This is a genomic window from Pseudomonas asuensis (assembly GCF_014646755.1).
Lineage (GTDB): Bacteria > Pseudomonadota > Gammaproteobacteria > Pseudomonadales > Pseudomonadaceae > Chryseomonas > Chryseomonas asuensis.
In genome coordinates, this window is sequence record NZ_BMNW01000005.1 from 229,044 (window position 1) to 344,386 (window position 115,343).

Here is a 115,343-nt window from a genome sequence, read left to right on the forward strand (position 1 = left end):
CCATCGGCTGTAGGTGATGTTGTGGGTAAGCCTAGCGGGCAACCACCTCCACTGATCAATGAGCGCATCCTCCGGCTATTTTTCATCAGGCCGGAGTCGCGCCTAACGGCCTCAACATCTTCTTCATATATTCAAGGTCTTCGCCTTGTTTTTGCCTGTTCTGCTGTCGAGCCGTTTACATGTTGGATGTCGAACTTAATTCAAGCATGCCGCAGGATGCGCTCACTCCAGACGTGGACCGTTTTGAGATTCTCAACTGGATCGGTGCCCGCCTGGCAGCCGAACTGGATCTGGATAAACTGGTGCAGGAAGCAACCGATGCCGCTGTCGCATTAATCCATGCGCAGTTTGGTGCATTCTTTTATAACGTGCTGAACGAACATGGCGAGAGCTACATGCTGTACGCGCTTTCAGGCGTACCCCGTGAAGCCTTCTCAAACTTTCCCATGCCGCGCAACACGACCGTTTTTGGCCCCACCTTTAAAGGTGAAGGTATCGTTCGCTCGGACGATATCACCCAAGACGCCCGCTACGGAAAAAACGCACCCTATACCGGAATGCCTGACGGCCATCTGCCAGTGCGCAGCTACCTGGCAGTCCCGGTGATTTCGCGCTCTGGCGAAGTCTTGGGTGGTATGCTGTTCGGGCACGCCGAGCCGGGCATGTTCACTGAAGAACATGAATACCTGTTGAACGGTATTGCGGGTCAGGCAGCCATTGCCATCGATAACGCCCGTCTCTTTCGCGAAGCCCAGAACGAGCTGGCTGAGCGCAAGCGAGCTGAACAACTGGCTCATGAACGCAGTAACCGCCTTGAGCTCTTGTCGGAGGCTATTGAGAAAGCCCCTTCTGCCCATAACCTGGAAGAGCTGATCGAGATCGTTAGCCATGCAGCACGCCGGCTGTCCAATGCCGACGGTGTTGCCATCGTGCTGCGTGAGGGGGATCTGTGCCACTACGCAGCCGAAATTACGCCTGAGCCACTGTGGAAAGGCCAGCGGTTTGCCATTCATGATTGTATCTCCGGCTGGGCTATGACTCATCTGGAGACAGCAGTTATCCCTGATGTAGGATCCGATCCGCGACTGATTGAAAGGTTTTACACACCTACGTTCATCAAAAGCCTTGTGATGGTGCCACTGATCAGTGATGGAAGTGCTACAGCTGCCATCGGTGCTTATTGGGCGAAACTTCATACCCCTGAGCTGGCCGAGATCGCTACGCTTGAAGCATTGGCCCGCGCAGCAGGTGCCGTGCTCAAGCGAATAGAGGCAGAGCAGGCGCTACGCCGGTTGAACGAGACACTTGAAATACAAGTGGCCGAACGCACGGCTGATCGGGACCGCATGTGGCGGCTTTCAACAGATGTCATGCTTGTAGCCCGCTTCGACGGGACTATCACGGCGGCAAATCCAGCCTGGAAAGCCTTGTTTGGCTGGACTGAAAAGGAGTTGATTGGGCGCTCCTTTATAGAGTTTACCCATCCTGATGACATACCGCGCACCCTTGCCGAAACCGAAAGCCTGGCCAAGGGCGTCACCACCATGCGCTTTGAAAACCGCTACCTACGCAGGGACGGCAGCTATGGCTGGCTGTCTTGGATTGCTGTTCCGGATCACACCGTCATCCATGCTGTGGGACGGGAAATCACTGCTGAAAAGGAACAGGCCGAGGCTTTGCGAGTGGCCGAAGAAGCCCTTCGCCAGTCACAAAAAATGGAAGCGCTGGGGCAGCTTACGGGCGGCATCGCCCATGACTTCAATAACCTGCTCACCGGCATTATAGGCTCGCTCGATATCATGCAAACCCGGCTAAGCCAGGGGCGCACCGAAGCTATAGACCGTTATGCCAAGGCTGCCATGACTTCGGCTAATCGTGCTGCCGCGCTGACTCATCGCCTGCTGGCCTTTGCCCGGCGACAGCCCCTGGACCCCAAGCCGGTCAACGTCAACAAGTTGATCGCCTCGATGGAGGATCTCCTGCACCGCACTCTGGGTGAGACCATTCAGATGGAGCTGGCCACTGCAGGCGGCTTGTGGATCACGCTGTGCGATGCCAACCAGCTGGAAAGTGCCATTCTCAACCTGGCCATCAATGCACGTGACGCCATGCCCAGCGGTGGCCGTCTCGTGATTGAGACCTGCAACGCGCACCTGGACCATACTTATACGTCACGGCAACGCAATATAAAGCCTGGACAGTATGTCTGCATTTCGGTAACCGATACCGGTGTCGGCATGCCCAAAGAGATCATCGCGCGAGCATTTGATCCCTTCTTTACGACCAAGCCCATCGGGCAGGGAACCGGACTTGGCCTGTCGATGATCTACGGCTTCATTCGTCAGTCCGAAGGCCACGCCAACATTTACTCGGAAGTGGGCATTGGTACGACGGTAAAACTCTACCTGCCGCGCTTTCAGGGCTCGCTCGAAGATGACAGTGAAGTAACAGGCACGACGGATGCCTACCGCACCAAACATGGAGAAACGGTACTGATTGTCGAGGACGAGCCCATTGTCCGCGAACTGATCGTCGAGGTGCTCAAGGACCTCGGCTACAAGGCCTTACAGGCCCACGATGGACCGGCTGGGCTCAAGATCATCCAGTCATCACAACATATTGATCTGCTCATCACCGACATTGGCTTACCCGGCCTTAACGGCCGTCAGCTGGCCGATGCCGCCCGTGTCGTACGCAGTGAGCTAAAGGTCTTGTTCATCACCGGTTATGCTGAAAACGCTACGCTGGCAAGCGGCTTTTTAGAGCCAGGCATGGAGATGGTCACTAAGCCCTTCGCGGTGGAAAAGCTGGCTATTCGTATCCGCGAGATGATCGAGCAGTAACAGGACAACCCGCCCGTACAAGGCTGGCGCGCTAATTGCTCAGAATTGTTTCTCTGACGACGGTGCCTGTTTTCCGTCTTTGCTTAACCAGCTCCGGGTCCGATATGAATACTCGATTTGCCTGTAACGGCTGTGGCAAGTGCTGCAATGATCATCACGTCCCTCTGACACTTCAGGAAGCCAAAGCCTGGGCTACCGATGGCGGTCAGCTGATTATTCTTGTGGAAGGCTTTCTGGATAATGGCTACGGCGTGCCGATTAACCAGCGCGAACATGTGCAGCGCCGCTCAATACCCGTCCGCTGTGGCCATACCCAGGCTTACGTATCTATTACGTTCGCAGCCTACAACGTTGGGCCTTGCCGCAATCTCGACACCCAGAACCGCTGCTCCATCTATGAGCGCCGGCCCCTGGTTTGTCGCATTTATCCGATGGAAATCAATCCACATATCCCGTTGCGGCCAGACATGAAGGACTGTGCGCCTGAAACTTGGCAAGCTGGTCCTGAGCTGATTCATGGCGGTCGTCTAATGGATGCTGAGCTAGCGATGCTGATTGAGCGCTCGCGCCAAGCGGACCGTGACGAAATAGGTGCCAAGGCAGAAATCTGTCGCCTGTTGGGCATTCGCACCATGGCGCTAAAAGGCGACGGCTATACTGTATTTCTCCCAGACTCTGATGCCTTCCTCAACGCGACAGAACAGGTGGAGGCCAGCCCTGAACAACCTTGGCCACCGGTTGAAGAAGAGGAATGGGCAATGCGGGTTTCGAGTGATGACTTGGCCAGCCAGCTCGAAGAAACCGGAGCTATGATCGCCTCGGCACTGGAGAATATTGGTTTCATCTCACTCAGAAAGGTGTCATAGCGTATTGAGAATGGGCCAGTACACACTGCCCCTGAATCCCGCCAAAAAAGAAGCCGCTTTTCAGCGGCTTCTTTTGATCAGGATTGTGCAGTATCTGACTTGGTGATATCACCGTAAGCCTGAGTCTTCTCTTGACGCCAATGCGGCAGAGAGTTCCAGTAGCGCTCGCCTTTCTCGGCATCGTACAGGCCTTCCCAACGGGCAATGACCAGTACTGCCAAGGCATTACCGATCACGTTCAAGGCCGTACGCGCCATATCCATGATGCGGTCTACCCCAGCAATGAATGCCAGACCTTCGAGCGGAATGCCTACACTGCCCAATGTAGCCAGCAGTACCACGAACGAAACACCCGGTACACCGGCAATGCCTTTCGAGGTCACCATGAGGGTCAGGATTAAAAGCAGCTGCTGGCCGAGGCTTAAATCGATGCCATAAAGCTGCGCAATAAAGATTGCCGCGATGCTTTGATACAGCGTCGAACCATCCAGGTTGAAGGAATAGCCTGTTGGAACCACAAAGCTACTGATGGACTTGGGCGCCCCGTAGGCTTCCATCTTTTCAATGATGCGTGGCAGCACTGTCTCGGAGCTGGCCGTGGAATATGCCAGGATCAGCTCATCCTTGAGAATGCGGATCAGCTTCATGACCGAGAAGCCAAACAGCTTGGCAACCAGACCGAGTACGACCAAGGCGAAAAACACAATTGCGACGTATACCAGAATAACCAGCTTCGCCAGTGGCAGCAGCGACGAGAATCCGAAGTTGGCCACGGTTACGGCGATCAGTGCAAACACGCCTATCGGGGCGTAGCGCATGATCATATGGGTAACCTTGAACATGGCTTCAGAGATGCCCTGAAATACCCGCACTACAGGCTCACGGGTGCTGTCTGGCAGTGCACCCAGACCCAATCCGAACATCACCGAGAAAAAGATGATGGGCAGCATCTCGCCACGGGCCACTGCTGCGAAAATGTTCGAGGGAATCAGATTAAGGATAGTCGCAATCAAGGCATGGTCATGCTGAACTTCCTGCGTGGTCTTCTGATACTGGGAGATGTCCACCGTACCCAAAGTGGACATGTCGATTCCCGAGCCTGGCTGGAAGAAGTTTGCCAGCATCAGTCCCACCACGATCGCAATCGTGGTGACGATTTCGAAATAGAGAATAGTCTTGAGGCCAATACGCCCCAGCTTTTTCGAATCCCCTACCCCGGCGATGCCTACGATGAGGGTAGAAATCACGATAGGTATGACAATCATCTTGATCAGGCGAATAAAGATATCGCCGCCTGGCTTGAGAACGTTATCGATCCACCAGGCTTTTTCGCCGCTGAAGTGGTTGAGAAGCGCTCCGACTGCAATTCCCAGGGCAAGACCGATGAGAATTTGCCAGGCAAGACTAAGCTTGGGCTTGGACATGAATGTATATCCCCGTTGTTCTAGTTTTGGCGTTGTAGTGGAAGGCGCCACAAAAAGAGAATTGGCGCAAAAAGGCGGCCATCATTGGCTGACGAGACACAATCGTCTAATGCCGCTCCTACCTGCCCCATACCGATTCGGCATGGGCATGGGTCTTGATTTCCTTTAAAAACAAAGAGTTGTCTAGTTTACCACAGGCCAAAACAAACACCTTATTTCAGAAGGTTTCTGAGGGATAGTTCAGCTAAACGGCATTTCCGAGCCATTGGTAGCAAGATCGGGCATACAGCGCTCTGTTTTGCAGACATTGTTTTACGCGTGCAGAGGCGGGATCATTTCTGTACAGGAGTGCCTTTATCTCTGGAGGAGCGTTCATCTCTCCAAACAGGCTCCAAGCGCTGCCGATCCAGACTAAACGCAGGGCAACGGCCATCGCCCCCGGCTATTCCTCCGCTGGGATAACACCGTAACCTACCGTCAGCCTTGTACAGCTCGCTTGGAATATCACAACAGGCTGGCGAGACGTAATAGGCCGTTTCGCCTTCAAAGATCGTTTTGGAAATACTTCTGGGCGGGTTGGCTTCAGGCAGTGCTTGTAGTGATTTGATCCTGGTCTGTAACCAGACCGGAATATCAGCAGGCTCTGCGGATGGAGGTGCTTTCGAACACCCCATCATTACGGCCAACATCACTATCCAGGCATTTTTCATGCAGCACACTCCTGAAGCGTTATCACTCACTGCATTAAAGCAGACTGGCTGTATCCCTAACTGATCTCCCAGGAACTCGCCCCTTGGTCCAGGCTCGAAATAACGCATCCATCCGAGGACATCATCATGCATAAGACTCTCGCCTATGCCGCCCTGCTGGCCAGTGCGCTTGGCTTGGCCGCCTGTGAAAAGACTTCCGAAGACAATACAACGGGCAACCAGCCCACGAATGAGCAGGCTCAAGGCGCTGTTTCCAGCCCAGCCAGCGAGCAAGGCGTCAAACAGGAACTGGCGCCTGCGGCCAGAGCCAATGACGAGAAGAAGCCCTAACGGTCACGTTGAAAGTATCTTACCCAGCTAATAGCAAAAGGCTTACATCGCATGCCTGTAGTTGACGCTATTACCCCGCCACGTCTTTGCGTAATCTACACATATCGGACAGCAGCGCAGGAAGCGCTCTGGTAGATCAAGGATGAATGACCACGCCAGGACGGCAGCTTGATAAGGATGTCGAGTTTGGTCAGCAGAAACCCGCTTCGGCGGGTTTTTTGTTGCCTGAAAAAACCTCTCCTCTAAAGTGCTTTGAGCAGATTTACTCTGTGTCTTCGCCTCTGCTACTTCGGTACTACAGCCGTCACGCTCATTGACAGCATGTTGAAAGTTGTCCCTTTCATCACGTTGGCATTGATCACGCCATGGTCCAGCTTTCACCTTGCCCATGGCGATGGTCAAGCGGTGGCCGTACCACTCGGATGAGCGCCATTTCACTGCCAACCATCGTCTTGGTATTCAGCTATTTTCCTCAAGGGATTCCGGTAAAGCTGTCCATCAATCTGCAAAACGAGGGCGTTGATTCGGTATATACCCTGTTGTGGGTTCTGCTGATAACAACGCTTCCACTGCTTCTTTGGTGCGCATTGTGGGCAGGCCGTAAAAGAGCAGCAAACCACTAGGGCAGCACCCTCTGCCTCATCTTGGGTGGAGGCGCAGGCTTAACCGCCTCTTTTCAACAGGCAAAAAAAAGCCCCAACAGGTGGGGCGGAAAAAGAAGTCAGGCAGCGAAGGAGGGTGGAAAGCTGCCTGCTTGATTACTGTATCGACGTGATCTGTCAGAACTTGAGCCACATCGAGCCATTTGCATTAAAAATTTAAACGGCACCGTGCCCTGGATAAGGCAAAGGCTCATTGCTCCACAGGCTGCGCAGGTCGAATGGCAGACGCCCGGCAAACTCGGCTACCACTTCAGCTGGGATTTTTTTGCACATTACCTCGATGGACGCTTTGACGCCGCGTTCGACAGAAATGTCGAGATTGCGAAACACGGTTTCCTCAATGCGACCCAGAAACTCGCTGCGGCTTGCAGCCGGACTAGGTGCTGCTGGACGCCAGTTCTCGAACATGGCTCCCTTCAATGGAATGGGCAGACACTTGGCCAGCCGCGCCACCTGATCGGGGTCAAGTTGTCTACGTACCGCTTGCAACGTGCACTGTAGGGAAGTCATGGCCACACGGCGATTTCGCGTACCCATACGCTCATCGACCTCTGCGATCCACTGCAAGGCATGCTTCACGGACTGATCCAGCTCTTCGACATTGATTTGCATCTCACGCCTCCCCTTCCCGGGTGCCGGGCACGCCGGTGTCCTCTGGCCAGAGACTACGCAGTGGCAGAGGAAACAGGCCTGCTACTTTAGCGACTTCGTTTGGATCTATACGCTCGTACAGTACGCGTAACACCGCCTTGGCAGCCTTATGTGGATCCAGATCAACTGAGGGTGAAGCGAGCCTGCTGATCTTTTTCAGAAAGGCGTCCAGCGTTTCCTCTTGGGTAGGCGTGCCCGCCGGATGGAAGTTCTCGTAAAAAATCCCGCGAATCATGAGAGGCAACTGGGCAGCCAGGTGAGCAGCATTGTCGATCCCGATGCGATCTCGTACCGAAGTCAGTACGGCGCGTAGGGCATGATAGGCCGTCTGTCGATCAGGCGCATCCAGGTAAGTGGCCACATCGTCGAGCCACAGGTTCGTTTGCTGAATGGTTCGGTCCAACACCTCGACAGTGGATGACATAGAAATCCTCCTCGTGATTGCAGGATGTGTTTAGTTGACCGTACACCCAGGCCAATGTCGCAACGAAGCGGAAGCCCTACCGATAACTGGCCCGGAGACGCACGTTGGTCGCATGGCCGGAACATCACCCGGCAAGTTCATGTCTTTGTTATAGGCACAACCGCACTCCACAGCCCATGGATAAAGGGCCTCATCGCATTTGCGAGGTAATGACCATGAGCGCACCGGCCAAAGAACGCCTGCAGCGATTTCTGCGTCGATCATCGACATCCGAAAATCGCATAACCGAGGTGCTACGGCAGTATGCGGAGCCGCTTCCCGACTTGGAAAGTCCCGACTTTGGCCCTCTCTTTGACCGCTATGCCGATGCCCGGGTTGTGCTGATTGGCGAGGCCAGTCATGGTACGGCTGACTTTTACCGGACTCGCGCCGCCATTACCCGCCACCTGATCGAGCACCACGGCTTTACCATTGTGGCCGTAGAAGCAGACTGGCCAGACGCTGGATACATTGATCGCTATGTGCGCGGGCAAACAAACGATGATTGGAAAGCAGTAGGCTTCAAGCGTTTTCCTACATGGATGTGGCGTAATACGGACGTAGAAGCTTTTGCACAATGGCTACGCCGCCATAACGAGCAACGTGCGCCAAAGGAGCACGTGGAATTTCGCGGCCTGGACGTTTACAGCCTGCGCAATTCCATTGCTGAGGTGTTGGAGTATCTGGGTAAAACTGATCCAGAACTGGCGAAACAGGCTCGGGAGCGCTATAGCTGCCTCTCTCGCTGGCAGGACGAACCAGCCATTTATGGCCATCTGGTAGAGCGTACCGGAAAGGATTCGTGTGAAGATGCCGTCGTCAATCAATTGCATGCCCTGCTTTCCGACCGGCTTGAAATGCTCGCCCAAGATGAGGAAGCCTTATTTAACGCCAAGCAGAATGCCCGGGTGGTGCGTGCTGCCGAGCAATACTATCGCGCTATGTACCGTGGCTCAGTCGCCTCCTGGAACCTGCGTGACCGGCATATGTTCGACACACTGCAAACTTTGCTGGAGCATCGTGGGCCCAACGCAAAGGCCATCGTCTGGGCGCATAACTCCCATGTGGGCAATGCCGATGCGACGGCCATGGGCTGGCGCGGTGAGTTCAATATTGGTCAGCTATGCCGCAGTGCCTATGAACGAGAGGCGGTACTGATTGGTATGGGTACAGACCGTGGAACCGTAGCGGCAGCAGATGACTGGGATGGGGACATGTATATCAAGGACGTCCGCCCTTCTCGCCCGGACAGCTGGGAGCACCATTTTCTAAAGGCCGGTGTGCCTGCATCACTGACAGACTGGCGAGATTTTCGGCGTGATGATCTTCGAGAGGCGCTGGGTGAACTTAATCTCAATCGCGCGATTGGGGTTATTTACCGCCCTGAAACCGAACGGATGAGTCACTATTTCGAAACGGTGCTGGCAGAGCAGTTCGATGCGTTTATCTGGATAGAGGAAACGCGGGCTGTTACGCCATTGGGAGATACAGACCCAGCGGGCTCAGCAGACGAGACGTATCCCTTTGGGTTATAGGAAACCCTTGGCCAGGCGCGACTGCTTGCTGCGCTTGGCCAGCCCTGGCAACAGGATCAGCTGCGACGGGCACCTGTAGCGTTTACATAGGTGGCATACAGTGACTGTCCACCGGTAATGAACAAGCGATTACCTTTAGGTCCGCCAAATTCAACATTCGAAACCGTCTCCGGCAAATGCAGCGTAGCCAGTGGTTGGCCTTCAGGTGAGAAGACGTGAACACTATTGTTGGCAGCATCGCCTGCCCAACTGCACCAGAGGTTACCCTCGCTGTCGCACCGGAACCCATCGATTACACCGTTCTTCGCATCAATGAGTACGCGACCGCTGTCGAGTTTAGCGTCCTCGCCTACGGTGAAAGCACGTAGATGGCAGGGCTTGCCTGGATCACCACCACCTGCCGTGTCACTGATGTAGAGCCGCTTGCCGTCGGGTGAAAAGGCAATGCCATTTGGACGCTGAAAATCCCCCACCGCTACCTGTGCTTCGCCGCTCTGTGGGTCAATGCGATACACGTTGGCAGGGAGCTCAAAGTCAGCCTTGTGGCCTTCATACGCTCCCAGGATGCCGTAGCCTGGATCGGTAAACCAGATGGCTCCATCAGCCGCAACCACTACATCGTTTGGTGCATTGAGCTTTTTGCCTTGAAAGGTATCCAGCAACACGGTGGTCGTGCCGTCATGTTCCAGACGAGTAACCCGGCGGGTATCATGCTCACAGCTGATCAGGCGCCCTTCCCGGTCGCGCGTATGGCCGTTTGCGTTATTGGACTGGGCGCTGTACACCGTGATACGACCGTCATCTTCATTCCAGCGCAGGATTCGCCCGGTAGGGATATCGCTGAACAGCAGGCAGCGCCAATCGGCCATCCATACGGGGCCCTCTGTCCAACGACCGCCACTCCAGAGGCGCTCCACCATGGCATTGCCCAGCCGCCCACTGAACGCCTTGTCATGAATCTCCCAGGCAGGATCAGGCATGACAATAGCCGGCGTCCCGCTCCAGTCACGGGCAAGGCCAAAAGGATCATGGGAGGAGGTATTGGTAGCGGCTAGTGCGCTGCCAGCTGCGAGCGCAGCGGCTGAGGTCAGTGAAGCCGTAAGAAATTCGCGACGAGCGAAAGCCATTCTTCATTCCCTATTGTGATTGTTAGAGGAAGTCGTCAGACGCCTCCCCTAGAAAGGGCGAGGCAAATAGTCGGACTAAAGAACTGTAGAACAGCGCGATATAAATGCCATTCCTTCAATAGCATTTCGCTAACCATCCCTCATTACACTCAAGTTTCCCGCCTTCCAGTCGATATATGACGAAGCGTGAGTAATGGGCGTAACTCAGCTAAACGATGCCCTACGCCCGCGACATAACGTTTGATTACTCATGCTAGAGCGATGGTGCTCAGACCTCGCTCATCTTTATTTCAGGGACACATCATGGCCTGGTTTGCCAATGCAAAACTTGCAACAAAGTTGCTAATTGCCTTTCTTTTATGCGCGCTGATTACGTTAGCGGTCGGCCTATTGGGCAAACAGAGCATTGATGCGTTATCCGAGGATCTAGACAACGCCATTCATAACGATGTGGCCTCTATATTGGCTATCAATACGCTCTACAGAAACGCCATTGCCCATAACCGCGATCTGTATAAAGTAATAGCGCTCAAGGCCTCGAATGCAGAGCCAGCTGATTTACAGGCAGCCCTGGACTCCCTGAAGGAAAATGGTGCAACGGTTGATAAGGCCTTCGTGGAATACCGAGCGACTCCTTTGGATGGCGAGGAAAAGGCCGAAGGCGACAAATTTGCCAACGACTGGCCCGCCTATATTGCCAGCGTAGACAAAGTCATCTCGGCACTGAGTCGGGGAGAGCTTGAGACCGCGGTGCAGATAACCAACAGCGAAACCTTTCCGGCATACCGCAAAACCGTTGGCGAGTTGAAGAACATCCTCACCGTCAATATGAAGCAGAGCGAAGAAAGCGCAACCGAGGCGGTGCAGACACAGAAAAATGCCAACCTGACATTGCTCATGGGCATTGTCATCGCCTTCTTCCTGGCAATCAGTCTTGGTCTTCTGATCACGCGCATGATTACCCGCCCGCTGCACTCAGCAGTCGATAGCGCCAAGCGCATTGCCCAAGGTGACCTGACTCAGCATATTCAGGCCCATACCCAAGATGAAACCGGTCAGCTGCTGGTTGCACTGTCCAACATGCAGGGCAGCCTTAAGGATACCTTGCAGGAAATTGCCCATGCCTCTCATCAGTTAGCCTCGGCGGCTGAGCAGCTCAGCTCCGTTACAGAAGAGAGCACTCAAGGGCTGAATCGCCAGAATGACGAAATCCAGCAGGCCGCCACAGCTGTAAACGAAATGACGGCAGCTGTAGAAGAAGTAGCACGTAATGCCGTGTCGACTTCCGAAGTCTCGCAGGCAACCAGCCAGGATGCGATGACGGGTCATAATCAGGTCCAGGCGGCCGTGACGGCTATCAATACCATGACCTCGGAAATCACAGCCTCTACCGACAAGGTTGGCACGCTGGCCGGTCAGGTACGTGATATTGCCAAGGTACTGGATGTGATCCGTGCAATTGCTGAACAGACCAACCTGCTGGCGCTCAACGCGGCCATCGAAGCAGCCCGTGCCGGCGAGCAAGGCCGCGGTTTCGCTGTAGTCGCCGATGAGGTTCGCGCCTTGGCCCACCGCACACAGGCATCTACGGGAGAGATCGAAAGCATGATCAATACTGTACGCACTGGGGCAGATCAAGCGGTAGAGGCTATGGTGAAGAGTCAATCGCTAGCAACCCATACCCAGAGTTTGGCCACTGCTGCCGGTGATGCGCTGACCCGAATCACCGAAGGCGTATCACAGATCAACGAGCGCAATCTGGTTATCGCCAGTGCCTCTGAAGAACAGGCCCAGGTAGCCCGCGAGGTTGACCGCAATCTAGTCAACATCCAGGACTTGTCTGCGCAGACGGCAGCAGGTGCCAACCAGACCAGCGCCTCAAGCCAGGAGCTGTCCCGACTGGCTACCTCGTTCAACGTCATGGTGGCAAGGTTCAAGCTGTAACAGCTCGCGCTTCGGAAAGCCCGCTCAAGCGGGCTTTTTTAGGCTCGATACTTTTGCGCAGGCAAACAAAAACCCCGCCTAAGCGGGGTTTTCTGACCGGACTCAATGTCCTTATCGAGTGTGCCATCCTGGCTTGGTCATCATCCTTGACCTTCGTATGAGCGCGTCCTGCGCTGCTATCCGATGTGTGTAGATTACGCCGGTAGCCGGCAGTGCAATAGCGCCAACTGTGGTAACACTGTGTAAGCCTTTTGCTATAGCGCTGTAGGACACAACGGCGCTTTTCAAGATATTCCTTAATCATCAGTGGTCTGCTGTAAGGTATCCCCGATAGTACAGGAGCCTTTTTTATGGCCATGAACAGCACTTATGCCGCACAGGAACCCAGCCGTACTGATGTTGATGCACTAGAAGGCGCGACGCTTATCGAGTTTGGCGCTCCCTGGTGCGGCTTCTGCCGGGCCGCACAACCTCTGATCGAACAGGCCTTTCAGGATCATCCCGCTATTCGCCATATCAAAATCGAGGATGGCAGCGGGCGACGGCTAGGTCGTTCCTTCAAGGTCAAGCTTTGGCCTACGTTGATCTTTTTTCGTAACGGCCAAGAGGTGTCTCGTCTGGTACGGCCCTCAGACGTCAACGATATCCGTCAGGGGCTGGCTGAAATCGATCAGTAACGCACAGGCAAGGCGAACAGACTACGTTGCCTTGCCGCCCTCTCCTAATCAGTACCGGGTACTACCGAGTTGATGAACTGCTGTCTGAAGGAGGCGTTGGGGTCCAATCGAAGCTCGTCCGCATTGATGACGCCAGCCAATCGCAGCGTAACGCCGTCATCCGGGTCATTCGGGTCATCCTGGTCCGTCAGCTTGGCAGCCACGCTGGCAAGGCCTTCCTTCAGGGTGCCAAGTACACCCTTCTCTTTTACATCCTTTTCCAGTGAAACCATTTTAAGGTCTTCATAGCGCGGCTTTGTATAGGCAGTGAAGTGACCCTTTTCAGCGGAGACGTGGGTCCGCGAAGACAGCATTCCTTGCTCGACATCGATATTGGCATAGGCCCGAAAAAAATCGTTCAGGCGGCTAAGCGGCAAATCGTCGATTGCACTGTCCATCTCAAACGTTGGGTTGGGTGACAGGCCATCCAGCCGCAAGCGGGTTGTCATGCTACCGGCCCCCATGGGATTACCCGTCATTTCTGATTCTGCCCAGAGCGGATCATCGACATTGTCTACATTGGCCAGGTTACGGGTAACCGACTCTATGTTGCTAATGTAGAGCGTCACAGGGCGTTCCGGACGCTTGTCGATCAGTTGAATTATTCCATCATGGATTTCTGACTGGTTGGGCGGTAGCGGTGATAAGGCATCGACCTGTTGCAGCCAGCTCGAATCGATTCCGGTCTGGCTGTGATCTTCGCTGTCGGCCAATACGAAGGTCAGTACCGGACGATACATATGCATCAGCCCCACGGGTTTCCTGCCAGCGAACTTGCCCCACTGTGTCCAGTTATCGATGCGCTCAGCTTCAAAAAAGGGCTCTGGCACAGCACCATTGAGCTTTTCGATACGCACGTTTTTAAGCGTGTAGCCACCCTTCAGGAGGCTGACGTCTACATCCTCGATCGAGGTCCGATATCCCGGTATTTCGTTAAGCGTCTGCTCTACATAGCGATGAATACCATAGGGAGCTGCCAGTCGCGCTGTGACAAGCACGGCGGCTACAATAAGCAGTACAGGAAGGGTTTTACCAGACGTGCGTTTCATGGAGGCTCTCGTAGCCGGTCATCATGCAGTAAGTACTAGACCCGCAGGAGCCGCCTGAAATTTGCCTGGCCAGACGATCGGCATGGCGCTATCGCGAGAAGGATGCCCTGACTCAATGTGTTTTATAACAAGCGAGACGCTAACTACTTCGCACCTGAAGCAGGTCGATGCAACTCTTGCATCGAAAAGAACCTAACAACATCACCTATACAGACGGCTAGTACAGCCGCTCCCTACTTCATGGAGAATTCGATGAAAGCTGTTCAGATTCACTCCTACGGCGATGCCAGTGTTCTCACGTATGCAGACGTGGAAAAGCCGACCCTGAACCCGGACGACGTGTTGATTCGCGTTGTGGCTTCTTCGGTCAACCCCGTCGACTGGAAACTCCGCCAGGGTTATCTGAAAGACATGCTGCCCTACGACTTGCCTCTTACCCTGGGCTGGGACGTGTCCGGCGTCGTTGAAGAAGTCGGTGCAAGCGTTACCCGCTTCAAGGTAGGCGATAGCGTTTTCTCCCGTCCGGACATAAAGCGCAACGGCACCTATGCCGAGTACATTGCCGTGCGTGAAAGCGAAGTGGCCTGCAAGCCCAAGACGCTGTCCCATGCGGACTCCGCCTCCCTGCCACTGGCCGGTATTACGGCCTGGGAAGCCATCGTGCATGTGGGCCAGACCCAGCCAGGCCAGAAGGTTCTGATTCATGCGGCTTCGGGCGGAGTTGGTACGCTGGCCGTACAGCTGGCGAAATGGCGTGGCGCTCAAGTGATTGCGACCTGCTCCGAAAAAAATCGCAAACTTGTCGAATCGCTGGGTGCCGATCAGGTGATCGATTACAAGAGCCAGAATTTCCAGGAAATCGTCCAGGACGTCGATCTGGTCTTCGATACCCTGGGCGGTGATGTACAGGAAGCCTCTTTTAGCGTTCTCAAGCCCGGCGGCATCCTGGTCTCCATTGTTGCGCCGCCATCCGAGGAAAAGACCAAAGCCCAAAACGTACGCAGTGCGTTCATCTTTATCGAGCCCAATGCCGAAATCCTGCAGGAACTGGCTCGTCTGGCAGATAGCGGCCACTTGCGTCCGGTTGTCTCTGCAGAATTCGGCTTGAAAGACATCGCCAAGGCGCATGCAGCAAGCGAGTCCGGCCGTACAGTCGGCAAGATCGTCATTCACGTCGGTCAGCCCTGAACCCCGGAACGGGACGCAGAGACTCATTCTGCGTCCCGCACCCTCATGATTGTTTCATCCCGCTTTCTTACCCGCCGTCTATTCTTTCCCTTCGATCTGCTGAAATACCCCTAGCCCGTCTAGGTCAAGCCATACAGGCAGTTTGCCTTGATACAAATTGGCACACTTTTTCCATAAGACCTGCTCGCTTGGATAAAACAACAAAAGGAGCGGATCAGGCACCAACACGGTTCCTTTTCTGTTTTGGCGGACTTGAATACGTCCAGATGAGTGCACGGTAGCGGCCCAAAAGGTCTCACCAGAGCACTTCGGATATGAGGAAGACCCTCGTTATGTTCGATGTGACTACGTCTCTGCAACAACGCTTTACCCTGCTTCGCAGCAATGCTGACAACTGGTCCCTGCGTTATGTCAGCGAAACCACTCACGCACTGAGCGTCACCCGTAATGTTATTGATCCGCCCTTCTTCCAGAAGGACGAAGGCGCGATGATCTATGTCCGCCTGAAAGGAATTGAAACCTATGTCGCTACCTCAGACCTCACCGTAGCGGGCCTCCAGAGAGCCCTTGAGCGAGCCGAGCAGTATGCCGAGGCACTGGCCCGATATAGCCTGATCGACTTTACCGACATGCCGGTAGCCACGGCCAAAGCGGATTACGTCTCGCCCAATCTCGACAAGGCTTTTCCCGATACGCGCGAGTGGCTAGACATCCTGGCGGCAGAGTCAGCGGCCGTACCCAGAAATGAGCGCTTCGTTGACTGGTCCGCCGAACTCAATATCGTTGAGACTGAGCAGATTTATCTGAATAACCATGGCGCCTGCTTGCGGCAGTCTCAGCGGTTTCTCTTTCCAGACATGCGCGTGACGGCTTATGACGGCAAAGACACCCAGACACGTACGCTTGGCTTTGGCCGCCTGGGCCAGCAAGGTGGCCGGGAGACGATAGACCGAATCGGGCTGGTTGGATGTGCTCCGCGTCTGGCTGATGAGGCACTGCAACTGCTGCTTGCGCCGAATACGCCAAACGAGACGCTTGATCTGCTGTTGATGCCGGACCAGATGATCCTGCAGATTCACGAATCCATCGGCCACCCGCTGGAGCTGGATCGCATCCTGGGTGACGAGCGTAATTACGCAGGGACAAGCTTTGTCAAACCCGACATGTTTGGTACCTACCCGTATGGCTCCGAACTGCTCAATGTAAGTTTCGATCCGGACATTCCCGAAGAGATTGCCAGCTACAGCCATGACGATGACGGCTGCCCTGCACGCAAGGAGCTATTGATCGAAAGAGGCATTCTCAAACGCCCTTTAGGTGGTGCGCTTTCACAGCGACGCAGCGGCATGGCGGGCGTAGCGAACAGCAGAGCCTGTAGTTGGAACCGCCCGCCGATTGATCGGATGGCCAACCTGAACGTCGAAAATGGCAATAAATCCCTCGCCCAACTAATTGCCGGGATCGAGCGCGGTGTGCTCATGGCCAGCAATCGCTCCTGGTCTATTGATGACGCGCGCAACAAATTCCAGTTTGGTTGCGAGTGGGGCCAGATGATCGAGCAGGGACAGCTTACGCACGTAGTGAAGAACCCGAACTATCGCGGTGTCTCTGCCCAATTCTGGCGCAGCCTGTCGGCAGTGGGCGATGCTTCGACACGCGAAGTCATGGGTACCGCTCATTGCGGCAAAGGTGAGCCCAACCAGGCCATTCGGGTCGGCCATGCAAGTCCCGCCTGTGTATTCAGTCACGTCGATGTATTCGGAGGAGAAGCCTGATGACCACCACTCCATGTGCTTCCACCGAAAAGCCAGTCGATGTCTTTACAGCACTGGTGGACTGGTTACGTACGGCTGTATCCACCGAAGAACATTTCACACTTTGGTACAGCGCCGAAGCCTCCGACTTCATACGCTTCAACCAAGCCAAGGTCCGGCAAGCCGGTCACGTGCAACAGGCCGAGGCTACACTCAAGCTGATCCAGGGCGAGCGGCATGCCAACTTTAAAGTGGCGCTGTCGGGTGATCCCGTCGCCGACCGTAGCAGCTTGCAGGATGCCCTGACGTCATTGCGCAAGATTGTGGCTACCCTTCCAGCAGACCCTTACCTATTGATGGATACCAGTCCCTGGCGCAGTGAGAACATCCAGCCGGGCGACCTTGCCTCAGCAGGAGAGATTTCTGAGCAGGTTACTACCTTGGCCAAAGGTCAGGACCTCGTAGGATTCTATGCCGGAGGCCCCGTCTATCGCGGCTTCGCCAGTTCATGGGGCAGTTTTGGCTGGCATGAAGCCAGTAGCTGCACCTTTGACTGGAGCCTTTTTGAACCGCAGGGCAACGCCGTCAAGTCCATGTATGCCAGCACCTACTGGGATAGCAGCAAGGTAGCCATGCAAATGGACAGCGCTCAGCGGCAGCTGGCACATTTCGGTAAGCCAACCCGCCAGCTTTCGCCCGGCGAGTACCGCGCATATCTTGCTCCGGCGGCCTTGAATGAGGTAGTAGGCCTTTTGAACTGGGGTAGCTTTTCTGCCCGGCAACTGGCCACCAAGCGCAGCGCACTGCAAAAATTACACAGCGGCCAGATGTCGCTCAGCCCGCTGGTAAGCTGGAGAGAGCAAGCCTCCGGATCGCTCTCTCCGGCCTTTACACCGGCAGGATTCCAGCGCCAAGACAAGCAGCTTGTCGAGGCCGGCAAGATGGTTGGTCAACTGGTCAGCCCGCGCAGTGCCCGTGAGTATGGTCTGACCCAGAACGGTGCCAGCAATGGCGAAAACTCGCAATCGCTGGTCATGGAGGCTGGCACGCTCGCGACGGAAGACATTCTTAAAACACTGGGTACCGGGCTGTACATCGGCAATCTCTGGTACCTGAATTATTCAGATATGACCGTGGCTCGCCTTACGGGTATGACGCGCTTTGCCTGTTTCTGGGTAGAAAACGGAGAGATCGTCGCGCCAGTCAGTACGATGCGCTTTGATGACAGCATCTTCAACTTCCTGGGGTCCAGCCTGGAAGCCGTTACCCAGAATCGAGACCTGTGTGTCAGCGACAGCACTTACGGTCAGCGACACACCGACTCAACCTTGCTGCCCGGCGTACTTACCAGCCGCTTTACGCTGACGCTTTAGTTATCCCCACCTTGCCTGGCAGCCTCGTCAAGCACGAGGTGGCCGGGCCGTTTTTCGCTGTGATTGTTACTGACCTTCCGACGTAGCCAGGAATATCCGATGTCTGACGATCCCGCAGAACCTTTGACGGCCCCGCCTGGCACACCGAGGGCCTTTATCTGGCATTACAACCGGCTATATCCCGGCTGGAATATCGCTATCGTCCTGTTGCAACTGTTTGCAGCGGCCTGTACCACACTGATTCCCTACGCTATTGGCCAAATCACTGGTGCTGTCAGTCAGGGGCTCTGGAGCAGTATCGACCTGTTCGAGGCTTGTCTGCCCTACATTTTGATGCTTGCCGGACTGGCACTAGGGGAAATGCTGTTCTCCCGATCCATGAGCATCTGCATGATCATTGTGCGTCCGATGCAAAAACGTCGGGTGGCAGGCGATCTCTTCGCCTATCTGCAACAGCACTCTCATCGCTACTTTAGTGAGCGGTTTGCCGGCAGTCTGTCACAGCGCATCAGCGAAGCGAGCGTCGGGCTGCTCGAAATCAACTATATGGCTGTAGTGGAACTGATGCCGATAGCAGTAACGCTCATCGGCTCGCTCGTGTTATTGGCCACAGCCTCCCTGTGGTTAAGCCTGAGCCTTTTTGCCTGGATGCTGCTCTATGTCACGGCGTCTTATCAGATGGCCAAGCGTGCGCAGGTGTTTGCCCATACCCATGCGGAAGCGCGCAGCACTACGTCCGGTAAGATAGTCGATGCAGTAACCAATCTGAACAGCGTTCGACTTTTTGCCCGGAATCAATATGAGCGGCAGTACCTGGACCGCTACCTGTCCCAAGAAAAACAAGCGGCGCGGCGGTCGTTTTTCTTCATGGAGCGGGTTCGCTGGTTTCAAGATGCAATGGCTCTGATCCTCCGGCTGGGCCTGATCATACTTGCGTTGTATCTCTGGCATTTGAACCGTATCGATGTCGCTCAATTCGTTATGGTGGCCAGTCTTGGATTATTGATTGTCGCCAACGCCAAATACCTGAGTTATCAGTTCCTGCACTTTTTTGAATCAAGCGGCAATATTCAAAACAGCGTCGACACCTTAATCAAACCTCATGAATATCCAGAGCGAGAAACTGCACAGGATGTAAAAATTGAGCATGGGGATATAGAACTTGAGAATGTTACGTTTGGTTATTCAGCCAGCCGCCCGATACTTCACAACTTTCCCCTTAAGATACCGGCAGGGCAACGTGTCGGTATTGTTGGATACTCCGGGTCAGGAAAGTCCACATTACTGAACTTGCTACTTCGCTTATATGAACCACAACAGGGTAACATCCGAATTGACGGTATTGAAATACGGAATATGACCTATGAGTCGCTTTATCGACAAGTAGGCCTTATTCCTCAGGAGCCTGGTTTATTTCATCGCACGCTGAGTGAAAACATTGGATATGGAAAAGAAAAAGCCAAACAGGATGATATTGAAATAGCGGCACGACGTGCTCACGCTCATGACTTCATCAAGCAAATGGAGCAAGGTTATGAAGCCCTCGTTGGCGAGCGTGGCGTTAAGTTATCCGGAGGCCAAAGGCAGCGTATTGCCATTGCGCGGGTATTAATTAAAAACGCCCCGATTCTCATTATGGATGAGGCGACATCCAGTCTTGATTCCGAGACGGAGCGTCTCATTCAAAATAGTTTGGATGAAATTATGGGAGACAAGACGGTGTTGGTCGTTGCACACCGGCTTTCCACTATCGCTCATCTGGATCGGATATTGGTGATGGACAAAGGGCGGCTCATAGAGGACGGAAGTCACCAACAGCTGCTGGCCAAGAAAGGCGCTTACGCCAAGCTTTGGGCTCATCAGGCCGACGGCAGCTTTGGTGTTGAAATTACCGCTGACGAAAACGAAATCGCTTCGGCAAAATAACACTCCCGGTCAGATAGCTTTTATCAACTTCAACGGGCCATAGACGCTACCTTGTCTATGGCCCGCCTTTATAACCTGATTAATATTCACTAAAGAGTTACTGGTCGATACGAGTAATTTATCGCCTAACCTACAAATTAAAATGACCAGCCAGTCATATATTGAATACATAGTATTTAGAGCAAGAACCCTAACGAATTAAACAAGACACTTACATAACCTTTAAACCACTTTAATTTACCTGCTCTAAAAAGAGACGATCGCACACAAACAGTGCAACAGCACTACACGTGCACGCGCTTAAAGGCTTATTAAAAATTGTATGCACCTATACACCCTCCTATTTTCCGACTATTCAGCAGTCGTTCAGAAATTTTATAAACATTAGTTACATTGGCACATGCCTTGCTCAGTAAAAGATGTTGATGATTCTCACCAACCTGCTGGGAATTTAAATGAAAACAACGCCGTACTTATCGGATTACCTCCATGTGCTGAACGCACTTTTGGTAAATAAGGGCCAGAAGCTCTATTTGACTGATGCAGCCAAAACTACAACGTAAGCAACGTCCTAACTAATTACGACGCGCTGTTACTTGGAGCGGGCCTTTATTGGCTCGATGGCTTCGTGTTGTCGATTTAATGCAGAGGACGTTTGATGGGTAATGCTGTTACTAAAGTTGAAGCCGGAGGGCTTCATACTAATAAGGTGAATCAAACTCAGGTATTAGGTATACCGTTCAAACCGAACCGCTCTTCGTTACGTACTGTATCGCGCCGAGACTTATCACTGCTGGCAGGTTTATCCCTTCTGCTACATGGCGGCATCTGGTGGTATGTCAATAACGCGCCGGCTGAACAGCTGGAAACACCGCCTAAGATTCCCGAGATGGTCGTGGAGTTTTCCAGCCCTACGCCGCCTGCGCCGGAGCCGCCTCCTCCTCCGCCACCGCCACCTCCACCGCCGCCGGAACCCGAGCCGCCCAAGCCCGAGAAGCCAAAGCCCAAGCCGGTTGAAAAACCCAAGCCCAAGCCTAAGCCCGTGCAAAAGCCTACACCGCCTGCGCCACCCGCGCCGCCGCAGCCAACCCCTGCGGCACCGGCTCCCAAAGCGCCGCCTGCACCGCCCGCCCCACCGGCGCCGGTCAAGGAAACCGCTGCGGTGTCAGGCCTCGCCAGTCTGGGCAATCCGCCGCCGGAATACCCCTCACTGGCACTACGCCGGGGTTGGGAAGGCAGCGTCACCCTGCGTATCCGCGTACTGCCTAATGGGCGTGCCGGCAGCGTGGACGTGACCAAGTCCAGCGGCAAGAAGCAACTGGATGATGCGGCGGTAGAAACAGTACGTGGTTGGAAATTCATACCGGCCAAGCGCGGCGACACGCCTATCGAAGGCTTCGCCACACAGACCATTGATTTCAAGCTGCCTCAATAACGGCCGCTTGTACCGACAAGACGATTCATGAGGGTAACGATATGAACAGCTCACTGACTTCTTTGATTGTTCCCGGCGTACTTTGGGCGCTGATCCTGTTCTCTGTAGTGACCTGGGCGATCCTGCTCATCAAGGGTATCCAGTTCACCAAACAGAAAGGCGAAAACAAGCGCTTCCAGAAAGCCTTCTGGGCAGCGCCGGATCTGCTCACCGCCGCCGAGCACTCCTCGCAATACCCTGGCGCGCTGGCTCGTATCGCCAACAGCGGGTTTGCCGCACTGGTCACCACCGAGTCCCCCAAGAACACCCAGCAGCTGGCCCAGACCATCAACCGCTCGGATCGCCTGGAGCGCAACCTACGCCAGCAGATCCAGAAGGAGCGGCGTGCGTTGGAAAGTGGCCTGGCGATTCTGGCCAGTATCGGCAGTACCTCGCCCTTCATCGGCTTGTTCGGCACCGTGTGGGGCATTATGGAAGCCCTGCAAAGCATCGGCGCTTCCGGCTCCGCCAGCCTTGAGACCGTGGCCGGTCCTATCGGTCACGCACTGATCGCCACCGGCGTCGGTATTGCCGTCGCCGTTCCTGCGGTGCTGGTCTACAACTTCTTCCTGCGTCGCCTGAAGCTGGCTGCCGCGCTGATGGAAGACTTCGCCCATGACTTCGACAGTCTGGCCCAGCGCAGCGCCTTTGTAGTGACCCGCCAACCGATTTCCCATACCGCCGCTGACATGAGGGAGGCAAGCTAATGTCCTTTTCAACTCAAGACAGCGACGAAGTACTGAGCGAAATGAACGTCACGCCCCTGGTGGATGTGATGCTGGTACTGCTCGTGGTGTTTATCGTCACCGCCCCGCTCATGACCAATGCCATCAAGGTCAACCTGCCCAAGACCGATGCCGTCGCTCCGGCCGAGCAGAAGGATCCGGTGATCGTCAGTGTGGACAAGGACGGCAAGTTCTATCTGGACAAATCCGAGCTGCAACCTGAACTCCTGGAGACAAGCCTCAAGGATGTGAAAGCCAAGGACCCGGAAGTGCGCGTCCGGCTGCAAGCCGATGAAGGCGTGAATTATGGACAAGTCGCCAAGGCCATGGCGTCCATTGAACGTTCGGGAATCACCCGCATTGCGGTCATGACCTCCCGCTAGATCCCCCGCTGTACAGCCGTCCCGCTTGCGCTTGCGTAAGAGGGTTGGGGAACGGCTGCTTCAAAAAAAGAGAAACCGCCCGGGAAGGCACAACCCACCGGCGCGCAGGCGGCCCATAAAGCCACATAAAACAACGCCTCACCTTTGGGGATGAAAGAGTGATGATGAGAGATATAGCCAGAACGTTTGCTCCCAAACCTCTCGCTGCGGCCGTACATCGGTATCGTTTCCTACCGTTGTGCCTGGCCCTTGGCGTAGCACCTTTGGTTCATGCACAGCAGGCGACGGAGGAGGAAGCGCCACCGTCTACAGCCGCCGCTGTAGCCGCTTCGCCCGAGGCAGCGGTATCAACAACACAGTTACAACGCATTGAGGTTACAGGCTCCGCTATCCGCCGGGTTGACGCAGAAACCGCCGTGCCCGTAACCATCCTGCGAGCTGAGCAATTGCAAAAGGAAGGCGTCCGGACTACCGAAGAGCTGGTAAGCCGTATCGTGGCGAGTCAGTCCAATTACAACGCCAGTAGAGCCGTGGGTGAAAGTACAGGTGGTGCCTCATTTGCTGACATGCGCGGCATTGGTGCCAACAAGACGCTGGTTCTGCTAAATGGCCGCCGCCTGGCAAACAATGCTATCGATGGCAGCGCAGTCGACCTCAACACTATTCCCTTCGCTGCGCTTGATCGTGTTGAGATCCTGCGGGACGGTGCTTCTGCGTTGTACGGCACAGATGCCATTGGAGGCGTCATTAACTTCATCACCAAGACCAGTGTTACAGACGGGCAAGTCAGCATGGGGTATGACTACCCGACCCATTCCGGCGGTGGTGAAAGCCGAAACTTCAATGGCAGCTGGGGCTTCGGGGATCTGGAGAATGATCGCTTCAATGTCTTCGGTGTACTCAACTATGACAAGCAGCACCACCTTTCAGCGATTGACCGCTCATTTACCAAAGACTATCAACCCGAACGCGGCCTGAACGGTACTTCGGGCCGGGCCTTTCCGGCCACTTACAACCAAAATGGGTTTAGCGAAAACCCGGCTGCAGCGTCAGGCTGTAGCGGCCCTAACCTGATCAATGCCAACGGGAACTGTCGCTATAGCACGCGTAGCTATATCGATGCGCTGCCTGAAACAGAAAAGACCTCTATCTTTTCCAAGGCTACAGGCAAGCTTGGTGACGATCATAACGTCAGCCTCGATTATTTCTGGGCTCGCAATAACAACACAACAATCATCGGCCCAAGCCTGGTTACAGGTCTTGAGATCAATCCAGGCACATCGTTTTACCCAGGGAATGGCATAACCCCAGCCCCTACCTCTTTTGCAATCGACCCGACCCAACCGGTTGGAGTGGACTTTCGGCAGGAGGCGACAGGGGCTCGTGTTCAGTATGACCAGAACACCAGCCAGCGCCTTCAGCTTACGTTTGATGGCAATGTCGCAGGATGGGATTACAACGTAGGAGCTTCCTACAACGAGAACAAGGTCGTTAGCAGTTTGCACAGCGGCTATACGGATGATGAGCTGATTACCGAAGGGATTGCCAATGGCACGCTAAACCCCTTCGGCGAACAGACCCAGGCAGGTCTAAACCTGTTGAATTCAAGCAATCTGAGCGGTGATTACCAGACTGCTGTAGGTCGAGTTAAAGCAGTAGATGGACGAGTGAGCCGTGAGATTGGTGATTGGTTTGGCGCAGGCCCCTCCGCGCTAGCCATTGGTGGTGAGTTCCGTAAAGAAGAGTTCTCTACCTCCATTGAGGAGTGGGCAGGCAACCTCAGTAGCCTTGGCGTAGACCCTGCTGGTTCTGTTTCTGCCGACAGACACGTCAGTGCTGAATATGCTGAGCTTAACGTGCCTGTACTTGACTCGCTGGAGCTCACTGCCGCGGTACGTCACGATAAGTACAGCGATGTAGGCGGCACAACTAACCCCAAGTACTCCTTCCGCTTCCAACCCATAAAGGAATTAGTGGTTCGCGGGGCGTACAGCGAGGGCTTCCGAGCGCCTTCACTGTATGAGCTGTATAACCCGAACTTTATCACCTGGACCGCTGGCGATTACAACGACCCGGCACTTTGCTCGGGTGGTAACGCTGCTGCAGGCGGCTTGGCCAGCCGAGACTGCTCACAGCAATTCCGCAATCGAAGCGGCGGTAATCAGGACCTGGCACCTGAAACCGCCCGTAACGTCACACTCGGCTTCGTCTACCAACCCGTGCGTAACCTGTCCGTCGGGCTGGATTTCTGGTGGATCGATATTTCCGGCCAGATCGAGGAATTTCCGGAGGCCTCCGTCTTTGACAACCCTGAAACTTACTCTGATCGTATTGTGCGAGCAGCTGATGGTTCAATCGACTATATCGTCACGGGTCTAGCCAACCTGGGCAAAGTCAAAACCAATGGTGTTGACGTAACCCTGGACTATCGCTTCCCGACTTCGCCGTACGGCCAGTTTGGCCTGACGCTGCAAGGCACGGTAGTCAATCGCTACGACTATCAGGAACAGAAGGGAGGCGCCTACATCGATAACGTAGGTAATTACGCCTCTGGGGGCGATGGTCGCGTCGTAGCTCGCTGGAAACATGCGCTGACCGCCAGTTGGGCCAAAGGCCCCTATAGCGCATCACTCACTAACCGGTTCCAGTCCCGCTATCGCGACTACGACACCGAGGGCCATGAGCGTGTGGCGTCCTATTCCGTATGGGACTTGAGCGCAAGCTATACCTGGAACAAAACGCTGGATCTGGACGTAGGCGTCAAAAACCTCTTTGACCGTGATCCGCCGTTCTCAAACCAGGCCGATACCTTCCAGAGCGGCTACGACCCCCGATATACCGACCCGCTGGGCCGCACACTGTTTACACGGGCGACCTATCACTTCTAACCCTTTTGCCTGTCTCCGGCTGCCCTGACTGGAGACAGACACATGCCACTGCTGGATCGAATAACAGCGCTCTGTAGCAGCCCTCTCGGCTCGCACAGACGCATTGATCAGATTGAGTGTTCGTCGGGGTCCTAACGCCTCGCCGACATCAGCTACCTTAAAAGGAATTGGTCATGTTGAAGTCCGCTCCACGTCTTGCTGTAAAGCCGCTTGCCTCTGCCTTTAACCGTCATCGTCCTCTGCCAGCGCTTCTCTTTGCCCTGAGCGTCCTTGCCTCCACTGTCTATGCGCAGACACCTGAAGCCACCGATGAAAGCAGCGCCACGGAAACACGCTCGGAAACACGCCTCAACAACGTGACGGTCACTGGCTCGAATATCCGTGGCTCGGACAGTGCCAAGGCAGACCCGGTGCAGGTCATCAGTGCCGAAGAGATCCGCGAATCCGGCAGGGCGACCGTAGCCGACTTCCTCAAGGACCTCGCTGCCAATGGCGGACAGAGCTACAACGAGAGTTTCAGCAACAGCTTTGCGCCTGGTGCAGCCGGTATTGCGCTGCGCAACCTGAGCCAGAAATACACATTAGTTCTGGTAAACGGCCAGCGTCTGCCCAATTACGCCTTTGCACAAAACCTGTCAGACGTTTTCGCCGACATCAATACCATTCCAATGTCAGCGGTGGATCGCATTGAAGTCCTCAAGGATGGTGCATCTTCTGTTTATGGGTCCGATGCCGTTGCTGGCGTGGTCAACATCATTCTCAAGCAGAAGGATGAAGGCATTACGGTTGGTGCCGATCGCGGCTGGAGCGACGACGGCGGTGGTGATCAGAAAAGCGGCTATATCGCGGGCGGTATCGGCAATCTGGATAAGGACCGCTTCAATATCTCGTTTGGTCTGGATGCCTATCAGCGTGACATGGTCATGGCCAGCGACCGGGATTATCTGGCCAGCGGCAACTACACCAAGCCCGGCTTTGCCGGATACACCGGCTGGGGAACAACCAACGTCTGACGGCCTTCGGGACAAGAGCCGTACTCCACGACATGCCCGGCAGGCTCGCAGCTGATGCCCTACGCCAGTTTTGGACTGCCCTACTCCAGCAACGTCTGTGGCTATAACATCCAGCCCTGGATGACCGTTATTCCCAAGACCGAGCGTTACAACAGCTACGCTCGCGGCACGTTCCGCTTCAACGATAATCTCGAAGGATACGGTGAAGTGCTCTACAGCCAGACCCACACCTGGCAGAGCTTTGCACCAGCTGCCTTCTCAAGCAGCAGCTATCACTACAACGCGGCAGGCGAGGTCGAGCGCGTTCCCAATATTCTTCCCGCAGGCAACCCCTACAACCCGTTCGGAGTCGACACACCATTCAGTACCTCCTTCCTGCAACCCGGCGGCCGTACGTCCAAGATCGACGAGGATTCCTACCGCGCCATGACCGGTCTCAGAGGAACGATTGCCGATACAGCGTGGGACTGGAACGCCAACCTCTCGTATGCAGGCAACCGTGTCGAGAACAACAGCAAGACGCTGGGCTACTCGGCCTTGCAGGATGCGCTCAACAACGGAACGTACAATTTCAATAATCCTGAACTTACGCCCGATACGGCGCGTGGGCTGCTGATTAACAGCACCCGTATCGGTCATACCAGAACCAAGGCTGCCAACTTCACCTTTGCCAACTCCGATCTGTATGAACTGCCAAGCGGTCCTATCGGGCTGGCCTTGGGCGGGGAAATTCGTTCAGAGTCGATGAATACACCGGCCGCTGATGAGATCCTGTCGGGCGAGGTCATGAACTCGGGGCTGAATTCATTTTCGGGTAATCGCGTCGTCAAGGCGCTTTTCGCCGAGTCCACCATCCCGGTACTCGACAGCCTGGAGCTGAATGCCTCGGGCCGTGCGGACTGGTACAGCGATTTTGGCAAGGCCTTCTCACCCAAGTTTGGCTTTCGCTGGCAGCCAGAGGATCGCGTCACGTTCCGGGGTTCCTGGAGCCGTGGTTTCCGTGCGCCGACCATACCGGAAAACGCCGATAGCGCCTCTGTTTCCTATATCACCGCAACGGACCCCTACGACCCGCTTCGCCCAGGCCAGAACTTCAATATCAACCGCTTCCAGGAGTCGAATCCAGAGCTCAAGCCTGAGCGCACCAAGAACATCAGCCTGGGCGTTGTAGTTGCACCCACACCGCTCACCACTATCGGGCTCGATTACTACCACATCGATATCGAGAACTATATTGACGCCGTCTCGGCGAACTATGTGATCGAGAATCAGGACAGCTACCCCGGCCAGGTCATTCGTGATGAGGACGGTCACCTGACCCGGGTAATCACCCGGTACGAGAACCTGGGCCACCTGAAAACTTCCGGCTATGAGCTGACCCTTGCGCAGCGTCTGCCTACCGATGGCTTTGGCGACTTCATCCTGACCAGCGACTGGACCTATCTGAAGGAGTATCGCTACCCGGAATATCCAGATGCACCGCTGATCAATGTGGCAGGTGGTAACTACGAAGCCGCTATGCCGCGCTGGAAAGCCAATACCGGGCTGACCTGGAACTACAGTGACTGGAGCACACGCTTGAGCTGGTTGTACACGGGCAGCTATCACCAATCCTATCTGGACTCCCTGGCCACCGAGGGCAAGGACAAGGTCAGCAGCTACAGCCAGTTCGATGCATCGGTCAGCTACAGGGGTTTCAAGAACCTCACATTACGGGCCTCTCTGGAAAACATTGCCAACAAGAAGCCGCCGTATGACCCTGCTCTGGGCAGTAACTACTACTACGACATTTCCCAGTACGACCCCATGGGGCGTTACCTACGTGTAGGCTTCGATTACAAGTTCATGTAAGGGAGCAAACCCGGCAGCGCTGGCTGCCGGGTTCTGGTGTTGCTGACAGCAGGCCTTAATAGATGGCCGAACGAGCTTCAATGTGTGTTCATAAGGAGTGAAGCGGTGTTTTCAACAGGGTCGATTCACACGTACAGCCGCTTGATGGTACTGCTTGTTTCCTGCCTCGTTTCATCGGCGTTATTGGCCACCCCACACAGCTACATGACGGTCTATGGCGATCCGCCAAAGTACCCCGAAGACTTCCAGCATTTTGATTATGTAAACCCCGACGCGCCCAAGGGAGGGTCGCTCAGGCGCTCGGCCAAATCGATCGACCGTTTCAACTTCCTGCTGCCTTATCTCGACAAGGGTACTGGTGTCGGCCAGATCGATGCATGGGTCTACGAGCCACTGGCCTATCGCTCGCTGGACGAGCCCTATACGGTATATGGTCTGATTGCCGAAAAGATGGAGCGCGACCCAGACAACCGTTGGGTACGCTTTTTTCTCAACCCCAAGGCACGCTTTCATGACGGCACGCCCGTTTTAGCCGAGGATGTTCGCTTCACCTTCGAGACCTTGATGACCAAGGCCAGCCTGAGCTTTCGGCAGCTGTACGGTGACGTAAAAGACGTCACCATTGAAAGCGACCGGCAGATCCTGTTTACCTTCAAGACGAACGAAAACCGCAGTTTGGCGCTGGATCTGGCGTCCATGCACATTCTACCAGCGCACTGGTGGAAAGACCGCGACTTTGCCACCGGCAATGGTTTCGAACCGCCGTTGGGGAGCGGGCCTTATAAGGTCTCTCATGTCGATCCGGGACGCACTGTCACCTTCGAGCGCGTCAAGGACTGGTGGGCAAAGGAACTGCCGGTGACTCGGGGGCTGTACAATTTCGACACGCTCACCGTCGACTTCTTTGCCGACACCGATGTCGCCCGTGAGCTGCTGCTGGCCGGCGCCTATGACTACAACCGCGAGTATTCCGCCACAGGCTATACCATCCGTTACGACAGCCCCGCCCTGCGCGATGGGCGCTTGCAGAAAGACATCCTGGCGACGGGAAAACCCGTCCGCGCTCAGGGCTTTGTCTTCAACCTGGACAAGCCCTACTTTCAGGATCGCCGGGTCCGCCAGGCCATTGCCATGCTCTGGGATTTCGAGTGGACCAACAAACAGCTCATGCGCAGCTTTTACAAGCGCCAGCAGAGCTACTTTCCTAAAACTGAAATCGCTGCCACACAGCTACCGGATGCACAGGAGCTGAAAATCCTCGAGCCCTTTAGAGGCCAGATACCGGATGAAGTCTTTACCGAGGTGTTCCAGCCGCCCAAGACCGACGGTACGGGCTTTATCCGTGACAAGCAGCTCGCAGCCCTGCACCTGCTTGAGGAAGCCGGTTGGCATCCCAAGGGTGACCAGCTCGTCAACGCCAATGGCGATCCCCTGATATTTACCTTTCTCAGCGGGCAATCCGGTTTTGATCGAATGGTGCTGCCCTTCAAGCGGACACTGGCTCAGATAGGTATCGGGTTGAACATCCGTAACGTGGATACGGCGCAGTACATTAACCGCACCAACAGCCGTGACTACGACATGATCGTGACCGGCTTTCCCCGGGGAGGCGACCCCAGCGCATCACCAGGGCGGGAACTCTTTGATTATTACGGCTCCGACAGTGCCAACCGGGTGGGTAGCTCCAACGCCATCAACCTGAAGAATCCAGTAGTCGACCGGCTTATCGAAGGCGTGGCAAATGCCAGGAGTCGCGATGAGATGGTGCATTACGCCCGTGCGCTCGACCGGGTCCTGCAATGGGGTTACTACATGATTCCGCACTATTACTCGGGCGGCGAGCCAAGTGTTTTCCGTAACCGTTTTGGCCGGCCTCGTATCGCGCCCGATTATGAAGAGGGCCTCGACACCTGGTGGGAAGTCAGCCCAACCCCGCTCACCAACGAGCAGATGGCCGAGCGGCTACAGGAGAAACTCTAATGGCAGCCTACATTCTCAGGCGTTTGCTGTTTATTGTGCCCACGCTTCTGGTCATCCTGATCGTCAACTTTGCCATTATCCAGGCAGCCCCTGGCGGGCCGGTGGATCAGGCTATTGCTCGCCTGCAAGGAATGGGTAGCCAGGGCGGTATCGCAGGAGGCAGCCATGACGGAGCGGCCGGAGCCTCGTCAGGCTCGCGGGGTAGCCGAGGCCTGGACCCTGAGCTGATCAAGGAAATCGAACGGCAGTACGGCTTCGACAAGCCGCCGCTTGAGCGCCTTTGGCTGATGATCAGCAACTACGCGCACCTGGATTTTGGCACCAGTTTTTTCCGCGGCGCCAAGGTGACGGACTTGATCCTGGAAAAGCTGCCGGTATCCCTTTCACTCGGCTTTTGGGCCACGTTGATCACTTACCTGATCTCGATTCCCCTTGGGATACGCAAGGCGATCCGTCATGGCAGCGCATTCGATGTCTGGACCAGCACCGCTATCATCGTAGGCTATGCCCTACCAGCCTTTCTGTTCGCCATGTTTCTGATCGTGGTCTTTGCTGGTGGCAGCTACTTCAGCCTGTTCCCCGCCGTAGGGCTCACCTCAGAAAACTTCGACCAACTCAGTCTCATGGGCAAAGTAATGGATTACTTCTGGCATCTGGTGCTGCCTGTTTCGGCCCTGGTCATTGGCGGGTTCGCCACGTTGACCATCCTGACCAAAAACAGCTTTCTGAATGAAATCAGCCGTCAGTATGTGGTCACGGCACGGGCCAAGGGAATGACCGAGCGCGGCGTGCTTTACAAGCATGTCTTTCGCAATGCCATGCTGCTGGTGATTGCCGGGATTCCCCAGGCGCTGATCGAGGTGTTCTTTGCTGGCTCCCTGCTGATCGAGGTGATCTTTTCCCTCGACGGCCTGGGCCGCATGAGTTACGAGGCGGCACTCTACCGCGACTATCCGCTGGTGTTCGGCTCGCTGTTCATCTTCACGCTGTTTGGCCTGCTGATCAAACTGGCCGGGGACATCTCCTATACCCTGGTCGATCCCCGCATCGATTTTTCGGCGAGGAACGCCTGATGCTAACACTGTCGCCCTTGAGTCAACGCCGCTTTGCCCGCTTCAGGGCCAACCGCCGCGGCTGGTGGTCATTCCGGATCTTTTGCGGATTGTTGGTGATCTGCCTGTGTGGCGAGCTGATCGCCAACGATAAACCCCTGGTAGTGGGCTACCAGGGCTCGCTGTATTTCCCGATATTCAAGCGCTATACCGAAACCGAGTTTGGCGGCCAGCTGCCCTTCCAGCCGGACTACCGCAGCGAATACGTACAGAAACTGATAGAGGACCAGGGCGGCTGGATGGTCTTCCCGCCTATACCCTTTAGCGACAACACGGTGAACTATGATCTTTCTGTTCCCTCTCCCAGCCCGCCCAGCCAGGCGAATTGGCTAGGCACAGATGAACAGGCGCGCGATGTCCTGGCACGTGTGATCTTTGGGGCACGTATTTCCATCCTTTTTGCCTTGGCACTTACAGCCATCAGCGCGGTGATTGGAGTTACCGCTGGCGCTCTGCAAGGGTATTACGGCGGCTGGGTCGATCTGCTAGGGCAGCGCTTTATCGAAATCTGGTCAGGCCTGCCGGTTCTATATCTGCTGATCATCCTGTCCGGCTTTGTGGAGCCCAACTTCTGGTGGTTGTTAGGCATCATGGCGATCTTTTCCTGGCTGGCGCTGGTAGACGTGGTTCGGGCCGAGTTCCTGCGCGGGCGCAGTCTGGAGTACGTCAAAGCGGCACGGGCGCTAGGGCTGTCTGATCGCAAGGTCATGTGGCGGCATATCCTCCCCAACGCGATGACCTCCACGCTCACCTATGTGCCCTTCATCATTACCGGGGCCATCACCACACTGACCGCCTTGGACTTTCTCGGCTTTGGCCTACCCGTGGGCACGGCGTCACTAGGCGAACTGGCTAATCAGGGCAAGCAGAACCTGCAAACACCCTGGCTGGCCATGACGGCCTTTTTTGCTCTTGCCCTGATCCTGAGCCTGCTGGTTTTTATAGGCGAAGCCTTCCGTGATGCATTCGACCCGAGGGCCGTGTGATGACCCAGAATCTGATTGAAATCCGTGACCTGAAAGTGGCTTTTTCCGGCCAGGAAGTCGTACACGGTATCGACCTGGATATTCGCCGTGGCGAATGCCTGGCGCTGGTGGGCGAATCCGGCTCGGGCAAATCCGTTACGGCCCACTCGATCCTGCGCCTGCTGCCCGCGTCCATCACCGCCACCTCCGGCAGCATCTGCTACAACGGTGAAAACCTCGTGATCGCAGACGAAAAACGTCTGCGTACCCTGCGCGGCAACCGTATCGCCATGATCTTTCAGGAACCCATGACGTCCCTCAATCCGCTACATACCGTGGAGCGGCAGATCAGCGAAGTGCTGGCGCTCCACAAGGGCTTGGGCGGCAAGCAGGCGCGTGCACGGGTGATCGAATTATTGGAGCTGGTCGGCATACGCGAGCCGATCAAACGGCTCAAGGCCTATCCGCATCAGCTCTCGGGCGGCCAGCGCCAACGGGTGATGATCGCCATGGCGCTGGCCAACGAGCCGGAACTGCTGATTGCCGATGAACCCACCACGGCCCTGGACGTGACAGTACAGCAGAAAATTCTGGAGCTTCTCAAAGACCTCCAGGCACGTCTTGGTATGTCGCTGCTGCTTATCAGCCATGACCTGAACCTGGTCCGGCGAATTGCCCAGCGCGTCTGTGTGATGCGTAACGGCGTGGTGGTTGAGCAGAACAGCTGTCAGACCCTCTTTTTCGCACCGCAGCATACCTACACCCGTACGCTGATCAATGCCGAACCCGATGGCGAGCCGGTCCTTGCCAGCAGCGATGCCTCACTGGTACAGGCGCAGGATGTGCGCGTCTGGTTCCCACTGCCCAAGCCACTCTTCAGCCGCCAGCGCCACTATGTCAAAGCCGTGGACGGCGTGAGCTTTGAACTGAAAAAAGGCCGTACCCTCGGTATCGTGGGTGAATCCGGCTCGGGCAAATCCACCCTGGGCCAAGCGATCCTGCGGCTGGTCCAGTCCGAGGGCGGCATCCGCTTTCAGGGGCAGTCGATCGAAACCTTCAACGCCAAGCAGATGCGCCCGCTGCGCCGCCACATGCAGGTAGTGTTTCAGGACCCGTTCGGCAGCCTGAGCCCGAGAATGTCGGTCGAGCAGATCATCCGTGAGGGCTTGGACATTCACGCGATTGGCACACCCAAAGAGCGAGAGGCAGCGATCATTCAAGTTCTGGAAGAAGTAGGTCTCGATCCTGAAACACGGCACCGCTATCCTCATGAGTTCTCGGGCGGCCAGCGCCAGCGCATCTCCATTGCCAGGGCGCTTGTGCTGCAACCTGAGCTGATGTTGCTCGACGAGCCTACGTCTGCCCTGGATCGTACCGTTCAAAAGCAGGTTGTTGATCTGCTGCGCAACCTTCAGGCGATTCATGGGCTAACGTATCTGTTCATCAGTCATGATCTGGCTGTGGTTCGGGCATTGGCCCATGATCTCATTGTCATCAAGGATGGCAAGGTCGTGGAACACGGCGAGGCTCGCCAGATCTTTCAGGCGCCACAACACCCGTATACTCAGGAATTACTGGCGGCTTCGGTCGCACCATTGGAACGCTCAGGCGCGATCGTTGACCGACAACGGGCCTGAATCAAGGAGGACTCATGAGCATTACCCTGCGCGCCATCCATGAGCGCGATGCCGAGGCGTTGGCATCGATTCTGAACCAGCCGCGCGTACGTTGGGGTACTCTGCGCCTGCCCTACCGACCCACCCAGAGCATGGGCGACTGGATCAGGCAGCACCCGGCTGAAGATGTCCGGGTGCTCGCTGAACAACAAGGAACCGTGCTGGGCTTTGCAACGCTCAACCGCATGAAAGGCCGCCGGATTCATGTGGCGGAGCTGGTCATCGCAGTCGGGGATGAACACGCCGGCAAAGGCGTGGGAACCCAGCTCATGGCGGCACTGATTGACGCCGCCGATAACTGGATGAACCTCAAACGTATTGAGCTGACGGTGTATACGGACAACGCGCCGGCTATCGCCCTGTATGAAAAATTCGGCTTTGTCCACGAGGGTACGCATGTTGCCTATGCCTTTCGTGACGGCGCCTATGTGGATGTCTATTGTATGGCCCGGGTGAGCGCATGAAGGATGTGGTAAAGGGCGCGCTGCTGGCACTGGCTGTGTTGCTCCAAGGCTGTGAGCCCACCGGAAAGACTGCCGAAACGCAAACGCCAGCCGTACCGAAGGTGGACATCGCAACGGTCACGCCCTCGACGGAGCCGCTAACCACGCGGCTGACCGGGCGGATGGAGGCCTATCGTACGGCGGAAGTCCGTGCCCGCGTGGAGGGTATTGTGGAAGCCCGCACCTATCGGGAAGGCCAGGAGGTCAAGGCCGGTACGTTGCTGTTCCGTATTGATCCGGCTCCACTCAAGGCCGAGTTGGCGGCGGCTGAAGCCGAACTGGCCCAGGCACGTGCAGCCGCCGATGCGGCCGAGGACATTGCCAAACGCTCCAAACAACTGATGGCCGATGAGTCCATCAGTGCCCAGCAGTACCGCAAGGACTTCTTTACCGAGAAGCAGGCACGGGCAACCGAGAAGGCAGCCGAAGCCAAGGTACAAAGTGCCCGCCTCAAGCTCGCCTATGCCAACGTGACCTCGCCGATTGCCGGCCGCGCACGCCGGGCCGAGGTCACCGAGGGTGCATTGGTCGGTCAGGATGAAGGCACCAAGCTCACTACAGTCGAACAGATCGACCCGATCTATGTGAACTTTGCCCAGCCCATGGCTGATTCCCTGGCGCTCCGGCAGAGCCTTCAGAATGGCAAAAACGACAGCAAGCTCATCCTGCGTCTACGCCTGAGCAATGGCTCGACCTACCCTTTGAACGGCACCCTGCTTTTCTCCGATTGGGCCGTGGATGAAAAGACCGATACCGTAGCCATGCGCGCCATCTTCGACAACCCGGACCATCTGCTACTACCGGGCATGTACGTGCAGGTCGAATTGCAGCAACCCAGCGAGAAACAGGCTGTTCTTATTCCCCAACAGGCCCTGACGCGAACGCGCGAAGGCGCGTATGCCATGGTTGTCGACGAGACCAACCACGTCCACAGCCGCCCGATTTCCGCCGATACGCTCGAAGGCAACCAGTGGCGCGTTACGGACGGCTTGAACGCCGGCGAACGGGTCATCCTCAGTGGCAGCGCCCTGAAGGACGGCCAAGCCGTAGAACCCAAGCAAGCCACCCTGACGACCCAGCCCGTCGCCTCAAAAGAGTAAGCGCAGACCATGTCCTCGTTTTTCATTGCGCGCCCGGTATTCGCCTGGGTCGTCGCCATCATGATCTTTCTGGGTGGTGGCCTGACGGCGCTACGCCTGGCGGTGGAGCAATATCCTAACGTCTCGCCTCCGCGGGTAGGCATACAGGCCTATTACCCCGGGGCTTCAGCCGAGGTTATCGAGCGTACCGTTACCTCCGTTATCGAGCGCGAGCTGAGCGGTATCGAGGGACTGCTGTACTTCGCCTCCGACAGTACCGCTACGGGCGAGGTGGAGATCGGCCTGTCCTTTGAGCCGGGCACCAATCCGCAGATCGCCTCCATCGAGGTACAGAACCGCATCAAGCGCGTCGAGGAACGCTTGCCGGAAAGCGTACGGCGCCAGGGCATTGAGGTCGATAAAAGCGGCGACAACGACTTGCTGTTCGTCACGCTCCTGGCAGACAACCCGAACATCACGCATATCCAGATGGGCGACTACGCCACCACCGTGGTACGCCCTGCCCTGCTACGCGTGCCCGGCGTGGGCAAGGTGGAGGTCTACAGCCCCGAATACGCCATGCGGATCTGGCCGGACGTCCACAAGCTTACCGCCATGGGCGTGACCACTTCAGATATGGTCAGCGCCATCAACCGCTACAACGAGCGCATTACCCTCGGCTCCATTGGCACGCCTCCGGTGCCCGCCAATACCACACTGACGGCCCCGCTGACGGTTGAGGAAACCCTCGATACACCGCAGTCCTTTGGCGCGGTTCCGCTGCGGGTCAACCCGGACGGGTCGGCCCTGCGCATTCAGGATGTGGCTCGTGTCGAGCTGGGCAGCAACTATTACACCTACCCCTCCTACGTGAACGGCAGGCCTTGCGGCGCTATTTCCATCAAGCTTGCTCCCGGCGCCAACGCCCTTAGTACGGCGCAGGCGGTTAAGGCCACACTGGCAGAACTGTCCCAGCAGTTCCCACCGGGCATGCACTACCAGACGGCGTTCGATACGACGACCTACGTGCACATGTCCATCGTGAAGGTGGCCTATACGCTGATCGAGGCGATGGTGCTGGTTTTTCTGGTCATGCTGGTGTTTCTGCAAAACCTGCGCGCTACCCTCATCCCTTCCATTGTGGTGCCGATTGCACTGGCCGGTACCTGCGGCGCCATGTTGGCACTGGGTTTTTCCATCAACGTGCTGACCCTGTTCGGCATGGTCCTGGCTATCGGGATTCTGGTGGATGACGCCATTGTGGTGGTGGAAAACGTTGAACGCATCATGCGCGAGGAAGGGCTGGCGCCCCGTGAGGCGACGCTCAAAGCCATGCAGCAGATCAGCGGGGCCATTGTGGCGATTACGCTGGTGCTCACGGCTGTGTTCATTCCCATGGCCTTTTTCGAAGGGGCTACAGGCTCGATCTACCGGCAGTTCTCCGTGGCGCTGGCCGTGCCGATGGCGTTTTCGGCATTCCTGGCGCTCACGCTGACGCCTGCTCTGTGCGCCACGCTGCTCAAGCCGGCAACACCACACGCTGTCCGCCTAGGCAAGGCAGGACGCTGGGCGGCTTCCCTATCGGCAGGCTATCAACGCAGCTTGGGCGGTGTCCTGAATCGCCCGGTGCGCTTCGTGCTGCTGTATCTCGTTCTGCTGGCCGTGCTGGCGCTCTTGTTCAGCCGCCTGCCCGGCTCCTTTGTGCCAAACGAAGACAAGGGCAGTTTTGCCACCGTCGTGCTGCTTCCCACCGGCTCGACCCAGGAAATGACGCATCAGGTGGTAGAGGAAGTACAGGCGTATCTGCGCAGTGACCCTTCGGTCGGCCAGCTATTCACCTTGCAGGGTTTTAGTTATTTCGGTGGTGGCGAGAATGCCGCCATGATCTGGCCAAGCCTTAAAGACTGGTCCGAGCGCAAGGCCCCTGATCAACATGTGGATGCCATTATCGCGCGGCTGAATCAGCATTTCGCCGATGGCTCCTTGTCTATTCCCAATGTCACCATCCAGGCGCTGAACACTCCGCCCCTGCCCTCCATGGGGCGCACGGCGGGTATCGACATGCGCCTGCAGGATCGCGCAGGGCTAGGACATGAAGCGCTGATCGCGGCAAAAGACAAGCTCCTGGCACTGGCACGGCAGAACCCTGTATTCGCCACCGCCACCTACTCGGGGCAGGACGACACGCCGCAGCTCAAGGTCTCCATCGACCGCTTGAAAGCCCAAAGCATGGGCGTCTCGGTGGATGAGATCAATTCGACCATGGCGACCCTTTACGGCTCGCTCTATGTGGGAGATTTCATCCATGACAATCAGGTCCGCCGAGTCGTCATCCAGGCCGAGGGCAAGGACCGGCAACAACCTGACAGCCTGCTCCAGGCCCGGGTTCGCAACGCCGACGGCGAGATGGTGCCGCTAAGCACCTTCGTGACGCTCAAATGGACGGTGGGCACGATGGCTATCGAGCACTTCAACGGCTTCCCCTCGCTCTCCATCAACGCCACCCCTGCACCGGGCTACAGCACCACCCAGGCGATGGACACCATGGCGCGTTTGGTCGGCGAGCTACCCACCGGGACTGGCTACGAATGGGCCGGCCAGTCCTATCAGGAACGGTTGTCCGGGGATCAGACGCCCCTGCTGTTCAGCCTGTCCATTCTGGTGATCTTCCTGTGCCTGGCAGCGCTATACGAGAGTTGGTCAGTACCTTTTGCGGTCATCCTGGCGATTCCGCTGGGCATCATCGGTGCGGTTATAGCTACCACCCTACGCGGCCTGCCGGACGACCTCTATTTCAAGGTTGGTCTTATCACCATCATGGGTCTCACTGCCAAGAATGCCATTCTCATCATTGAAGTGGCTCGCGAACTCCAGCATGAAGGCACGCCCCTGCGCCAAGCCATTCTGGACGCCGCCCGGATGCGCCTGCGCCCTATCGTCATGACGTCACTGGCCTTCATGTTCGGCGTATTGCCCCTCATGTTTTCCCAAGGTCCGGGGTCGGCCAGCCAGCACGCCATTGGCACCAGCGTCTTTGGCGGCATGCTCTCGGCCACGCTGCTAACCCTGTTTTTCGTCCCCCTCCTCTATGCGCTGGTCATGCGTTTCAAACTGCGCACGACCTCTGCTGCGTCTTCCACCGCTACGGACAGGACGACCCATGAACTTGCGCCCTGATACATCTTTTTCCGATCTGGATTCGTACCTTGCGCTGCCTCGCCTGAATGGCTTTGCGCACTCGCTCGATGGACAGCGCCTGGTTATGGTAGGGTCGGCTCTCCAATACATTCCTGTACTATCCCAGTGAGAACCCTTGGATCTTGTCGCCTGGAACAGCAAGGTCCGGTATCAGACAGTCGAGGCGCTCCTGGCGCATCCTGTTCTGGACGAGCCCTGGAAACAGCCTGAAGCGCTGGCTGAGAGGCCCTTTGGCCTCTCCTCTTTGCCATGAGGGATAGGCGTACAGATTTAAAGCACAACCATGGCGGTTAGGACGACGTCATTTCCATCGCGAGGAAATCACAATGACCAGTACCGTTTTACTTGATGAGTTGATGCAAACCCATGATGCTGACCCTGCTTTCACAGCACAGCAGCTTCGACTGATGGCAGAGCAGGTCGTGAATGAAGCCGATCAGCCTCGTTACACCTGGCTGGTCAATCATGTCATTGGCGAAACACTGGGTCTCTGGCAAGACGCCTACCATATACAGCAACAGGCCATCGGCCAGTCCGCACAACGCATCGTGCTGCGCAACCGGGCCGTTGCCGCCTTGCTGGCAGGCTTCCCTGAAGAGGTCCATCAATGGGAATCACAGCTCTGTCTGGTAACACAGGCATCATCCGAACACGTCATCATGGTTATCCGACTAGGTGTGCTCCAGCACGTTGCGCCCAGCACGTCGCCCGCCGTCACGGCTCATACCCTGGCGCCTTATCTGCATGAGATGAGCCACTGGAACATGAGCGGCCCCCTGGACGATCTGTTGGGCGCCTCGCTCAACAACATCGTTTTTTCCCTCTTGAGCCATGAAGGTCTGGACACAACCGATACAGAGCAATGCCAGACACTGGTCGAGGCGGCCCAACGCAGCAAGATGTTCTGGCAGCATGCCGGCGGGTGGCTGCAACACCAACGGGCCGATTACCTGCGCGCGCTCGTCTTCAACGCTATCGGTGACTGGAGCGCAGCCGTCAATGCGGCGCACTCGGCACTGGCAACAATCGATGCCTATGGACCAGAAGAGGTTGATCAGGCATTCCTGCTATTGGAACTGAGCCGTGCCTACCGACATCTGGGTGAAGAGCAGAAGGCCCGGAATAGTCGCGATCATGCGTTCGCACTGGCCAAGCATTTTGATGAGCCACGACTGATGGAGTGCTTTCAAAAGCAGGCAGCCGTGAATTGACCATTACCCTGTACGCTCGGCCAGAATCAATCGCATTCCAATGACATTCACGTCCGAGCGCAACTCTACAGGCTTGAACCCGAGCTTGTGATAGAGCGACTGGGCCACCGCATTATCCCGGTAGACCCGCAGCGTCACCATGGATGCCCCCGTGTCGGCAATAGCTTGCTCAATCAATTGCTCGCACAATGCCCTGCCATACCCATGCCCACGCCAGTCAGGCGAAACAATGAGGCGGCACAAGTGGACAGTATCAGGCGAGACCGTTCGATATTGCCCGAAAGCGAGCGGCCGGCGGGGACCCTCTACCAGTGAAAAGCTTTTGCCGGGCACTTCCAGCAGCGCTGGCAGTTCAGAGGCGGTAAATGGATATGGGAGCTGAGGGCCTGCCCAGCGGGCGCAGGCGTCAGCCGTGGGCACCCAGGCGACCAGCGCCTCGTAATCACCAGGAGTCGGGGTGCTTAACGTGGCGGTCATGGTGGAAACCTCCTCTTATACCTGCCGGGCCATCAACAGTTTCACGCCCAGGCCTATAAATAATGCTCCACTGGCTCGCTTGATTGCCACGACCCAGCGGCTTGCAGAAAGCTGTTTGCTGAGCCTGGACAGACTCAGGCAATACATACAGTGCACCGTCACGACGATGAGTGCGATAGTCAGGTACATCACCGTGAACTGGGTAAATAATGACCGGCCCGGCTCAATGAATTGCGGCAAGAAAGCAGAGAAAAAGATTAGCGTTTTCGGATTGCTGATCGACACCAACAGCGCTTCACCAAATACCTTGGGCGACGAGACTCGCGGCATGCTGGCCTGCATGGCCGTAGAAGACACACCCTGACGCCTGAGCAGCTGTACAAGGCCAATATAAATCAGATAAGCCGCTCCGATCAGCTTCATCGCCAGGAATGCCATGGGCATGGCCGCCACCAGAGCGCCAACGCCAAGCGCCACGAGAACGATCACGAACAACTGCGCCGCCAGATTGCCCGCCAGGGTTGCTAATGTCCCGCGTGCACCGTAGCGCAGGGTGTTGCGAATGACCAATAGGACGTTAGGCCCGGGAGATAGGGTTGTTATCAGATAGGCAACAGAAAAGATGAACCAGACATGCAGTGCCATAGAGGTCTCCACCTGATCACAAACGTTACCGCATTACCATAGTGACACTTTACCTGCCCTACCAAGAAAACGCTGAAATCCTAGCCTCAGTTTAATACTTAGTAAGAGCTACTTCTTAGTAGTCATTAGGGTATACCCCAGCGATTACAGGCCCGGTTTGCCTTCAACTCATCAAGAAACCAATTGAGATAAAACTTTATTCCGATCCTATCGCTACCTGCCACAAGACAGTATTGCCTAGATCAATAGATTTGATCTCGAATCCGCTTTCGGAACCCATGGGCCTTGCTGACCACCTACTGGGATACAAGTCGTTTACCCCATCCGGTCACAATAGCCCTGACAGAAATGAACACCTCTAGAACCACCCATCTCAACCCTATTATTCCTGCCGGAAAGCCACTGGAGGCCTCAAAATGTCAGGTATCAACCGTAATCCGTCTATGGGGAATCAGGCATGGTGGAATAATCCTGCTCCTGCTCCTGCTTCAAATGCCACAGATCACATGACTGGAGGCACAGCAACCGACTCGGTAAATTATCGACCAGTCCATGCCTCAACGGCTATACAGCAGCCTGCAACACATCTCCCCCCTGACAGGCCGGGACAACACACTGCACACTATTCCTCGACACAAGCGTACCTAACTGCTGTTCATGGTGCGCAATTTGGTTCGCGTAGCTCTAAAAGTGAGATCAAAAACATATCTTCTATTTCTGATAGTCAGCTGCGCATTGAGGCTGAAAATATGTATAGGGTCGTTGATAAACTCAATAATCCTGAAGAGTTAGAAGACTATTTGGAAATGCTTAAATTGATTTGTGAGGATGAGGAGAAGTCTCCGACCTTAATAACAATACCCGAAAAAAATGTGAAAATTTCCTCTAACGGTATGACTGTTGGGTTAATGACGACTTCCGTTGATATGAAAAACAAAGAAGGTACATCTGAAGAAGATAAAAAACTTACGCTATGGGTTGATCAGATTGTATCTATGCCTAATACAAGAGGAAACGGAAAAGCTCTGATCGAAAAAGCATTAAATATGTCAGATGAGCTTGGGTATGGAGGGGTTGTAAGAGTTTCAGTTAAATCAGGACATGATTTTTACGAGCACCTTGGCTTCCGGGAGTTTCCTGGTCAAGTCTATGAGCTAGATCCTTTAAAATCTTCTGACTGGACGAAAACCAATGGAAAGTGGAATTTTCTATCAGTCGCTAAATCGACCGTTGACGCAGAAATAGGTTGATGCTTTTGGAAGCGTCACATGCTGTTTAAAGCGCTTATAGAACCATGAGATTGTCATTAAAATTTGAGGTTGTTTTATAATAGTTACTAATTCCGGACAGTGGATCAAGAGCTGCTAACTCCTCTGTTAGACCAAGGTAGGCAAGCGCACAGGCCTGATACTCACCAAGCGCTGTTATCCCTGACATGCAACATTACCTATTTTGCTTGCTTGACTGATGAGGTTTAGTTAGCAGTCATTAGTCACCTCTTTATAGGTATTCATTAAGGTGTACCCCAGCGGCCACACCTTAAGTATGCGAACGGGGTGTAGCGATAAGCAGGCAAGGTGATTTAAACGGCTACATTGCCTGTTCGCTATACTTAACGGCCACACTTTTGGGTTTGTAAGTTAGAAGCTCTCTTGCACTTATTAATCATTAACGACCACACACGCTTCAAAAGTGGTGCAACTCTTTCTTTTGCAGCCCAGAGCATATTAACCATGTGCACTTTCTCTTTGGATTGCTAGCTGTACGATAGCTTCACTAAAAATCGGAGTTTTCACTTAAATCAGCTCAACACATCAATTTATAAAATCGAGCGAGAAATCCGAGCGTAATGCGCTGTTGATTAAAGACATGCAGGCCAATGAGACGATGGTTAATTCCGGCTCGATCATGAACTACGGGGACTACCTCGAAAACCTGTTCGACCTGATTGTGTTTCTTTACCTGCCCGCTGAAATCCGCATACCCCGCCTCAAGGCACGGGAGGAGGCTCGTTTCGGCTCAGCCAACCCCGACTTTCTGGCGTGGGCTGCTCAGTACGATGCCGGCCCCGCGGTTGGGAGCAGGAGCCTTGCCAACCATACCGCTTGGCTGAGCCAGCGTACCTGCCGGGTGCTTAGGCTGGAAGGCGATATGACCGTTGAGACGCGTGTAAGGCTTGTCGTGGCTGAACTCAAACGCCTGGCTCTTCTACCCCACCCATAAAAAAGCCCGCACAAGGCGGGCTTTTTGTCTCTGGCAGTTAAGCGGCGGCAGAGGCTGTCTCTTTCAGCGAAGCCATGTCGATCACGAAACGGTACTTCACGTCCCCCTTGAGCATGCGCTCGTAGGCTTCGTTGATGTCCTGCATCTTGATCATTTCGATATCGGAGACGATGTTGTGCTCGGCGCAGAAATCCAGCATCTCCTGGGTCTCGGCAATTCCACCGATCAACGAACCGGCAATCTGACGGCGCTTGAAAATGAGGTTGAACACCTCGGGAGAGGGATGCGGCTCGGCAGGCGCCCCCACCAGCGTCATGGTACCGTCACGCTTGAGCAGGGAAATGAACGCATCCAGGTTGTGCGAGGCGGCCACGCAATTGAGGATGAAATCAAAGCTGTTCAGATGCGCATTCATCTCGTCCTGATTTTTCGAGATGACTACATCATCCGCGCCCAGTCGCAATGCATCTTCTTTCTTGTCAGGCGAGGTAGTAAACAGCACCACATGGGCACCCATTGCATGAGCAATCTTGACTGCCATATGACCCAAGCCACCCAGGCCGACAACACCCACCTTTTTGCCAGGACCTACCTTCCAGTGGCTCAGCGGTGAGTAGGTAGTAATACCTGCACAGAGAAGCGGCGCAACGGCAGCCAAGTTTTCCGTGTGGGTGATCTTTAAGACAAACTTTTCACTAACGACAATATTGTCGGAGTATCCGCCATAGGTGTTCTCGCCACCAAAGACCGGGCCGTTATAGGTACCAACAAAGCCATTCTCACAGTACTGCTCAAGCCCTTCGCTACAGGAGGAGCACTGCTGGCAGCTGTCGACCATACAACCAACGCCGGCCATATCGCCTACTTTAAATCCAGTGACATGGTCACCGACCGCCACGATGCGGCCCACAATCTCGTGCCCAGGCACTGAGGGATATAGTGTGTTTTTCCATTCGTTGCGCGCCGTGTGCAGGTCCGAGTGGCAGACGCCGCAGTACAGGATATCGATCTGTACATCATGCGGCCCTACATCGCGGCGCTCAAAGTTGTAAGGCACCAATGAGTCCTGAGGGGAATGAGCGGCATAGCCTTGAGACTTGATCATGCTTATCGTCCTCTGTGCAGAAGGCCGTGATGGCCAGAAAAAGGCAGGAAACAGTGGACTCGTTTCCATCGGCAAAGTTACCGTGCCCCTATCGGGTCCTGGCGCGTCTTGACGCACACGCCACCACCCCATTTAGCAAGAAGGACATGACAGCATGACAACCCCTATCATTTTCGACACCGATCCGGGCATTGATGACGCCCAGGCCATTGCCATCATCATGGCCGATCCGGGCATCGAAGTCGTCGGCCTGACCACCACCTTCGGCAACGTCTCGATCGAGACGGCCACGCGTAATGCATTGTCGCTTGTCGAGCTGGCGGGCCAAGACATCCCCGTGGCCCAGGGTATGGGCACTCCACTTGAAAAGACGCCCCACCCTGTCCCGGCACATGTGCATGGTGATGATGGTCTGGGCAACCTGAACCTGCCCGCCCCGACGCGCCAGGCGGTTTCCCAGAGCGCAGCGGAGTTCATCGTCGAGGAGACCCGCAAGCGCCCCGGCGAGATTACGCTGGTCGCTGTAGGGCCTCTGGGTAACCTGGCCAAGGCCCTTGAGCTAGATCCAGACGTCATTCACCGCGTAAAGCATGTGATCATTATGGGTGGCTCGATCCGCGAAGGCGGCAATGTCACGCCGCTGGCGGAAGCCAACATATTTTCCGACCCGCACGCAGCTGCCCGCGTCATGACGGCCGGCTGGCCGCTCACGCTGGTAGGCTTGGACGTCACACACCGTACCTGCCTTGATCCGGTCCGCATGCAGCGTATTACCGAAGCGCACCGCACCCTGGGCCCATTGTTGGCCCACAGTTATGCCTTTTATGCCAAGTTCTACAAGTCGGCCTTGGGCATCGACGGCTGCACCCCCCACGACAGCTGCGCCGTAGCGTTCCTGCGTCATCCGGAATGGTTCCAGACCGTACGTGGCCACCTGAATGTGATAACCGAGGGGTTAGCCGAAGGTCAGACTGTTTTCGCACCAGAAGGCCGTCAGTTCGTGGGAGACCGCTGGAGCCAATCACCCCTAGTTGAAGTCTGTATGGGTATTGATGGCGAGGCCGTAGTGCAATGGATGGAAGCGGTCCTGACGGCCAATACCTGAGGCGTGTCATAACGGCTAAAGGGCAGTTCACTCGGTAGACTTGAAGATTACAACTGACTATAAGAATCGCGTCGCTTCACCCATGCTACGGACTCGCTCCAGGTAGGGTGGATGAAGCGACGCGATCCTAGTTGCCTGCCCTGTATTTGCACAGCCACTCCTGCCCCAGCCATTGCCACAGTTCTCAATTTTCAGGCTCAACTGTGTTTGGCAACCGCTTGGGTCTCTATGGCTGGAACTAACCTGAAGCGGCTATCTTCCAAGCGACTTAAACTAAGAAAAGGGGGAGTACACCATGCACCAATGGTTAGCCATCCTGTTTACAGCTTTTGCTTTAGTAGGGCTTGGCGGCTGCGACGACCAGCCTAAGGATCATCGCAAGGAGGCTGCCGAGCACGCGCAAAAAGCCAAGGAGCATGAAGCTGCCGGTAATCAGCAGGCCGCCGATGCCGAGCGTGCCGCAGCAGCAGAAGCTGATCATGCGGCACGCCTTGAAGAAGCAGAAAAGAATCCTCAAAAAGAAGGCAATGCTGAATCGCCGCGTTAAGTCATCCAGACTACCCGAACAACAGCTGTCCTAAAAACCGGCCGGAGTGGTATCCCACGGTCGGTTTCTTCAATTAGGTAAAAAATTTCGAGTAATGCTCCCATACCCCCTGAAGCCCATTGTTTTCAGGGGTGTAACGACAATTTAAATGCCTAAAAACACGCCTGGATACAATCTGCTGATGGCTCAGTGCCGCTTGTTCATAATTCTGTAACATTTTTGTCGCTTTAATTTCACGTGCACAAACTAGCTTCTGCGTCACTTACAGCCAGACATGCCTAGGAGGCATCGTGTATACCACTCGCACTTTTCGTCTTGCCGCTCTTCTGTCTGCTCTTTGCCTGAGCACGGTCGCTCATGCAACAGACGTTACAGGCGCCGGTTCCAGCTTCGTCTACCCGGTTCTGTCGAAGTGGTCTCAGGCTTACAGCCAGAAAACCCAAAACCGTATCAACTACCAGTCCATTGGTTCGGGCGGCGGTATTGCTCAGATCAAGGCCGGTACGGTTGACTTCGGTGCTTCTGATGCTCCGTTGAGCACTGAAGATCTGCAAAAAGCAGGTCTGGGACAATTCCCCAGCGTGATTGGCGGCATCGTGCCGGTGATCAACGTTGAAGGTATCGCTCCCGGTCAGTTAAAGCTGGACGGCGAAACCCTGGCCAAGATTTTCATGGGCACCATCAAAACCTGGAACGACCCGGCTATCGCCGCGCTGAACCCAGACCTGAAGCTGCCTTCAGCCAACATCACTGTCGTACACCGCTCCGACGGTTCGGGCACCTCCTACAACTTCACTAACTACCTGGCCAAGGTCAGCCCGGAGTGGAAAGAGAAGGTCAACTTCGGCACTACCATCAACTGGCCGACCGGTGTAGGTGGCAAGGGTAACGAGGGCGTTTCTGCATACATCAAGCAGATCAAGAACTCCATCGGCTACGTCGAATACGCCTATGCCCTGCAAAACAAAATGTCCCATGCCCAGTTGAAGAATGCTGCCGGCACCTTTGTTGAGCCAAACGCGAAGAGCTTCCAGGCCGCTGCTGATACCGCAGACTGGGGTACTTCCAAGGACTTCAACCTGTTGATGACCAATGCGCCAGGTGCCGATGCTTGGCCAATCACAGCCACTACATGGGTGATCATGTACAAGGAACCGAAGAACGCCGAGCGTAGCAAGGTAGCCTTCGACTTCTTCAAGTGGTCCCTGGAAAATGGCCAGAAAGACGCCGCAGCGCTGGACTATGTCCCGCTACCGGACTCTCTGGTTGAAAAGATCGAGGCGTACTGGGCATCTGATTTCAAAAGCTGATTCCCCTCTGCCCTCCCCGTGCACCCTGCCCCGATCTTCGAGGCGGGGTGCATTGCTAAGGATCCTTTAAAATGCCCGCAATACCCTACACGACCGCCAATCGGGAACAACGGGAGCGCCGCGCTAAACGCGATACGCGCCATGACCGCTGGTTCCGTATTACTTTGTTGACCGCTGCGCTGCTTGTCTTGTCCGTCATGTTGGGCGCTGCGATTTCTACGCTTTGGGGCGGTCGCCTGGCCTTTTCCACGTTTGGCTGGTCCTTTCTGACCAGCAGTGAATGGGACGTGGTCAACGGACGCTTCGGCGCGCTCGTACCGATTTACGGCACCCTTGTAACATCCCTGATTGCGCTGATCCTGGCCGTACCGGTCAGCTTTGGCATCGCGCTGTTCCTCAGCGAGATTGCGCCGCCGTGGCTGCGTACGCCGGTTGCGTCCGCGGTTGAGCTGCTTGCGGGTATTCCCTCAATCATTTACGGCATGTGGGGCCTGTTCATATTCGGCCCGTTCATGGCGGAATACCTTGCACCCTGGATCAATGATTACCTGGGTGCCATTCCTGTTATCGGCGGCCTGTTCCAGGGTCCGGCCCTGGGTATCGGCATGCTGAGCGCCGGTATTATTCTGGCGATCATGATCCTGCCCTTCATCACCTCGGTGATGTACGAGGTCTTCCGTACCGTTCCACAACAGCTGAAAGAGTCGGCCTATGCCTTAGGCTCGACAACGTGGGAAGTGTGCTGGGATATCGTTCTGCCTTATACGCGCTCAGCGGTAGTAGGCGGTATTTTCCTGGGCCTGGGACGAGCGCTTGGGGAAACCATGGCTGTAACTTTCGTACTGGGCAACTCGCACCAGCTGTCTATGTCGCTGATGATGCCCAGCAGTTCCATTGCCTCGGTTATCGCCAACGAATTCAACGAGGCCTACACTGATTTGCACCGCTCCTCGTTGATTGCTCTGGGCTTCCTGTTGTTTGTCGTCACGTTTATCGTGCTGATGCTCGCACGTCTCATGTTGGCGCGTATGTCGCGCCGGGCAGGTAACTGATGTCCATGAACGAAGGCCTCTATCGCACACGTAAGATCAAGAACGCCATTGCCATGGCGCTTAGCAGCGCCGCAGCGGTTATCGGCCTGGGTTGGCTGGTATGGATTTTGGCTACTACGCTGATCAAAGGCGGCAGTGCCCTGAGCCTGACGCTGTTTACTGAAATGACACCGCCTCCTGGCGCTGAAGGGGGGCTGGCCAACGCGCTGTATGGTAGCGTGCTGATCAGTCTGCTCGCTCTGGCGATTGGTGCGCCGATCGGTATTTTGGCCGGACTCTGGCTGGCCGAATTTGCCCGTAGCTCCAAGCTGGGTACAGTCATTCGCTTCGTGAACGATATTCTGCTGTCGGCTCCGTCTATCGTGATTGGTCTGTTCGTTTATACGGCAGTCGTGATTCCAATGAATCACTACACTAATGGCTCGATCAGTTTCTCCGGCTTTGCCGGTGGACTGGCCCTGGCCATGCTGGTGATCCCTGTCGTTACCCGCACCACCGATGAGATGCTGCAACTCCAGCCTGCTTCGCTGCGTGAAGCGGCACTCGCGCTCGGTATCCCGCAGTGGAAGGTTACGTTGCAGATTCTGCTGCGTGCCGCCAAAGCCGGTGTAGTGACAGGCGTATTGCTGTCCATGGCCCGTATTACCGGCGAGACCGCGCCACTGCTGTTCACCGCATTTGGCAACCAGTTCTGGAACTCGAACCTGCTCAAGCCTATGGCAAGCGTGCCCGTCACCATCTTCCAGTTTGCCATGAGCCCGTTTGAAACCTGGCAGGCACTGGCGTGGGCCGGAGCGCTGTTACTCACTATTTTTGTACTGGCCCTAAGTATCTTGTCCCGTTTTGTCTTCTCTCGTAAAAAAGGTGCGCAATGAGTAATCTTCAGACGCATATGCCAGAAATCTGCGCGCGCAACGTTGGGTTCCAGTACAAGAACCATATCGCGCTGAAATCCATCAACCTGGACATTCCAGCCAACAAGATCACTGCGATCATTGGCCCGTCCGGCTGTGGCAAATCTACGCTGCTGCGCATCTTCAACCGCATCTATGCCGAGTACCCTAACCAGAAGGCCACAGGTGAGATCCTGCTTGATGGTGAAAACATCCTGGATCCGAAGTACTCCTTAAGCCGCCTGCGCAGCACTGTGGGCATGGTGTTCCAGAAGCCGGTCCCCTTCCCGATGTCGATTTTCGACAACGTGGCCTATGGCATCCGTCACCACGAGAAGCTCTCCCGCGTAGAGATGAATGACCGCGTGGAGCAAGCACTGCGCGGTGCTGCGCTGTGGGATGAAGTGAAGGATAAACTCCAGCAAAGCGCCTTGGGCCTTTCCGGTGGTCAGCAGCAGCGTCTGTGTATTGCCCGCACCATCGCCCTGCGCCCACGTGTGTTGCTGCTTGATGAACCCACCTCAGCCCTCGACCCGATCTCTACCATGAAGATCGAACAGCTCATCACGGATTTGAAAGAGCAGTTCACGGTGGTGATTGTCACGCACAACATGCAGCAAGCCGCTCGTTGCTCAGATATCACTGCTTTCATGTACCTGGGCGAGCTTATCGAAATAGGCTCCACGGACTTGATCTTTACCAAGCCCAAGCAAAAGCAGACCGAAGACTACATTACTGGCCGCTTCGGTTGATGTAACGCAACAGCGCGCCACGCCTCGCTTATAGGTGTCTCGCAAGGACCTTGAGCGAGGCGTGGTGCTTCTATAGATCGTCCCGCCCCCCTTTACGTCGTACTGCCTTCCCTGCACTATCTCTTGTTCCCCATCACGAGAAGAGATGATTCACATGCTCTCACCCGAGCAATTCTTAAGCTTTCTGGCCTTAGCTATTTTGATCACCGCCTCGCCGGGTCCAGACAATTTGATGGTTCTAGGTATTGGCGTCTCCAAAGGGCGACTGCGCGGCATGGTATTCGGATTTGGCTGCGCACTCGGCTGTCTGGCGCATACCGCCTTGGCTGCTCTGGGCGTCAGTGCGCTGATTGCCGCCTCGGCCACGGCCTTCACTGCCCTCAAGATTGCCGGCGGGCTTTACTTGATCTGGCTGGGTATTCAGGCACTAAGAAGCACCGGGCAGACACGCATCAACAGTGATGTTCAGGTCGATGAATCCCTGAGTAAGCTGTTTTTCAAAGGGCTGTTCGCCAATGCCATCAACCCTAAGGTCGTGCTGTTCTTTCTATCCTTCCTGCCGCAATTCGTGATCGCCGAACAGGGTCATGCCAGTTTGCAAATCCTGCAACTGGGCATGGTATTCACACTTCAGGCTGCCGTGCTGTTTGGGCTGCTGGGATATTTCTCCGGTGCAGCCGGACAATGGTTGCAGCGAAAGCCACGCATTGGGCTCTGGCTCGATCGAATCGCAGGCGGGATTTTTGTCGCGCTTGGCGTGCGGTTGATTGCTTCACGCTAATCAACGATGCGAGGCCGGGCAGGCCTCGCGAGTTACATGACTACTGGCCGCCCAATGCAAAGTTGGGCAACTCGCCTACAGGTCTGGCGAAACGGAAGGGAATAGACACCAGCGAATCACCCTCCCCCTGCTGAACCACGAAATGCAGGTGCGGCCCGGTACTGCGCCCGGTGTTGCCCGACTGCGCCAGAGGCGTACCTGTTTCAACCTTCTGCCCCTCCCTTACCACCACCGAACCACGCTTCAGATGCAGGTAGGCGCTCTGCGTACCATCATCGTGCTGGATACGAACGAAGTTGCCCGAAGGACTAGGTCCATGGCCGAACTGCCGGTTCTGAATCTCGACAACTGTTCCGCTGCGCGCAGCCAGGACTGGCGTTCCTTCAGGCATGGCGACATCTACCGCATAGCGGCCCTTGGGCGTGTGGTGACTAAAATCACCATTGGCACCCTGGCTGATATAGAACGGGCCGCCCTGCCAGGGCAATGAATAGGCATAACCTGCTGTGATGCTGGCCAGACTATTGGGGTTGCCCAAACCACCTGCGGCTCCTGGGGCTAAATGGGGAGAAAAGCTGAATGCCTGATCATAATGCATCGGATAGCCCTGCTGGCGCTTTTGCAGCGTGGCGACACGAAGCTGGCTATTGGCTGGAACTGTCTGGCGAATCACGCCGCTGCCAACGCCACCCACGTTCACGGTGCGGCTTAAGCGCAGGGTAATGGTTACGGGTACGTCCATGTCATTGCGGACTTCCAAGGCCTTGCCTGTACCTGTACTCAACGTGAGCAATCGAACACCGCCCTTGCGCTTGGCGCGAGGCTTCTCAACGGTAGCCAGACTCGTCTGGTCGGCCTTGCTGATCAGGGAAGTGGCTTTGCTTTGTTCTGCGATAGCCCACATGGGCGATGCCAGTAGCCATGAACTCAATAAAGCTGAACACAAATAGCGCATGCTGTGATCCGTCACTCGGTAAGGTCTGTGCCCACTCCTGATAAGGCGGGCGAAGGTTCGCCGATCGCATGGCGGGATCGGGCTATGATCCAGACCAAGCTAGTTGGGTTCCAGCGCACACTTTAAAAGTGAGAGGCAAATCAAATTTCTTGATAGCGACCTGACATCAGGTATTACCACTCATCAGCTGATAGACAGCGAGCGGCCTTGCTCATCGCCGTTTGATCTGTACAGCATGAGGCTTATGACTAAATGCTCAAAGCAATCACCTGCCTTCCTCATCCAGCTTTCTATACTGAAAGCAGGCCGCACCTCTCGCAGCGGCTAGCTGCGGAGGACCTAAAACATTTCGCTGGTAGCGCCCATCGGCGAGAGCGAGGTATGTCATGATCAATCATGTCTGGGGCCTTCTGGCCCATCCCGATCGTGAATGGAAGCAGATCGATAATGAGAGGGAGTCAGTTTCCCACGCGTATGCACATCACATCCTCTGGTTAGCTGCCATTCCACCGATCTGCGCCTTTATTGGTACAACTCAGCTGGGCTGGAGCTTTGGCGGTAGCCATTTGCTGCGTCTGTCACCTTGGACAGCATTCACGATTGGGGTCATTTCCTATGCATTGATGCTAGGTGCAGTCTATGTCATGGGCAGCGTAGTTCACTGGTTGGCACGGCGTTATCCTGACCGGCCAAGCAAGGAACGCTGCGTGGTCTTTGCTGGCTATATTGCCACGCCCATGTTTTTGAGTGGCCTTGTGGCGCTTTATCCGCTGGTCTGGCTGTGTGCGCTAGTCGGGATTGCTGGCCTCTGCTACACCGCTTACCTGCTTTATGTAGGCATTCCCAATTTTCTGAATATCGACCGTCGTGAAGGCTTCATCATGTCAGGCTCGACGCTGGCTATTGGCGTGCTCGTGCTTGAACTGCTGATGGCCATGACCGTGCTGCTTTGGGGCTACGGCTTACAGTTCGGCTAATACCAAGAGACGCCGCCCCTGTAATCGGGGTGGCGTCTTTCGCTTCTGGGTATCGCAAAGCGATGACACGACTCAGCTAAAGGCTCGGTACATACCTTGGTGCAGCGATACGTTACAGTTCCTGCACTTTATCGCCTGCCTTGACGCCGTGTCGCTCGAACCAGCCCTGGTTCATTTCCAGCGCCTGCGTAACCTCGGACGGAGCGCAATGCAAGGCCTCGCTTAGCGGCTCCATGTCTTGAGTATTAACAATGCGACCTCGTGCATCCAGAAAAGCTATCGAAAGCGGCAAGGGAGTATCGCGCATCCAGAAACATACTTTCCTGGGCGCATCGAACACAAACAGCATGCCATGCATCTCCGGCAAATGATTCCGGTGCATAAGTCCCTGCTCACGCTTCATGGCCGTATCGGCAACCTCAACTGTCACTGTATGCGGGCCAACACGCATGGATTTACGCTCAAACGCCTGTACGCAATCTGGTGAAGCGCTAATTGCCCCCAGGATGACTGATAAACCCCAGGGCATTAAGACCGAAGCTGGGTGCTCCCAGGAGCGCAGTGATAAATACGGCATGATGTTCAGACACATTCTGATGTGATCAATGGAAGGGTAACCCATGAAACCTAGGCAAGCCGCCTAAAGTCCATGTAAGTGTGCTAAGGGCATTGACACCCAGGTCAACGAAGGGCCCTGTCCTGACAAGAAGTGCCGCACTGCCTTCCCGCGACAGGTTTGAGCTTTAAACAGGAAACAAGCATGGTCCTAGGCAAAAACGATTCTGAGCGCGAGCAGGCAATCACGATAGAAAGTGATGAGCAGAGTGCGGGCGTTCCAGCATCAGGTGAACTGGAAGGCAATGCCTATAACCCCCTAGGCAATGCTGGCATAAACCATTGGCAAGCAAGCTATGTCACTCATGCAAGCCTTGATGAGCGTAACAATATCTTCTTTGCCGCTGTACAGATGACTCGTATGCCTATGGTCGTCTGCGATCCAAACCAGCCCGATACACCTATCGTATTTGCAAACAAAGCTTTCCTGGACCTTACCCAATATACGGAGGAAGAAACCCTTGGGCGTAACTGCCGCTTCCTGCAGGGAGAGCAGACCGACCAGAACACCATTGCCGAAATCCGTACCGCTTTAAAGGAAAATCGTGCAGTGGCTGTGGATATTCTCAATTACAAGGCTGACGGCACACCGTTCTGGAATGCATTATTCATGGGTCCAGTCTCTGACCAGAACGGCAAATTGCTGTACTGGTTCGCCTCACAGATGGATATCACTGAGAGGCGCCTTACAGAGAACTCATTCCGGCAAGCACAAAAAATGGAAGCCATTGGCCAACTCACCGCTGGGCTGGCACATGACTTCAATAACCTCTTGCAGATCATCACAGGGAATCTGGAGCTGGCCGGTCAGTATGCCCACGCCCATCCAACCCTGTCCCAGGCCATCGCGAATGCACAACAGGCTGCTGAGCGCGGCGGTAAACTGACCCAGCAACTTCTGGCGTTTGCACGTAAGCAGCGACTCGAACCCAAGCGTATCAACCTGAACTCATTGATTGTCGACTTCAGCGAAATGCTTGTGCGTACCCTTGGCGAATCCGTGGACCTGCGCCTTGATCTGAAACCTGGCCTGCCTTCCTGTACGCTGGACCCCACCCATATGGAAATGGCCTTGCTTAACGTACTGATCAACGCCCGTGACGCTATGCCGGGGGGCGGTAAGGTCACGGTTGCGACTGCACTCATGAATGATAGCGAGCGCAGTGGAGTCCACCAGTTGCCGCCCGGCGCCTATGTCGTTATTTGCATCATAGATGAGGGTGTAGGGATGACGCCCGAGGTAGCTCGCCGCGCCACCGAGCCCTTTTTTACCACCAAGATGCCAGGAACTGGCCTTGGGTTGGCCATGGTTCATGGATTCGTTCAGCAATCCAACGGTCGTCTCGAAATCGACAGCCACCTGGATAAAGGTACGGCAGTTCGAATGATCTTTCCGGTTACGCTTGAGCGCGCCGGCGCCTCCTTGCACAATGTACCCACCTCGAAACCTGATGCTCAGACCATCCTGCTGGTGGAAGACAGCGATGACGTACGCCAGGTGACCGAAAAATATTTAAGGTCTCAGGGTTATATCGTTCTGTCGACACATAGCGGGGAGGAAGCCTTGCAATTGCTCGACCAACACAAGAAGGTCGATTTATTATTTACGGACATTATCATGCCGGGCGGGATGAATGGCTTGGTCCTGGCTGATCGGGTCAAGCAGCGTATACCTGATATTCCTGTTCTCTTGGCAACAGGCTACACGGAAGAGTTGGCTAATCAGAACGTCAACACTTCCTTATGTATCCTGAACAAGCCATACCGGGGACATGAACTGACTGAACGCATTAATGCCTTACTCAAGCCCGACAAGGCCTCCTTTTAAAGTCCGGGCCTATACTGACCTGAGGGATACATGCAGCATATTTTGGTGGTGGATGACGACACCCAAATCGCCGCTCTATTCGAAAGCTTTTTGGAAGCGAGCGGTTATCGGGTAACGGTCGCCCATGATGGTTTTGCCGCGCTGCAGGCTGATGCAGAAAATGCAGTTGATGCCATTGTCACGGATCTCTCTATGCCGGGCATGAACGGCAGAGAGCTGATCGACCGCTTACGTGAACGGCGCTCTGATCTACCCGCGATTATCGTATCGGGCTTTCCTTGCAACGATGACCTGGATAGCGTTAACAAGATCGTTGTATTCATGAAACCGGTTCGGCTGGCTCAACTTGTCCAGCGGCTACAGGATCTATTGGCAGATACACAGACAGCCCAAAACCTGACAGCCTGACGTTAGTTGCTTATGGGCTGAGCTAACCCGTCCTCTTATGTGAATCTGGAAATAGCAGAAGGCACTGCAACATTCTCAGCTGCAATGCCCTCATGAAGCTACCGTTCAGCGCGTCTTGAATTGCGCTGAAATCCGGCTCAGCTCGTGAGCCAACTCAGTCAGCTCATTGGCTGTACCTGCCACCTCGTTGGACGAATAGCTGTTCTGCTCGGATAGGGTCGCAATATGCTCTACCGTGCGGGCAACTTCCTGGCTGGCAGTAGAGTTTTCCCTTACCGCATCGCTGATGTTTCGTACGATACTGACGACCTCTTCCGTGGCTTTCTGGATCGTACTGATCGCTTCAGCCCCATGGCTGGCCAGCTGCTCGCCCTGAGTAACCTGCTCTACGTTATGGTCCATGATCGCAACCACAGCCTTGACGTTGCTCTGGATACCCTGGATTTTGCTGGCAATCTCTTGTGTTGACTGCGTGGTACGCTGCGCCAACAACCGCACCTCATCTGCAACCACCGCGAAGCCTCGACCTTGCTCACCGGCTCGAGCCGCCTCGATAGCTGCGTTTAGCGCCAGGAGGTTAGTCTGATCGGCAATTGACTGGATCAATCCCACGATTGAGCGAATCTCATCCGACTGCTGCCCAAGCTCAGCTACTTTACCGGCCGAATCTCTCACACTGACAGACAATGTAGCCATGCCATTGGCAAGGTCCATAACGGTAGAGCTACCACTGGCCGCGATCTGGCCCGTCTGGCGAGTGGTTTCCGCCGCGGCAGACGCATTGTTTGAAAGGTCTGAGATGCTCGTGGTCATCTGCTCGATCGACGCTGCGATGCTAGATGCTGCATCACTGCCGCGCCCAGCCCCCTGCGCTACGGTTTCCGAAGCCTTTGCCAACTCTCCGGAGAAGGAGACCAGCCGGTCGGCACCGCCCTTCAGGCGAGCAATGACCGAGTTAAGCTCACACCGCATGGCTTCCAGATGTCCAAGCAAACTGTCAGGGCGGCTACTGGAAATCGGCTGAGTCAGATCACCTTGAGCGATCAGCGCAACGCTACGTGCCGCATCGGCAGGCTCGCCGCCCAATGTTCTGAAAACAGTACGAGTGATCCAGGTAATCAAGGCCAGAGAAGCCAAAATAGCAATCAGCAAGGTCACGATGACAAAAGTCCGAACCTGGTTAACCGTATCAGTCGCAAGCTCTTGGTCCTTTTTCAAAGACGCAGCCTGATAGTCACTCATGGCGTTGTAGGCATCCAGATATGCCTTTATCTTATCGCCCAGCTCCTTATCTACCGTAGCCATTAGCGTAGTACGGTCAGCCCCTTTGGACTTCTGAACGAACGCGGCCAGCGAGTCCAGATAAATCTTTCGCTTTTCCCGCATGGTTTGCAGTAAGGCAATCCCTTCAGGGTCCTTGACGCTAGCCTCGAATTCCTTGAGGTAAACGTCGTTCAGCTGAACGGTCCGCGCGCGCTCAGCGTCCAGAGCACGAATCTCCTCTGGATCATCGAGGAATAAACTTTTGATGGCGCGCTCGCGGTTCATGTTGAGAATGCCGGGGATCACAAGGGATAGCTGAACCTTACGAGCAGCCGAGGCCATCTCCTCAGTACGATCCTGCATAGCGCCCAAGCTCCAGTAAGCCAGCAGCCCTAATGACAGAATCATCAGGAACATACCGCCAAAGGCGGTCCACAGTTGATGCTTGAGTTTCATAAGTTTCACAACTGATAGTAGGGCTTGGCCGAGATAGCCAATCCACTTATTTATTGGATACGCCTCACTCTCGACGCCAGTGAGACCGTCATGTCTATCACTAAGCGTTTCGACTCAACCTCAGGAAACTTAACGAAAGCCGGAGCAGGCCAGCCTCTATCGCTGGGATGAAACTGTCAGAGCAACCCTATCCAACGTCTACGAACGAGCTTCCAGAGGGCTTTGCCAGAGTTCCGGCAAAAACACTCCTTGTAACCAGGTATTTCCTGGCTCTCCACACCAAGCCGAGCGTATGTGAATTACCGGGAAAACAAATGGTTAATGGCCCGATTCCCCCTGCTGACTGGCAAGATCCGCCGACAGCCAACCTGCTCACGAGGCATATCTGTGGGTATCGCATGAGTGAAGCTTGGCTAATGCCCTTGATGATGAAATCGGCCCTCCGGCATAGGGCTCATCCGTTTTAAACGGCACACTTTGCGCGCACCCTTTGAACTTGCGTGCGGTTTCAGACCTCCTTGTTTAAACGCATACATTCGACATCAGGAGACGAGGCTGAATGAGTATCGAGTCATTGAATAATGAAGAGCATGTCTTGGGAGCCGTTCTGGACGGCGATCGTGAACACCCTCTCTTTGAAGCATACGTGGCGTATTGTAATGAGCGCACCGAAGCCATGCTGGCTTGCGTGAGCTTTCGCCAGTGGCTGTCGGAACGTACCCATATCGAGCATATTGCGGCTGAACTGGCAGAACGTGCACGTCAGGCCGGGATTGGGGAATCGGCCCTGGATGAACTGGTTCGAGACGCCTCAGGTGCCAACCAGCCCGATGTCATCAGCATTCGCACAGACGAAGCGCCAGAAGATGAAGAAGGCGAGATGGAGTCCCTGGATACATTAGAAGCTGAAGATGCGCCGCATGGCCTGGAAAGCCAGATTATCTTTTTGATGACCCACTTTGGCATCTCAAAAGTGGAAATCGAAAAGGAGCTGGGATTGCCGCTTGAATAAGCAAAAAACGGCTACGTCGCTTATGAATCAACGTAGCCGTTAAGCAAGACCTAGAGAGCCTTAAGAAGGATCATTTAACGCTGCCCGTTGTGACACTGGCCTGCGTTGGATTGGTTTTGCTGTCACCCTCCGGCTCACCGGTGTCATAAAGGGTAACGTCTATATCCTGCCCTGGCGCTGGGTGACCTTCCAGCGGCGGCAACGCCTTGGCCTTCTCGATATCGATGCCCACGCCGTCAGCCAGACGCTGACCGTAGTCCGGGTCGCAATGCCAGAAGTGCCAGATCATCCGCAGCTGGATGTTTTCCGGGCACTGCTTCAAATCGCCAGTGATATTGTTGATCAGGTCTTCACGCTCCCACTCCTCAAAGGTGCGATAGCGCTCACCCGCCTGCTGGTAGTCCGCTGCGGTTTTGGTGGTCTGGTAACGGCCCAGATGTCCCTCGACCCACTGGTGGTAATCCTTCTTGGGCTTGGGTGCTTCACGCAGACCGCCCTGGGTGCTGGGCTCGTAGTTCACATGAGGATTTTCCCCACCATTATCCACGTTGTAGGCCATGAAGCCGTCGCGCTGGTTGGTGGCTACCGTTGTTTTTGCCGCATTGATCGGGAGTTGCAGGTAGTTGGCGCCTACGCGATAGCGCTGGGTATCCGAATACGACAGCGTCCGGCCCTGCAGCATCTTGTCGTCGGAGAAGTCGATACCGTCTACCAGCACGCCAGTACCAAAGGCAGACTGCTCGGTCTCGGCAAAGACATTAGACGGGTTGCGATTCAGGACAATGCGACCTACCGGTAACAGTGGGAACTTGTCTTCCGGCCAACGCTTGGTGTCATCGAGCGGATCAAAGTCCAGGTTCAGGTGCTCATCCTCAGACATGATCTGCACGCACATTTCCCACTCGGGAAATTCGCCACGCTCAATCGAGTCGTACAGGTCGCGCGTTGCATGGCCTACGTCATTCTTTTGAATTTCAGCGGCCTGCTCGCTGGTCAGGTTCTTCACGCCCTGCTTGGGTTCGAAGGAGAACTTACACAGTACCGCTTCACCTTTGTCATTCACCAGTTTGTAGGTGTTTACGCTGGAGCCCTGCATGTTGCGATAGGTAGCCGGGCGGCCCCAGGGGCTTTTGACCCAGGTAACCATGTGCAGCGCTTCAGGATGGTGCTGCACGAAATCATAGAAACGCCAGGGTTCCTGACGGTTACTGACAGGATCTGGTTTGAACGCATGGATCATGTCTGGGAACTTGATCGCATCGCGGATAAAGAAGACCTTGAGGTTATTACCAACCAAGTCCCAGTTGCCGTCTTCGGTATAGAACTTGATGGCGAAGCCACGGGGGTCTTGGGCTGTCTCGGGTGATTCCTTGCCACCGATCACAGTGGAGAAGCGCAGAAAGATAGGCGTCTGAACGCCGGTCTTGGTGAGCACCTTGGCTCGGGTGTATTTGCTGGCAGGCTCGTCGCCGATCTTGCCATAGGGTTCGAAATAACCATGCGCCGCCGTACCACGGGCATGCACGACGCGCTCGGGGATACGCTCGCGGTCGAAATGGGTAATCTTTTCAATAAATTGGTAGTTTTCCAGCGTAGCCGGGCCGCGCTCGCCTACGCTGCGCAGGCTCTGGTTGTTACTGACAGGGTGCCCCTGACGGGTTGTGAGTACTTTCTGTTCGTCAGCCATAATGATGTCCAAGCCTAAATTCACGGTTGTTGGAGTTATTTAGGTCTGGAAAGCCGCAGGGAGTTCGGCCAAGCGAAGCGCCACTAAGCGGGCATAATGTGACAATCAGGTGTTACAAAGCGTGGCAGACTACTGCGGCAGGTGACTTTTTCAGACTGCCCTAAAAAGCTGCAGCCCTTATGGAGCGCGCCTCTAAGCGGCTATTACAGCGCTAGAGAAAGCCACTTTAACGTAAGCATTCAAAGCGCTTCAGGCACCCCATTAATAATGTTAACCAAGGCTATTAGCTCTTCTGATCAATCCAATGTGTCGGTTGACAGAGGACAGGTAGGGTGAGCCGTAGCATTTGGGCATCCCCTTCATGCCCTTGTCTGAGCGCCTACAGCCCGTCAGCTTTCTACTGCATCAACCTTTAACCATGCGCTTATACGTGAGTTGAGGGGTCACGTTCTGGCTCGCCTCGACCCGTATGTCGACGGTGTTCGTTACCAGCTGCTTTCATCAGCCGGAATGCTGCTCCACTGTCCAATGCCGGGGCTTGGATGCTATGGATCTTTATTGACCCTCCCCGCCAAGCCCTCAGTCGCGACACGTTATTGGATACTACGTGCAGGCATACGATTGAGACCTTTAGCTGCAATGTCGATTGCACAGAGTGACTGAGGGCATGTACTTGTGTCAGGCAGCCTTACTTGCCGCTGTTGGCATCTTGGTTATCTTGGCTGGTGGCATCATCCTGAGGTGCGTGCATCTGGATGGACGCTTTTTCGGCACTGGATTCGCTGGACTTATCATCGGAACTGCCAAAGCAACCGCTGAGTAGAACGGCGCATAGTGAAAGTCCGACCATGCCTATTCTAGAAACCATCTTTCTACCTCCACATCGATTTACGAACCTGCCAATAGCCAGGCCCTTACCAGAAAGTCGACCGTAGATCGTCTTGAATGGTTCGAGAGGGAATGGAGCAAACACGAAGCAGCCAGTGCTTTTTTCGTGATACAGGTCAAAACCACCGGTCAGTCTTTCACGCTTTTTTGACAATCAGATGATTTCAAATCGCTACCCTGCCGGTTCATTCATTAAAAGGGAGCCTTTACGTGCACAAGACGTATCCGCTCATCTCCAAAATGAACCATTGCTGGCCTGGGGTATGGTCGGCCCGACAGGGAAATGGCATATTGCCACACCATGATTTAATTGATGATTGAGAAGTACATCATGACTCTAGCGCCTAGTACCGATCAGGTAATTAGTACCCCTCGTCGTGCTCGTCGTACCAAGCAATACGAATCCCAGTACGACTTTCATAATCGACTGCTCACCCGTTGCGAAGACCGCATCGAGGAGCTTGGGATGCTCGATACCATAAGCCGCGATGAGAAAATGACTCATCTGCAGAACATCGAACTGCTCGCCAATACCGTACTGTCCCAAACGGAAGAAAATGATCTGGTCAGACGGGCTCAGGCCGCCTTGCAATACAGCCGTGAGCACCTGATGGAAGCCTGATCGGCTCAGGATCAGAAAGGGTTAACCGTCGTGCCTATCAAGCAGGCGGTACCCCACACCTGGCTCGGTAACGATATAGCGCGGTGCAGCAGGCTCATCGCCTAACTTCTGACGCAAGTGCCCAACAACGACACGCAGATAATGAGTGTCCTCGGTATGGGATGGCCCCCAGATCTCTTTGAGAAGATGCTGCTGAGTCACGACGCGCCCAGGATGGCGGGCAAGATGCTCAAGCACTGCGTATTCCTTGCGCGTTAGAGCAATGTCGTTGTCTTGCACCGTGACGCGGCGAAACGCGAAATCTACCTTGAGGGCTCCTAGGGTAAGGGCCGATGCTGTCTGCGGTTGCATGCCTCCCTGCCTTAACAACGCCCGAACACGCGCCAGGAACTCCTGGATTCCGAAGGGCTTGGTAACGTAGTCGTTTGCGCCTGCATCCAGCGCACGGACCTTTTCCTGCTCATCGGACCGGACCGACAGGATCAGCACCGGCACGGAGGACCACTCGCGAATCTCCTTTAACACGGCCTGCCCATCCTCATCCGGCAGCCCAAGGTCCAGCACGACCAGATCGGGCCGCTCCAGCGCCGTTTTGGCCAATCCGTCCGTACCAGTAGCAGCCTCGATGACACGATAGGTTTGGGCCACCAGGCTAATACGCAGAAATTTGCGAATCTGTGGCTCGTCATCGATTACCAGGATTAGGGGCGCACTTGTGGTCATGGAAGCCTTCAAAAAAAGCGGACATCGCACGATGCTACGACATTGAAAAGCGAAACGCTTCAGCCCTCGTCATTGGCATCAGGCTGAGGGTGCAGCGGCAGATGCAACGTCAAGGTTGCACCACGATTTTCAAGCCCGGTATCGACCGTGACTCGGCCACCATGCGCGCCTACCATGCCCTGGCAGATTGCCAGCCCCAGTCCAGTGCCCTGCCCACCACGGTCACCTCGTGCGGCGGTATAAAACATATCAAATATCTTGGCTCGCTCCGCCTCGGGAATACCCGGCCCTTGATCACTTACAGCCAAGCGGATTTCTCCTTCGTGATGCTCGACCGTCACGTGCAGACGCCCATGTTCGGGAGAAAACCGTGCGGCGTTCTCCAAGACATTGATTAATGCCTGTTCGATAAGCGCCGGATGCACATAGAGCAATGGCATATCAGGTGGAATAGAGGTCTCAACCCGTAGCGCGGCTAGTACAGGCCGCAAACGACTAAGCGCGCTAGCTACGATATCTCCCGGCGATACCCAGTCACGGGCCAACTGCAGCCCGCCATGGCCCAGTCGGGTCATGTCTAGCAGATTCTGGATATAGCGATCCAGGCGTTCGGCTTCAAGCCGGGTCGTATCCAGAAGTGACTGCCGGTCTTCAGCGTTGATGCTATCGCTCAGGGTCGCCAGCGTGTCGATGGAGCCGCGCATGGCTGTAAGTGGTGTGCGTAGATCATGGGAAACAGAAGCCAGCAAGGCATTGCGTAACTGTTCGGTTTCGCCATGCAGACGCGCCGCTTCAAGATCTTGGGCCAAGCGAGCCCGCGCCAGCGCCTGGGCCAAGGGCTGGCCTAGGGCCGCAAACAATCGCCGTTGTTCAGCGCTCAATGGCTTCCCATTTCTGAGGGCGATACCCAGTAGCGCCAGTGGCCCGTCTTCGGCTACCAGTGGCCACCACCACCAACGGCCATGAGGCAAGGTATCCGTTCCATGGCCGGCAGGCTGCTCATGCTTCCATGCCCAATCAGCTGCTGCACGCTCGGTTTCGCTCAAAGCAGCGGCTGTACCAGCTTCGGCCTGCCACTGATCGTGACTGTCTCGGCTCATCAGACAGACGTCGGTTTCTGTTGAACCCAACTGCTGGGCAGCGGCCTTCAATACCGCTTGCCGGTCAGTCGCAGCGGTCAGTTTGCGTGATAGCTCCAGTAGCGCACTGGTCTCGGCCTGTGCCTGCCGTAAACTGTTTAGCTGCCCTCGCTGGCGGGATGCCAGATTGCCGGTGAGCGTGGCCATGAATAGAAAAAACATAAGCGTCAGGACATCCTGCTCACGCTGGATGGTGAACGAGAACAGCGGCGGGATGAACAGGAAGTTGTACGTCAGGAAGCTCAGCACTGCACACAGCACGGCGGGGCCACGGCTGCTATGAATGGCCACCAGCAGGACAGCTGCTAGAAAGACGAGCGAAATATTGGGCAGCTCCAACAAGCTGGACGCCGCCTTGGCCAGAATGGCGGCTCCGGCGGTAGCGCCCAAGGCCAGCCAATAATTCTGGCTGTTGTAATACGGCGCTTTTAGTACGCTACGACAGCCTTCCTCGCGTGCGTCCAGAACGCTGATCTCAAGCCCTGCCTCATACTGCAACAGCTGCGAGGCCAGGCCGGTGCCTAGTAGACGACGGGCCCAGGTTGGCCGGCTACGGCCTACCAGTAGCAGACTGGCCCGAATTTCGTCGGCGTAGCTCACCAAGGTCTTGGCAACTTCGCCTGCGCGCAAAATGACCACATCACCACCCAGCCGCTCCGCAAGTTGCTGGGCAGCCTGCAAACGGGAACGCTCGGTTTCATCCTGTACTCTGCCCGTTTCCACATGCACCAGGCTCCATGGCAGATGCCTGCGCTCCGCTACACGACTGGCATGACGCACCAGTCGCTCAGCTTGCCCATCGCCATTGACGGCCACTAACAGGCGCCCCAGGAGCGCTGGTGCGTCCTCCCCCAGGGCGCGGTAACGCCGGGCCAGATCCGAATCGACACGCGCCGCGGCCGTCTGCATAGCCATCTCGCGCAAGGCAGTAAGGTTGGTCTGGCTGAAAAAGGCATCGATAGCGGCCCGTGCCTGTTCGGGTACGTAAACCTTGCCCTCTCGCAGACGCTCCAATAACTCGCGAGGCGGTAAATCGATCAGAACAATCTCATAGGCGTCCTGTAACAGGCGATCCGGTACGGTTTCACGCACCTGCACACCGGTTACATCGCGCACCTGATCGTTAAGGCTTTCCAAATGCTGCACATTGACAGTGGTATACACATCAATCCCGGCAGCCAGGAGCTCTTCAATGTCCTGCCAGCGCTTGGCATGGCGGCTGCCAGGGGCATTGGTATGGGCCAGTTCATCAACCAGCACGAGCTGGGGCGGATTAGCCAGTACACCGTCCAAGTCCAGCTCCGCGAGCCGCATGCCTCGGTAGTCATAGCGCCGCAGCGGCTGCTGTGAGAGCCCTGTGATCAGCGCTTCGGTCTCGGCGCGACGATGAGTTTCCACCACGCCGATCCGCACGTTCATGCCTTGTCGCTGCAATGCCTGGGCAGCCTGGAGCATGGCATAGGTCTTGCCAACACCGGGCGCCGCCCCTAGGAACACTTTCAGCCGCCCACGCCCTTCTCCGTGATCGGCTAACAGTGCATCGGCGCGCTCGGCGGCATCGGTCATGGCGTGTGCTCATTCAGGGCCAGGTTGAGTTGCAGCACATTAACCACTGACGGGCCGATCAGCGAGCGCTCCGTGTGCTCATCGACCAGTTTTTCTAACTCGGCGGCCGGCATGCCCCGCGCGTGAGCAATTTGAGCGATCTGATAACGTGCAGCGTCTGGCGGTAGGTGGGGGTCCAGACCACTACCTGAGGTCATTACCAGCGCCAACGGCTCTGGTCCACTTCCCTGCTCCTTACCCAGCGACCCGCTGATCCGTTTTACCAGCGCAGGGTTGGACGCTGCCAGATTACTCGCACTACTGGACACTGTGGCGAAATCGCCTGCTGAGGGCCGTGGATGGAACCACTCGCTCCCAGTAAACGGCTGGGCAATCAGTGTTGAACCGATGACCTGCCCCGTCGAGTCATGAATCAGGCTACCGTTTGCCTGACTGGCGAACGCGGCCTGGCCAATACCGGCCACTACCAGTGGATAGGCCACACCTGTAATCAGGCTCATAACCAGCATCATCGCCAAGGCGGGACGAACGTGTGCAAACATAACGATTCTCCTAAGGAAGACTGGCCGCTCAGGCCAGCCCTACGGCCGTCAATGCCATATCGATCAGCTTGATGCCCACGAACGGCACGATCAGGCCACCCAGCCCATAGATCAGCAGGTTACGGCGCAGCAGCTGGCTGGCATTGGCTGCCTGGATACGCACGCCGCGCAGTGCCAGAGGAATTAGCACCACAATGATCAGGGCATTGAACACAATGGCCGACAGAATCGCGCTTTGCGGGCTATGAAGGCCCATTACGTTGAGTGCGTCTAATTGCGGATAAACACTGGCAAACAGGGCCGGCAAGATGGCGAAGTACTTGGCCACATCATTGGCGATAGAAAAGGTGGTGAGCGCACCACGTGTTACCAACAACTCTTTGCCCACCTGCACCACATCCAGAAGCTTGGTGGGGTCGGAGTCCAGATCCACCAGATTGGCGGCTTCACGTGCGGCCTGGGTGCCATCGTTCATGGCCATGCCGACATCGGCCTGGGCCAATGCCGGAGCATCGTTCGCACCGTCACCGCACATCGCGACCAGCTTGCCGTCGGCCTGTTCTTCACGAATACGGGCCAGCTTTTTCTCTGGCGTAGCCTCGGCAAGCACATCATCAACGCCAGCCTCGGCGGCAATCGCCGCGGCAGTCAGCGGGTTATCACCAGTGACCATCACGGTGCGGATACCCAGCTTGCGCAGCTCGGCGAAACGCTCACGGATACCGGGCTTGACCACATCCTTCAGGTGAATAGCGCCAAGTAATTGCCCGTCGGCACACACCAAAAGCGGCGTACCGCCATCTTTGGCGATACGGTCGATTTCACGGGCCAGCACATCCGGTAGATGACTACGGCTCAGGCCCAGAAAGCGCAGCACAGCATCGACAGCGCCTTTGCGATAGATATGGCCATCCCAGTCGATACCGGACAAGCGCGTTTCAGCGCTAAAAGTAACTGGCGTTACCGCACCACGGGCCGGCTCGCTCATGGGATGCAGGGCCCGCAGGTATTCGACGATGGACTTACCCTCAGGGGTATCGTCCACCAGTGACGCCAGCAAGGCGCCTTCGGCCAACTGTTTGGCCGTGATGCCGCTCGCCGCATACATGGCGCTGCACCGGCGGTTGCCAAAGGTAATGGTGCCGGTCTTGTCCAGCAGCAGCGTATGCACGTCCCCAGCAGCTTCCACGGCACGGCCGGACTTGGCAATCACGTTCAGTCGTACCAGGCGATCCATTCCGGCGATACCAATGGCCGAAAGCAGCCCGCCAATGGTGGTCGGAATCAACGTGACCAGTAACGCCGCCAAGTACAGCATCGGCAGATTACCGCCGGAATAACGGGCAAATGGCTGTAGCGTGACGACTACCAACAGAAAGATCAGCGTCAGGCCTATCAGAAGGATATCCAGTGCGACCTCGTTAGGCGTCTTCTGCCGCTTGGCGCCTTCGACCAGGGCGATCATCCGATCCAACGTGGACTCGCCCGGATTGGTCGTGATGCGTACCAGCAGCCAGTCTGAGACAACCTGGGTATTGCCTGTCACGGCTGATCGATCTCCGCCTGACTCACGTATTACCGGCGCAGACTCACCTGTAATGGCCGCCTCGTTAACCGCGGCGATTCCCTGGATAACCTCACCATCCCCCGGAATCAATTCGCCCGCTTCGACGCGGACCACATCTCCTTTACGCAACCCTACGGCCGGTACCATTTCGAACAGGCCGTCCGCGGTCTGGCGACGGGCCATGAGATCCTGCCCTACGCCTTTCAGGCTATCGACACGTGCCTTGCCGCGTCCTTCGGCTAGGGCTTCGGCAAAGTTGGCAAAGAGCACCGTGAACCACAGCCACAAAGTGATTTGTACAGCCACGGCGGTACTCACTCCGGCTTGCGGCAAAAAGCACAGCACGGTGGTGAAGACGGCGGTCAGCTCCACAACGAACATGATCGGCGAGCGCATCAGCTGCCGCGGGTCCAGCTTCACGAAGGCCTGGACCAGCGCTGGCTGCCAGAGCGGTTTGCCGGGCGCAGGCGCAGCGGCAGCAGTGGCCGGTTGGGTATGCACGTTCATATCAATGTCCACCAAAAAGCGTCAGTTGATCAGCCATCGGACCGAGGGCCAGGGTGGGCAGGAAGGTCAAGCCGCCTACCAGAAGAATGGTCAGGGTCAGCAAGGTGACGAACAGCGGACCGTGGGTAGGAAAGCTGTTTGGCCCCTGCGGGACGGTACGTTTGGCCGCAAGGCTTCCGGCAATTGCCAGCACGGGCAGGATGTAGCCGTAACGGCCAAGCAGCATGGCCAACCCCTGCATGAGGTTATGGAAAGGCATATTGGCGCCAAAGCCGCCAAAGGCTGAGCCGTTATTGGCTGTAGCGGAGGTGTAGGCATAGAGCAACTGGCTGAAGCCATGCGGCCCGGGATTGCTAATGGCTAAAGCAGGCCCCGGCACGCTGACAGCCAGAGCACCCAGGACCAGCACACCTAGCGGCATGACAAGCAGTGTCACAACCAGAAGGCGAACCTCTCGCGCTTCAAGTTTCTTGCCCAGATACTCAGGGGTACGCCCGACCATGAGGCCCGCCAGAAAGACGGCAATTAGTACGTTGAGCAGCATGCCGTAGAGGCCGGCGCCTACCCCGCCAAAAACCACCTCGCCCAGCATCATATTGAATAGCGCCACCAACCCGGACAACGGCGAAAGACTGTCATGCATGGCGTTGACGGAGCCGTTGGAGGCTGCCGTGGTGGCAACCGACCAAAGCACCGAAGCGGTAATACCAAAGCGGCTTTCCTTGCCCTCCAGCGAGGCGCCTTGCTCTACAGCCAGCGAGGCCAGAGCCGGATTGTTCTGCCACTCAGCCCACAGCGACACACCTATGCCGATTAGCAAAAGGCCCAGCATGCAGGCCAGGATGGCACGGCTCTGGCGTAGGTCCTTCACATAATGACCGAAGGTAAACACCAGCGCGGCAGGGATCAGCAGCAGCGAGACCATTTCCAGCAGGTTGCTCAGCGCTGTAGGGTTCTCGAAAGGATGCGCGGAGTTCGCGCCGAAAAAGCCACCGCCATTGGTGCCCAACTGTTTAATGGCAATCTGACTGGCGGCAGGCCCCAGCGGCAGAGCCTGCGTACCGCCCTGGACCGTCTGGGCATCAATGTAGGCCGAGAACGTTTGCGGCACGCCTTGCCAGATCAGCAGCACGGCCAGCACCAGGCTAAGGGGTAGCAGGATATAGAGCGTCGCGCGGGTCAGATCGACCCAGAAATTACCCAGTGCCTCAGCACTGCGACGGCTCAAACCCCGGCTAAGCGCAACCAGCACGGCAATTCCGGTAGCCGCACTCACAAAGTTCTGCACGCCCAGGCCCACCATTTGGCTGAAGTACGACAGGGTTCCCTCGCCGCTGTAAGCCTGCCAGTTGGTGTTGGTGACAAAACTGATTGCTGTATTGAGCGCCAGGGTCCACTCAAGCCCCGGCAACTGCTGCGGGTTGAGCGGCAGATATGCTTGCAGCAGAAGCATCAGGAACAAGGCCAGCAGGCCGACCAGATTGAACATGAGCAGCGCCAAGGCATACTGCTGCCAGCGCTGCTCCTGCCGACTATCAATGCCACCCAGGCGATAGCTCACCCGCTCCAACGGCCTTAGGACCGGGGTAAGCCAGGTGCGCTCGCCTTCGAGGACACGGTAGAAAAAACGCCCCAGAAGAGGCGCTGGCGCTAGGAACAACGCCAAAAACAGGACAATCAACAAGCCATCGGTAGTGCTCATGGTCCTGGCCTCACGAACGGTCGGCGCGCATCAGCGCCACCAGCAGGTACACGAACAGGCCGACGGCCAATAGCAGGCACAGGCTATCCAGAACGCTCATGACTTTCTCCTTTACGCGGCACGACCGCTGATGGAGAACATTGTCGGGAGGAGTCCCGTAAAGGATCGAGACGCAGGTTCTTAGGAAGGCGTAAAGAAAGCGTTAAGAAATGCAGGGCGACCCGTCAGGACTGGCCTGCTTAATGTTCTGCTGCAAGGCTTGATAGCTCCTTTGGAGGCCAGAACTCCTCACTCTTTTGCTTTTATTAAGGCTGACATGCCTGTGATAAAAATTCTTTTGACGGCCTTCAGATAAGCTCACCAATGGAATAGCAGACGAGTGAAGTCTGATCTGATGATCGGTGCCTATGTCTGTTATCTGCCTGCCAGACGGGTGCGACATTATGGATAAATTCTTGCCTAAACCTTCACCGCTATCGGCCGATAGCCCTGGCAGCTAAGTTGAATTCCTGTACAGGTCGCCCATGCCCAAGCACAATCCGTCCGACGATTCCCTCTCGCTACTATTGTTCTCCCTGCGCAGCGGAAAGCTCATGGCCATCAACCTGCTCAAGGTCAGCGAAATCATTCCCTGTCCGTCTCTGACGCGCATGCCGGAGTCTCATCCGCACGTCAAAGGTGTGGCCACGCTGCGTGGTGTCTCGCTGTCAGTGATCGACCTGAGCCGTGCCATTGGCGAACAACCGCTGGTTGATCCCTCTGGCGGCTGCCTGATCGTGACCGAGATCAGCCGCACTAAACAGGCACTTCATGTGCAAAACGTTGCCAAGATCATTCACTGCCGATCAAGCGATATCATTCCGCCACCCTTCGGCTCTGGCAGCCGCGCCTTTGTAACTGGCGTAACCCAGATAGAAGGTACGCTGGTCCAGGTGCTGGATATTGAAAAGGTCATTCATGGCATCGCACCGCCCGCCCTAGCACAGGCGCCTTCAGCTCTGAACGATGAGGACGCCAGGGCTCTGGAGGCAACACGCATTCTTATCGTGGACGACAGTCAGGTCGCACGAAACCTGTCGCTTCATTCCTTGCAAGCATTGAATATCCGTTGCCACACCGCCCGTAGCGGCAGGGAGGCAATTGACAAACTTCTGGATCTGCAAGGCACGGCCGACGAAATCAATGTGGTCGTATCCGACATTGAAATGCCGGAAATGGATGGCTACGCACTGACGCAAAGTCTGCGTGAGAGCCCGGACTTCAAGGACCTCTACGTGCTCCTGCATACCTCATTGGATAGCTCCATGAACAGCGAAAGGGCCAAGAAGGCAGGCGCCAACGATGTACTGACCAAGTTCTCGCCACCGGAGCTTACCCGCTGCGTTATTCGCGCTGCCCACGCCATTCAGGGGCACTGATCTCGCCCGCCTGCCTCGATACAGTAGAATGCCTGGGGTCGATCAATGACCCAGGCATTTCAATCCCTACCCTGTGAGGCTTTATGGACCCGAAGGATCTGCAACTGCTAGTGACCCGTGAGATGCCCTATGGCAAATACAAGGGCCGCGTCATTGCTGATCTGCCCGGCCATTACCTTAACTGGTTTGCCCGTGAGGGGTTTCCCAAAGGTGAAATCGGTCGCCTGATTCAGCTGATGCAGGAAATCGACCACAACGGCCTCTCAACTCTGCTCGAACCGCTGCGCAAGGCGCATCCGCCTAAGTACGGTAACCGCTTTCCAGACAAGCCCGCCAAGCCCAAGCGCTATTCCTTCGACTGATATTTCCTCTATCCCACGTATCCGCTTCTTTCCGAGCCGCAAATAACGCATTACCCATACACATAAGAAGCTACAGATTCTTGATTGATAATGATTATCAAAATATATAGCATCCCGATCCTTTTCCGCCTCTGGCGGCTCTTATCAAGGAAAAGAAGAAGAAATGCGGCGTTTTATCGTCCCAGTGCTCTCTCTGCACGCTTTTACCTGCCATGCCCAAGAAACCCCAGCGGATAACGAGCCAGCCTCGTTATCCCAAATGGAAATCACGGCCAGCATGGGCGAAAGCGCCCAGAGCCCCGTCGAAGGCTACCGGGCAACCCGCTCGGCCAGCGCAACACGTACCGACACGGCAATTCATGAAACCCCTCAGTCCATTAGCGTAGTACCTCGCCAAGTGGTAGAGGATATTGGCGCAACACGGCTTGAGGATGCCCTGGACTACGCGGGGGGCGTAGAGCGAGGCAATAACTTTGGCGGACAAGGCCTGACCGAGTTTCTCGTACGCGGCTTTAGTACCCAGGAGTTTTACCGCAACGGCTTTGCCGTCAACCGTGGCTACCCAAACATGCCGGATGCCAGCACGATTGAGCGCATCGAAGTGCTGCGTGGCCCTGCGTCCATGCTCTATGGACGAGGCGATCCGGGCGGCACCTTCAATATTGTTAGCAAGCAGCCGCAGGCCGATCGGAAAACCGTACTGGGTAGCCAGTTCAACACCCAGGGACTGCATCGCGGCACGCTCGATACCACCGGTGCGCTGGATGAAAATGCTGAGTTTACCTATCGCCTGAATCTTGCGGCTGAAGGCAGCGACAGTTTTCGCGACCATGTGGAGAGTGAGCGCTATAGCGTAGCGCCTGTCCTGCGCTGGCAGCTGAGCGACCAGACCGCCGTGATCCTGGAGGGCGATTACCTGCATAACCGTCACCCCCTTGACCGCGGAGTAACCCGCTACGCCAACCAGAACGGTCAGCTGCCACGTGACCGCTTCCTGGGCGAAGAGGACGCAGGTAAGTTTCGCAATAAAAACGCAACGACCCAGCTGCGTATCGAGCATCAGCTCAACGACGACTGGGCCATCCGAGGTGGCGTGCAGTATCTCGACGGTAGCCTGGAGGGCGGCGCCGTGGAAAACAACGGCTTGGCAGCCGATGGGCGCACTATTGGCCGCAATTACAGCGAGCGTACCTTGGAGTGGGACGACATAGCCTTTCAAACCAATGTGGAAGGCCACTTCAATACCGGAGGGCTCGCCCACACGTTGCTGGCGGGGCTCGAGTATGACGACTTCAACTACAAGTCCCTTATCCGCCGCTCCAACGGCAGCATCAATGCCTTCCCGCTCGACCTCTACGCACCTGTCTATGGAAAGGCTCTGCCTGAACTGACCCGCACGGCAACGCATGATGACGAGAACCTGAAGTCCTATGCGGTCTATCTGCAGGACCAGGTCGACCTTACCGAGCGTCTCAAGGCGCAGGTAGGCGTGCGGCTGGAACGCTTCGAGCAGAAGTACACCAACTACCTGTCTACTTCGGGTAGTTGGGATCAGGCACACAATGCTGTATCGCCTCGTTTCGGCCTGGTCTACGACTTAACCGATTCACTGGCCGTGTATGCCAATACAGCACGCTCATTCAAACCCAACCGGGGCGCAGATCGCAGCAGCCAGGCGTTCGATCCGGAAAAAGGTGTTGCCTACGAGACCGGTATCAAATACGACGTGCCGGAACATGATTTGAGCATTACGGCAGCCCTGTTCCATATCACCAAGGAAAACGTCCTGACCTCGGACCCGCTCGACAGCAATTATCAGATTGCTGCCGGCGAAGTTCGCAGTCGAGGGTTTGACCTCAGCCTGGCGGGCAATATCACACCGCAATGGCGCGTTATCGGTGGCTATGCCTATGTCGATGCCGAAGTGACCAAGAGCACAACCTCTACCATGCCAACCGGCAGCCGGTTGGCAAACGTGCCTACACATAGCGTGAATCTACTCAATACCTACGAATTCGACTCGGGTCTGTTGAGTGGACTTGGCGTTGGCGTAGGGCTGAAGTACGTGGGTGATCGCAAGGGCAGTACGTCGTCCACAGCGTTCGACATGTCGTCCTATACCGTTGTCGACCTGCTGGCCTATTACCCGCTGACCGACCGCATTCGCCTGAATCTCAACCTCGACAACGTCTTCAACGAGGAATACGACGAGCGTGCCTGGGGTTCGATCTGGGCCTACCCCGGTGCGCCACGCACCCTGCAGGCTGGGGTTTCCATCACCTTGTAAGCCGAACGCGGCGTGTGCCGGATTCATCGCCTGCACACGCCTCGCTTTTCTCGAAACGCTGTATCCCGTCACGCTCGCTACAGGAACCTCGACATGAATACCAAGCACACTCTGGTGGCCGCCACCCTTGCATTGTCCGTTTTCAGCGGCTCGCTGTTTGCCCATGCGCTCTGGCCGGAAGAGCGCCGCGGCCAGATCGAAGTAGTCTTTGGCGAAGGCGCCGAAGAGGATGCCTATGACCCTGCCCGGATTTCCGGTGCCTGGGCCTATGACACGTCTGGCAAGGCCGTGCCGGTTGCAATCGAAAAGCAGGGCGACCATGCACGCTTGAAGCCCGAATCCAAACCGGCAGTTCTGGCTGTCGCGCTGGATAACGGGTACTGGGCGCAAGGCCAGGACAAAAAGTGGGTCAATAAGGGCGCAACCGAGGTGCCTGGCGCACTCGCCTCTGGACGCTATTACAAGTACAGCCTCGCCGTCATGGAAAAAGACGCCAAGCTGCCCTCTCTGGACGCGCTTAAATTCGCCATCATTCCCCAAGGTGACCCGCTGGCGGTAGAGCCTGGTGAGACACTGGGCGTGCAAGTTCTGGTTGATGGAAAGCCGGTCTCCGGTATCAAGCTATACGACGATGTGATCAACGCGCCCGATCATGTCAGCGCTACTACCGATGCAGAGGGCCGTGCCCGAGTCACGGTACGCCACCATGGTCGCAACGTGATTGGCGCCAATACGGAAGTCAAGCAGGACGATCCTGATGGTCGTATACGTGGGATGTTCTCGACATTGGTTTTTGTCAGCCCTAGCGACCATCATCATTAACAGCAGCGTGACAGTTTGATTACTGGCCATCGGAACGCTTTTGACAGGAGTTTCGGTGGCCGAGCTGTCAGTCCAGGCCGAACACAGTATGATCAGCGCTCCGCTGATCGCGAAGTCTGCCATGCGCCTGCCCCGTTTCTCGCGTCTGTTCACCATATCGCTTGTCATCATTGCCGGTGCCGTACTGGTAGCCTATGCCGCCGTGCGTCAGGCTGAACGATATGCTCTGCGTGAGGCCGGTGCGCTGAGTGAAGAACAGTTGCACCTCTATGCGCGCAACTTGCAAACCCTGATCGATCGCTATCGTTCCCTACCAGCCGTGCTAGCGCTCGACCCAGCGATGAGCGAGAGCTTAAGCGGCCCGCTCAGCGCCGAGGCCCAGCAGCAACTTAACCTCAAGCTCGAACAGCTTAACCGGGCCGCTGGCTCATCCACCCTGGAGCTGCTTGATCACACCGGTCTTGCCGTAGCTGCCAGCAACTGGCGCCTGCCAACTAGCTACGTAGGCCATAACTACGGGTTTCGTCCCTATTTTCTACAAACGCGCACCCAAGGGGCGGGTCGCTTTTATGCCATAGGCGTCACCACAGGCATACCCGGTTATTTCCTTTCTCAGGCCGTAACGGCCAATGACGGCAGCTTTCTCGGGGCCATTGTAGTCAAGTTGGAATTTCCCGAGCTTGAGCATTCCTGGAGCCAGCAGCCGGACACTATCCTGGTAAGCGATGCCCGTGGGATCGTATTTATCGCTAACCAGCCGGGATGGCGGTATCGCATTCTCGAATCGCTAACGCCTGAAGACCATGCCGAACTTGAAGAGACGCGGCAATACAACCGTCAATCGCTCTTTCCGCTGCGTTATCAGTCTGTAAGGACGCTGGCGCAGAACCAACGGCTGACGCGAATCAACGGCCCCCATGGACCGCAGGACTTTCTTTGGACGTCACTGCCACTAACAGATGAAGGCTGGACGCTGCACCTGCTGCGCGATCGCTCGCGCCTGCCGAACAGTGCACAAACAGCTGGCCTTGCGGCAGTTGGCGCATGGCTCGCGCTTGTATTCGCGATGCTCTTTCTACAGCAACGTCGTCGTTTGGCCCGCGAGCGCCAGCGCAGCCGTGATGAGCTGGAGCGGTTGGTCGAAGCGCGCACTGCCGATCTGCGAACCGCCCAGGACGGCCTGATCCAGGCCGCCAAGTTGGCCGCACTTGGGCAGATGTCTGCCGCCCTCGCCCATGAGCTGAACCAGCCGCTCACCGCCCAGCGTATGCAGCTTGCCAGTGTTCGCCTGCTACTGGATCAACAGCGCCACGACGAAGCCCGCCAGAGTCTTGGCCGTATCGATGAACTCCTGAGCCGTATGGCGGCGCTGACGGGACACTTAAAGACCTATGCCCGCAAGACCCCTGCCGGCCTTCGTGAGCCACTGGATTTGGCCTGTGTCGTGGATAAATCCTTTGAGCTGCTGGCACCCCGGGTCCAGAATGAGAAGGTCGAGGTAAGCCTGCGCATGAGCCGACCTGCCAAGGTACGTGGCGATGCCATCCGTCTGGAACAGGTGCTCGTCAATCTCTTGCGCAACGCACTGGATGCCATGGCAGACACGTCGACTCGCCAGCTGGATATTGCCCTTGCACCTGAGCGGGGCCGCTGGCTGCTGACGGTTACCGACTCCGGTAGCGGGATAGCGGAAGACCATTTGAGTCAGGTCTTCGACCCCTTTTTCACCACCAAACCGGTCGGTGAAGGATTAGGGCTTGGCCTGGCAGTGTCGTACGCTATTGTCCATGAATTAGGCGGCGAGCTGACCGTTGAGAACATCGCCCAGGGTGCGCGCTTTACGCTGGCCCTGCCCATGGTGATCGAAGAGGACCCGACCTGATGGACCGCGTAATCGTCATCGATGATGAATCCACTATTCGGGAAGCCATCGAGCAATGGCTGCAGCTTTCCGGGTTTGATGTCGCTCTGTATGCCAGCGCCGAGGCCTGCCTTGCGCAATTGTCCCCCGACTTTGCCGGCGTAATCATCAGCGATGTTCGTATGCCCGGCCAGGACGGATTCTCGCTGCTGGAGCAGCTTCAGGCGCTGGACAAGGACCTGCCTGTCATTCTGCTCACCGGCCACGGCGACGTCACAATGGCTGTAGAGGCCATGCGCCAGGGTGCCTACGATTTTCTGGAAAAGCCCTTCAGCCCCGAGGCGTTGCTCGGGAGCCTGAAGCGCGCCCAGGAAAAGCGCCGTCTGGTACTTGAGAACCGACGCCTGCATGACCATTCGGACCAAAAGGCGCAATTGGCCTCTCGGCTGATCGGCTACTCCCGATCAATGGAAACACTGCGAAGACAGGTTCTTGAACTTGCAAACACACCGGTCAACATTCTTCTACGCGGCGAGACAGGCAGCGGTAAGGAACTGGTTGCCCGGTGCCTGCATGATTTCAGCACGCGTACTACCAAACCCTTCGTAGCACTCAACTGTGCGGCTATTCCCGACACGCTGTTCGAGGCCGAGCTGTTTGGCCACGAGAGTGGCGCCTTTACCGGGGCGGCAGGCAAGCGGATCGGCAAGCTGGAACATTCCAACGGCGGCAGCCTTTTTCTGGATGAGATCGAAAGCATGCCTCTCACCCAGCAGGCCAAGCTACTGCGGGTCTTGCAGGAGCAGCAGCTGGAGCGACTTGGCTCAAACCAGAGTATTCCCGTGGACCTGCGCATCATCGCCGCGACCAAGCCTGACCTGCTGCAAGAGGCCCGAGCGGGCCGGTTCAGGGAGGACTTGGCCTACCGTCTTAACGTAGCTGAACTCTACCTGCCGCCCCTACGTGAACGCCGTGAAGACATTCCCCTCTTGTTCGAACACTTTCTCCAACAGGCGGCCAAACGCCTGGGTAGAGAGCCAAGCTCGCCCAGTGGTAGCCAACTGGCACGCCTTCTTGCCCATGACTGGCTGGGCAATGTGCGAGAGCTGGCCAATGCGGCCGAGCGACATGTGCTGGGGCTGGATAACGGGGGGATGCAATCACCTCCAGATCGCTCGCTTTACGAGCAGATGGAAGCCTTCGAGGCGCAATGCCTGCGCAATGCCTTGGCCCGGCATAAAGGCGATATCAAAGCGGTATTGGAAGAGCTCAAGCTTCCCCGCCGCACCCTCAATGAAAAGATGCAGCGCCACGGGTTAACCCGCGAAGCCTTTCTGGAAGCTGATAGCTGATCGATAAACCAACTCAGCTCCAAGATAAGCGGAAATCCGCTTATCTTCAGTCATTACTCGGCAAAAATCCGCTCACATCGCCCTCCGCAACCCGCTGAATACGGCTATTACGGTGATGGCACGGCTCGTGCTACCAGAAAGACAAGCCGTGCGTTTACGCATCGGCACATAACAATGATAAGAGAGGATTCCGAATGGAAAGCACCGCCACCCTGAATGCGGGCGTCGCGCCCAAGACCACTTCACAGCGCATCAGATCTATCTTCAGCGGCTCTGTCGGTAACCTGGTCGAATGGTACGACTGGTATGTCTACGCTGCCTTCTCACTCTACTTTGCTAAATCTTTCTTCCCCCAGGGCGACCTGACGGCTCAGTTGCTTAATACTGCTGCCATTTTTGCCGTAGGCTTTCTGATGCGGCCCATTGGCGGCTGGCTGATGGGCGTATACGCAGACCGCAAAGGGCGTAAAGCCGCCTTGATGGTGTCAGTCATCATGATGTGCGGCGGCTCGCTGATCATTGCCCTTACCCCCAGCTACGCCACTATTGGCGTGGCCGCACCGGTGTTGCTCGTGGTGGCCCGCCTGCTACAAGGACTCTCCGTAGGCGGCGAATACGGCACCTCGGCAACCTATCTCAGCGAGATGGCAACCAAGGAGCGTCGTGGCTTCTTCTCTAGCTTCCAGTACGTGACGCTGATTTCCGGTCAGCTTATTGCGCTGGCGGTACTGATCGTCCTGCAACTGACCCTGACCAACGAGCAGCTCGAAAGCTGGGGCTGGCGTATTCCCTTCCTGATCGGTGCCGCCTGCGCCGTTACTGCGCTATATCTGCGCCGTAGCATGGAAGAAACCGCCTCCTTCAAGAAGAAGGACGAAAGCGTTGCCAAGGAAAACCCGATGCGCACGCTGATGCGCCATCCCAAGGAGCTATTGACGGTCGTAGGCCTGACCATGGGCGGCACCCTGGCGTTCTATACCTACACCACCTACATGCAGAAGTACCTGGTGAATACTGTAGGCATGAGCAAGAGCGACTCAACCATGATCTCGGCCGCCACGCTGTTCTTGTTCATGCTGCTACAACCCGTGATTGGCGCGCTCTCTGACAAGATTGGCCGCCGTCCTATCTTGATCGCCTTTGGAGTGTTGGGAACAATTTTCACCGTACCGATCCTGACCACGCTGCATACCGTCGAGACGACCTGGGGCGCCTTCTTTCTGATCATGGCGGCCCTGGTAATTGTCAGCGGCTATACCTCGATCAATGCGGTGGTAAAGGCCGAGCTGTTCCCTACTGAAATCCGCGCCCTGGGTGTTGGCCTGCCCTATGCGCTGACTGTTTCCATCTTTGGCGGCACTGCAGAGTACCTGGCTCTGTGGTTCAAGAGCATCGGCATGGAAACGGGTTACTACTGGTACGTCACCGGTTGCATTGCCTGCTCGCTCCTGGTCTACCTGTTCATGAAAGATACTCGCGACCACTCCCGCATCACCCACGAGTAAACACGTCCCAAGGGCCCCGAAAGGGGCCTTTTCGGTCGCAGGCAGTATCATGCAGGGCGTTTTTGTCTTACCCGGGGGATAGCCCTTGTGTGATGCATGGTCCATGATCCGAACTGCATTTCTTGTGGCTTCGGATTGTTTATGAGGGTTATCGCCCGGCTGGTATCGTCCCTTCGTCAAACCTGGCAGCGCTTGAGCGAGCGGCTTGGTGACACTGAAAACCTGAGCACCCTGCTCTGGGCTATTCCCATTGGCATCGTCGGTGCACTGGTAACGCTAGGTTTTCGCCACGCCATTGACCTGATTCATATCGCCGCCTTTGGCAAGACCGCAGACGTGGTCGAACTGGCCCAGTCCAGCGAATGGTATATGCGCCTGATCGTGCCTACGCTGGGCGGTATCGTGGCAGGCTTTCTGCTCCTGCTCAGCCGGCGGTATACCAAGGCCACTGCGCATTCGGACTACATGGAAGCCATTACCCTGGGCGATGGCCGCATTCCCATCCGGCAGACCCTGGCGCGTAGCTCATCGTCACTGTGCTCGATTGCCACTGGTTCCTCAATCGGCCAGGAAGGTCCAATGGTGCAACTGGCAGCGCTCTGCGCCTCGCTGGTAGGACGCTTTCGCAAGATATCACCCGAGCAGATGCGTACGCTGGTGGCGTGTGGGGCTGCAGCCGGCATTACCTCTGTGTATAACGCACCGATTGCCGGAGCCTTCTTTGTCGCGGAAATTGTGCTCGGCACCATCGTGGCGGAGCGCATGCCACCGCTGATCATGGCCTCGGTCGTCGCCAACCTTACGATGCGTTCGCTGCCCGGTTATCACTCCATTTACAGCGTGCCGTCATTTGAACCCCTGAGCTTGTCGCAAGACCTGATGTTCATTCTACTGGGCATCCTGCTCGGAGCCCTGGCACCGCTGTTTCTATGGCTACTGGAACGCTCACGCAAGCGGATCGACCAGATTCCCCTGCCGTTGCCGGTCAAGCTGGGTTGCGGCGGACTTGTGGTCGGCCTGATCTCTATCTTTTACCCACAGACCTGGGGCAATGGCTATAGCGTTATCAATGATTTCATCAACCATCCCTGGCCCTGGACCGCGGTTGCAGCGCTCCTGGCCTTCAAGCTATTAGCCACAACAGCTTCAGCCGGTACAGGTACGGTAGGTGGGATTTTTACGCCTACCCTGTTCGTCGGCGCGGCTATCGGCGTGCTGTTTGCCAGCTTGGTCGAGCATCTTGCCCCAGCCCTGCATGCGCCCACGTTCACCTATGTGGTAGTCGGTATGGGCGCCTTTCTCGCCGCTACCAGCCGCGCGCCACTCATGGCCATTCTTATGGTATTCGAGATGACGCTCAGCTACGACATCGTATTGCCGTTGCTGCTTTGTGTAGTGGCAGGGTATTACATCAGCGGCGCGTTCTCGCCTCGGTCGATGTATGCGGTTACCACCAAGAACAATGAGTTGTGGAAAGCTCGCAACCAGACGCGGAACCTCAAGGTCCGGGCGATTCTCAATGAAGGCGCGCAAACCGTACCGGCTTCTGCCACGCTGGAGGAGGTGCTGCACACCTTTCGCGAGCAAATCGTCAAGTTCGTGTATGTGATTGACGAGAATGACCTGCTGATCAAGATCGTGGCGCTTCGAGACCTCAATAGGGCTCAGGCAGCCGGCACATTGGATTCGAGCCTTCTGGCCAGAGATCTTCCCAGCCATACGCTTCCCCTGCTTCACCCCTACGATAACCTCACCGTCGCGCTGGAAGCCTTCCTGAATCACCCCGGTGAGCGGCTACCGGTGGTGGAGAGTCAGGCCTGCCCCCGGCTTTTGGGTTATGTGTCGAAAAGCCAGGTGCTGGCGCATCTGAAGCTTTACTTATGAAGACCTGTAGCCGTGTCTTAAATGCACCTGAATGTCAGAGCGCCTCTGGCAGAGGCTACCGCCTGGCTATCAGGTATGACTTCGCCATCAAACTACTTGGCCAGCAACGCTGTGCGATAGGAAGACAGGCTATTCATAGCCACCCTGCCGCAAGTCTCACTACACGTTCTGTCAGACTTCCTACCCAAGCCTTTACTCACCTTTTCTTTACTGCGTGGTCAAAGCGATCATCTGTCGAGCGTCTCGCATGGACACGTGCGCCGTGCCTGTTCTAATCAGCACCGGCTCACGCTCGACTCGCTTTATTAATTTACCTGACAGGAGTGGCCTGCATGACACTAAGCGAATTAATGGGAACACTCCGCTTTCTCAAGGATGCCGAGATGTTGAAGGATACCCTTCGCACGGCCTATACCCGTTCGGGAAAGCAGGAAAGCACCGCGGAACACACCTGGCGACTATGCCTCATGGCCATGGTGTACGAAGATGAACTCCAGGGTATCGACTTTGCCAAGTTGCTGAAGATCTGCCTCATCCATGACCTGGGCGAAGCCATTAGTGGCGATATTCCCGCTGTACTGCAGCGGCCCGGCCTTAGCAAGTCGGGGCAGGAACGCAAAGACCTGCAAACCTTGCTGGCCTCGCTCCCACCGGAGCGTCAGGCGCGGTTTCTGGCGCTATGGGACGAGTACGAGAATGCCTCATCTCCAGAGGCCAAGCTCGCCAAAGGTCTGGATAAGCTCGAGACTATCCTTCAACACAACCAAGGCCTGAACCCACCGGACTTTGACTATGGTTTCAACCTGAACTACGGCCGCCAATACACCTCGGCACACCCCCTGTTGGCCGCAATCCGTGAGCAGCTGGACGAAGAAACCGAGCGAAAAACTGTCGTGTAACAGGCTTACATCAAGTGATACCGGGCCTTTCCGGCCCGCTTTGCCTCGTACATGGCGGTGTCGGCAGTATTGATAAGGTCATCTGCCGTACGGGCCGAGCCCGGTATGTAGAGCGTGATGCCTATGCTGGCACTTACCTTGGCCTCATAGCTGTCCAGCCAGATCGGCTTCTGGATTTTCTCAAGCAGTTGACCCGCTAGTCGACATGCGTCGTTCACTCCGTCGACCAGCCCTTCCAGAATGACCGTAAACTCATCGCCACCCAAGCGGATGGCCTCATCGGACTTACGGATACTACCTTGCAGTCGTTTCGCGATTTCAATGAGTAACGCATCGCCTGCATTATGGCCCTGAGCATCATTGACGGCCTTGAAACCATCTAGATCAAGAAACAGTAGTGCCAGCGTCGCCCGATTGCGCTCAGCCCGTGCAATGGCCTTGGGCAGGACCTCCAGCAGTGCGCGCCGGTTCAGCAACCCCGTTAGCGCATCGTGACGCGCCTCGTGCTCACGCCTCGCTTCGGCAGCCTTGCGCTCAGAAATATCGTGCAGAAAGGCACTAAAGAAAGATTGTCCCTCTACATTCAGCGCTCGAAGGCGTATCTCTATTGGAATATCGGACCCATCTCGCCGTAGCGCAGGCAACTCCAATCGTTGATTGAGAACCTTAGCTTCCCGAGTCGCCAGGTAGCGCGCCATTCCTGCCAGATGCGCTTCACGCATCGAAGGAGGAATAATCAGCTCACTTACTGGCTGACCCAAGGCCTCCTCCACTGTCCAGCCAAACGTTTCGACTGCCTGACGGTTCCAGGCTGTGATAATGCCGAGCTCATCCACACGGACATAAGCATCATTGGCATGCTCGATCACACTACTAAGCTCCGCCTCACGGCGACGAAGCGCCTGCTCGGACTGTAGCTGGTGCGCCATCGCCTGAGATAACTGCTCATTGGCACGTTGAAGCTCATAGGTTCGAAGCACTACGCGCTGCTCCAGATCCTCCCTCAAGGCCGCCAGTGCTTCTTCGGCTTCCTTACGCGCATGGATATCGGTAACGATCGTCACAATACTGCTGGCATTACCGTTTTGATCTTCCAGCCGGCTGACATTCAAACGAACCCATATCGAATTGCCCTGCTTGTTGAGTGCGCGCCGCTCCAGGTCGATGGCATCTACCTTTCCGGTAATCAACCCTTCAGCCAGCTGCTTGAACTCGGCTAGATCGTCTGGATGAATGAGTTCCCAGAACGTCAGCTTCTTGATTTCATCGCGGCTGTAACCCAGCATTCGACAGAGTGCATCATTGATATCGATCCAATGATCATTTTTGCCTACCAGGGAAATCCCTACCGCGGCCCGCTCGAAAATAGCCCGAAAGCGGGCCTCGCGTGTTTCGAAGACCGCTTTGGAGCGCTTGACATGGCTGCGGGCCAGCAATGCTGTTTCGCGAAGCTGAACCTCGTGGCAGATCAGGGCGGCCAGATCATTGAGGATCTCAAGCTCTTCGGTCGCCAGCCTACGAGGCGCCGTATCCATAACGCAGAGCGCCCCAAGCGCCAGCCCCTCAATACTGGTAATGGGAATTCCGGCATAGAAGCGGATGTGTTTGCTGCCGGTAACCAGAAAATGGTTTTTGAATCGCTCGTCTAGTGTCGTGTTCTCAACAAAAACGGCTTTCTGAGCCAGTACGGTGTGAACACAAAAGGAAGACTCCCGGCTGGTTTCCACCATATCCAGACCAATTTGGGACTTGAACCATTGCCGTTTGTCATCCACCAGCGAGATAAAGGCAATAGGCATCCCGAGGGTGCGTACCGCCAGTCGGGTAATCCGGTCAAAAAACGGTTCTGCAGGCGAGTCCATCAGTGCGAGCGCATTCAAAACACGCAAGCGTTCGCTTTCATAAGACAGATCGGTCGTTGGCAACATGAAAATGGCCGGACAAAGGCAGAGACTATTTCATAGTCTGACAGATAACTACCCGCTTCTGCTCACACGCATTTATCTGCTCAGCTCTGTGCTCTTGATAATGTTTTGATTTAACGATCTGAACCAGTGCGACCTGTCATGCCTCGAAACATAACGTTTTGACATCAGGTATCCATAAGCGCATGACTTTCATTCAATGGGCGGGCGTACTCAGTACATTACTGCTGATTCTAGCCCTGGCATCAGCCTACCTTCGCTGGCTTCCTGTTACTACATCGGTAGTCTGTCTGATGTTTGGAATTGCTATTGGACCAATGGGGCTGGGCTTATGGCAAGACAGCTTTCAAGACGTAGCCCCCTGGATGGAGCACCTGACAGAGGTTGCCGTCTTGATCTCGCTATTTGTCACAGGACTCAAATTACGCCTCCCCCTGACAGACCCAGCCTGGCGAGGCGCCTACATGTTGGCCGGACCGATCATGCTGCTTTGTATCACCGGCACCACTCTTGCCTGCCATTATCTGCTCGGGCTTAACTGGGGCACGTCACTCCTGATTGGCGCGGTGCTCGCACCTACTGACCCCGTCCTGGCTGGATTGGTACAGGTCGTTCATGCACGCGACTTTGACCGGGTGCGCTACTCACTGTCCGGCGAGGCTGGGCTCAACGATGGCACAGCGTTTCCCTTTGTCGCACTGGCGCTTCTGGTAATGCACCATGACAGTGTACAGGCCGACTGGCTGGGTCAGTGGGCTTTGCACCGCCTGGTCTGGGCCGTGCCGGCGGGTCTTGTAATCGGTTACACCCTGGGACGGTTAATGGGCAGGCTATCCATTTACCTGCGCATCAAGCATCGTGACAGTGTTATCTCCCCCAATGACTTCCTCGCCCTGGCTCTGATAGGCCTGGCTTATGTGCTGGCTGACCTGGTTGGTGCGTGGGGTTTTCTTGCTGTATTTGCTGCCGGCGTTGGGTTGCGCCGCGAAGAGGTCTCCTCCTCGGGTTACGCCAAAATCCCTTCTGAGGAGCAGACTCAGCCTGTACTGGGCCATATAACGGGATCCGTTGTACAGGCTAACCAACCCGATGATGAGAAACTGACCAGCCCCACTGTAGCGGCTGGCGTATTGATGGGCGACATGCTGGCCTTTGGCAACCTGCTGGAGCGCTCTTTGGAAGTATTGCTGGTCACGCTGTTGGGCGTACTGCTCTACCCCCACTGGGACTGGCGCGCTGTAGGGCTGGCCCTGCTGCTATTTTGTGTCATTCGGCCCTTGAGCGTACGCCTGCTGATGGGGCGAAATTGGGCAAGCCCTGCCCAACGCACCTTAATCGGCTGGTTCGGCATACGTGGGATCGGCAGCCTGTATTATTTAAGCTATGCCTTGAATCATGGCCTTACAGAAGGCTCACTCAAAGACAGTGTAGACATCACACTAACAGTCGTAACATTCAGTATTCTACTGCATGGCATCAGTACCCAGCCCTTGCTGGATCGTTACGAACGCAAGCATGCATCTGAGCAGAAATAATACAGGATAACGTCAGAAGGTATCAGTCAGGGCCTTGACCGTGTCGATGACCTTGAAGACATCAAAAGGCTTTTCAAAAATAGCATCGAACAAATGTTGATTCTGTTGGGCGATATGCGCCTGGGCCCCGGTCGTCAAGATGATCGGAGTCTCCCCTAGCATGGGGTGATCATGAATGGCCTGAGCCAATTCGAGGCCATTCATTACAGGCATCATGAAGTCCGTAACAACCAGTGCCGGCTGCTCGCGTAGCAGGATATCCAGAGCCTTCTGCCCGTTGCTGGCTGTTCTGACCTGAAAGCCGGCGTCCTCAAGTGCAAACGAGAGAATTTCGGCGATTAAAAACTCATCATCGACCACCAGAATCGTCGTCATGTCTTTACCTTCCTTGTAATGACGACATCAGCCCTGACAGTTCGACGTTGCTGAGCCTGAGAGAACCATCTCCGCATTTCTGAAAGCCTTAGCTAAATCAATACCATTACTGCTGATGACAATCTCCCGAAGCGTTGGGTCGAAACCACTGTCCCGTACTTTCAGGATGGAGATGACCCGTTTGAGTTCAGCATTCAATTCCGCATAACGCATCATGAACAGATTGTCCGTAATACCTGACAATTCAGGTGCAGGGGCATGGATATCCGCCCCAAAAAGATCCTTCATCTCCCAGGTACCGTAGACGGTGACCCCCATGGCCCTGAGTTCATTGCTCAACGCGGTGAAGAACTCCATCAGCCGGTCTTCCTTGACAGCCAGCCGAGCAATGGCACCCAGGCTGTCGATCAACACCCGTGTGGCCTTGAGACGACGGACTTCATTAATGATTAGGTGCCCAACCTTATCCAGTTGAAGCTCAACGGTGGGCTGCCAGTGAATATGGACAGCGCCATTGTCTATCAAGCTCCCCAAGGCGAACCCCATATTATGCGCCTTGATCTTGAGCCGCTCGGGTGTCTCGTAAAATCCAAAGATCACCCCGGGCTCCTCAACAGAAGACTGCGCAATAAAACCCAGGCCTAGAGACGTCTTGCCGCTTCCCGACGGCCCCATCAGTAAGGAAATAGATGACCGGTTAAGGCCGCCTTCCAGCATCTGGTCGAAGCAAGGCAACCCTGTGCTGACGCGGCGCTCATCGATCGCTTCTGGACGATAAGTCTTTTCGTAAACAGCTTCGAGCCGAGGGTAAACCACAAATCCATCTTCGGTGATCTGGTACTCGTGCAGCCCTGTAATCGCCTTGCTACCACGAGTTTTGCGCAGACTCATACGACGTATAGAACGCGCACCATGTATCTCTTCCCCCACATCCAGCACCCCATCGACCATGGTGAGCTCCGGGCTACCATCGTCCAGACGCGAGCTGGTCAGGAACAGAACCGTACAATTGGCAAAGGCAGCATGGGCCTGCAACTCGGCGATAAACCGCTTGGTATCCAGGGGGGTATCGGCTTTAGAGCGGGCATTCAGCAGTCCATCGACCACTAACAGTGTTGCCTTTTGCCGGGAGATCTCTCGACGTATCAGCTTGACGACAGGCTCCAGCCCTTCCTGCTCCATGGTATCGAACGCGCTGAGGTACTGGATATCACCGCCTACCCGACTGTGATCAAAGAAGCTGAGCGTGGAAAGAAACTGGAACATCCGCTCGTGCGGCTCGGACAGCAGCGTTGCAAACAAGACACGCTCGCCACGATGCACATGATTGAAGGCAATCTGATTAGCCAGAATCGTCTTACCAGAACCGGGCCGGCCCTGAATAACATAGGACGCACCGGCAACAAAGCCGCCTTGCAATAAGGTATCCAGCCCTTCGATTCCACTCTTCAGACGCATTAACTGCTTCAATTCGATCCGCCCCAACGAAGGTTAGATATAGTCATTGACCGACCACGCCATGGCGTGCCGGATCAGGCCGCTAAGACTATGACTCGACGCCTTAAATATCCAGGCGAATGGCCTGGCGAGGTGCCTAAGGCACTCACAAGACAAGACAAATGAGTAAGAGTTCTCAGACGTGAAGAATATGGCCATGAAGGCCATGTCTAAAGAAGCAGGAGCGGCAAGCGCCGCCCCTGAAAAGACTTATTTATCAGGTTGCGGAGTCATGCGCAGATAGGGGCGCAGCGCCTGATACCCTTTCGGGAAGCGCTGTTTGATTTCGTCTTCATCCTTGAGCGAGGGCACGATGACGACATCACCGCCCTGCTCCCAGTTGGCGGGCGTAGCGACTTTGTGGTTATCGGTCAGCTGAAGCGAGTCGATGACGCGCAGGATCTCATTGAAGTTACGTCCCGTGCTGGCCGGGTACGTGATGATCAGCCGGACTTTCTTGTTCGGGTCTATAACAAACAGCGAGCGCACCGTTAGCGAGTCGTTCGCGTTAGGGTGAATCATGTCGTACAGGCCTGAAACCTTTCGATCCTCATCGGCAATGATCGGGAAATTGACCGTCGTGCTCTGGGTGTCGTTGATGTCCTCAATCCAGCGACGGTGGGAATCAGCCGGATCGACTGACAGGGCTATAACCTTGACGTTACGGGCTGCGAATTCATCCTTCAGCTTGGCTGTAAATCCCAGCTCTGTTGTACAGACGGGCGTGAAATCAGCCGGGTGAGAAAACAACACGCCCCAGCTATTGCCCAGCCACTCATGGAAACGAATGTGGCCTTCGCTGGAATCCTGTTCGAAATCGGGTGCTATGTCGCCCAATCTAAGGCTCATAATGATCCTCCTGTATCGGTTCGAGATGACCACTCGCCAAGCGAATGGCCTGGATAAGTTAAGCCCGGTATCGTGATGTTCGCTCGATCTGATCCTGTAACTGGTAAAGAAATGTGAAACCTTCCTCCCAGCGCTCGTGACCAGACTTCACATTGATGTGACCGACATTCGTCAGGATCGTTGAGATTGCGCCCCAGGCTGCCGCTAACTGCCGAGCGCGCTCAGGGGTTGCAGCCGGGTCGTTACTGGAGCCAACCAGCAGAGCAGGAAATGGCAGGGCCTGCCGATGCAATGGAGCGAAATTTCTTAGGGGCTCAGGGCAGTTGGGTCGCTCGACATCGGCTGGCGCGATCAGTAGTGCACCGGCTACACGCCGCGCAAGCTCAGGCTCCGCTTGTAGAGCCCAATGCGCTACGGTTGCACAACCCAGGCTATGGGCAATAAGAATCACTGGTGCCTGACTGATTTCGATGCAATGGGAGAGCGCTGCAACCCAGTCCCTGCGCTGCGGCACGAACCAGTCTTTCTGCTCTACCCGCGCAGAGTTGGGTAATGACCGCTGCCAATGGCTTTGCCAATGCCTTTCAGGCGAGCCTTGCCAGCCGGGAACAATCAAGTACTGCATCGATACACTATGCATGGCCATCGCCTATCAAGGGGTCATAGCCGCAGTGTAAGCAGCCCTAAAAAAAGCACAAAAGAATAAAAAATGATGTATTCATACTTTTATTGAATATGGGCTTCTCTAGCTTTTATTGGTGAGATTGCTACCTAGAGAATACAAATGCCCTGACTGGCACTGGTGCTCTTTATGAAGGGAAGATTGATACTTTTTAATTTCGAGCGCTTTTTAAAGCTGACAAGTCCTTTAAAGAGCGGCTCAAAAGAATGCCGCTTTTATATATAGCCTGACGGTAGAGCATGGAGGCATTAAGGATATGTCTACTTCTTTCTCAAGAGTCGATTTGACAGCGTAAGAAACGATTACCTATTAAGAGAACAGCCTAAGCGTAAATTACAGACGCGGAAAACGCATAGGCAAGCGAAGCGTTACATACTAAAAGCGATGGCGACCACGCTTAAAACTTATCTCCCTATAGTTTGCACAATAGCCGCACCACTGAACTCTTCCATACGCAATAGCTTTAGCGAAGCAAGAAAGGCCCGAGCCTGATGTTCACTGCGAAACTCGATGGATGGCCGTTGGGATTCAACGCAATTGGCGGGTATATCTCTTTCCTCCCATACCACTGTTATTAACTTCCCTCGCAATGAACAGCTATGTAGCGTTCTTCCATCGCTGGTCTTGATTGTCCAAGCAACCATATAGTACCTGCGTAGTTAATTAAGGAGCGTTATGACTCTTTAAACCTTATCCAGACTCTTTTTGCTTTGAACGTAAAACTGTTTATCTATTTCACGCTTGATACTTGCCACCCATGCATGCGCTTCCACCTGGCTCATCATGTGAGGTGAATTATTCCGCCTGGCTTCTAAAATAGTGGTCCCGCTCTGCTGATTAAATATTCGCACAGCAAAGCCCTTGTCGCTCTCTTCCAGCACCTGGAAACCCAAGGGCAAAAACTGCGACTTCATATACAGGAGAACAGGTGCAGACAGTTCATTCGACATGGTTTTTCCTTACTTTACGCTCAGCTTATTGATAGACATGAAAAACCCCGCATTGCGGGGTTCAGCATCAATGCTCTCTAACCTGATTCGCCTCGAAGCCTCTAGGCCCTACGACCAGCTGATAACTCACAAGCTGACCTTCATTCAAGCCTCTAAAGCGTTGGTTTTCAAAAGAGTTCATGTGAATGAAAAGGTCAGGCCCTTCTTGAGGAATAATAAAGCCAAAGCCTTTATGCTCACTAAACCACTTGATAGTACCTTGATGTCGAATGGACATTATTTATCTCCTGAGATTGAAATCACAGTGGCGTATTAAACGCACCGAGACTGCACCTAAAGGGCAGAGGAACCGAGGAGATGAATACAAGCGGACCATCAAGTCAGCATCGCGATGACAATTAGCTATACAGTAAAACCACTGTACTCTCTTTCGTAGTCGCTTTCAGACCTGCATATGGGTTTTATCACGATACTGGACAGACGGAATATTAAGAAACTGAGCGATCTCATTAATACGCGGCAACTTTTTTCATTTCAACAAAATAGGCGAGCTGTAATTATTTGCCTAACGTTCTGATTATCCTAGATATCTCCCCTCGTCCACAGAAATTCAAAACGAGTAAATATTCATAAAAACTAAAATAAAGGTATACAAGGGCCAAAAAGAGCGTATGGTGGCCTCACTGCTTTGCAACTGCTACTTCGATACCTGGCCTGATGTTCTGTTTTTCGTTTCATCTCCTCGGCTCGTTTTACTTTCGCACCTCAGTCTCGGCCTGAATGTTTCAGCGTCGCAGTCTTATTTTACCTTGGAGATACATCATGTCTGGTCGTCAAAATGGCACCGTCAAATGGTTTAACGATGAAAAAGGTTTCGGTTTTATCACTCCAGAGAGTGGTCCGGATCTGTTCGTCCATTACCGCTCGATCGAAAGCACTGGCTTCAAGAGCCTGAGCGAAGGTCAAGCGGTGTCTTTCCTGGCTGTCAAAGGTCAGAAAGGCATGCAAGCTGATCAGGTTCAAGTCGTTTAAGACACCTGATCCAAAAAAGCCCCGCATTGCGGGGCTTTTTTTTTGCCTTGAGTGCCCTCTTATTAACGGGTACGCGACAAGGCGTACCCGTGAACCCTCATTTAGGCACTGGATCAGTTTGGTACAGGCGCATCCGGTGATACAAAAGGTTTTGTAAAACCTGCTGCTAACGGCGCCTGCGCCCATTCGTTACGAAATCGATTGAGATACACCATATTGTTACGGGTCGTAGCCTTTCGGTTCATCTTCCCAGTCATCACGGCGAGCTGTGTCTTGATCCCTTCGATAACGGTATGCAAGCGCTCCTGATCACCCAGGTCTGCTGCAGAAATCACGCGTATGGCAACGACATCCTTGCTCTGCGTTGAAAACGTTAGGGTCAGACTGCCATCGGGTCGAATGGATGAAATGACGGGCAGGTTGACCTCAAAGGAGGACGACAGGGTTTTAAGATAGCTGTTCATAGGAAATACCTCGCCGAGCATGAGTGGTGAGTACTAGCAGCCAGCGCTGCGTTTACTGTCCAGGAAAATGGGCGAAGCGCTTAGAGCGCCTCAACGTGCTCAGCCTGCATGCCTTTCCCCGGCCGGCCCTCAGCGGCAACATAGGAGACGGACTGCCCCGTTATCAACTGCTTGAGAGCATGGGCACCCTTGATCGCCTTATGGTGTACGAACAGCTCAGGCCCTTGAGTCTGAATGATAAAGCCATACCCCTTGGCGCGGTCGAACCACTTGACGATGCCGGTTTGACGATCAGACATGGAAAGACTCCTGGATAGGATAAGCAACAGGCAAACATTCACCGGGTGCCGAGGCGGCAGTGATCCAAAGAGAGGCTGGGTGTAGATAAAACACCCTCCAGGGGTCATGGCAGCGTGATAGCAACGCAGCTACTTCACCATAGGCGTATTCGTCACATGATGTGCGGTTATTTAGGCCTGTGGCGACGGGTGGGAATCCTTGTCTTGCACTGCGATCAAAGCGACAAACTGCCCAACGCAGCGGTATGCCAGAGAGCGGTAGTGCATGCGGCCCGTACCAGATGGAGCTTTTAGCACTACCCCGGGCAGTGCCGGAGAAACGGCGTGAGGCTGTCATGAATCGAGCGCTATTCAACCCAGGAGAGCTATGTACTACGGAGAACGATTCAATGCCTGGACACACCTGATTGGTGCGGCACTGGCGTTTATGGGCGCGGTGTGGCTGCTGGTGCGCGCCAGCCTGGAAGGCTCACCGTCCAAGATTATCAGCATCCTCATTTATGGCGTCACACTGGTGCTGCTCTATAGCGCCTCAGCGATTTACCACAGTGTGCAAGGCCGCGCGAAAACAATCATGCGCAAGGTTGATCACTTATCGATCTACCTGTTGATCGCTGGAAGCTACACGCCCTTTTGCCTGATTACCTTAAAGGGTTCCTGGGGCTGGACATTATTCGGCATTGTCTGGGGGCTGGCAGCGGTTGGCATGTTGCAGGAAATCAAGCCGCGCTCAGAGGCACGTGTCTTATCGGTAGTGATCTATGCCGTGATGGGGTGGATCGTATTGATAGCCGTCAATCCTTTGCTGGCCGCGCTGGGGACGCCGGGCTTTCTCTGGCTGGTAGCAGGTGGATGCCTCTATACCATAGGTATTGTCTTTTTCGCCTTCGATCACCGTTTTCGCCATTGGCATGGCATCTGGCACTTATTTGTCATGGCCGGAAGCGCCTTCCATTTCATTGCCATTTTGTTTTACGTGCTGTGAATGTAATAAAGGGCCATTTCGCTGTGCCGGGCCACCTATCTGATAAGAAAGATTTCCCGAGCCAACGTCTATGATTAATGATCTTCTGTTGCAGGAGCATGCTTATTGAATTAATGCTTTTATCGCAGCAGACAGACAGGCTTGGTTGTTGAGGCTGTCCCAACGGTGTCATGCTGATTATTGATTTTGCCTTTTATAGTTGAAGGCATCCTGCTTAGTTCACATAGGACTCTATGGAATCGTCTACCCAGTCGTCTGTTCCAGATAACCAAAAACATCTTATGAGCAGCTCGGTCACGTTTCCAGTAGTGGGAATTGGCGCGTCAGCAGGTGGATTGCAGGCTCTGCTGAAATTCTTTGAAAACATGCCTAGCGAAAGCGGCATGGCCTTTGTAGTTGTCCTGCATCTTTCCCCCAAGCACACCAGTTCAGCCGATCGCATTCTCCAGGCCGTAACCAAAATGCCGGTAAAGCAGGTCACTGAGCCTGTACTGATAGAGAGAAACCACGTCTACGTTATTCCGCCAGCTAAAGATCTTGGCATGAACGATGGTTACCTCCGGCTCACTGAGCCGCAGCGTACCCGAGGCGATCAGGTAGCTATCGACCTGTTCTTTCGCGCGCTGGCTGATGTGCATAAAACCAAGGCTATTGGCATTGTGCTCTCCGGCGCTGGCTCCGACGGTTCTGTGGGCCTTGCCCGGTTAAAGGAGCAAGGCGGCATTACTCTTGCCCAATCCCCGCAGGATGCCGAATACGACTCCATGCCCAGCAATGCCATTTCAACCGGCACAGTGGATATTGTCATGCCGGTGGTCGACATGCCGCAAAAGCTGCTGGAGTTGGGGACAAACCTTACGCACATCCAGATACCGGTTAGTGATCCGCGTTACGAAAGTGCATTTGAAATAGAACCCGAGATCAAACAGCGGCCGAACCAACTGGCGCTACGCGATATTCTCTCACTGCTACGCACGCGTACGGGTCATAACTTCAAGCAATACAAGGCCGCAACCGTATTGCGGCGCATCGAGCGGCGGATGCAGGTCAATGCCATTCCCGACATGGCCTCTTATGCTACGTTTCTGCATGACCACCTTGAGGAGACGCCAGCTCTTCTCAAGGACATGTTGATTGGCGTCACCAACTTCTTTCGTGACCGTGAATCATTCGAGGTGCTTGAACGGGACATCATTCCAGAGATCTTTGAGCAGTTTGCGGCCTCCGAAGGTGAAAACAAAGAGATACGGGTCTGGTCCGCTGCTTGCTCTACGGGGGAAGAGCCCTATTCGCTGGCTATGTTGCTTACCGAGCAGGCGGAGTTAAAAAACTCACAGGCCAAGATTCAGGTGTTTGCAACAGATATTGATGAGCAGGCGCTAGTCATTGGCCGTGCGGGCCTTTATCCCTCTGCCATCGTCACGGACGTTATTCCGGCGCGCATCCGCCAGCACTTTAGCAAGGAGCAGTCACACTACCGGGTCAAGAAAGAACTGCGCGAGCGTATCTTGTTTGCTGCGCACAACCTTTTAAGCGATCCCCCGTTTTCGCGGCTGGACCTGATCACCTGCCGCAACCTGCTGATCTATCTGGACCGTGACGTGCAGAGCGAGATCCTCCAAACGTTTCACTTTGCGCTCAAGCCTGGTGGCTATCTCTTTCTGGGAAGCTCCGAGTCGGCGGATATGTGCAGCAATCTGTTTGCACCGGTTGACAAGAAAAACCGTGTCTATCGCGCCAAGAGTACGTCGAGCACTTTGCGGACTCGGCCAGCAGTTCACTTGAGTTCAGGGTCTCCATCCTTACGCTTGCCGCAGCTGCCGCCGAAGCAGCAGCAGCAGCAAATGATTGGCCGTGGCAAAAAGATTTCCTTTGCCGAAGTCCACCAGCGCGTGCTGGAGCAGTACGCACCGCCCAGCGTGATTGTCGATCATGAATCGAACATTGTGCACATGTCTGATCGCGCCGGGCGCTTCCTGCGGTATGTCGGCGGCGAACCCTCGCACAACCTGCCCACCCTGGTACAGCCTGAGCTGCGTCTGGAATTGAGGACTGCTCTCTTCCAGGCCTTGCAGACCAACAAAAGCGTCGAAGCGCGTCGGGTACGAGTTACCCGCGACGACCGAACGTACTATATCAACATGGTGGTCAGGCCGTTCCGTGACAACGAGGCCAATAGTGACTTCATGCTAGTGATCTTCGATGAAGTCGAAGATGTGATGAGTATGGAATCCAGTACACCGCACACTGAGGCCAAGGACAGCGTACTGACCCAGCTTGAAGCAGAGTTGCACCGCACCAAGGAGCAGTTACAGCTCACCATTGAGCACTCCGAAACCTCGACGGAAGAGCTCAAGGCGTCCAACGAAGAGCTTCAGGCGATCAACGAAGAATTGCGCTCGGCCACAGAAGAACTGGAGACCAGCAAGGAAGAGTTGCAGTCAATCAACGAGGAGCTGATTACCGTCAACGCCGAGCTTAAGAGCAAGATCGAAGAAACCGGCAAGATCAATGATGACCTGCAAAACCTGATTACCTCGACCGATATCGCTACAGTATTCGTCGACCGAGGTATGCGTATCAAGTGGTTTACCCCTCGCGCGACCAACCTCTTCAATATTATTGCCAACGATGCCGGTCGCTCGCTGCTCGACATCACTCATCGTCTGGACTATGACGAACTGGCAGAAGACGCCTCGCGCGTTTTTGAATCGCTGCACCTGATTGAGCGGGAAGTCCGGGCTCCAACCGGCCAGTGGTATCTCGCCCGTCTCTTGCCCTACCGCACAACGGATGACCGAATCGAAGGGGCCGTACTGACTTTCATCGACATCACCGAACGACGTCACGCGGAAGAACAGGCACGCGCCAGCGAGGCGCACATGAAGCTGGTCGCCCAGAGCGTAACCGACTACGCCATAGTGACCATGGACGAGGACGGACTGATTACCACCTGGAACCAGGGTGCAAAGCTGATGTTTGGCTATACCGAAGCAGAGGTATTAGGTCAGTGTATTGACCTCATATTCACCCCTGAAGAACGTGCCAAGGGCGAGCATCAGGCTGAACTGAAAGGTGCGCGTGAATACGGCAGTTCAATCGATCAGCGCTGGCATCAGCGCAAGGACGGTAGCCGATTATATTGCAGCGGCGTGGTTTACCCCATGCGCGATACCGAGTTACGTGGCTACGCCAAGATCGTTCGGGACACTACCGCAGACTATCAACGTGCCTGCGAGCAGGAGGACCAACTGGTACGCTCGGAAGCGAGCAGCCAGCTCAAGGATGAATTCTTTGCGGTCATGTCCCATGAGCTTAAACACCCGCTCAACCTTATCCAGTTGAATGTCGAGCTGATTGCCCGAGCGCCATCGGTCCGCGCTTCCTCAGCAACCCTGCGCGCGGCCGAGACTATTCAGCGTTCGGTACGTAGCCAGGCGCAGATCATTGATGACCTGCTTGATTTCTCCCGCGTGCGTACCGGCAAACTTAAGCTCAACTGCACCCCAGTAGACATTGTCAGCCTGTTGCAGGAGATCACCAACGTATTACGGCCGACGGCCGTAGCCGAATCCATTCGCCTCGAAGGGCCTAACGTGCCCGAGCAGCCTTGGCTCATCGAAGCGGATCGTACACGTATGGAGCAGATTGCCTGGAATATCCTCAATAATGCTGTGAAATTCACGCCAGAAGGTGGGCTTGTCACTATTAGGCTCAGCGATGAGGGCGACATGATCCGGCTGGATGTGACGGATACGGGTCAGGGCATAGAGCCCGACTTTCTACCCAAGGTATTTGACATGTTCGGCCAAGCCGAAATGCAGAATACGGCCCGAGCCAAGCACGGCCTGGGAATAGGTCTGGCATTGGTGAAGCAATTGGTTGAAGCCCACCGTGGCCGAATTGAGGCCAGATCCGAAGGCGTCGGCAGAGGCTCACAATTTAGCGTGTGGATGCCGAAGTGCTCTGAGGCGGAAGCTTCTTGTGAAGACACTGAATCAGTAGTACAGCAAGGTCAACTTCATGGCCTGAAAATTCTGTTGATCGATGACTCCGAAGATATTACTGAAACCATGCAGATGCTGCTCGAAAGTGAAGATGCTGAAGTCACAACAGCAACCGGCAGCGAGCAAGGTCTGGCTTTGGCGACGGAGACCAAGTTCGACCTGATCCTGTCGGATATTGGAATGCCGGGCATGGACGGCTGCCAGATGATGGGACTTATTCGTCAGAAAGGGCCTAACCAACAGACACCTGCTATTGCATTGACGGGTTACGGTAGCCGGACTGATATTGAGAATGCCAAACGGGCTGGCTTTAACGAGCATATGAGCAAGCCTATCTCGTTTGACACGCTTATTCAGACGAGCCTTGCGATTTCCAAACAATAGTTGCCCTTAAAAAGAGCCCGCTTTGCAGCGGGCTAAAGGTGCCTTATAGGGGAATAACTACAGGCAGCGTGATTCAGATTGAGCCTTGGCTGACTAAAGCTTGGCGATGGATACCTCGGTCGATTTCACAAAGGCAATTACTTCACTGCCCACCACCAGCTCAAGTTCTCTGACTGAGCGCGTAGTAATCACGGAAGTCACAACGCCGGCCGCGGTCTGTACGTCGATCTCGGAAAGCACTGAACCTTCGATGATTTCCTTGATGGTGCCTTTGAACTGGTTACGAACGTTGATGGCTTTAATAGTCATGGTTGTGCTCCTTGATGATCAGAGTGCCCAGCGCAGTTGCGTGGGGCGGTAGTCGGCTTCGTAGGGGTTGGGGTTTGTAGGTTGGGCTAGCACACGGGCCAGTACATTGGCCTCCAGTGCGGCGAGGTCAGCAGAGCCGCGGTTACGTGGGCGCGGCAGGTTGACGTTCAGGTCCAGGCCCACATGACCTTCCTCAATCAACAGCACACGATCAGCCATCGCTACGGCCTCGCCGACATCGTGCGTCACCAGCAGGACGGTAAAGCCATGCTGTTGCCAGAGTCGTTCAATGAGCTGCTGCATCTCGATGCGGGTCAGTGCGTCCAGTGCACCCAGAGGTTCGTCGAGTAGCAACAGGCGTGGTTCATGGATCAAGGCGCGGGCCAATGCCACGCGCTGTTTCTGGCCACCGGAAAGCGCAGCGGGCCACTCATGGGCACGCTCCGCCAAGCCCACGGCGTCCAGCGCCTCCAGAGCCTTTTGCCGCCAGTTACCCTTGAGGCCCAGGCCGACGTTATCGATGATGCGTTTCCAGGGCAGTAAACGGGCGTCCTGGAACATCAGCCGAGTCTCTTCGCGGTGTTTGAACAGCGGCTCCTTTCCTGCCAGTAACTGACCGCCAGAGGGCTGATCCAGCCCAGCCACAAGGCGTAGCAACGTGCTCTTACCGCAGCCGCTGCGCCCTACCACTGCCACAAACTGGCCAGAGGGGATGCTCAGGTCGATACCCTGAAGCACATCGCGCTCGCCAAACCGCTTGCCGACACCTTTCAGCGCCAAGGCTGTGCCCCGCTTGTAGGGCAAGCTGTGTAGAGCCGTCATGTCGCACCTCCTGTTTTCTGGTAGGCCGGGTGCCAGCGCAGCCATGTACGCTCAAGCCCACGGGCAGCGAGGTCTGCCAGCTTGCCAAGGATGGCGTAGAGCACGATGGCCAGCACCACGATGTCGGTTTGCAAGAACTCACGGGCGTTCATGGCAAGGTAGCCAATGCCGGAACTGGCCGAGATGGTCTCCGCCACGATCAGGGTCAGCCACATCAGGCCCAGGGCAAACCGCACACCCACCAAGATCGACGGCAGCGCCCCAGGCAGCACGACCTGTGCGAACAGCCGATAGCCGGAGAGCCCGTAACTGCGCGCCATCTCCATCAGGGCCGGATCGACGTTGCGAATGCCATGGTAGGTGTTCAGGTAAATCGGAAAGAACGTACCGAGCGCCACCAGGAAAATCTTGGCCGACTCATCAATCCCAAACCACAGGATGACCAGCGGGATAAGCGCCAGATGCGGCACGTTACGTACCATCTGTACGGAGCTGTCCAAAAGGCGCTCGCCCCAGCGTGAAAGCCCGATAATAAAACCCAGCAGCAGGCCGATACCACCTCCGATAGCAAAGCCGATACTGGCGCGCCAGCTGCTGATGACGAGGTGTTGCCAGAGTTCGCCACTGCGCACCAGGCTCCAGCCTGCTTCCAGCACTGCACTGGGTGCTGGCAGGATACGGCTAGACAAGAGGCCGGTTTCCACGGCCACCTGCCATCCGGCCAGCAGCAGCACGGGCAGCACCCAGGGCGCTATGCGTTGCAGGGAGGTGTTGATCGTATGATTCATACCGCCTCCTCAGCTCTGCGCGGCATACTTCGTGGTTGAGGATGGCACGATGTCGTTGGCTACGATCTCGCCGAAGGGGCTGATGTTATTGGCACCCGTCGGCTGCTCGGGTCGGCTGAGCGGCAGGTGCGGAAACAGGAGTTCGGCCACGCGGTAGGACTCCTCCAGGTGCGGATAGCCGGACAGGATGAAGGTATCGATGCCCAATTCGGCATATTCCTTCATGCGCTGGGCCACGGTGGGGCCGTCGCCGACCAGAGCGGTCCCCGCCCCGCCGCGCACAAGGCCCACGCCTGCCCAAAGGTTGGGCGCGATTTCCAGCTTGTCGCGTCGCCCGCCGTGCAGCGCAGCCATGCGCTGCTGACCAACCGAGTCGAACCGTGCAAACGAGGCCTGGGCCTTGGCGATGGTGGCATCATCAAGGTTGGCAATGAGCCGGTCGGCCGCCTTCCAGGCCTCTTCATTCGTTTCACGTACAATCACATGCAGACGGATGCCGAAGCGAACAGTACGGCCATGGCGCGCCGCTTTTTCACGGACGGCTTCGATCTTCTCACGCACCGCGTCCAGCGGCTCACCCCAGGTCAGGTACAGCTCGACCTGCTCGGCAGCCAGTTCCTGGGCAGGCTCGGAGGAGCCTCCAAAGTACAGTGGCGGACGTGGTTGTTGCAGCGGCGGATAAAGCAGCTTGGCCCCCTTGACCTTGATGTGCTTGCCATCAAAGTCGACCGTCTCGCCTTCCAGCACGCGACGCCAGATCTGGGTGAACTCATCTGAAGCCTCATAGCGCTCCTCATGGCTCAGGAACAAGCCATCCCCGGCCAGCTCTTCCGGGTCGCCGCCCGTCACGAGGTTGAACAGCGCCCGGCCACCGGACAAGCGATCCAGCGTGGCGGCCTGACGCGCCGCTACCGTTGGGGACACGATGCCAGGGCGCAGGGCTACCAGAAACTTGAGCCGCTGTGTGACAGGAATCAGCGAGGCAGCTACAAGCCAGGAGTCCTCGCAGCTACGACCGGTGGGAATCAGTACGCCACCAAAGCCCAGGCGGTCCGCTGCCTGGGCGATTTGCTGCAAGTAGCCATGATCAACCGCGCGAGCACCTTCGGCAGTGCCCAGGTAATGGCCGTCACCGTGGGTAGGTAGAAACCAGAAAACGTTTAGATTGCTCATGAGTAGGGCTCCGTTAAATGGAAATCTGGGTCAATTCGAACGTGGGTTTCAAAGGCCTTTTAGTGGCGTCCGCTGTAGTCACTCGCGGCACGGGCTGCACATGGGCATCGACAAAGGCACTCCATGACGTGCGCCATCGCCTGATCCATCCCATTCAGATAACGCTCGACCAGACGGCTGGCGATCGTGGGCAGGGGTTTCGTATTCATGGCGTCACCTCGGTATGGGTTTGGCGTTGCGCAGTGGCCGGTACGCTAGGCGTTGCAACGTCGGCCACGCGTATCGGCTTGGGAATCAGGCGGTTTTGGTAGAACAGGTCAGCGGTCTGCTGCTGGTTCTCGATATCCTTGGCCGTGATCGGGCTGATGGGCGAGTCTGGACGATGATCGAAATAGGAGGCGACCACGGCGCGTGGCAAGCCCAACTGGCGGGTCATAATCTCAATGCTGCCTTCAGCGTTAGCCCGAGTAAGCGCTTCGGCCTGATTCAACGCCTCGAAAATCTGCGGGATGAGGTCAGGATTGCTTTCAGCGAACGAGCGGGCCGCGAGATAAAAGGAGCCGGAGTTGGACAACCCATTGCGGCCGTCAGTAAGCACACGCACCTGACCGGTCAAGAGTGCTGCCGAGTAGAACGGATCCCAGATGGCCCAAGCGTCTACGTTGCCCTGATCGAACGCCGCACGGGCATCGGCAGGCGGCAGGTAGACCGGCTGGATATCGGTGTAACTGAGTCCTGCCTGATTAAGCGCCCGAAGCAGCAGGGCATGGGAGCTGGAGCCTTTCTGGAAGGCCACCTTTTTTCCCTTGAGATCCGCCAGGGTGTGGATCGGACTGTTCTCGCCTACCAGGATGACCTCGGCCAACGGCTTGGCGGGCTCGGTGCCAACATAGAGCAGATCGGCCCCAGCGGCCTGGGCGAAAATCGGTGGGATATCGCCTGTCGCCCCTAAGTCGATGCTGCCCGCATTCAACGCTTCAAGCAGTTGTGGCCCAGCAGGAAACTCGACATAGCGCACGGCTGTATTGGGAAAGCGTACCTCCAGAAAGCGCTTCTCACGCGCCACTACCAGATTCACGGCGCTCTTTTGGTAGCCAATACGCAGCTCTTTAGGGTCAGCCCAGACACTTTGAAAGGCGAATGTAGCCAGCGTACCCAGCAGGATCAGACTACGAGTCAAGAAAACAGGCGTCATGGTTTCACCTCCGTGTGGCGTGCAAGAATTGCAGGCGGCGTCCAGATCACGTCACGAACGATAAGGGGCTTGGGAATCAGGCGAATCTGGGCAAAGGCATCAGCGATCTTTTGCTGTGCCGTTACAACCTCGGGCGTAATGAATTGAGCACCGTATCCTTGTCGCGCTACCACCGTATGGGTGATGTCTTCCGGCAAACCGAGTAACGGCGCTACCTGCTTGGCAACGTCATCGGGGTTGGCCTTGGCCCATTCACCCACTGAGCGGACTTCGTCGACCAGCGTGGCAATGACTTGCGGGTGCTGTTGGGCGTAAGGACGTGTTGAGAGATAGAACTGGTGGTTGTCGACCAGTCCGGTTCCATTGGTAAGCGTACGGGCCTGAAGCTGGCTTTCAGCCGCCGCCTGATAAGGGTCCCAGATAACCCAGGCATCGGCGCTGCCGCGCTCAAAAGCGGCACGGGCATCGGCCGGCGGCAGGTAAATCGGCTGGATATCACTGTAGTTCAGCCCGGCCTTTTCCAGGGCGCGGACCAGTAGGTAATGAACGTTGGAACCTTTATTAAGGACGATCTTTTTGCCCTTCAGGTCAGCCAGCGTCTGGATCGAGGAATCCTTGGGCACCAAGATCGCTTCGCTGGTTGGCGCGGGCGGCTCATGGGCTACGTAAACAAGATCGGCACCGGCGGCCTGGGCGAAGACCGGTGGGGTCTCACCAGTAACGCCAAAGTCGATACTGCCAACATTCAGCCCTTCCAGTAATTGGGGGCCGCCAGGAAATTCAGTCCATTGCACAGTAACGCCCTGCTCGGCCAGGCGCTTTTCCAGCGTGCCACGGGCCTTGAGCAGCACCAGCGTGCCGTATTTCTGATAGCCGACCCGTAAGGTTTCGGCGGCTTGAACAGTGGCATCGAGCGACAGGGCCAACAGCAGCGCGGCAACCCATCTTCGATGCAAGGGTTTGACGCGCATGGCGTGCTCCTTGGCTTCGAGTGGTGTCCTGCCTGCTGCCCCGTTGACGGGTCAGTAAGGTGGGTAATCTGTTCTCCCCGATGGGAGTAATTACATCAAATACTCCAGCGTGCCTGTGTCAGCTGCGCTGTCAAAACATGTGGCTCGACCGGCCTCGGGCGGCGGGCCAGTGCGGCCAGAAACAGTTCGAGCGATTCATCCAAGCGCTCTGCCAGTGCAGACGACAGAGGCGTGTCACTGTCATAACTAACCTGGCTGTCATCCGCGAACACACCGGGCAAGATCTCCTGCGCCTTGAGCGCAGCCAATACCGGCTTTAACGCATAATCCACGGCCAGCATGTGAGCGATAGAGCCCCCAGTTGCCAGCGGTAGCACCACCTTGTGGTTGAGTGCCCGCTCCGGTAACAAATCCAGCACCGTCTTGAGCACCCCGGAAAACGAGGCCTTATAGATCGGTGTGGACACTACGAGGCCGTCCGCATTGTGCACGTGCTCTACGAAGGCCTTGACCTGAGGGCTATCGAACCGCGCCTGGATCAAATCTTCGGGTGGAAAGTCCTGGATGCGCCAGGAGGCTACTTCAACCCCATGTGCGTTCAGCCATTGCCGCGCCTCGCCAAGCAGTACACTCGACCGTGACCTGACACCTGGGCTGCCCGCCAGCGAAACCACTAACATTGCCGTTCCCCTTCAACTGTCCTGTCAGGGTCTGTATCCCTTCAGGTATGAGGCGAACCATAGCAAGCCTTGGCATATATCTAAAAATCATTTTTATTCATTTGCTTATAACTTTTTGCATAAATGAAAAACCCCAGCTTGCGAGCTGGGGTTTTCTGGTGTTGCACGGCCTGGAAGCAGACTGGGAAAGATCGGTACTGCACCCTCGATTTACAGGGTGAAGCGCCCTTACTGTGGCGCTTTCTGGATTTCAGCCTGAACCTGATCAAACAATGGCTTGCCAACGGTATTGATAACCGACTGGATCGCGGGCTGTGCCTTTTCGCGCATACGCTGGGTTTCCTCGACACTGACCTGGTTAATCTGCATACCGTGCGTCTTCAGCTCTTCAAGGGCTTTTTCGCCCTCAGCACGAGTATCCAGACGCTCAGCATCGCGAGCTTTCTTGGCCGCTTCCATCAGGATGTTTTGTTCTGTCTTGGAAAGGCCATCCCACCAGCGCTTGGATGCCAGCATGATCCAGGGGCTATACACGTGGTTCGTCACGGTCAGGTACTTCTGTACTTCATAAAACTTGGAGGACAGGATCGTATTGAAGGGATTTTCCTGCCCATCTACGGCCTTGGTCTCCAGGCCGGTAAAGAGTTCAGAGAACGGCAGCGGCACGGCGTTAGCACCCAGCTGCTTGAAGGTATCCATGAAGACCGGGCTCTGCATCACCCGCACCTTGATGCCGGAGAAGTCTTCCAGCTTGTTGATCGGGCGAACGTTGTTGGTCATGTTACGAAAGCCGTTTTCCCAGTAGACGAGGCCAACAAGGCCCTTATCCTGGAGCTTGTCCATGATCTGCTGGCCGACCGGCCCGTCGAGCACATAATCCGCCTGCTTTGCGTTGGAAAACAAAAAGGGCGTATCCCAGATCGCCATTTCCTTGGTGATGCCGACCAGTGTCGCGGTAGAGCCCACCATCATTTCCTGCGCGCCGCCAATCAACGCATTCTGCATTTGGGCATCCGGGCCAAGGCTTCCGGCACCAAAGGTGCGCACCTTGAGCTTGCCGCCTGACGCCTTGGACACCTCCTCCGCAAACACCTTGGCGCCGCGTCCCTGGTTGCTGTCTTCGTTGAGGCCATAGCCGAAGCGGATCATGCGGGGGCGAATGTCATCGGCGGCCTGAGCGGTCAGGGTTGCCAGCGGGCCGCAGAGCACAGTCGCGGCCAGAGTTGCGAAGAGAAAGCGTTTCATGGGCATTCCTTTTATTGTTGTTGATAAAGTCGGATGGTCTGGGTCTACAGATGCTGAAGCCGTTCAATGCAACCACTTCAGCGGTACGGTGATGATCTCGGGAAAAATCACCAGCAGGGCAACGATGGCAAGGTAGGTAAAGAAGAAGGGCAAAACCCCTTGCACCAGCTTTTCCATACGGATTCGCCCAATTCCGCCGACCACATTCAGAACGGTGCCCACTGGCGGAGTGATCAGGCCAATCGAGCCGATCAGCACAAACATTACCCCGAAATAAACCGGGTTAATGCCTGCCTTGGCGGCGATAGGTGCTAAAACCGGTCCAAGGATCAAAATGGTGGGTGTCAGGTCCAGCACCATACCGATGGCTACCATCAACACCATAATGGCGGCCATAAGCAGTTTGGGATTGTCTGCAATCGGCCCCAGCATCGCGGCAATTTCCTCAGGGAGCTGCGCCAGGGTGACCATGTAGGCCGAGACGGTTGCAGCCGCACAAAGAAACATTACCGAGGCCGTGGTTCGGCTGGCCCGTGTCAGTACCTCAACCAGCGCATTCCAGTTCAGCTCCCGATAGAGCAGCGTGGAAACCAACAGCGCGTAGACCGCCGCAACCACGGCCGCCTCAGTGGGCGTGAAGATACCGCCACGCAAACCACCTACGATAATGACGGGCAGCATCAGGGCGGCAATGCCATCGACGATAGCGTGACGGCGCTCAGTCCAGGATGCTTTTGGCTGCGGCGGCTCGTGAATGCCTCGAGCAATCAGAGTCCAGGCAACGATCAGCCCGGCTCCCATGATAAGCCCTGGAACCAGACCCGCCAGAAAGAGCTGGCTGATCGAAGTATTGGTCACGACCCCATAGATCACGAACGGCATGGAGGGTGGAATGATCGGCGCAATAATGCCGCCCGCCGCTACCAGCCCACAGGAAGAGCTGAGCGGGTAGCCGCGCTGGCGCATCATGGGTAGCAGCAATGTAGCCAGCGCGGCGGTATCAGCCAGGGCTGAACCCGACATACTGGCCAACAGCACCGAGGCGGCAATGGCTACATAGCCGAGCCCGCCCTTCTTGTGGCCAACAAAGGCCTGAGCCAAGGTAATGATGCGCCGGGAAATGCCACCTGCGTTCATCAGCTCGCCAGCCAGGATAAAGAACGGCACAGCCAGAAGAGGAAAGCTGTCAGCACCAGCTTGTAGATTCTGGGCCAGGAGCTGTACATCCCAGAAATCCAGATACCACATCAGTACAGCGCCCGTTAGCAGAAGCGCAAACGCGATCGGCATCCCGAACGCCATGAAGCCCAACAGGGAAGAGAGAAAGACGGCAACGGTCATGGTCAGCCCTTAAGGGAGGCAGTGCCTCATGTTTTTATTGGAATTGACTGATTACATCCGGGCTCAGTCTGCTGTTACATTTGCCAGGGCCGGTGGGACCGCTCGCTCGGTACGCCAGGTATTAATCAACTGCACCAGTGCCAGCATGGCCAACGCAATCATGCTTACCAACACCGGTAGCATGGCAATGGCCAACGGATAGCCGACCACAGGACTGGCGTTCTGCCAGCCAAATTGCATCTGATACCATGCCCCCCACGCAGACAGACCGCTGCCGGTAGCAATTAACAAGGCGCTGACCGAATCAATAAGGCGATGGGCGATACGCGGAAATTTGTCGCGGATCAAGGTAAAGCACATCAGCTCCCCACGACGCATGCTGGACGCGACGCCCACAAAGATCAGCCAGACGAATGCCAATCGGGATAGCTCTTCGGCTCCCGCCCAGCCGGATCCAAAGGCGTAACGCAGGACTACGTTGACAAAGACTGCTCCGACCATAAAGGCCATGAGGACCGCCATGAGGCTGTCGGTAAGCGTATCGAAGCGCTGGGCCATGCGATTGTTATAAATCGGCTCGCTGGTTAGCGGTGGCTCCTTTCGTGGAGACGGTGCGTCAGGCATCTTTGAAGCCAGACCTATCAGAGCCGCCATTTCGCTGCTCGGAATTGGCGCGTGCATCCAGGCGCATACCTCTTCCACAACAGCCTCGCAGGCCTTGGATGCATCGACCCAGAGAACACCTGGCTCTCCCTTGGGGGATTCCAGGGTATCGAACTGGCTTTTGACCAGCGACGTGGGCATGTAATGGTCGGCACGCTCTCCAACCCGCTGGAGCGCTGTTTCGTAGTCAACGGATAAATGAGCGAAACGTAGGCCAGGCACGGCATCGCGCAGGCGATCACGGTAGCTGCGGCGTAACGCCGAGCATGACAGGACAAAGCCTGTACCGTCCTGCACCGCCTTTTGCATCTCCAGACGCAATCGGTCGAGCCACTCGATACGGTCGGTATCGGTCAGCGGCGTGCCGGCTTGCATGCGTACAACGTTTTCAGCGGAATGAAAGTGATCGGCTTCGATATGACGAAAACCGAGACGGCGGGCGACTCCCAGGCTTGTCTCGGTCTTTCCGGAGCCGCTGACGCCCATAATTACAATGGCTTGAGCAGGTGTGGCGGAGGTACTGACGGGTGAAGTCATTGCGCTCTCCAGAGCGCTTCTCGGTGCGCTCGTTCTTATTTTCACTTGATGTTAGCGCTAACATCACTATTCAGCAATGAGACTGAAAAGCCATCAGTCGAGCACGACCCTCACAGGCGTAACAAGATATTTCAATATTTGGGTGGTATACCTTGAGCTAGAGCAGCGGTCAGATCAGTAGTTTTCCCATAACCCCGGCGTTGCCAGTTCAACCAGATGCCCATCGGGATCACGAAAGTACAGGCTCACGCCGCCTTTCGGCCATTTCACTTCACCTTCGATCACAATCCCGTGAGCTGCCAGATGGTCACGCCACGGTTGCAGGTGTTCGGGAGCAATGGAAAAGGCGTAATGAAGCCTGCCGGAACCGTCATGGCGTGGAATAGTGCCGCCGGGAAGCTGGGCAGGCGTATCGGTCGTGCCCTGCTGGAAAAGCAGCAGCACATTGCCCGGCGCGGCGTCATAAGCCGCGACTCGCTCATCATGAAACATGACGCTTAGGCCCAGTAGCTCCTCATAGAAACGACGAGCCTTTGCCAGGTCAGCCACATAAAGACCGGTTTCCAGGACAGGGCCAAGAGGTGGAGCGGTTGGCGTGGTCATCAGTTGGCCTTTTGCTTCAATGGGTCATGCCCCCAGTTCATCAGAGACTTGCGCCAGCGCGTATCGCCTACCTCACCGTCCGGGCGCTGCTTGATATGCCGATGCACATAGCCGATAACCTTGCGCATGGCCTGGTAATCATCGTCATTCAGTTCCGCCTGCCGCTTGCCTTTGATCGCAAGGATACGCTCGCCCATCTCATGACCAACTGCCTCGCCGTCGGCCTTTTCCTTGACCTTCTGACCTTTGGCCGTCATGCCGACGGACTGGCTCTCCTCGCCCTGTAACCACTTACGCAGCCGGGCAGGCGGCATGTTGACCACTTGCTTGAATTCACTGCGCAGCTCTTTCTTGTCCGCATCGGTAAGCGCTTTTGCTGTCATTTTTCACCTGCCTGCTTGAGTGCATGAATCAGCTCGTCCTTTTTCATCCGCGAGCGACCGCGTACCTGATGATGCGCTGCACGCGCCATCAGCTCGGTCTTGGTCATATCGGCGAGAGCGGTCTTGCGGGCAGAGGCGGTCTTGCGTGCCACATCCTCCGGCTGCTTGGAGTGCTGCTTGCCTCGACGGGTATCGCGCCGCTTGTTGGCCGTGCTGCGGGCGTACTCGCTATCACTGATCTGCTCTCGTGCCTTTTTGGGCAGGTAGCGCTCATCCGTCTCGGTGGACTTCTTGCCGGACTTTGTTCCCCAGTCCTGCTCGGTCCATTGCTGGAGATGGTTATCGGGGCCCTTGCCGCCCTCATAACCCCCACCCCGCTTCTGGTATTCCTGGCTCGACAGCTGTGCTTTTCGAGCCGACCACTGGCCAGCACGACCGCCCTTCGAGCCACGCGTCACATCCTCTTTAACACTGTTCCACAATTCCGGATCGGTCTTCTTTGCGGTAGCAGACATAAGCCTTCCTCATCAGTAGAGTTTCGGACCCCCTTGGAAAGGGGGACCACCCACTGGAACGCTTGTTCGAACCAGGCGACGGGGTGTATCAAGAAGGATGCTTCAGGAAGGACATGACCATGCCGTTACCCACGCTTCAAATCCGCGATGCCACCGAGTCGGATATTCCCGCCATACAGATGATTTACGCCCATCATGTCCTGCATGGAACAGCCACATTCGAAGAGATTCCACCAGATGAAACAGGGATGAAACGGCGGCTGCGAAGTCTTCAGGAGGCTTCATTGCCGTTCCTGGTCGCCGAGCTGGATGGCGTGGTGCGTGGCTATAGCTACGCCAACTTCTACCACACGCGCTCAGCTTACCGTTATACCTTGGAAGATACGGTTTATCTGGAAGAAGGCTGGCGTGGCCGCGGCCTGGGCAAAGCCTTGTTGAGCGCGCTATTGGAGCGCTGTGAAGCCGGTAGCTGGAGGCAAATGGTGGCGCTCATTGGTGATAGCAGTAATGCAGGCTCTATTGCACTGCATCGCAGCCTGGGCTTTCGTCAGGTAGGTACTCTGGAAAAGGTAGGCCTCAAATTCGGCCAGTGGCATGACGTTGTGATGATGCAGAAAATCCTGGGTAAAGGCAGCAGCGATACACCATAAGTCGGCTGGTCAGAACTTCCGCACGCGCTGCTTCTCACAACAGAAGCTCTCTTCTGCCTAGAGCATGACTGACACATCGCCTGTAGCACCTGAACATCAGGAAGCCGAACGGCCCACGGATGATGTTGAAAAATGCTTGGGAAAAAGGAAGAGTAAACCTTGCGCCCATAAAAAAGCCCACCACGTGCCTGGGTGGGCTTTTTATGAGCTTCGCATCAAAAGATCAGCTTGATGATGCCGATAACAACGATCAGGCCGATGATGAAAATGACGCCGGCCGTGCCTCCAATAAACTTCAACATGATGTTTTCCTTAATTAAGTGCGTTCACTTATTAGGACGTCAGCTATCCGCAGACGTTCGCTGAAATATTCATTAAAGGCTTCCGCCGAACGGTCAGAGGGATCTTTTAGTCTTTTAGATAAGGCGACCTGAACGGTCCAATCGCATTTCGCAAGAGCCCTATTCATGTCTACCGAATCTATTCGTCGTCGCTGGCGACCCGTGGCCTTTCTCGCCCTATTGCTAGTCGTGGGTCTGCCGTTTGGCTGCTCTAAACTGGCACAAAAGGAGCGCGAGCTGGTGTTCAACATTGAGCCTGGCACCGCTAGCTGGTTCTCGGGTGTGCCAGCCGGTGTCCAGCAGTTCAACATCCCGGTCACAACCGGAATCAGCAAGACTCAATACGTCCATGCCTGGTGGTGGCCCGCAGCGCAAAAGAATGCACCTGCTGCCCTGTACCTGCATGGTACACGCTGGAACCTGACGGCCCAGGTGCGTCGCATCACCGCACTACGCAGTCTGGGTTATTCCGTCCTGGCTATCGACTACCGCGGCTTTGGTGAAAGTCCGGGCGATCTACCGTCGGAACGTACGGTATATGAGGATGCCCGAGTGGCCTGGAAGCGTCTCGTGGAGCTGCAGCCTGACCCACAAAAGCGCTATATCTACGGACATTCGCTGGGGGGTGCAATAGCCGTCAATTTAGCGCAGCAGATCGCGAAGCAGAAAGACCCTGAAGGCGATCCTGCTGCCGCTGCGGGCCTGATCATCGAGTCGACTTTTACCAGCCTGGCAGATGTTGCTGCCGCCGTGGTCGACACTTCCCTACCGATCCGCTGGATCATCTCGGAAAAATTCGATTCCATCGATAAAATCAGTCAGGTCGATATGCCTGTATTGATCGTTCATGGGACAAGCGACCAGTACGTACCGCCCCGCTTCAGCGAGGAATTATTCAAGAAAGCTCAGGATCCGAAACGGCTACTGCTGATTGAGGGAGGCAATCACACCAACAGCATGTCCATCGGCAGTCAGGAGTATGCCCAGGCTGTACGGGATCTCTTTGGGCTGAAAGGCGCGCACTAGAAGGGCCCTCCTCTGCATCATCACTGAATGGATATATCTTCTAGAACGCTCATCATTCTCAATGATGTTTGGTATGCCTGTGATCCATTTTTTAATCGAATAACCAGGCCCGATACTGAATCTGTCGAAACGATTCCATCGAGGAAACAGATCATGAAACGCACTATCGCATTCGGTATCGGCCTGACCGCCTTAGCATTAAACACCCTGGTGGCGGCTCAAACCCTACCGCAGACTTCTCAGCTCTATGCAGAAGATGGCAGCCAATACACCGTAGACAAGATGATCAACCGTCAAACCAAAGGCCTGGAAGAGCGCCTGCTGACCGAAGACGGCTCGGATCAAACCTTGGGCCGCCTCATTGAACGCCAGCAAAATCGTTTGAATGTTCCTGCCCAGCTGGCCGAAGACGGCACCGAACAAACTATCGATAAAATGATTCATCGTCAGCAGCATCAGATGCAGCTCGCGGAAGACGGTACCGAGCAGACCATCGACAAGATGATCCATCGTCAGCAGGAATACATTCAGCCACAATTGGCCGCTGATGACTCAACGCAAACGATTGATCGCGCACACCACCGCATGCACCGGATTGCCTGATGCAGGCCCCGTAAAAAAGCTCGACCAGTTGATCGGGCTTTTTTTATTTATAACGACCTTTCAGGCGACCGGCTTTTCATCCGGGAGGCCATCGGAGCGGCCGATGTTAGGCGGCGCATCCACCATCAGCTCCTCGGGTACTTCCTCCACGCGGGGGTCGAGCGTAGCGGCCATCGGGCTGACCGTATCCGGCATCGCCACGTGGTGCAGTGGTGCTTCATTCACAAGATGCTCATTTGTCACGAAGCGGGGCTGAACCCAGATGATCAAAATGACGGCATAGATCGACATCAGGATATAGAACATGCCAGGTCCAAACTGATTCATCAGCGCACCGGCCAGTAGCGGTCCGATACAAGCGCCTACACCGTAGGTAGTCAGCAGCATGGCGGAAAGCTCCACGCGGCGCGAGGGCTCCACATGATCGTTGGCATAGGCCACTGACAGAGGGTAAAGCGTGAACAGCAGCATCCCTGTCATGAAGCCCATCGCGAGCAGTCCGGCATAGGGCAGCGTAACGTACCCCCACATTGGAATCGCTGCCAGGCATAGCAGAACGGCGTTGGCCCGAATCAGTTTGCAGCGGTCGAATCGGTCAGACAGCCAGCCCAGCGGCCACTGTGCACAGAAGCCTGCCACAATACATATGCCCACAAACATACTCGACTGCGCCGTATCCATCCCATTGCGGTTGGCATAGACAGGCGCCAGACCGTAAAAGGCACCCACCATCAGGCCAGCGACAAAGATGGTTACCAGAGACTGCGGCACACGCTGCCAGAAGAACTTGAGTTCAAGCGGTGCGGCAACCAGCTTGGCAGGGTGCACGCGACGCGTCATGGCAATGGGAATCAGGCAGGACGCAAAACAGATCGCCACCAGCAGCAGCGGTTTGTAATCCAATGCGGGATGCACGGCCAGCAAGCCCTGCCCCACGACCAGCCCCAGGTCAACGGCCACCATGTAACCGGCAAACACCTTGCCGCGCTGGTGGTTTTCCGCCTGCTCATTCAGCCAGCTTTCGATCACCATGTACTGGTTCATCATCAGGACACCCATGATAAAGCGCAGTATCAGCCAAACGCCCAGGTGATCAGTCAGGGCATGGATGAGCACGGTAACGGTTGCCCCACCGGCGCAGGCGACGTATGAGCGGATATGCCCCACATTGGCAATCAGCCGATGGCCAAGCTTGCCACCGCAGACCAGCCCGAAATAATAAGCAGCCATCAGGCCGCCGACCCACAGGTCGCCTGCCCCCTGTTCGGTCAGGCGAAGGCCGATATAAGTTGTGAAGAGGCCGGAACCGGCCAGCATCAGGAGCGTAGCAATATAGAGCGCGGGAAATGTGACAAGCGGGCTGAACATGAGTCGTCTGATATGAGCTGAGCCAATTCTGGCGGGAAGAGAGCGGTAGAAGGCACGGCTATCGGCCGTGTGAACCTTATCTTTAAGCACACCGATTATTATCTGAATGATGCGCCACATGCAGACAGACTAACGGCGTCCGCATTCCGTCACATGACAAGTGTTCCAACCGGACACGCGGGTATTTGATAGAGTACCCCCTCGCCTGATTGGAAATCTGCCATGTCCTCCCGCGCCGAGCAAAAACTGCAAACCCGCCACGCCCTGCTGGATGCTGCGCGCATGCTCATGAGCAGTGGCCGCGGCTTTGGCAGCCTGAGCCTGCGGGAGGTTACCCGAAGTGCCGGCATCGTCCCGGCGGGCTTTTACCGCCACTTCTCCGACATGGATGCCTTTGGGCTTGCACTGGTAGCCGAAGTGGGCGAAACCTTTCGTGAGACCTTGCGCCGGGTACGGCATAACGAGATCGAACTGCGCGGCGTGATTGATGCCTCGGTCGGGATATTCATCGAAGCCGTAGCCGAGCATCGTAGCCAGTTCATCTTTCTGGCGCGGGAACAATACGGAGGTTCCCTGACGATCCGTCAGGCCATTGGTGAGCTGCGCCAGCGTATTACTGATGACCTTGCACTCGATCTGTGTCAGCTCAACCGGTTACCCCATCTTTCAGATCAGGATCTCGATGTCTTGGCAGATCTGGTGGTTAAAACAGTATTTGCGACCCTACCTGAATTGATCGATATGCCTGATGAAATACTGGAGCCGCACAAGACGCCCCAGGCAAAGATCATTCACCAGTTGCGCTTCATCATGATCGGAGCTAAACACTGGCGCGGCATGAATATGTTATTCGCACCAAACCAGGGCGAACCATTGTGCTCCGACCCGCTCATGCACCAAAAAATGGCGAATTGACGGCGCTACTTGCTTCGCCCCTCCTATAGAACCTGCTTTTGCATTCTGGCAGGCCGCTTGCTGTAGTCTTCCCAAAGCACAGCGGATACAGCTCTATGTTGGTCATTCATACCCGTCTGCCCTCTCCTGCCCTCTGGGACGAAGAAGTTCACCTTACCTTTGAGGCGCGCAGTAAAAGCCGGCTGCGAACCGTAACGGCCAGCGGCGAAGACGTCGGGTTATTTCTTGAACGCGGCCAGTCGCCACTGTTCGACGGCGAGGGATTGCAAGCCGAGGATGGCCGCATCGTGCGCGTTTGCGCTCGGCCTGAGGCGCTTTTACATGTTACCTGCACCGATGCCTATGAACTGACCCGCGCGGCCTATCACTTGGGTAATCGTCATGTGGCGCTGCAAGTGGGCAATGGTTGGCTACGTATTCTGGACGACCACGTACTCAAAGCCATGCTGGAGCAGCTGGGCGCCACCTGCGAAGCCATCAGCGCCCCATTCCAGCCAGAACACGGCGCCTATGGCGGTGGGCATCATCATTCGCACCACGGTGAGGCTGATTTCAACTACGGACCTCGCCTGCACCATTTCGGGGTGCGACTATGAACCCGGCCTGGGCATTGATGCGTCTGGCCAGTCCGCAATTACCCATAGGCGGTTATAGCTATTCCCAGGGGCTTGAGGCGGCTATCGAAACCGGAATCGTGACTAATGCCAGTTCAGCCCGCGTCTGGCTCGAAGATCAGCTGGAGCTTAACCTCGCCCGCTTTGAGGCACCACTGCTGCTGGCTCACTGCCAAGCGGCTGTGGCGGGCGACTGGCTGCGGCTAGCTGAACTGGCTGGCCGTTACTTAGCCAGCCGTGAAACCCGTGAGCTGCGCCAGGAAAGCCGCCAGACCGGGTTTTCCCTGGCGCAGCTGCTCAAGGATTTGCCAGAGCTGGATGCCAAGGCACGCGAGCACCTCTTGGCCATTGAGCCAACCTTTGCTTTGGGCTGGGCCATTGCCGCCCGCGCCTGGAGCATTGCTCCGGTGGATGCCGTTTCGGCTTGGCTTTGGGGCTGGCTGGAAAACCAATTGGCTGTCCTGATGAAAACCCTGCCCCTCGGCCAGCAGGCCGCGCAACGACTGACCTCCGAACTCATGCCTGCCCTGGAGGCGGCACTCACTACTGCCCGCGAACTGCCGGAAGCCCTCTGGGGTAGCACACCGTTTGGCCTGGCATTAGCCAGCATGGCGCACGAACAGCAATACAGCCGTCTTTTCAGATCCTAGGAGAATAAGAGCAATGAACACCCAACCTCTGCGCGTTGGCATTGGCGGCCCGGTCGGTTCCGGCAAGACGGCCCTGACCCTCGCGCTGTGCCGCGCCTTGCGTGATCGTTACAACCTTGCAGTCGTGACCAATGATATCTATACCCGTGAGGACGCAGACTTTCTTGTGCGCAACGAGGCGTTGCCTCCTGAGCGTATCATCGGTGTGGAAACCGGAGGCTGTCCGCACACAGCCATCCGTGAAGACGCCTCCATCAATCTAGAGGCCGTAGATCAGCTCAACCGCCGCTTTCCTGGTCTTGATCTGATCCTGGTCGAATCCGGTGGCGATAACCTTTCCGCCACCTTTAGCCCGGAGCTGTCAGATTTGACTATCTACGTGATCGACGTGTCCGCGGGTGACAAGCTCCCCCGCAAGGGCGGCCCAGGCATCTGCAAGTCCGACCTGCTGGTTATCAACAAGGTGGATCTTGCCCCAATGGTCGGTGCCTCACTTGAGGTGATGGACCGCGACGCCCGCAAGATGCGGGGCGAGAAGCCGTTTGTGTTCAGCAACCAGAAAGTGGGCCAGGGCCTGGAGGACATCATCGCCTTTATCGAAAAGCAGGGCA

The 115,343-nt window shown here is 55.8% G+C and carries 104 protein-coding genes and 4 pseudogenes (1 of these 108 only partly in view); 61 read left to right on the forward strand and 47 right to left on the reverse strand.

Going from position 1 to position 115,343, the window contains the following annotated elements; all coding sequences use genetic code 11:
* Positions 1-179 precede the first annotated feature (179 nt).
* Both IEX86_RS12975 and IEX86_RS12980 read left to right on the forward strand, forming a co-directional pair.
* A complete protein-coding gene (locus IEX86_RS12975) occupies positions 180-2,843 on the forward strand; it encodes a GAF domain-containing hybrid sensor histidine kinase/response regulator (RefSeq protein ID WP_188866548.1) in 2,664 nt (887 codons plus the stop codon).
* 104 nt (positions 2,844-2,947) lie between these two features.
* The gene (locus IEX86_RS12980; RefSeq protein ID WP_188866549.1) at positions 2,948-3,709 is read left to right on the forward strand and encodes a YkgJ family cysteine cluster protein; all 762 of its coding nucleotides are present in this window, start codon (positions 2,948-2,950) and stop codon (positions 3,707-3,709) included.
* Positions 3,710-3,786: 77 nt separating this feature from the next.
* Here the strand turns inward: IEX86_RS12980 and gltP are convergent, their stop codons facing one another.
* Positions 3,787-5,133, reverse strand: a complete 1,347-nt coding sequence (gene gltP, locus IEX86_RS12985; protein WP_188866550.1) for a glutamate/aspartate:proton symporter GltP — start codon at positions 5,131-5,133, stop codon at positions 3,787-3,789.
* 332 nt (positions 5,134-5,465) lie between these two features.
* Positions 5,466-5,843: a DUF6970 domain-containing protein gene (locus IEX86_RS12990; protein ID WP_188866551.1), complete on the reverse strand. Its 378-nt coding sequence runs from the start codon at positions 5,841-5,843 to the stop codon at positions 5,466-5,468.
* 126 nt (positions 5,844-5,969) lie between these two features.
* On the opposite strand from IEX86_RS12990, the gene IEX86_RS12995 reads away from it, so the two are divergent.
* Entirely contained in the window at positions 5,970-6,173 is a 204-nt protein-coding gene (locus IEX86_RS12995; RefSeq protein WP_188866552.1) for a hypothetical protein, read from the forward strand.
* Between the two features lie 818 nt (positions 6,174-6,991).
* Here the strand turns inward: IEX86_RS12995 and IEX86_RS13000 are convergent.
* Both IEX86_RS13000 and IEX86_RS13005 read right to left on the reverse strand, forming a co-directional pair.
* Positions 6,992-7,447, reverse strand: a complete 456-nt coding sequence (locus tag IEX86_RS13000; RefSeq protein WP_188866553.1) for a DUF2267 domain-containing protein — start codon at positions 7,445-7,447, stop codon at positions 6,992-6,994.
* Between the two features lies 1 nt (position 7,448).
* Entirely contained in the window at positions 7,449-7,910 is a 462-nt protein-coding gene (locus IEX86_RS13005) for a DUF2267 domain-containing protein (protein ID WP_188866554.1), read from the reverse strand.
* A 215-nt stretch (positions 7,911-8,125) separates the two neighbouring features.
* Between IEX86_RS13005 and IEX86_RS13010 the strand changes: the two genes are divergently transcribed.
* The gene (locus tag IEX86_RS13010; RefSeq protein WP_188866555.1) at positions 8,126-9,484 is read left to right on the forward strand and encodes an erythromycin esterase family protein; all 1,359 of its coding nucleotides are present in this window, start codon (positions 8,126-8,128) and stop codon (positions 9,482-9,484) included.
* 56 nt (positions 9,485-9,540) lie between these two features.
* Here IEX86_RS13010 and IEX86_RS13015 read toward each other — a convergent pair whose 3' ends face one another.
* A complete protein-coding gene (locus IEX86_RS13015; protein WP_188866556.1) occupies positions 9,541-10,611 on the reverse strand; it encodes an SMP-30/gluconolactonase/LRE family protein in 1,071 nt (356 codons plus the stop codon).
* A gap of 303 nt (positions 10,612-10,914) precedes the next feature.
* Here IEX86_RS13015 and IEX86_RS25680 point away from each other — a divergent pair.
* The 3 genes and pseudogenes from IEX86_RS25680 to IEX86_RS13025 form a co-directional block, all read left to right on the forward strand.
* Positions 10,915-11,460 (forward strand): annotated as a pseudogene (locus IEX86_RS25680) (MCP four helix bundle domain-containing protein); the annotation flags it as partial.
* A gap of 12 nt (positions 11,461-11,472) precedes the next feature.
* On the forward strand, positions 11,473-12,555 hold the full coding sequence (locus tag IEX86_RS13020; RefSeq protein ID WP_373290437.1) for a methyl-accepting chemotaxis protein: 1,083 nt from the start codon (positions 11,473-11,475) through the stop codon (positions 12,553-12,555).
* Positions 12,556-12,905: 350 nt separating this feature from the next.
* On the forward strand, positions 12,906-13,232 hold the full coding sequence (locus IEX86_RS13025; protein ID WP_188866558.1) for a thioredoxin family protein: 327 nt from the start codon (positions 12,906-12,908) through the stop codon (positions 13,230-13,232).
* 44 nt (positions 13,233-13,276) lie between these two features.
* Here the strand turns inward: IEX86_RS13025 and IEX86_RS13030 are convergent, their stop codons facing one another.
* On the reverse strand, positions 13,277-14,320 hold the full coding sequence (locus IEX86_RS13030) for a DUF748 domain-containing protein (RefSeq protein WP_188866559.1): 1,044 nt from the start codon (positions 14,318-14,320) through the stop codon (positions 13,277-13,279).
* A gap of 252 nt (positions 14,321-14,572) precedes the next feature.
* Between IEX86_RS13030 and IEX86_RS13035 the strand changes: the two genes are divergently transcribed.
* The 20 genes and pseudogenes from IEX86_RS13035 to IEX86_RS13130 all read left to right on the forward strand — a co-directional run bounded on the left by IEX86_RS13035 (position 14,573) and on the right by IEX86_RS13130 (position 40,619).
* Entirely contained in the window at positions 14,573-15,508 is a 936-nt protein-coding gene (locus tag IEX86_RS13035; RefSeq protein ID WP_188866560.1) for an NADP-dependent oxidoreductase, read from the forward strand.
* Positions 15,509-15,840: 332 nt separating this feature from the next.
* Complete coding sequence (locus IEX86_RS13040) at positions 15,841-17,283, forward strand: TldD/PmbA family protein (protein ID WP_188866561.1); 1,443 nt, start codon at positions 15,841-15,843, stop codon at positions 17,281-17,283.
* Positions 17,283-18,635: a TldD/PmbA family protein gene (locus tag IEX86_RS13045; RefSeq protein WP_188866562.1), complete on the forward strand. Its 1,353-nt coding sequence runs from the start codon at positions 17,283-17,285 to the stop codon at positions 18,633-18,635. Before IEX86_RS13040 ends, IEX86_RS13045 begins: the two co-directional genes overlap by 1 nt.
* Positions 18,636-18,734: 99 nt before the next feature.
* Positions 18,735-20,561: an ABC transporter ATP-binding protein gene (locus IEX86_RS13050; RefSeq protein ID WP_188866563.1), complete on the forward strand. Its 1,827-nt coding sequence runs from the start codon at positions 18,735-18,737 to the stop codon at positions 20,559-20,561.
* Positions 20,562-21,291: 730 nt separating this feature from the next.
* Positions 21,292-21,996 (forward strand): annotated as a pseudogene (locus IEX86_RS13055) (energy transducer TonB); the annotation flags it as partial.
* 41 nt (positions 21,997-22,037) lie between these two features.
* Positions 22,038-22,742: a MotA/TolQ/ExbB proton channel family protein gene (locus IEX86_RS13060; protein WP_074822094.1), complete on the forward strand. Its 705-nt coding sequence runs from the start codon at positions 22,038-22,040 to the stop codon at positions 22,740-22,742.
* Entirely contained in the window at positions 22,742-23,143 is a 402-nt protein-coding gene (locus tag IEX86_RS13065) for an ExbD/TolR family protein (RefSeq protein WP_010795766.1), read from the forward strand. Before IEX86_RS13060 ends, IEX86_RS13065 begins: the two co-directional genes overlap by 1 nt.
* Before the next feature lie 161 nt (positions 23,144-23,304).
* Positions 23,305-26,031 (forward strand): TonB-dependent receptor, encoded by a 2,727-nt coding sequence (locus tag IEX86_RS13070; RefSeq protein ID WP_188866565.1) that lies wholly within the window; start codon positions 23,305-23,307, stop codon positions 26,029-26,031.
* Positions 26,032-26,204: 173 nt separating this feature from the next.
* Positions 26,205-27,044, forward strand: a complete 840-nt coding sequence (locus IEX86_RS13075) for a TonB-dependent receptor plug domain-containing protein (protein WP_188866566.1) — start codon at positions 26,205-26,207, stop codon at positions 27,042-27,044.
* 54 nt (positions 27,045-27,098) lie between these two features.
* Complete coding sequence (locus IEX86_RS13080; RefSeq protein ID WP_188866567.1) at positions 27,099-28,895, forward strand: TonB-dependent receptor domain-containing protein; 1,797 nt, start codon at positions 27,099-27,101, stop codon at positions 28,893-28,895.
* Positions 28,896-29,039: 144 nt separating this feature from the next.
* Complete coding sequence (locus IEX86_RS13085) at positions 29,040-30,875, forward strand: extracellular solute-binding protein (protein WP_188866747.1); 1,836 nt, start codon at positions 29,040-29,042, stop codon at positions 30,873-30,875.
* Positions 30,875-31,948, forward strand: a complete 1,074-nt coding sequence (locus IEX86_RS13090; RefSeq protein WP_188866568.1) for a microcin C ABC transporter permease YejB — start codon at positions 30,875-30,877, stop codon at positions 31,946-31,948. The genes IEX86_RS13085 and IEX86_RS13090 overlap by 1 nt, the downstream gene beginning before the upstream one ends.
* Positions 31,948-32,973 (forward strand): ABC transporter permease, encoded by a 1,026-nt coding sequence (locus IEX86_RS13095; protein ID WP_188866569.1) that lies wholly within the window; start codon positions 31,948-31,950, stop codon positions 32,971-32,973. Before IEX86_RS13090 ends, IEX86_RS13095 begins: the two co-directional genes overlap by 1 nt.
* Positions 32,973-34,589 carry an ABC transporter ATP-binding protein gene (locus IEX86_RS13100; RefSeq protein WP_188866570.1) on the forward strand — a complete coding sequence of 539 codons (1,617 nt, stop codon included), beginning with the start codon at positions 32,973-32,975 and terminating at the stop codon, positions 34,587-34,589. The genes IEX86_RS13095 and IEX86_RS13100 overlap by 1 nt, the downstream gene beginning before the upstream one ends.
* 14 nt (positions 34,590-34,603) lie before the next feature.
* Positions 34,604-35,092, forward strand: coding sequence for a GNAT family N-acetyltransferase (locus tag IEX86_RS13105; RefSeq protein WP_188866571.1), 489 nt, complete (start codon positions 34,604-34,606; stop codon positions 35,090-35,092).
* Complete coding sequence (locus IEX86_RS13110) at positions 35,089-36,231, forward strand: efflux RND transporter periplasmic adaptor subunit (RefSeq protein WP_188866572.1); 1,143 nt, start codon at positions 35,089-35,091, stop codon at positions 36,229-36,231. Before IEX86_RS13105 ends, IEX86_RS13110 begins: the two co-directional genes overlap by 4 nt.
* Positions 36,232-36,240: 9 nt before the next feature.
* A complete protein-coding gene (locus IEX86_RS13115; RefSeq protein WP_188866573.1) occupies positions 36,241-39,387 on the forward strand; it encodes a multidrug efflux RND transporter permease subunit in 3,147 nt (1,048 codons plus the stop codon).
* Positions 39,371-39,517 carry a hypothetical protein gene (locus IEX86_RS13120; protein WP_188866574.1) on the forward strand — a complete coding sequence of 49 codons (147 nt, stop codon included), beginning with the start codon at positions 39,371-39,373 and terminating at the stop codon, positions 39,515-39,517. Before IEX86_RS13115 ends, IEX86_RS13120 begins: the two co-directional genes overlap by 17 nt.
* Before the next feature lie 6 nt (positions 39,518-39,523).
* On the forward strand, positions 39,524-39,661 hold the full coding sequence (locus tag IEX86_RS13125) for a hypothetical protein (RefSeq protein ID WP_188866575.1): 138 nt from the start codon (positions 39,524-39,526) through the stop codon (positions 39,659-39,661).
* Positions 39,662-39,734: 73 nt separating this feature from the next.
* Positions 39,735-40,619: a hypothetical protein gene (locus IEX86_RS13130; protein ID WP_188866576.1), complete on the forward strand. Its 885-nt coding sequence runs from the start codon at positions 39,735-39,737 to the stop codon at positions 40,617-40,619.
* 3 nt (positions 40,620-40,622) lie between these two features.
* On the opposite strand, the gene IEX86_RS13135 is transcribed toward IEX86_RS13130, so the two are convergent.
* The gene (locus IEX86_RS13135) at positions 40,623-41,096 is read right to left on the reverse strand and encodes a GNAT family N-acetyltransferase (protein WP_188866577.1); all 474 of its coding nucleotides are present in this window, start codon (positions 41,094-41,096) and stop codon (positions 40,623-40,625) included.
* Between the two features lie 15 nt (positions 41,097-41,111).
* Positions 41,112-41,741, reverse strand: coding sequence for a LysE family translocator (locus IEX86_RS13140; RefSeq protein WP_188866578.1), 630 nt, complete (start codon positions 41,739-41,741; stop codon positions 41,112-41,114).
* 416 nt (positions 41,742-42,157) lie between these two features.
* On the opposite strand from IEX86_RS13140, the gene IEX86_RS13145 reads away from it, so the two are divergent.
* Both IEX86_RS13145 and IEX86_RS13150 read left to right on the forward strand, forming a co-directional pair.
* Positions 42,158-42,991 (forward strand): GNAT family N-acetyltransferase, encoded by an 834-nt coding sequence (locus IEX86_RS13145; RefSeq protein ID WP_188866579.1) that lies wholly within the window; start codon positions 42,158-42,160, stop codon positions 42,989-42,991.
* Positions 42,992-43,610: 619 nt separating this feature from the next.
* Positions 43,611-43,964 (forward strand): P-loop NTPase family protein, encoded by a 354-nt coding sequence (locus IEX86_RS13150; RefSeq protein WP_188866580.1) that lies wholly within the window; start codon positions 43,611-43,613, stop codon positions 43,962-43,964.
* Between the two features lie 37 nt (positions 43,965-44,001).
* On the opposite strand, the gene IEX86_RS13155 is transcribed toward IEX86_RS13150, so the two are convergent.
* The gene (locus IEX86_RS13155; RefSeq protein WP_188866581.1) at positions 44,002-45,069 is read right to left on the reverse strand and encodes an NAD(P)-dependent alcohol dehydrogenase; all 1,068 of its coding nucleotides are present in this window, start codon (positions 45,067-45,069) and stop codon (positions 44,002-44,004) included.
* Between the two features lie 154 nt (positions 45,070-45,223).
* Here IEX86_RS13155 and IEX86_RS13160 point away from each other — a divergent pair, with 154 nt between their 5' ends.
* From IEX86_RS13160 to IEX86_RS13190, 7 genes are all read left to right on the forward strand, one after another.
* A complete protein-coding gene (locus IEX86_RS13160) occupies positions 45,224-46,174 on the forward strand; it encodes a nucleoside hydrolase (protein ID WP_188866582.1) in 951 nt (316 codons plus the stop codon).
* Positions 46,175-46,469: 295 nt separating this feature from the next.
* The gene (locus IEX86_RS13165; protein WP_188866583.1) at positions 46,470-46,721 is read left to right on the forward strand and encodes a hypothetical protein; all 252 of its coding nucleotides are present in this window, start codon (positions 46,470-46,472) and stop codon (positions 46,719-46,721) included.
* A gap of 290 nt (positions 46,722-47,011) precedes the next feature.
* The gene (pstS, locus tag IEX86_RS13170) at positions 47,012-48,031 is read left to right on the forward strand and encodes a phosphate ABC transporter substrate-binding protein PstS (protein WP_373290435.1); all 1,020 of its coding nucleotides are present in this window, start codon (positions 47,012-47,014) and stop codon (positions 48,029-48,031) included.
* Between the two features lie 71 nt (positions 48,032-48,102).
* On the forward strand, positions 48,103-49,083 hold the full coding sequence (gene pstC, locus IEX86_RS13175) for a phosphate ABC transporter permease subunit PstC (RefSeq protein ID WP_188866584.1): 981 nt from the start codon (positions 48,103-48,105) through the stop codon (positions 49,081-49,083).
* A complete protein-coding gene (pstA, locus tag IEX86_RS13180) occupies positions 49,083-49,958 on the forward strand; it encodes a phosphate ABC transporter permease PstA (RefSeq protein ID WP_188866585.1) in 876 nt (291 codons plus the stop codon). Before pstC ends, pstA begins: the two co-directional genes overlap by 1 nt.
* A gap of 17 nt (positions 49,959-49,975) precedes the next feature.
* Positions 49,976-50,728, forward strand: coding sequence for a phosphate ABC transporter ATP-binding protein PstB (gene pstB / locus IEX86_RS13185; protein WP_229685341.1), 753 nt, complete (start codon positions 49,976-49,978; stop codon positions 50,726-50,728).
* A 145-nt stretch (positions 50,729-50,873) separates the two neighbouring features.
* A complete protein-coding gene (locus IEX86_RS13190; RefSeq protein ID WP_229685331.1) occupies positions 50,874-51,509 on the forward strand; it encodes a LysE family translocator in 636 nt (211 codons plus the stop codon).
* A 40-nt stretch (positions 51,510-51,549) separates the two neighbouring features.
* Here the strand turns inward: IEX86_RS13190 and IEX86_RS13195 are convergent, their stop codons facing one another.
* Positions 51,550-52,413, reverse strand: a complete 864-nt coding sequence (locus IEX86_RS13195; RefSeq protein ID WP_229685332.1) for a M23 family metallopeptidase — start codon at positions 52,411-52,413, stop codon at positions 51,550-51,552.
* A 437-nt stretch (positions 52,414-52,850) separates the two neighbouring features.
* Here IEX86_RS13195 and IEX86_RS13200 point away from each other — a divergent pair, with 437 nt between their 5' ends.
* The gene (locus IEX86_RS13200; RefSeq protein WP_188866588.1) at positions 52,851-53,441 is read left to right on the forward strand and encodes a Yip1 family protein; all 591 of its coding nucleotides are present in this window, start codon (positions 52,851-52,853) and stop codon (positions 53,439-53,441) included.
* A gap of 112 nt (positions 53,442-53,553) precedes the next feature.
* Here IEX86_RS13200 and IEX86_RS13205 read toward each other — a convergent pair whose 3' ends face one another.
* Positions 53,554-54,018, reverse strand: coding sequence for a DUF192 domain-containing protein (locus IEX86_RS13205; RefSeq protein WP_229685333.1), 465 nt, complete (start codon positions 54,016-54,018; stop codon positions 53,554-53,556).
* A gap of 183 nt (positions 54,019-54,201) precedes the next feature.
* Here IEX86_RS13205 and IEX86_RS13210 point away from each other — a divergent pair, with 183 nt between their 5' ends.
* Together IEX86_RS13210 and IEX86_RS13215 are read left to right on the forward strand one after the other, a co-directional pair.
* Positions 54,202-55,884 (forward strand): histidine kinase famiy protein, encoded by a 1,683-nt coding sequence (locus IEX86_RS13210; RefSeq protein WP_188866589.1) that lies wholly within the window; start codon positions 54,202-54,204, stop codon positions 55,882-55,884.
* Positions 55,885-55,914: 30 nt separating this feature from the next.
* Positions 55,915-56,292 carry a response regulator gene (locus tag IEX86_RS13215; protein WP_188866590.1) on the forward strand — a complete coding sequence of 126 codons (378 nt, stop codon included), beginning with the start codon at positions 55,915-55,917 and terminating at the stop codon, positions 56,290-56,292.
* Positions 56,293-56,397: 105 nt separating this feature from the next.
* On the opposite strand, the pseudogene IEX86_RS25920 reads toward IEX86_RS13215, so the two are convergent.
* Together IEX86_RS25920 and IEX86_RS25685 are read right to left on the reverse strand one after the other, a co-directional pair.
* Positions 56,398-56,910: pseudogene (locus IEX86_RS25920) on the reverse strand (methyl-accepting chemotaxis protein); the annotation flags it as partial.
* Positions 56,911-57,513: 603 nt separating this feature from the next.
* A pseudogene (locus IEX86_RS25685) lies at positions 57,514-58,011 on the reverse strand (MCP four helix bundle domain-containing protein); the annotation flags it as partial.
* Positions 58,012-58,570: 559 nt separating this feature from the next.
* Here IEX86_RS25685 and IEX86_RS13225 point away from each other — a divergent pair.
* Positions 58,571-59,023 (forward strand): hypothetical protein, encoded by a 453-nt coding sequence (locus IEX86_RS13225; protein ID WP_188866592.1) that lies wholly within the window; start codon positions 58,571-58,573, stop codon positions 59,021-59,023.
* 70 nt (positions 59,024-59,093) lie between these two features.
* Here the strand turns inward: IEX86_RS13225 and IEX86_RS13230 are convergent, their stop codons facing one another.
* Positions 59,094-60,710 (reverse strand): catalase, encoded by a 1,617-nt coding sequence (locus IEX86_RS13230; RefSeq protein WP_188866593.1) that lies wholly within the window; start codon positions 60,708-60,710, stop codon positions 59,094-59,096.
* Between the two features lie 688 nt (positions 60,711-61,398).
* Positions 61,399-61,578, reverse strand: coding sequence for a hypothetical protein (locus IEX86_RS13235; protein ID WP_188866594.1), 180 nt, complete (start codon positions 61,576-61,578; stop codon positions 61,399-61,401).
* Between the two features lie 351 nt (positions 61,579-61,929).
* On the opposite strand from IEX86_RS13235, the gene IEX86_RS13240 reads away from it, so the two are divergent.
* Positions 61,930-62,220 (forward strand): hypothetical protein, encoded by a 291-nt coding sequence (locus IEX86_RS13240; RefSeq protein ID WP_229685334.1) that lies wholly within the window; start codon positions 61,930-61,932, stop codon positions 62,218-62,220.
* Between the two features lie 21 nt (positions 62,221-62,241).
* On the opposite strand, the gene IEX86_RS13245 is transcribed toward IEX86_RS13240, so the two are convergent.
* Genes IEX86_RS13245 through kdpF form a run of 6 tightly spaced genes read right to left on the reverse strand, consistent with a single transcriptional unit; the run spans position 62,242 to position 70,066 of the window.
* A complete protein-coding gene (locus tag IEX86_RS13245; RefSeq protein WP_188866596.1) occupies positions 62,242-62,943 on the reverse strand; it encodes a response regulator in 702 nt (233 codons plus the stop codon).
* Positions 62,944-63,002: 59 nt separating this feature from the next.
* A complete protein-coding gene (locus IEX86_RS13250; RefSeq protein WP_188866597.1) occupies positions 63,003-65,648 on the reverse strand; it encodes a DUF4118 domain-containing protein in 2,646 nt (881 codons plus the stop codon).
* Positions 65,645-66,190: a potassium-transporting ATPase subunit KdpC gene (gene kdpC / locus IEX86_RS13255; RefSeq protein WP_188866598.1), complete on the reverse strand. Its 546-nt coding sequence runs from the start codon at positions 66,188-66,190 to the stop codon at positions 65,645-65,647. The genes IEX86_RS13250 and kdpC overlap by 4 nt, the downstream gene beginning before the upstream one ends.
* A 28-nt stretch (positions 66,191-66,218) precedes the next feature.
* Positions 66,219-68,264: a potassium-transporting ATPase subunit KdpB gene (gene kdpB, locus IEX86_RS13260; RefSeq protein ID WP_188866599.1), complete on the reverse strand. Its 2,046-nt coding sequence runs from the start codon at positions 68,262-68,264 to the stop codon at positions 66,219-66,221.
* A gap of 1 nt (position 68,265) precedes the next feature.
* Entirely contained in the window at positions 68,266-69,966 is a 1,701-nt protein-coding gene (gene kdpA / locus IEX86_RS13265) for a potassium-transporting ATPase subunit KdpA (protein ID WP_188866600.1), read from the reverse strand.
* Between the two features lie 10 nt (positions 69,967-69,976).
* Entirely contained in the window at positions 69,977-70,066 is a 90-nt protein-coding gene (kdpF, locus tag IEX86_RS13270; protein ID WP_010795812.1) for a K(+)-transporting ATPase subunit F, read from the reverse strand.
* A 424-nt stretch (positions 70,067-70,490) separates the two neighbouring features.
* On the opposite strand from kdpF, the gene IEX86_RS13275 reads away from it, so the two are divergent.
* The 9 genes from IEX86_RS13275 (at position 70,491) to IEX86_RS13315 (ending at position 82,356) form a co-directional block, all read left to right on the forward strand.
* A complete protein-coding gene (locus IEX86_RS13275) occupies positions 70,491-71,384 on the forward strand; it encodes a chemotaxis protein (protein ID WP_188866601.1) in 894 nt (297 codons plus the stop codon).
* 83 nt (positions 71,385-71,467) lie between these two features.
* The gene (locus IEX86_RS13280) at positions 71,468-71,746 is read left to right on the forward strand and encodes a DUF3820 family protein (RefSeq protein WP_188866602.1); all 279 of its coding nucleotides are present in this window, start codon (positions 71,468-71,470) and stop codon (positions 71,744-71,746) included.
* A gap of 163 nt (positions 71,747-71,909) precedes the next feature.
* A complete protein-coding gene (locus IEX86_RS13285) occupies positions 71,910-74,033 on the forward strand; it encodes a TonB-dependent siderophore receptor (RefSeq protein WP_188866603.1) in 2,124 nt (707 codons plus the stop codon).
* Between the two features lie 93 nt (positions 74,034-74,126).
* Entirely contained in the window at positions 74,127-74,855 is a 729-nt protein-coding gene (locus IEX86_RS13290) for a DUF4198 domain-containing protein (protein ID WP_188866604.1), read from the forward strand.
* Between the two features lie 121 nt (positions 74,856-74,976).
* Positions 74,977-76,737 (forward strand): sensor histidine kinase, encoded by a 1,761-nt coding sequence (gene mifS, locus IEX86_RS13295; protein ID WP_229685342.1) that lies wholly within the window; start codon positions 74,977-74,979, stop codon positions 76,735-76,737.
* Entirely contained in the window at positions 76,734-78,068 is a 1,335-nt protein-coding gene (gene mifR, locus IEX86_RS13300) for a two-component system response regulator MifR (RefSeq protein ID WP_188866752.1), read from the forward strand. The genes mifS and mifR overlap by 4 nt, the downstream gene beginning before the upstream one ends.
* A gap of 194 nt (positions 78,069-78,262) precedes the next feature.
* Complete coding sequence (locus IEX86_RS13305) at positions 78,263-79,573, forward strand: MFS transporter (RefSeq protein WP_188866605.1); 1,311 nt, start codon at positions 78,263-78,265, stop codon at positions 79,571-79,573.
* A 141-nt stretch (positions 79,574-79,714) separates the two neighbouring features.
* The gene (locus tag IEX86_RS13310) at positions 79,715-81,457 is read left to right on the forward strand and encodes a ClcB-like voltage-gated chloride channel protein (protein WP_188866606.1); all 1,743 of its coding nucleotides are present in this window, start codon (positions 79,715-79,717) and stop codon (positions 81,455-81,457) included.
* A gap of 332 nt (positions 81,458-81,789) precedes the next feature.
* On the forward strand, positions 81,790-82,356 hold the full coding sequence (locus tag IEX86_RS13315; RefSeq protein WP_188866607.1) for an HD domain-containing protein: 567 nt from the start codon (positions 81,790-81,792) through the stop codon (positions 82,354-82,356).
* Between the two features lie 5 nt (positions 82,357-82,361).
* Here IEX86_RS13315 and IEX86_RS13320 read toward each other — a convergent pair whose 3' ends face one another.
* Positions 82,362-84,284 carry a sensor domain-containing diguanylate cyclase gene (locus IEX86_RS13320; RefSeq protein ID WP_188866608.1) on the reverse strand — a complete coding sequence of 641 codons (1,923 nt, stop codon included), beginning with the start codon at positions 84,282-84,284 and terminating at the stop codon, positions 82,362-82,364.
* Between the two features lie 182 nt (positions 84,285-84,466).
* Here IEX86_RS13320 and IEX86_RS13325 point away from each other — a divergent pair, with 182 nt between their 5' ends.
* Entirely contained in the window at positions 84,467-85,816 is a 1,350-nt protein-coding gene (locus tag IEX86_RS13325; RefSeq protein WP_188866609.1) for a cation:proton antiporter, read from the forward strand.
* A gap of 12 nt (positions 85,817-85,828) precedes the next feature.
* Here the strand turns inward: IEX86_RS13325 and IEX86_RS13330 are convergent, their stop codons facing one another.
* The 6 genes from IEX86_RS13330 to IEX86_RS13355 all read right to left on the reverse strand — a co-directional run bounded on the left by IEX86_RS13330 (position 85,829) and on the right by IEX86_RS13355 (position 90,446).
* Entirely contained in the window at positions 85,829-86,191 is a 363-nt protein-coding gene (locus IEX86_RS13330) for a response regulator (protein ID WP_188866610.1), read from the reverse strand.
* A 27-nt stretch (positions 86,192-86,218) separates the two neighbouring features.
* A complete protein-coding gene (locus tag IEX86_RS13335) occupies positions 86,219-87,661 on the reverse strand; it encodes an ATPase domain-containing protein (protein WP_188866611.1) in 1,443 nt (480 codons plus the stop codon).
* Positions 87,662-87,898: 237 nt separating this feature from the next.
* On the reverse strand, positions 87,899-88,537 hold the full coding sequence (locus IEX86_RS13340; protein ID WP_188866612.1) for a peroxiredoxin: 639 nt from the start codon (positions 88,535-88,537) through the stop codon (positions 87,899-87,901).
* A 58-nt stretch (positions 88,538-88,595) separates the two neighbouring features.
* On the reverse strand, positions 88,596-89,177 hold the full coding sequence (locus IEX86_RS13345) for an RBBP9/YdeN family alpha/beta hydrolase (protein ID WP_188866613.1): 582 nt from the start codon (positions 89,175-89,177) through the stop codon (positions 88,596-88,598).
* Between the two features lie 725 nt (positions 89,178-89,902).
* Entirely contained in the window at positions 89,903-90,169 is a 267-nt protein-coding gene (locus IEX86_RS13350; RefSeq protein WP_188866614.1) for a DUF1652 domain-containing protein, read from the reverse strand.
* 67 nt (positions 90,170-90,236) lie between these two features.
* Positions 90,237-90,446 carry a cold-shock protein gene (locus IEX86_RS13355; protein WP_188866615.1) on the reverse strand — a complete coding sequence of 70 codons (210 nt, stop codon included), beginning with the start codon at positions 90,444-90,446 and terminating at the stop codon, positions 90,237-90,239.
* A gap of 545 nt (positions 90,447-90,991) precedes the next feature.
* On the opposite strand from IEX86_RS13355, the gene IEX86_RS13360 reads away from it, so the two are divergent.
* Positions 90,992-91,201, forward strand: a complete 210-nt coding sequence (locus tag IEX86_RS13360) for a cold-shock protein (RefSeq protein ID WP_188866616.1) — start codon at positions 90,992-90,994, stop codon at positions 91,199-91,201.
* Positions 91,202-91,314: 113 nt separating this feature from the next.
* Here IEX86_RS13360 and IEX86_RS13365 read toward each other — a convergent pair whose 3' ends face one another.
* The 3 genes from IEX86_RS13365 to IEX86_RS13375 all read right to left on the reverse strand — a co-directional run bounded on the left by IEX86_RS13365 (position 91,315) and on the right by IEX86_RS13375 (position 92,301).
* On the reverse strand, positions 91,315-91,665 hold the full coding sequence (locus IEX86_RS13365; protein ID WP_188866617.1) for a DUF3509 domain-containing protein: 351 nt from the start codon (positions 91,663-91,665) through the stop codon (positions 91,315-91,317).
* 80 nt (positions 91,666-91,745) lie between these two features.
* Positions 91,746-91,964, reverse strand: coding sequence for a cold-shock protein (locus IEX86_RS13370; protein WP_188866618.1), 219 nt, complete (start codon positions 91,962-91,964; stop codon positions 91,746-91,748).
* On the reverse strand, positions 91,957-92,301 hold the full coding sequence (locus IEX86_RS13375) for a hypothetical protein (RefSeq protein WP_188866619.1): 345 nt from the start codon (positions 92,299-92,301) through the stop codon (positions 91,957-91,959). Before IEX86_RS13375 ends, IEX86_RS13370 begins: the two co-directional genes overlap by 8 nt.
* 30 nt (positions 92,302-92,331) lie before the next feature.
* On the opposite strand from IEX86_RS13375, the gene trhA reads away from it, so the two are divergent.
* Both trhA and IEX86_RS13385 read left to right on the forward strand, forming a co-directional pair.
* Entirely contained in the window at positions 92,332-92,949 is a 618-nt protein-coding gene (gene trhA, locus IEX86_RS13380; RefSeq protein WP_188866620.1) for a PAQR family membrane homeostasis protein TrhA, read from the forward strand.
* 233 nt (positions 92,950-93,182) lie between these two features.
* Positions 93,183-97,340 (forward strand): CheR family methyltransferase, encoded by a 4,158-nt coding sequence (locus IEX86_RS13385; protein WP_188866621.1) that lies wholly within the window; start codon positions 93,183-93,185, stop codon positions 97,338-97,340.
* Positions 97,341-97,433: 93 nt separating this feature from the next.
* Here IEX86_RS13385 and IEX86_RS13390 read toward each other — a convergent pair whose 3' ends face one another.
* The 14 genes from IEX86_RS13390 to IEX86_RS13455 all read right to left on the reverse strand — a co-directional run bounded on the left by IEX86_RS13390 (position 97,434) and on the right by IEX86_RS13455 (position 108,565).
* A complete protein-coding gene (locus tag IEX86_RS13390; protein ID WP_188866622.1) occupies positions 97,434-97,649 on the reverse strand; it encodes a TOBE domain-containing protein in 216 nt (71 codons plus the stop codon).
* 18 nt (positions 97,650-97,667) lie between these two features.
* A complete protein-coding gene (gene ssuB / locus IEX86_RS13395; protein ID WP_188866623.1) occupies positions 97,668-98,471 on the reverse strand; it encodes an aliphatic sulfonates ABC transporter ATP-binding protein in 804 nt (267 codons plus the stop codon).
* Positions 98,468-99,259: an aliphatic sulfonate ABC transporter permease SsuC gene (ssuC, locus tag IEX86_RS13400; RefSeq protein ID WP_188866624.1), complete on the reverse strand. Its 792-nt coding sequence runs from the start codon at positions 99,257-99,259 to the stop codon at positions 98,468-98,470. The genes ssuB and ssuC overlap by 4 nt, the downstream gene beginning before the upstream one ends.
* A gap of 9 nt (positions 99,260-99,268) precedes the next feature.
* On the reverse strand, positions 99,269-100,432 hold the full coding sequence (gene ssuD / locus IEX86_RS13405; protein ID WP_188866625.1) for an FMNH2-dependent alkanesulfonate monooxygenase: 1,164 nt from the start codon (positions 100,430-100,432) through the stop codon (positions 99,269-99,271).
* Between the two features lie 59 nt (positions 100,433-100,491).
* Positions 100,492-100,641, reverse strand: a complete 150-nt coding sequence (locus tag IEX86_RS13410; RefSeq protein ID WP_188866626.1) for a hypothetical protein — start codon at positions 100,639-100,641, stop codon at positions 100,492-100,494.
* Positions 100,638-101,627 carry an aliphatic sulfonate ABC transporter substrate-binding protein gene (locus tag IEX86_RS13415; protein WP_188866627.1) on the reverse strand — a complete coding sequence of 330 codons (990 nt, stop codon included), beginning with the start codon at positions 101,625-101,627 and terminating at the stop codon, positions 100,638-100,640. Before IEX86_RS13415 ends, IEX86_RS13410 begins: the two co-directional genes overlap by 4 nt.
* Complete coding sequence (locus IEX86_RS13420) at positions 101,624-102,598, reverse strand: sulfonate ABC transporter substrate-binding protein (RefSeq protein ID WP_188866628.1); 975 nt, start codon at positions 102,596-102,598, stop codon at positions 101,624-101,626. Before IEX86_RS13420 ends, IEX86_RS13415 begins: the two co-directional genes overlap by 4 nt.
* 95 nt (positions 102,599-102,693) lie before the next feature.
* Positions 102,694-103,278, reverse strand: coding sequence for an NADPH-dependent FMN reductase (gene ssuE, locus IEX86_RS13425; protein WP_188866629.1), 585 nt, complete (start codon positions 103,276-103,278; stop codon positions 102,694-102,696).
* A gap of 228 nt (positions 103,279-103,506) precedes the next feature.
* Entirely contained in the window at positions 103,507-104,523 is a 1,017-nt protein-coding gene (locus IEX86_RS13430) for a TRAP transporter substrate-binding protein (RefSeq protein WP_188866630.1), read from the reverse strand.
* A gap of 63 nt (positions 104,524-104,586) precedes the next feature.
* Positions 104,587-105,864 (reverse strand): TRAP transporter large permease, encoded by a 1,278-nt coding sequence (locus IEX86_RS13435; RefSeq protein WP_188866631.1) that lies wholly within the window; start codon positions 105,862-105,864, stop codon positions 104,587-104,589.
* A 63-nt stretch (positions 105,865-105,927) separates the two neighbouring features.
* Positions 105,928-107,064, reverse strand: a complete 1,137-nt coding sequence (locus tag IEX86_RS13440) for a gluconokinase, GntK/IdnK-type (RefSeq protein WP_188866632.1) — start codon at positions 107,062-107,064, stop codon at positions 105,928-105,930.
* A gap of 174 nt (positions 107,065-107,238) precedes the next feature.
* The gene (locus IEX86_RS13445) at positions 107,239-107,667 is read right to left on the reverse strand and encodes a VOC family protein (protein ID WP_188866633.1); all 429 of its coding nucleotides are present in this window, start codon (positions 107,665-107,667) and stop codon (positions 107,239-107,241) included.
* Complete coding sequence (locus IEX86_RS13450; protein WP_188866634.1) at positions 107,667-108,050, reverse strand: DUF3140 domain-containing protein; 384 nt, start codon at positions 108,048-108,050, stop codon at positions 107,667-107,669. The genes IEX86_RS13445 and IEX86_RS13450 overlap by 1 nt, the downstream gene beginning before the upstream one ends.
* Complete coding sequence (locus IEX86_RS13455) at positions 108,047-108,565, reverse strand: Rho termination factor N-terminal domain-containing protein (RefSeq protein WP_188866635.1); 519 nt, start codon at positions 108,563-108,565, stop codon at positions 108,047-108,049. The genes IEX86_RS13450 and IEX86_RS13455 overlap by 4 nt, the downstream gene beginning before the upstream one ends.
* A gap of 119 nt (positions 108,566-108,684) precedes the next feature.
* On the opposite strand from IEX86_RS13455, the gene IEX86_RS13460 reads away from it, so the two are divergent.
* Positions 108,685-109,215, forward strand: coding sequence for a GNAT family N-acetyltransferase (locus IEX86_RS13460; RefSeq protein ID WP_373290439.1), 531 nt, complete (start codon positions 108,685-108,687; stop codon positions 109,213-109,215).
* A gap of 215 nt (positions 109,216-109,430) precedes the next feature.
* Here IEX86_RS13460 and IEX86_RS25925 read toward each other — a convergent pair whose 3' ends face one another.
* Positions 109,431-109,517 (reverse strand): small membrane protein YohP, encoded by an 87-nt coding sequence (locus IEX86_RS25925; protein WP_444544330.1) that lies wholly within the window; start codon positions 109,515-109,517, stop codon positions 109,431-109,433.
* 165 nt (positions 109,518-109,682) lie between these two features.
* On the opposite strand from IEX86_RS25925, the gene IEX86_RS13470 reads away from it, so the two are divergent.
* A complete protein-coding gene (locus IEX86_RS13470) occupies positions 109,683-110,582 on the forward strand; it encodes an alpha/beta hydrolase (RefSeq protein ID WP_188866638.1) in 900 nt (299 codons plus the stop codon).
* 153 nt (positions 110,583-110,735) lie between these two features.
* Positions 110,736-111,185, forward strand: a complete 450-nt coding sequence (locus IEX86_RS13475) for a hypothetical protein (RefSeq protein WP_188866639.1) — start codon at positions 110,736-110,738, stop codon at positions 111,183-111,185.
* A gap of 60 nt (positions 111,186-111,245) precedes the next feature.
* Here IEX86_RS13475 and IEX86_RS13480 read toward each other — a convergent pair whose 3' ends face one another.
* A complete protein-coding gene (locus tag IEX86_RS13480; protein ID WP_188866640.1) occupies positions 111,246-112,553 on the reverse strand; it encodes an MFS transporter in 1,308 nt (435 codons plus the stop codon).
* A gap of 222 nt (positions 112,554-112,775) precedes the next feature.
* Here IEX86_RS13480 and IEX86_RS13485 point away from each other — a divergent pair, with 222 nt between their 5' ends.
* The 4 genes from IEX86_RS13485 to ureG form a co-directional block, all read left to right on the forward strand.
* The gene (locus tag IEX86_RS13485; protein ID WP_188866641.1) at positions 112,776-113,468 is read left to right on the forward strand and encodes a TetR family transcriptional regulator; all 693 of its coding nucleotides are present in this window, start codon (positions 112,776-112,778) and stop codon (positions 113,466-113,468) included.
* 95 nt (positions 113,469-113,563) lie between these two features.
* Positions 113,564-114,064: an urease accessory protein UreE gene (gene ureE / locus IEX86_RS13490; protein WP_188866642.1), complete on the forward strand. Its 501-nt coding sequence runs from the start codon at positions 113,564-113,566 to the stop codon at positions 114,062-114,064.
* Positions 114,061-114,732: an urease accessory protein UreF gene (locus IEX86_RS13495; RefSeq protein WP_188866643.1), complete on the forward strand. Its 672-nt coding sequence runs from the start codon at positions 114,061-114,063 to the stop codon at positions 114,730-114,732. Before ureE ends, IEX86_RS13495 begins: the two co-directional genes overlap by 4 nt.
* A gap of 13 nt (positions 114,733-114,745) precedes the next feature.
* Positions 114,746-115,343, forward strand: the 5' portion of a protein-coding gene (gene ureG / locus IEX86_RS13500; protein WP_188866644.1) for an urease accessory protein UreG. Its footprint extends 17 nt past the window's final position; only the first 598 of its 615 coding nucleotides appear in the window; the start codon lies at positions 114,746-114,748; its stop codon lies beyond the right edge, outside the window.

What these genes read in the sequence shown, in the direction of transcription:
- ssuD (WP_188866625.1), bottom strand. Translation starts at nt 100,432, where the DNA reads ATGAGCAATCTAAACGTTTTCTGGTTTCTACCTACCCACGGTGACGGC.
- IEX86_RS13285 (WP_188866603.1), top strand. Translation starts at nt 71,910, where the DNA reads ATGCGGCGTTTTATCGTCCCAGTGCTCTCTCTGCACGCTTTTACCTGC.
- IEX86_RS13320 (WP_188866608.1), bottom strand. Translation starts at nt 84,284, where the DNA reads ATGTTGCCAACGACCGATCTGTCTTATGAAAGCGAACGCTTGCGTGTT.
- IEX86_RS13325 (WP_188866609.1), top strand. Translation starts at nt 84,467, where the DNA reads ATGACTTTCATTCAATGGGCGGGCGTACTCAGTACATTACTGCTGATT.
- IEX86_RS13010 (WP_188866555.1), top strand. Translation starts at nt 8,126, where the DNA reads ATGAGCGCACCGGCCAAAGAACGCCTGCAGCGATTTCTGCGTCGATCA.
- IEX86_RS13030 (WP_188866559.1), bottom strand. Translation starts at nt 14,320, where the DNA reads ATGAAACGCACGTCTGGTAAAACCCTTCCTGTACTGCTTATTGTAGCC.
- IEX86_RS13155 (WP_188866581.1), bottom strand. Translation starts at nt 45,069, where the DNA reads ATGATCAAGTCTCAAGGCTATGCCGCTCATTCCCCTCAGGACTCATTG.
- IEX86_RS13045 (WP_188866562.1), top strand. Translation starts at nt 17,283, where the DNA reads ATGACCACCACTCCATGTGCTTCCACCGAAAAGCCAGTCGATGTCTTT.
- IEX86_RS13430 (WP_188866630.1), bottom strand. Translation starts at nt 104,523, where the DNA reads ATGAAACGCTTTCTCTTCGCAACTCTGGCCGCGACTGTGCTCTGCGGC.
- IEX86_RS13165 (WP_188866583.1), top strand. Translation starts at nt 46,470, where the DNA reads ATGCACCAATGGTTAGCCATCCTGTTTACAGCTTTTGCTTTAGTAGGG.
- IEX86_RS13160 (WP_188866582.1), top strand. Translation starts at nt 45,224, where the DNA reads ATGACAACCCCTATCATTTTCGACACCGATCCGGGCATTGATGACGCC.
- mifS (WP_229685342.1), top strand. Translation starts at nt 74,977, where the DNA reads ATGCGCCTGCCCCGTTTCTCGCGTCTGTTCACCATATCGCTTGTCATC.
- IEX86_RS13080 (WP_188866567.1), top strand. Translation starts at nt 27,099, where the DNA reads ATGCCCTACGCCAGTTTTGGACTGCCCTACTCCAGCAACGTCTGTGGC.
- IEX86_RS13150 (WP_188866580.1), top strand. Translation starts at nt 43,611, where the DNA reads ATGCAGGCCAATGAGACGATGGTTAATTCCGGCTCGATCATGAACTAC.
- IEX86_RS12975 (WP_188866548.1), top strand. Translation starts at nt 180, where the DNA reads ATGTTGGATGTCGAACTTAATTCAAGCATGCCGCAGGATGCGCTCACT.
- IEX86_RS13365 (WP_188866617.1), bottom strand. Translation starts at nt 91,665, where the DNA reads ATGAACAGCTATCTTAAAACCCTGTCGTCCTCCTTTGAGGTCAACCTG.
- pstC (WP_188866584.1), top strand. Translation starts at nt 48,103, where the DNA reads ATGCCCGCAATACCCTACACGACCGCCAATCGGGAACAACGGGAGCGC.
- IEX86_RS13040 (WP_188866561.1), top strand. Translation starts at nt 15,841, where the DNA reads ATGTTCGATGTGACTACGTCTCTGCAACAACGCTTTACCCTGCTTCGC.
- gltP (WP_188866550.1), bottom strand. Translation starts at nt 5,133, where the DNA reads ATGTCCAAGCCCAAGCTTAGTCTTGCCTGGCAAATTCTCATCGGTCTT.
- IEX86_RS13450 (WP_188866634.1), bottom strand. Translation starts at nt 108,050, where the DNA reads ATGACAGCAAAAGCGCTTACCGATGCGGACAAGAAAGAGCTGCGCAGT.
- IEX86_RS13350 (WP_188866614.1), bottom strand. Translation starts at nt 90,169, where the DNA reads ATGTCGAATGAACTGTCTGCACCTGTTCTCCTGTATATGAAGTCGCAG.
- IEX86_RS13445 (WP_188866633.1), bottom strand. Translation starts at nt 107,667, where the DNA reads ATGACCACGCCAACCGCTCCACCTCTTGGCCCTGTCCTGGAAACCGGT.
- IEX86_RS13420 (WP_188866628.1), bottom strand. Translation starts at nt 102,598, where the DNA reads ATGCGCGTCAAACCCTTGCATCGAAGATGGGTTGCCGCGCTGCTGTTG.
- IEX86_RS13225 (WP_188866592.1), top strand. Translation starts at nt 58,571, where the DNA reads ATGAGTATCGAGTCATTGAATAATGAAGAGCATGTCTTGGGAGCCGTT.
- IEX86_RS13120 (WP_188866574.1), top strand. Translation starts at nt 39,371, where the DNA reads ATGAACTTGCGCCCTGATACATCTTTTTCCGATCTGGATTCGTACCTT.
- IEX86_RS13095 (WP_188866569.1), top strand. Translation starts at nt 31,948, where the DNA reads ATGCTAACACTGTCGCCCTTGAGTCAACGCCGCTTTGCCCGCTTCAGG.
- IEX86_RS13065 (WP_010795766.1), top strand. Translation starts at nt 22,742, where the DNA reads ATGTCCTTTTCAACTCAAGACAGCGACGAAGTACTGAGCGAAATGAAC.
- ureE (WP_188866642.1), top strand. Translation starts at nt 113,564, where the DNA reads ATGTTGGTCATTCATACCCGTCTGCCCTCTCCTGCCCTCTGGGACGAA.
- IEX86_RS13195 (WP_229685332.1), bottom strand. Translation starts at nt 52,413, where the DNA reads ATGTGGGCTATCGCAGAACAAAGCAAAGCCACTTCCCTGATCAGCAAG.
- IEX86_RS13370 (WP_188866618.1), bottom strand. Translation starts at nt 91,964, where the DNA reads ATGTCTGATCGTCAAACCGGCATCGTCAAGTGGTTCGACCGCGCCAAG.
- ssuC (WP_188866624.1), bottom strand. Translation starts at nt 99,259, where the DNA reads ATGAATCATACGATCAACACCTCCCTGCAACGCATAGCGCCCTGGGTG.
- pstB (WP_229685341.1), top strand. Translation starts at nt 49,976, where the DNA reads ATGCCAGAAATCTGCGCGCGCAACGTTGGGTTCCAGTACAAGAACCAT.
- IEX86_RS12980 (WP_188866549.1), top strand. Translation starts at nt 2,948, where the DNA reads ATGAATACTCGATTTGCCTGTAACGGCTGTGGCAAGTGCTGCAATGAT.
- IEX86_RS25925 (WP_444544330.1), bottom strand. Translation starts at nt 109,517, where the DNA reads ATGTTGAAGTTTATTGGAGGCACGGCCGGCGTCATTTTCATCATCGGC.
- IEX86_RS13230 (WP_188866593.1), bottom strand. Translation starts at nt 60,710, where the DNA reads ATGGCTGACGAACAGAAAGTACTCACAACCCGTCAGGGGCACCCTGTC.
- trhA (WP_188866620.1), top strand. Translation starts at nt 92,332, where the DNA reads ATGTACTACGGAGAACGATTCAATGCCTGGACACACCTGATTGGTGCG.
- IEX86_RS13375 (WP_188866619.1), bottom strand. Translation starts at nt 92,301, where the DNA reads ATGACAGCCTCACGCCGTTTCTCCGGCACTGCCCGGGGTAGTGCTAAA.
- IEX86_RS13100 (WP_188866570.1), top strand. Translation starts at nt 32,973, where the DNA reads ATGACCCAGAATCTGATTGAAATCCGTGACCTGAAAGTGGCTTTTTCC.
- IEX86_RS13305 (WP_188866605.1), top strand. Translation starts at nt 78,263, where the DNA reads ATGGAAAGCACCGCCACCCTGAATGCGGGCGTCGCGCCCAAGACCACT.
- IEX86_RS13200 (WP_188866588.1), top strand. Translation starts at nt 52,851, where the DNA reads ATGATCAATCATGTCTGGGGCCTTCTGGCCCATCCCGATCGTGAATGG.
- IEX86_RS13090 (WP_188866568.1), top strand. Translation starts at nt 30,875, where the DNA reads ATGGCAGCCTACATTCTCAGGCGTTTGCTGTTTATTGTGCCCACGCTT.
- IEX86_RS13340 (WP_188866612.1), bottom strand. Translation starts at nt 88,537, where the DNA reads ATGAGCCTTAGATTGGGCGACATAGCACCCGATTTCGAACAGGATTCC.
- pstA (WP_188866585.1), top strand. Translation starts at nt 49,083, where the DNA reads ATGTCCATGAACGAAGGCCTCTATCGCACACGTAAGATCAAGAACGCC.
- IEX86_RS13345 (WP_188866613.1), bottom strand. Translation starts at nt 89,177, where the DNA reads ATGCATAGTGTATCGATGCAGTACTTGATTGTTCCCGGCTGGCAAGGC.
- IEX86_RS13105 (WP_188866571.1), top strand. Translation starts at nt 34,604, where the DNA reads ATGAGCATTACCCTGCGCGCCATCCATGAGCGCGATGCCGAGGCGTTG.
- IEX86_RS13060 (WP_074822094.1), top strand. Translation starts at nt 22,038, where the DNA reads ATGAACAGCTCACTGACTTCTTTGATTGTTCCCGGCGTACTTTGGGCG.
- IEX86_RS13215 (WP_188866590.1), top strand. Translation starts at nt 55,915, where the DNA reads ATGCAGCATATTTTGGTGGTGGATGACGACACCCAAATCGCCGCTCTA.
- IEX86_RS13360 (WP_188866616.1), top strand. Translation starts at nt 90,992, where the DNA reads ATGTCTGGTCGTCAAAATGGCACCGTCAAATGGTTTAACGATGAAAAA.
- kdpB (WP_188866599.1), bottom strand. Translation starts at nt 68,264, where the DNA reads ATGAACGTGCATACCCAACCGGCCACTGCTGCCGCTGCGCCTGCGCCC.
- IEX86_RS13290 (WP_188866604.1), top strand. Translation starts at nt 74,127, where the DNA reads ATGAATACCAAGCACACTCTGGTGGCCGCCACCCTTGCATTGTCCGTT.
- IEX86_RS13485 (WP_188866641.1), top strand. Translation starts at nt 112,776, where the DNA reads ATGTCCTCCCGCGCCGAGCAAAAACTGCAAACCCGCCACGCCCTGCTG.
- ssuE (WP_188866629.1), bottom strand. Translation starts at nt 103,278, where the DNA reads ATGTTAGTGGTTTCGCTGGCGGGCAGCCCAGGTGTCAGGTCACGGTCG.
- IEX86_RS13330 (WP_188866610.1), bottom strand. Translation starts at nt 86,191, where the DNA reads ATGACGACGATTCTGGTGGTCGATGATGAGTTTTTAATCGCCGAAATT.
- kdpA (WP_188866600.1), bottom strand. Translation starts at nt 69,966, where the DNA reads ATGAGCACTACCGATGGCTTGTTGATTGTCCTGTTTTTGGCGTTGTTC.
- IEX86_RS13025 (WP_188866558.1), top strand. Translation starts at nt 12,906, where the DNA reads ATGGCCATGAACAGCACTTATGCCGCACAGGAACCCAGCCGTACTGAT.
- kdpF (WP_010795812.1), bottom strand. Translation starts at nt 70,066, where the DNA reads ATGAGCGTTCTGGATAGCCTGTGCCTGCTATTGGCCGTCGGCCTGTTC.
- kdpC (WP_188866598.1), bottom strand. Translation starts at nt 66,190, where the DNA reads ATGTTTGCACACGTTCGTCCCGCCTTGGCGATGATGCTGGTTATGAGC.
- IEX86_RS13470 (WP_188866638.1), top strand. Translation starts at nt 109,683, where the DNA reads ATGTCTACCGAATCTATTCGTCGTCGCTGGCGACCCGTGGCCTTTCTC.
- IEX86_RS13480 (WP_188866640.1), bottom strand. Translation starts at nt 112,553, where the DNA reads ATGTTCAGCCCGCTTGTCACATTTCCCGCGCTCTATATTGCTACGCTC.
- IEX86_RS13235 (WP_188866594.1), bottom strand. Translation starts at nt 61,578, where the DNA reads ATGGTTTCTAGAATAGGCATGGTCGGACTTTCACTATGCGCCGTTCTA.
- IEX86_RS13415 (WP_188866627.1), bottom strand. Translation starts at nt 101,627, where the DNA reads ATGACGCCTGTTTTCTTGACTCGTAGTCTGATCCTGCTGGGTACGCTG.
- IEX86_RS13015 (WP_188866556.1), bottom strand. Translation starts at nt 10,611, where the DNA reads ATGGCTTTCGCTCGTCGCGAATTTCTTACGGCTTCACTGACCTCAGCC.
- IEX86_RS13145 (WP_188866579.1), top strand. Translation starts at nt 42,158, where the DNA reads ATGTCAGGTATCAACCGTAATCCGTCTATGGGGAATCAGGCATGGTGG.
- IEX86_RS13475 (WP_188866639.1), top strand. Translation starts at nt 110,736, where the DNA reads ATGAAACGCACTATCGCATTCGGTATCGGCCTGACCGCCTTAGCATTA.
- IEX86_RS13280 (WP_188866602.1), top strand. Translation starts at nt 71,468, where the DNA reads ATGGACCCGAAGGATCTGCAACTGCTAGTGACCCGTGAGATGCCCTAT.
- IEX86_RS13130 (WP_188866576.1), top strand. Translation starts at nt 39,735, where the DNA reads ATGACCAGTACCGTTTTACTTGATGAGTTGATGCAAACCCATGATGCT.
- IEX86_RS13085 (WP_188866747.1), top strand. Translation starts at nt 29,040, where the DNA reads ATGGTACTGCTTGTTTCCTGCCTCGTTTCATCGGCGTTATTGGCCACC.
- IEX86_RS13035 (WP_188866560.1), top strand. Translation starts at nt 14,573, where the DNA reads ATGAAAGCTGTTCAGATTCACTCCTACGGCGATGCCAGTGTTCTCACG.
- IEX86_RS12990 (WP_188866551.1), bottom strand. Translation starts at nt 5,843, where the DNA reads ATGAAAAATGCCTGGATAGTGATGTTGGCCGTAATGATGGGGTGTTCG.
- IEX86_RS13310 (WP_188866606.1), top strand. Translation starts at nt 79,715, where the DNA reads ATGAGGGTTATCGCCCGGCTGGTATCGTCCCTTCGTCAAACCTGGCAG.
- IEX86_RS13075 (WP_188866566.1), top strand. Translation starts at nt 26,205, where the DNA reads ATGTTGAAGTCCGCTCCACGTCTTGCTGTAAAGCCGCTTGCCTCTGCC.
- IEX86_RS13250 (WP_188866597.1), bottom strand. Translation starts at nt 65,648, where the DNA reads ATGACCGATGCCGCCGAGCGCGCCGATGCACTGTTAGCCGATCACGGA.
- IEX86_RS12995 (WP_188866552.1), top strand. Translation starts at nt 5,970, where the DNA reads ATGCATAAGACTCTCGCCTATGCCGCCCTGCTGGCCAGTGCGCTTGGC.
- IEX86_RS13435 (WP_188866631.1), bottom strand. Translation starts at nt 105,864, where the DNA reads ATGACCGTTGCCGTCTTTCTCTCTTCCCTGTTGGGCTTCATGGCGTTC.
- IEX86_RS13275 (WP_188866601.1), top strand. Translation starts at nt 70,491, where the DNA reads ATGCCCAAGCACAATCCGTCCGACGATTCCCTCTCGCTACTATTGTTC.
- IEX86_RS13190 (WP_229685331.1), top strand. Translation starts at nt 50,874, where the DNA reads ATGATTCACATGCTCTCACCCGAGCAATTCTTAAGCTTTCTGGCCTTA.
- IEX86_RS13315 (WP_188866607.1), top strand. Translation starts at nt 81,790, where the DNA reads ATGACACTAAGCGAATTAATGGGAACACTCCGCTTTCTCAAGGATGCC.
- IEX86_RS13140 (WP_188866578.1), bottom strand. Translation starts at nt 41,741, where the DNA reads ATGGCACTGCATGTCTGGTTCATCTTTTCTGTTGCCTATCTGATAACA.
- IEX86_RS13390 (WP_188866622.1), bottom strand. Translation starts at nt 97,649, where the DNA reads ATGACTATTAAAGCCATCAACGTTCGTAACCAGTTCAAAGGCACCATC.
- IEX86_RS13110 (WP_188866572.1), top strand. Translation starts at nt 35,089, where the DNA reads ATGAAGGATGTGGTAAAGGGCGCGCTGCTGGCACTGGCTGTGTTGCTC.
- ssuB (WP_188866623.1), bottom strand. Translation starts at nt 98,471, where the DNA reads ATGACGGCTCTACACAGCTTGCCCTACAAGCGGGGCACAGCCTTGGCG.
- IEX86_RS13135 (WP_188866577.1), bottom strand. Translation starts at nt 41,096, where the DNA reads ATGACCGCCACGTTAAGCACCCCGACTCCTGGTGATTACGAGGCGCTG.
- IEX86_RS13210 (WP_188866589.1), top strand. Translation starts at nt 54,202, where the DNA reads ATGGTCCTAGGCAAAAACGATTCTGAGCGCGAGCAGGCAATCACGATA.
- IEX86_RS13455 (WP_188866635.1), bottom strand. Translation starts at nt 108,565, where the DNA reads ATGTCTGCTACCGCAAAGAAGACCGATCCGGAATTGTGGAACAGTGTT.
- IEX86_RS13240 (WP_229685334.1), top strand. Translation starts at nt 61,930, where the DNA reads ATGACTCTAGCGCCTAGTACCGATCAGGTAATTAGTACCCCTCGTCGT.
- IEX86_RS13460 (WP_373290439.1), top strand. Translation starts at nt 108,685, where the DNA reads ATGCCGTTACCCACGCTTCAAATCCGCGATGCCACCGAGTCGGATATT.
- IEX86_RS13005 (WP_188866554.1), bottom strand. Translation starts at nt 7,910, where the DNA reads ATGTCATCCACTGTCGAGGTGTTGGACCGAACCATTCAGCAAACGAAC.
- IEX86_RS13205 (WP_229685333.1), bottom strand. Translation starts at nt 54,018, where the DNA reads ATGCCGTATTTATCACTGCGCTCCTGGGAGCACCCAGCTTCGGTCTTA.
- IEX86_RS13050 (WP_188866563.1), top strand. Translation starts at nt 18,735, where the DNA reads ATGTCTGACGATCCCGCAGAACCTTTGACGGCCCCGCCTGGCACACCG.
- IEX86_RS13440 (WP_188866632.1), bottom strand. Translation starts at nt 107,064, where the DNA reads ATGACTTCACCCGTCAGTACCTCCGCCACACCTGCTCAAGCCATTGTA.
- IEX86_RS13115 (WP_188866573.1), top strand. Translation starts at nt 36,241, where the DNA reads ATGTCCTCGTTTTTCATTGCGCGCCCGGTATTCGCCTGGGTCGTCGCC.
- IEX86_RS13385 (WP_188866621.1), top strand. Translation starts at nt 93,183, where the DNA reads ATGGAATCGTCTACCCAGTCGTCTGTTCCAGATAACCAAAAACATCTT.
- IEX86_RS13245 (WP_188866596.1), bottom strand. Translation starts at nt 62,943, where the DNA reads ATGACCACAAGTGCGCCCCTAATCCTGGTAATCGATGACGAGCCACAG.
- IEX86_RS13355 (WP_188866615.1), bottom strand. Translation starts at nt 90,446, where the DNA reads ATGTCCATTCGACATCAAGGTACTATCAAGTGGTTTAGTGAGCATAAA.
- IEX86_RS13410 (WP_188866626.1), bottom strand. Translation starts at nt 100,641, where the DNA reads ATGAATACGAAACCCCTGCCCACGATCGCCAGCCGTCTGGTCGAGCGT.
- IEX86_RS13495 (WP_188866643.1), top strand. Translation starts at nt 114,061, where the DNA reads ATGAACCCGGCCTGGGCATTGATGCGTCTGGCCAGTCCGCAATTACCC.
- IEX86_RS13000 (WP_188866553.1), bottom strand. Translation starts at nt 7,447, where the DNA reads ATGCAAATCAATGTCGAAGAGCTGGATCAGTCCGTGAAGCATGCCTTG.
- IEX86_RS13070 (WP_188866565.1), top strand. Translation starts at nt 23,305, where the DNA reads ATGATGAGAGATATAGCCAGAACGTTTGCTCCCAAACCTCTCGCTGCG.